The sequence below is a fragment of the Allomuricauda sp. d1 genome, from assembly GCF_039592695.1.
Classification (GTDB): domain Bacteria; phylum Bacteroidota; class Bacteroidia; order Flavobacteriales; family Flavobacteriaceae; genus Flagellimonas_A.
This window is the reverse complement of sequence record NZ_JBBUTK010000003.1, coordinates 115,344-230,686: the sequence shown is the minus strand read 5'-3', so window position 1 is coordinate 230,686 and position 115,343 is coordinate 115,344. Positions and strand designations below refer to the sequence as shown.

Genomic DNA, 115,343 nt, shown 5'->3' with positions numbered 1-115,343 from the left:
AGCGCCCGTGATAGGGTTTGACCCCAAAATAATTGCCCCCAGCCAGAACCTCAGACTTTTTATCACCATCAAAATCATAGGTGGCAAAATCCATTAAGGGCGATACTTGAAGCACGGGTTTGAAGGCAACGAATTCGAAAGCACCCTTATTGTTTTTTAGATAACCTGACTCCAAAGTATTGACTTCCAAAATTTTGGAGGTGTTTAAGATTTCTTTGTCAAAGATATCCTCAATGGTTTTTCCAGCGAATGATTTGTATGTGGTGAACTTTTTGCGCAGTGAAACCATTTGAGATGATAATCCATCCAAAGTTTCAAGCGGATAATAGTTGTCCTCTTTGAAAATTGCAATAACGGTCTCGGTTTGCCCATTGCCATCAAAGTCATTGAAATAGAGTTTCAACGGATGCGCTTCAGATGCCTTGAATTTGGAATTCAAGCCCCAATTGCCCAAGAGATAATCGGTATCGCCATCTGCATCAATATCAAAAGGATGGATGCTTTGCCACAAACCTGTACTATTTTGGATGTTGGTTTCTATAAACCGACCCCTTTCGTTTTTGAGGAATTTTGGGGCCATCCATTCGCCAACGACAATCAGATCATCGGCGCCATCACCGTTGAAATCACTCCAAACGGCATCGGTCACCATGCCCAAATCTCGATTGAACCCTTTAACGATTTCAAAATAGCCATTCACATTTTCAAGAAGGAAAGATTGAGCAGGCTGCCCAAATTTACCTGTAATGGTATGGTTTCCCACAAATACATCTAGGTCGCCGTCTTGATCAAAATCATTCGGCGAAAGTACTGAGGCATTTTCAAATGAATTGGGCAGCGGATGTTTTACATAGGCCGTATCTTTCTGAATAAAATAGCTATCCATCAACTGCTCAGACTTTCCAAAGAAATCTCCACCTGCAGAACCAACAAGTAAATCATCTCTTTCATCACCATCAAAATCAGCCAAAACAGCTGCAACATCTTCTTTGATGGAATCATTTTTTACATTTTGAATCGTTTGCGGCACAAATAGCGAGTCTTGAAAGAGAAATGTTTTTGATGGAAAATACTTTGAACCACCGAAGAAGATATCATCGTTGCCATCACTGTTCAAATCACCTATTGCCAATGCCGGCCCCCGATCCGAAACCTTGTATGGTATCAACTTCTCTCGATTGAAGTCCACATAATTATCCTCATGGTGAACAAAATCAATACCCAAATTGTCTTTCAGTTTTTTAAATAAAGGGGTTATAGTTTTTCCATCCTTTGAATAATTATAGGGTTTATTGTTTTTGGGCGAAATTGTCAATGTTTGATTCGTTTCAACATGCTTTATGACCTGATAAGTTTTGTCGGGCCAAATAATTTTCAAAGAATCTATGGTAGAGATTTCTCCTAGCCCAAAATGAGCAATAGGTTCAGATGAAGCTTGAAACCCTCTGCTCGGAAAGAGTTCTTTGAACTGCTGTTTGCCTTTTGAAAAAGCAAACACTTTTGTGCCGGTGCCAAACTTGTTTCTGTTCTTGTAATTGAATTTTAGCTTAATGTGGTTTGCCCTGCTGTTGATTTTATTGATATAAAGCGTGGCTTCTTGGTTCAGGTTGTTGGTCACAATGTCTAAATCGCCATCGTTATCAAAATCTCCGTAAGCCATAGCACCTGACATCACAGTATCATTTGAAATCCATTTGCCAGACATGTCTTCAAACTGTAATTCTTCTTGCCCTTTAAACACATAATTGTGCACATTGCCCGATGGCATCATATCCAATGCTTGTTTATCAACTAATTTGGTGTTGTTTATTTTATTGGCAATTTGATCACTGGAGACAAACTTTATAAAATCTAGATCATTAGGCCTTCGGGGGATACCGTTAGCCACAAAAAGATCTTGATATCCGTCATGATTATAATCACCAAAAATCGTACTCCAGCTCCAATCTGTCGCTGCTATACCACTCATCAAAGCTGTCTCCATAAAATTTCCATCAGGTTGGTTGACGTACATCATATTTCTAGTAAATTGATAATGGTAGCCAAACCTTTCAACACGAAGACGTTGTATTTCAACATTATCATCACCCTCAGAAGATTTTAGCGGAACCTCTTTATCTGGAAGCATATCCAAAGAAATCAAATCGGGCAAACCATCATGGTTAATATCGGCAACATCATTGCCCATTGAAAATCGACTGGTATGCCCAAAATATTCTTTCAGGCTCTCTGTGAAGGTGCCATCGGCATTGTTCAGATAATAATAATCGTCTTCATGAAAGTCGTTACCTACATAGATGTCAGGATATCCATCCATATTGAAATCAGATACGGCAATGCCCAGGCCATACCCATTGATGCCCCCATAAATACCTGCTTCTTTGCTTACATCAACAAATTTACCGTCATCGTTTCTCAACAATTTGTCACCGGTTTCATAGTTGCGCTGACGTCTCAAATCTACTGGCCCGTACGATTCTGAAGTATGCACAGCATGGTTTAGCAAGTAGCAGTCAAGATCACCGTCTAAATCATAATCGAAAAAAGTGGCCGATGAGCTATAGGAGTCAAAATCAAGACCATATTTAGCGGACTCTTCTTTAAAGGTATTATCTCCTTGGTTGATAAAAAGCTCGTTATGGCCATTGAACCCATTGATACCGACCACGGCGCAGACATAAATGTCCAACAAGCCATCACCATTGATATCGGCCATCGAGACACCCGTGTTCCACGAACTTTTGCCTTCGATACCTGCATATTGGCTAATATCTTCAAACTTGAGCCCCCCCTTGTTGAGATAGAGCTTATTTTTTACTTGGTTGCCAGAAAAGAAGACATCAACCAAACTGTCATTGTTGATGTCGCCTACAGCAACCCCACCGCCGTTGTAGAAGTACAGATAGTCGAGTATGTTCAGTTCATCGGTTTCTGAGATTGTATTTGAAAATGTGATGCCCGTTCTTTTTGAAGGCGGATTTTCAAAAAGGTCACCCCCCTTTTTACACCCCAAAAGAAATAAGATACCAAGACAAGTAATGACAGCCTTATTCATTAATCGCAAAAATCTTTGGTTTTTCGTCGTTGATGGCCGCAATGAGGTATAATTTGCCATTGCTACTCTTGAGCTTTTTTAAGTGTTTGACCTCGCCGCGAATAAAGAACCCACTTTCATCATAGTTTTTCCAGTCAAAAGCACCCATGCCATCACCTAGCAATACGTTACCATAGTTGGCATCTAATCTCGAAAACTGGGGTTTGAATTCAAAATTGTTGCCCGCCATGATGAGGTCAAGGTGCCCATCATTGTTTACGTCTTCACAGGCAATGTCACAGATGCATGAGAATTGGGCGCGTGCGGGCAGTTTTTTGATGGTAAATTGGCCATTGCCTTCATTCATCGCAACAATCGATTCTGAATACTCACTTTCTTTTACGATGGAATTACCAAGTACCTCTTTAGAAAAAAGCTCATTGATGGTGCGCTTTGCATAATCAGAAGCCTTTAAATTTTGCTTTTTGAGTGAAACCAATTGTTCGGTAAGTTCCTTTTTTTGATGAATTGGATAATCGCCACCATCATAATTTGTGGTCACGATTTGTTCGATGGTGCCATTATTGTCAAAATCATTGATCCACAGTTTCATTGGATGACCTTTTTTAGGCTTGTAGTGAAGGTTTTCACCTTGATTTCCCAAAATAAGGTCAAGGTCACCATCATTATCCAAATCTGCAGCTTCCACGGTGTTCCACCATCCTGAAAGGCTATCTAGGGAGGTCTCTATTTTTGAGACCCGTCGGCCAGAGTTTTTGTAGATGATGGGGACGCCCCATTCTGATACTGTGATGAGGTCTTTTTTAGTATCCCCATCAATATCGGCCCAAATGGCATCGGTCACCATACCGGTATCTTTAAGGTCATAACCACTGCGTTCAGTGACATCGACAAATTCACCGTCTCGGTTTTCAAGCAACAGATGGTCGGGATCTAGGCCATACACCCCAACAACGCTTCGTGAGCCGATGAAAACATCAATATCCCCATCACCATCGAAATCCTCTGGGGCAATCACAGACATGTTCTTGAAGTTTGACGGAAGGTTTTGCCCAGATTTTGAGAAACTTCCTTTGCCATCGTTCAAATACAGCCTTGGGCGGTATGCATTCTGTTTGCCAACCTCGTTGCCCCCGCTTGCAACCATGATATCTAAATCACCATCGCCATCAGCATCAAAAAAAACAGCTGCGGTATCTTCAAAGCCACTGTCCAACTCAAAAGTTTGCTGTCTTTTGGTTGAAAAAGAGCCATTGCCGTTGTGAAGGTATAGAAAACCAGAATCCCCCTTAGCGCCACCTACGTATACATCTTCGTTGCCGTCACCATTGATGTCACCCACAGCCAAGGCCGGACCTTCTTGGGAAACTTTTTTATAAATCAATCCCTCGTAATCAAAATCATTATAATTATTTTCTTGATGGGCATTGAAGAAGTCATTCTTCAATTCTTTTAGATAGGTTTTTTTGGATGTTTGTTTTGGAGGGATATAGGTTTTGCTGGCATCCACTTGCTTTAGAACAAGGGTTTGGTTTGCTTCTACATCGGTCAATAAATTTGTTTTGTCATTGGGCCAGACGATACGAATGGAATCCAATTTTTTGGCTTTACCAAGACCCAAGTGCATTTCATAGTCCATTGAAGATTGAAATCCGCGTGATGGAATGAGTTCTTGGTTCACAATATTGCCATCAAAGTAAAATTTGGTCAAAGTGCCCACAGCAAACGGATTTTTACCCTCGCCTATGAACTTTAATTTGATATAATTGTGGTCTTTTTCTTCGTTGGTCCGATTTTCATAGACAAAGGTTTCGGTATTGACATTGTTGATGACCAAGTCTAAATCGCCATCATTGTCCAAATCGCCGTAGGCGGCACCGTTTGAACGTGTGGGCAGGTCAAACCCCCACTCTTTGTTGGCATTTTTGAAAGTGATATCACCGTTGTTTTTATAGGCGTAGTTGGGCTGTGGTTTGATGGGCATTTTTTGAATTATGGAATCAATGGACTCTTTTCTACCCGTTAATGCCATTTTTTGAATGATTTCGTTGGCGAAAAAATCCACAAAATCCAAATCGGTCAAATCGTGGTTGATGCCGTTGGTGACGAAAATATCCTTTAGGCCGTCATTGTCCATATCAAACATGAGTCCAGCCCAGCTCCAATCAGTGGCATCAATGCCGCTGTAATATGCAACCTCTGAAAACGAACCATTGCCATTGTTTAACTGTAGGGTATTCTGTATATACTGCTGGTAAAAATCTTTGCTGCGTTTTAGGTCAAAAACATTATAGCCTTCAAACTCCATAACGGATTTTACCCGCTCTTCTGGCTCTGGCAGCATGTCGGTGATAAAAATATCGTTGTGGCCATCATTGTTGATATCGGCAATATCAATGCCCATGGCAGATAGGCTTAAATGCGAGGTCCAGTCTTTGATTTCTTCAGTAAAGGTGCCATCCTTTTGATTGATGTAGAGATAGTCGCGCTCATAAAAGTCATTGGAGACGTAGATATCGGGCCATAGATCATTGTTCATATCGGTGACCAGAACTCCAAGGCCAAAGCCAATAAGGCTTCCATAGATGCCAGCTTTTTCACTGACATCGACAAATTTTCCGTTGTCATTGCGCAAAAGCATGTCACCAACCCCTCGGAAAATGTGTGGCACACCTTCCCAATCCTGCGCACGCACCTCACGCTGTTCTGCATAGCCCAAACTGCTTACAGGTATGTTACTGTTGTTCAGTATATAGGCATCGAGATCACCATCTTTGTCATAATCAAAAAATGAGGCATGGGTTGAAAAACCTGTTTTGGCGAGGTTATATTCTTGTGCCCTTTCGGTAAATGTTAAATCGCCATTGTTGATATATAGGTCATTGTCGTGATTGTTTCCTTCAAGATTTCCGGCATTGCTTACGTAAATATCCAATAATCCATCGGCATTAATATCAATCATGGTCACGCCAGTAGACCATGGCTTATTGCCGGCTACATTCGCTTTTTTGGTAATGTCTTCAAATTGTAGATTACCCTTATTGAGGTAAAGTTTATTGGTTACCATATTACCAGTAAGGTATATATCTGGTAGTCCATCATTGTTGATATCACCAATGGCAACACCACCGCCATTATAAAAATTACGGTATTTAAAAATATTGAAGTCTTTTTGGTTTTCGACTTTATTGACAAAACCTATTCCTGTCTTGTTCGACGAGAGTAATGAAAATAGAGTTTCTTTTGAAGCACTTTTTGGTAAATCTCTTTTCTTATCTGAACACGAAGTAAAAAGTATTGATAGTATCAAAAAATAGTATGTTATCCCTTTCATGAGTAATATTTATTCCAAAGAACAAATGATTATATTAATTAAGCATTTGAAGACTAGCCTGACAGCTTTTCTGTTTTATGTGATTGTGCCCTTTCAGTGTTTATAATGTACATCGGCTGTAATCTATATTTCTAAGACTACATTGCATATTGTCAATTTGTAAAGATACTACCTAAAAATGTTTCATAATATTAAACACTTACCAATTTCAACACTTATGTATACTAATTAACATAAGCAAAATGTTAGACTAGATTTTCTATGGTTTTGAGTGTCTGCGAGTGATTCTTTTAGAAAAAAGGTATAAAACAAAAAGGCTGCCATTCGGCAGCCTTTTTTATGTATTTGAATTTAAATTCTAGTTGTAACCAGGATTTTGCTGCAAGTTCGGATTTGCAAGAACATCCGCTATAGGTATTGGGAATATCAACCTAGTTTCATCACCAGCCTCTTTAAGGTTCCACGCTCTCAAGTATTGCCCAAACCGTATCAAATCTTGTCTTCTTACTTGTTCTTGATACAATTCTCTACCTCTTTCTGCCAATAAATCAGCTTCGGTGACTGTTCCTAAGGCTGTAGCGCCTCTGGTAGTTCTTAGCTCATTGATCATAGCTGTAGGGTCCATGCCCATTCTGAACATAGCTTCAGCCTTCATCAAAAAGGCATCAGCATATCGGTATCTCACAATGTGCCTTCTGCGATCTCCGCCTTCTTCATTGGGATGATATTTGAACATTCTAATACCTGAGGTTTCCAAAACGGCATTGTCGGCAGGCGCGGTATATTCCGCTTGTTCTGTTTCTCTAGTGAATACTAGTGGAACTCCGCCAACATTCTCTCTTGCATCCAATGGGGTACCATCTTGCTCATATTGCTGGTTGATCAAGAAGCCCAGACCGATGCCCAGATTATCTTCATCTGCAGTACTTGGATCATGTACTACGCCTCTGCGCTCTTCTTGCCCATCACCAGGATAGTTTGTGTCAGCTGGCCCTTCGAACAAATCGTAAAATTCTGCAAGTGTCGTAAAGCCATTCCAGCCACCGCCATCATTGAAACCAGGGAAGTTTTGGTTGTAATGCAGTGTATGCCATGTTCTTGGCCCTGTGTCGGAGGGTGTCCACCAAATGGTTTCCACATCGTTACTGGGCCTGAATATGTCAAAGAAATCACCAGAGGCCGCTAACTGATATCCATCGGCTGCTATCTCATCAACAGAATTAATCACAACCTGCATATCGGCTGGATCGGGAGATGTTCCAAGATAAACATGTTTGTTAAGGTGCAATCGTGCCATCAAAAGATGGGCCGCTGCCTTTGTAGGTACGTTCTTTTGATTGATGGCATCGCCAGCTGTAACTTCAGGTAGATTGGCAATAGCAACATTTAAATCGGCAACGATACTGTCAATGGCCACTTGACCCGTCAACACTTCGGGTATTGCACTGTTGGGAAGGTCAACGTCTCTATAAGGGACTTGTCGCCACATATCCAATATCCACTGCATGGCCCATGCCCTATAAAAACGTGCTTGCGCTTTTTGTGCATTGATATCACCACTTGCGGTACTGACACTTTTAGGACTAATCACCCTGGTAGCATTGATAGTGACACTATTTAGTTGTTGCCAAGGCTGTATGACATCGAAAAGTTCAGCATTCCATGTGTGTCTATGAATGGATAACCAGCGACCATTATCGCCCCAGTCACTACCTCTCGTAGGCACCACGTATTCATCAGTGGTCACCTCGTTCAATGCAAACAAACTCTCTTGATTGGCGAGTGCCCCACCAGAAATTATGTTTCTAAGGTTTACAACCTCACTTTCTACATCAGCGACTCCTGCAAATCCATCGGTAATTAACGAGTCAGTAGGTTCAATCTCCAAATCCGTACAGGAGAATGCCAATGGGATAAGGAGCGCTAAACTAAAATAATTTGTGATTCTTTTTTTCATAATTTTTTTTTTAAAATGTAACATTTACGCCTAAGCTAAAAGTTCGGGGTCTAGGATAAGCCAAATAATCTATGGAGGCTGAAGGAATTCCCCCTGTGGACCCAGGAATATCAGAGGTACTTACTTCAGGATCGGGACCACTATAATCCGTAATCAAAAATAGATTTTGACCGGTAAGACTCAATCGCATGCTCTGCAATGCTCCTTCGCCACTGAGGGGCACATTATAGCCGATTGATGCCGTTTGCAATCGAACAAAATCACCTTTTTCCAAGAAGAAAGTACTTGGGTTTTGACTGGATGGACCAACACCGCTTGCAATAACACTCTGCAAATTGTTTCTACTACCGACTTGTGGTAGTGCAAAAAGCGCATTGGCGGTGTTGTTATAGACATGGAAGCCGAATTGACCAGAAAAGAACATGGAAGCATCCCAGTTTTTGTAGGTCACGCTGGTTGAGAAACCAGCAGTAACTGTAGGCAAACCATTTTCATCTTGTATACTGGGGTCGGTATCCACATTGAGATTTTCATCAACGTTCCGTAAATTATAGGTAAATAATGATCTTCCGTTGGTCAAAATCTGAACAAACGCATTACTCAAGCCTTGACCGTATACTTGGCCCGCTTGTAAATCGGGACCTTCGTAATCGGTCAGCTCGTTGTCGTTATAAGCGATATTGAAATTGGCGTTCCAAAAGAAATCTTCTGAACTCGCAATATCATAATCTAAACCGAATTCTACCCCTTGGTTGACAATGACTCCATCAACGTTTTGAAAAGCAAAAGGAGCTGTCGCAGGCTGAACAGCAGGAAGGTTCAACAAGATGTCACTGGTTTCTTTGCGATAGAAATCAATATTACCTGTCAAACGATTGTTCATAAACCCGAAATCAAGACCCACTGCATATTGTGCTGTTTCCTCCCATTTTAAATCAGGATTAGCGAATGCGACTTCCAAGGTAGCTGGTGCAGTAATCTGTGAATTTGCCGAAATGTTGAGTGTTGGTGCATTCAGCCTTCCCCATCTGGTACGATTGACAAAATTACCATAGCCAATCCCATCTTGGTTACCCGTGATACCCCAGCTCAAACGTAACTTAAGTGTAGAAAACGTATCTTCATTGATAAAGTCCTCTTGGTTAAGTTTCCAAGCAAATGCCGCTGATGGAAAGTATCCATATTGATTATTGCCACCAAAACGTGATGATCCGTCAGCCCTAATAGTTGCAGTAAATAGATACTTGTCCATTAGAGTATAGTTAACCCTTCCAAAAAAGGATTGTAATTCATCTGTATTATCAAAAGTATCGACGGTGAATGCATCAACGGGAATTCCCGGCAAAGCTGCAGTTGTGATGTTGGGAGCCGGAAATAAATTTAATATTCTGAATTGGTCGCCAGCATCGGGCTGATCTTCAAATGTGCCAATACCATAAGCCTGATATCCACTTGCCAGATTTTGTGTGGCATCAAATGCGCCCCTAGCGATTCGAGCAATTTCTCTTAAATCAGATGAGCCAAACCCTTGCCCCAAAATATTCTGGCCACTCCTGTTAAAATCTTGAAAAGAATAGCCTATCAAGGCATCTAAATTTGAATTTTCAAATTCTTTTTTATAGTTCAATGTCAATTCTACCAAACGGTTTTCTGTATCCAGATCGTTAATTGCTGCACGACCATTATTTTCAGAACCATTGTTTAACGCTAGAATTTGTGGGCCAACTACTTGTCCTCTAGAAGAATCTGAGGTATCGTACCCCAAGTTCAACTTTGCAGAAAGTTCATCGGTAAAATCATATTCCAATGAAAGATTACCAAGAAATCTATTGGTATTGGTTAAATCACTGTAATATGCCAGAAGGTTAGCTGGATTTCTGTCAGGTGCAGCAGTCAGATCAGGATTAGCGGCTAAAGTCGGGTTCGAGTAATAGGCAGCAGCCAATAGGTCTCCAGTACTTCCTGATGTCCTACTTATAAATGGTGCTTGATCATTAATTCTAGAAATAGTTGCCTGCAAGCCCACTTTCAGTTTGTCGTCGAAAAAACGGTGATTTACATTCAAACGGCCCGTAATACGTTCCAAATCGGTATCCTCGATGATACCAAATTGTTTGGCATAACCGAAAGTTGCTCGTACATTACCTTTCCCATAGTTCATGGCATAAGCAAGGTTGTTATCTGTAGAAGCTGTTGTTCTAAAGATAAAATCTTGCCAATCGGTAGCTCCACCCAAGTTGGCCCCACCCGCTTCTATAAATTCTTCCGTATTCAATAGGTCATAGGTCTCACGAACTTCAGAGATATTCAGAGCCGTATTGAAGCTCCATTGCCCTTGGGCCCCAGCTCCCTTACCTGATTTTGTGGTTATGATAACTACCCCATTCGCGCCTCTAGAACCATAAATAGCCGTTGCTGAAGCGTCCTTTAAGATACTCATGCTTTCGATGTCATTGGGATTCAAGAAATTCAGAGGGTTTCGAGAGCCGCTTCCACCTGCACCCACATCAGAACCACTGGCTGAAACTTCTTCATTGGTTACTGGAACTCCATCGATAACAAATAATGGGCTGTTATTGGCTCTCACAGATCCTGTCCCCCTAATCCTAAGAGCAATTCCCGCTCCTGGTTCACCACTGTTTTGTGTAATCTGGACACCAGCAGTTTTACCTTGAATAAGCTGTTCAGGTGAGGAAATAACACCACCGTTGAAGTCTTCAGAGGTCACTGACGCGACGGCACCTGTCGCATCATCTACCGTTGTTTGGCCATAACCGATGATGACGACTTCATCCAATGCTTGGGCATCTTCTTGCAGCGTCACATTAATGGTCGACTGACCGTTAACGGCAATCTCTTGGCTCGCAAATCCGATATAGCTGAATACAAGTGTTGCATCTGCACCCACATCATTCAAGGTGTAGTTGCCATCAAAATCAGTTTGCGTACCGTTAGTTGTTCCTTTCACCAAAACGCTTGCTCCCGGCAAAGGACCGTTGGCATCAGATACAGTACCCGATACCGTCTGGGCTTTGACCAGTCCGAAGCAAAATATTGCCCCGGCCAGTAAAAAACCTTTAAGTAGCGTAATCTTCATAAGTAATTAATTTTAAGTTTAGTTAATTTTAAATCAAGAGTTAAACATAAAGCAAAAAAATGTTAATAAGCGTGAATTGTCCAAACAGGAAGAAAGCGAAAACGGTTTCGTGTTAATAACTTTGTTAATTTGGTAATTCGACAACATATAAAGACTGAATTTATACATTCCTTAAAAATGAACAGTACAATTCAGTGTTTTTAACAAATTTTCCTTCAAATATATCATTTTTATTGTTTTAGTCTTTTTAGGAATAACACACGAATCCAAATTATGTTAAAATTTGGAGTGTTAAATCTTTCTGTATAATGAATTGGCTAAATTCATATTTAGATTTTTCAAAAAAGCAAGTCAACTTGAAACAAAAAATCACTTTAAAAGATATTGCCCGAGAATTGGATGTTTCAATATCCACTGTTTCAAAAGCGCTGAAGAACAGCGAAGAGATCAGTAGGGATACCAAAGAGAAAATACAGGCCTTTGCCAAGCTCTACAACTACAAACCCAACAATATTGCAATCAGTTTAAAGAACAAGCGCACCAAAAATATAGGTGTTATAGTACCCGATATTGTCCACTACTTCTTCACAACGGTGGTCCGGGGTATTGAAAAGTATGCCAACGCAAAAGGCTATAATGTCATTGTCTGCCTTTCAGATGAGTCTTTTGACAAAGAGGTCATCAATATGGAGATGTTGGCCAATGGCAGTATCGACGGGTTTATCATGTCACTCTCTGCAGGAACCGAAAAGAAAAAAGATTTCAACCATTTGAAGGAAGTCACCGAACAAGGTATTCCCTTGGTATTGTTTGATAGGGTCACTGATGAGATAAATTGTGATAAAGTGGTCATAGACGATATTTTGGGGGCATACAATGCCACCAAGAAATTGTTGGATGAAGGTAGAAGAAAGATTGCACTGTTGACCACAGAAGATTTTTTCAGTGTAAGCAGAAGCAGAAATTTGGGCTATGAAAAAGCCTTACGAGATTATGGATTAAGCGTCGATGAAACACATATCTTAAAATTACCATTCATGGATATTGAGGAAGAGCTTATGGGCTCATTTTTGAACACAATCAAACCAGATGCGGTGCTTAGTGTCAACGAAATCTTCGGTATATATGGCATGAGGGTATTGCAGCGAAGGGGTCTTCGTGTTCCAGAAGACGTATCGGTCATTGGTTTTACCGACGGCCTTTTGGCCAAACATGCCAACCCAAGCGTTACTTCTGTTGCGCAGCACGGTGAAAAAATGGGTGAGATAGCTGCAGAGATGTTGATTGAAAGGGTTGAAAATGACGATGAGAATGCCGAATACCGCACCCAAATTATTGAACCCACTTTGATTGAACGTGACTCTACAAATAACTAAGTTTGCCCAAACTTCTTTTACCAACAAATGAATCAAGATTACATACAGGCAAATACATGGTCAATAATCGAGGAGGGATTCGATAAAGACCGTGTAGAATCGTCAGAAAGTCTTTTCAGTTTAGGCAACGGTGCCATGGGGCAACGTGCCAATTTTGAAGAAGATTATTCGGGCAGCACTTTTCAAGGAAGCTATATCGCAGGGGTCTATTATCCTGATAAGACCCGAGTGGGCTGGTGGAAGAATGGCTATCCCGAATATTTCGCAAAAGTGTTGAACGCTCCAAACTGGATTGGAATCCAAGTATTCGTCAATAGTGAGGCACTAGACCTAAACACTTGCAAAAAAGTGATAAGCTTCCGCCGTGAACTCAACATGAAAGAGGGATGGTATAAGCGTAGTTTTCAGGCCATACTTTCAAATGAAGTTGAAGTAGCCGTCACTGTCACTCGTTTTTTAAGCCTTGATTTGGATGAGGTTGGTGCCATTAAGTACGAGGTTGTGGTTTTGAACGATGATGCTGAGGTGAAGATGATTCCCTATTTGGATAGCGGTATCAAGAACCGTGATAGCAATTGGGATGATAAATTTTGGAACACTACGGATGTTTCCTATGAAAACAATCGTGCCTTTATCGAGGCCCATACGATGAAAACGAACTTTGCAACCTGCACGTTTATGCAGGCAGAGGCAGCTTCTGAAGGAGCATCCATAACCATATCAAAATCCGAGAAATCGGAAACCAAGGCTTCCCTTGAATTCGTACACGATTTAAAAAAGGGCGAAAAAATGGCCTTGGTCAAGTTTGGCGGGTATACCACCTCGCGATACCATAAGGCCACTGATTTGGTCAAGGCAGCCAATAACGCTCTGGATGAAGCAACCAAAATTGGCTTCGAAGGGTTGCTTGAAAAGCAAAAACAAGCCTGGGCAGACATCTGGTGGATGAGCGATATCAGCATAAATGGTGATATAAAGGCACAACAGGGCATCAGATTTAATATATTTCAATTGAACCAAACCTATCTGGGCAAGGATTCAAGGCTGAATATTGGCCCAAAAGGTTTCACGGGCGAAAAATACGGTGGAAGCACCTACTGGGATACCGAGGCCTACTGCCTGCCCTTTTACATGGCCACCAAAGACCAGACCGTGGCGTGGAATCTCTTGAAGTACCGCTACAACCATCTGGAAAAGGCCATTGAAAATGCCCAAAAACTTGGGTTTAAAAACGGGGCGGCACTCTACCCTATGGTGACCATGAACGGTGAGGAATGCCACAACGAGTGGGAAATCACTTTTGAGGAAATACACCGAAATGGCGCCATAGCCTTTGCCATTTTCAATTATTACCGCTTTACGGGCGACTATAGTTACATACCAGAAATGGGCTTGGAAGTGCTTATCGGTATTGCACGGTTTTGGCACCAAAGGGCCAATTATTCAGAAAACAAGGAGAAGTATGTCATTTTAGGGGTTACAGGGCCCAATGAATATGAAAACAACGTGAACAACAATTGGTACACTAACTACTTGGCAAAATGGTGTATTGATTACACGTTGGAGGAGCTTGAAAAGGTCAAAGAAGGCTACCCAGAAGACTATGACCGCATTATCGGGCTCACCAAACTCAGCGCTTCAGAAACCGAACAATGGCAAGAAGTGGCCGATAACCTCTATTTTCCATATTCGGAAAAACACACTGTTTATTTACAGCAGGATGGATTTTTGGATAAGGAATTGATTACTGTGGATAAACTTCCAAAGACCGAACGCCCCATCAACCAAAAATGGAGTTGGGACCGAATCTTGCGTTCCCCTTATATCAAACAGGCCGATGTGTTGCAGGGATTCTACTTTTTTGAAGACCATTTTTCAACCGAGGAATTGAAAAGGCATTTTGATTTTTACGAACCCTTCACGGTTCATGAGTCGTCATTATCCCCTTGCGTGCACAGCATTCAGGCTGCCAAATTGGGCCGTATGCAACAAGCCTACGAATTTTACCTGAGAACTTCTCGATTGGATTTGGACGATTACAACAAAGAGGTTGAAGAAGGGCTTCACATCACATCCATGGCGGGCACTTGGATGAGCATTGTGGAGGGTTTTGGCGGCATGCGCGTCATTGATGATAAATTGAACTTTACGCCACAGATTCCAGAGGAATGGGATTCCTATTCCTTCAAAATCAATTTTAGAAACCGAATCATCAAGGTCACGGTGACAAAAAAGGGTTCTAACTACGAACTTGCAGGCAATGAAGAAATGTCAATTCGGGTGAACGGAGAGCGGGTGGTTTTGCTTCCAGGAAAAACGGTTGAAGCATGAAAAGGTGGGCGCTTGGTTTTTTGGCATTGACTTTAGCAATTATTGCATGTCAAGAAGGGAAAACCAATTTGCCAGAGCAAAAAATTGAAATGAAAAAAAGAAAAGCAGTTGTTTATCAGGTTTTTACCCGTCTTTTTGGCAATACGAACACCACCAACAAACCATGGGGCACCCTAGAAGAAAATGGGGTGGGGAAGTTTGCCGATTTTGATGATAAAGCACTTTCTGAAATCAAGAATTTGGGGGTCACCCACATTTGGTACACTGGGGTGCCGCACCATGCCGTTATCAATGATTACACAAAATATGGCATCTCGAACGATGACCCTGATGTGGTCAAGGGCCGGGCAGGTTCGCCCTATGCCGTGAAGGATTATTATAATGTGAATCCTGATTTGGCGGTCAATGTTGAAAACCGATTGGAAGAGTTCAAGGCGTTGATAGACCGAACCCATGAGCATGGCATGAAAGTGCTCATCGATATTGTTCCCAACCATGTGGCGCGCAACTATGAGGGTGAGACCAATCCAGATGGGGTGGTCGATTTTGGGGCTGAGGATACTACCACGGTCGAATATGCCCGCGACAACAATTTTTACTACATACCGAAAATGGAGTTCAGAACGCCTGAATGGCCCGATTGGTATTTGCCCCTTGGCGGGGATGCCCACCGATTGGCCGATTCAAAATTCACGGAAATTCCAGCAAAATGGACGGGTAACGGTTCACGGTTGGCCCAACCCAATTTCAACGACTGGTACGAAACCGTAAAAGTCAACTACGGCATTCGACCCGATGGGAGCAAAGATTTTGAGGAATTACCGGAAGGATACGGCCAAAAAGAATATCAGGCCCATTTTGAGTTTTGGAAAGAAAAAGACCTGCCCGATTCGTGGTACAAGTTTCGTGATATTGCTTTGTATTGGTTGGATATGGGGGTAGATGGCTTCCGGTTTGATATGGCCGAAATGGTGCCCGTAGCGTTTTGGAGCTTTATGAACTCCTCCATCAAAATGAAAAATCCCGACGCATTTTTGTTGGCAGAAGTGTACAATCCGCAGTTGTATCGAGACTACATCCATAAAGGAAAAATGGATTATCTCTACGACAAAGTCGAATTGTACGACAGCCTAAAGCACATCATGAAAGGCTATGGGTGGACAGACCACATTCACACCGTACAAAACGGGTTGCAGGATATTGAGCACCACATGCTGCATTTTTTGGAGAATCACGACGAACAGCGCATTGCGAGCCCAGAATTTGTGGGTAAAGCCGAACTGGGCAAACCTGCCATGGTGGTTTCTGCCACCTTGAGCACCTCGCCAACGATGATTTATTTTGGCCAAGAAGTGGGCGAAGACGGCTCTGAGGATGCCGGTTTTGGTAAGCCTTCCCGTACCTCCATTTTTGATTATATCGGGGTGCCTGCCCACCAACGCTGGGTGAACAACAAAAAATTCGATGGAGGACAATTGACCGATGATGAAAAATCACTCAGGGATTTCTACAAGCGGCTGTTGAATTTTGCCATCAACAGTGAAGCGCTTATGGGAGAGTACCAAGAAATCCATTACTACAACAAGGCACATACCGAAGGTTACGATCATCGGGTATTCTCGTTTGTGCGATGGTCAAAAAAGGAACGACTGATCATCATTTCAAATTTTGATGCTGAAAAACGGTATGAAATCGATTTAAAGCTTCCTGATGAAGTGGTTTCAAAATGGAAACTATCCGATGGCGACATACAATTAAAAGAGATGCTGTACGGAAAGAAAGAGGCTTTGTTACAGGTCAAGGACGGAAAGGGCAATATTGAATTGAATCTTGCACCTCTTGAGTCTTTCATCCTAAAATTGGAAGAATAAAAAAGCGGGCTTTGGCCCGCTTCTCTCCAATGCAATTAAATTGTTTAAGTAGTGGCTTTTTTACTGGTGGCTTTGTAGACTAAGGCTATGACGGCGCCTACGATACCGTAATAAACGATTTCGACAATGGCCTCAGCTATAAATCCGGTGAAGTCCATCATTGTTGATGTGGCATACCACATCAACCCCATTGCAATACCAGTGAATGCACCCACAGCAATTCCGAACTCAAAACCTTCGCTAGCACTATGATGTCCTCTAGCCCATTTGCGATAGATTGAACACAAAATAAATGCCCCTACTAGTTGAGAAACCGCGATTAAAGGAAACTCCATGGGTTCTTTAGAAACATCGGTAATCATGTGGGATTTAAAAAAACTTTCTAAGGCAACACCCCAGATAACAAAGCCGAGAAAAAACATGACCACTGCGGTCACTAGTGTAGCAATTAAGTTTGATTTTGAAAACATTTTAAGTTTATTTAATTGGTTAATACAGTGCTAAATATATCAAATATTAATTATCAAATTGATAATTAATAGGCATCTAAAATGATTTTTTGATAAAACCACAAGTGCTCATAAGAGAATAATCCATTAGAAAAACTTTGTAATCATATCGTATTTTAGCAACTCTAAAATGTATTTGATGAGAAGCTTGATTTCACTTAGTTTTATTGTTCTCTTGTTTATGGGTTGCAATATGATGAGCAAAAAACCTTTGGTCATAGGGCACAGGGGAGCTATGGGCCATGAGACTGAAAATACATTAGCTTCTGTACAAAAAGCGATGGACTTGGGCGTTGATATGATTGAAATAGATGTGTTCAAAATTGATAGTGGTGAGATTGTGGTTTTTCATGATGAACGGCTTGAGCGGCTTTCCAACGCTGGTGGTCGTATTGAAGAGTACAACATTTTCGACCTCAAACAGGTCATTTTAGACGGCAATCATAAAATACCCATGTTGCAAGATGTGTTGAATCTCATTGACAATCAAGTACCCCTCAACATTGAGTTGAAAGGCGCGAACACCGCTGAACGTGTCAACTTCATTATGGGTTACTACGTTCGTGAACGAGGTTGGGATTGGAAGAATTTTGTGATATCAAGTTTTAATTGGGATGAGCTTCGAGAAATACGAAAAATCAATCCCGATGTCGCCATTGCGGTTTTAACAGAAGACGAAGACCCAACTACGGCAGTGCCTGTGGCAAATGAACTGAAGGCCGTCGCCATAAACCCTTGGTACAAAACCCTGACAAAAGAAAATGTCGAAAAAATAAAAACCGAAGGCTTCAAAGTATATACCTATACCGTGAACGAACCAGATGATATTCAAAAAATGAAAGAATTTGGGGTTGACGGTATGTTCATCAACTACCCTGAAAGGGCCCTTTAATGTTTGATGTCATCATCATAGGGGGCGGGGCAGCGGGTTTTTATGCCGCTATCAGTATCGCCGAAAGAAATCCAAAATTGTCCATTGCGATTTTTGAACGGGGCAAGACCGTATTGGGCAAGGTCAAGGTTTCTGGTGGTGGGCGTTGCAATGTGACCCATGCCGAGTTTTCTCCCCATGATTTGTCGCAGAATTATCCCCGAGGGGCTAAAGAACTCATTGGCCCCTTTCATTCACATGCTGTTACTGACACCGTTGCCTTTTTTGAGGATAGAGGGGTTTCGTTAAAGGTGGAACAAGATGGACGCATTTTTCCAAAAACAGATTCCTCGCAAACCATCATTGACTGTTTTTTAGAGGAAGTAAAACGATTGAAAATCAAAGTATTAAAAAACAGTTCCGTCAAGAATTTTGAATGGAAGGAAAAAGAAAAATCGTGGCGGGTGACCACCATGAACAAACATTATCACTCAAAAAAATTGTTGGTGGCAACTGGAAGCAATCCTAAAATCTGGAAGCTTTTGAAAGAGTTGGGCCATAAAATTGTTGATCCCGTGCCATCACTCTTTACATTCAACATTGCCGATAAGCGGTTGGAAGGCTTGCAGGGCATCAGTGCAGAGGCTTATGTTGAAATCCCGAAACGAACACACTACGATTCTGATATCAGCGATCAAATCAAGACCAAGGTCGAGAAGAAACCGCTGTTGACCTCCGAAGGGCCAGTACTCATTACCCATTGGGGGCTCAGTGGGCCAGCCATATTGAGGCTCTCTGCCTGGGGGGCGCGGCTGCTAAATGAGTATCGATACCATTTCAAGATAGAGCTGAACTGGTTGCCCGAGTTCAGCACAGGCTCCTTTTTACAATATTTGCTGCAGGTAAAAGAAGTGGAGTCGAAAAAGGCAATTTATGGTACCACTCCTGTCGATATCCCATCCAGATTATGGAAAAAATTTGTCAAAGCATCCGGGATTGATACAAAGTTGCGCTGGGCGGATATTACAAAAGAAAAACTGGGCATTCTTGCAGAACAATTGACCAAATGCTCTTTTAAGGTTACTGGCAAAAGTACTTTTAAGGAAGAGTTTGTGACAGCCGGGGGTGTAGATTTAAAGGAAATTGATTTCAAAACGTTCCAAAGCAAATTGCTGCCCAACCTCTATTTTGCAGGAGAGGTCATGAATGTGGATGCCATCACCGGCGGATTCAACTTTCAAAACGCATGGACGAGCGCTTACCTTGCTGCACGGGCGATAGCAGATTAGCTCAAGATCAGCATCAATGCCGCCGCCAAACACCCTCCGATGATTGGTCCGATTACCGGAATCCATGAATACCCCCATCCGTTGGAGCCTTTATCTTTTATGGGCACCAAGGCATGAACGATTCTCGGGCCAAGGTCACGCGCCGGATTGATGGCATAGCCCGTAGTGCCGCCAAGGCTTAACCCAATGCCCCAAACCAATAGGGCTACAGGCAGCGCTCCCAAAGAACCCAGGCCAATAATCACGGGATTGGTTTCATTCAAGGTCGCATCAGTAAAATAAAGTACGGTGAACACCAAGACAAACGTGCCCAACATCTCACTGAACAGATTCAACCCTGTATTTGCGATGGCTGGTCCGGTACAGAAAACCCCACGTTTGGTATCACCATCATCAGTGGCATCAAAATGTTTTTTATTGACCAACCACACGGTAAATGCCGCAAGCATGGCCCCTATAAATTGTGCAATGATATACGTGGGAACATCGGCCCATGGAAATTTACCTGCCGCAGCAAGACCAATACTCACTGCGGGATTGATATGTGCCCCGCTATGTGGACCAGCAACGACCACGCCTACATACACTGCCAAAGCCCATCCTGTGGTGATGACAATCCAACCGCTGCCCTGACCGTATGTTTTATTTAAAGAGACATTGGCGTTCACACCGCATCCTAAAAGCATCAATAAAAAGGTTCCGATGATTTCTGCTACGAATGGCGTCATTTTTATTTTGGTTAAAGGTTAAAGGTTAAAGGTTAAAGGTTAAAGGTTAAAGGTTAAAGGTTAAAGGTTAATTGTGGATAATTTTGAACTCTGAACTCATCCCTTTGACCAGTGTTCCAATGCATCAATGGCCCTGTACCAGCCTTTGATTCCATTTTCGATGGGTTCTCTTTCAGAAGTGGGGGAGAATTTCACATCAACCTCCCAAATCTTTTGTATTTCTTCCAGGCTTTCCCAATAACCGACCGCCAAACCGGCCAGATAGGCTGCGCCCATGACCGTTGTCTCCACAACTTCGGGGCGGATGGTCGTGGTGTTCAAAACATCGGCTTGAAATTGCATCAACATATTGTTCACGGTTGCCCCACCATCAACACGAAGCTCTTGAATATCGATTCCAGAATCTGCTTCCATCGCTTTCACAATGTCCATGGTTTGGTAGGCAATCGATTCGAGTGCCGCTCTTGCAATGTGCGCATCGGTACTGCCACGGGTCAATCCGAAAATGGTGCCCATCGCTTTTTGGTTCCAATGTGGTGCCCCCAATCCCGCGAATGCGGGAACAAAATAGACACCCTCTGAAGCATCGACTGAGCTTGCCAAAGACTCCACATCCGAAGATTTTTTGATGATTTTGAGGCTGTCACGAAGCCACTGCACCACGGCCCCTGCTATAAAAATACTGCCCTCAAAGGCATAGGTGGTCTTGCCGTTGATTTTCCAGGCGACGGTGGTCAACAGATTGTTTTTTGACTGAATCGGCTTGTCGCCAATGTTCATCAGCATAAAACAGCCAGTGCCATAGGTGTTCTTGACCATACCCTTTTTGGTGCACATTTGGCCGAAAAGTGCAGCTTGTTGGTCACCTGCAATGCCCGCAATCGGAATTTTACTGGCAAAGAAATTTGGACTTGTATTACCGTACACTTCGCTCGATTGTTTTACTTCGGGCATCATGCTCTTGGGAATGTCGAACAACTGCAAAAGTTCGTCATCCCATTGTAATGTATTGATGTTAAAAATCAGGGAGCGTGAGGCATTGGTCACATCGGTAATGTGCAGTTTGCCCTGGGTCATCTTCCAGATCAGCCATGAATCGATGGTGCCCCATGCGAGATTTCCTGCTTCAGCTTTTTCTCTAGCACCTTCAACATTGTCCAGAATCCATTTGACCTTGGTGGCCGAAAAGTACGAATCGATGACCAAGCCGGTCTTTTCTCGAATCATATCGGCTTTGCCCGCTTTTTTGAGTTCATCACAATAGTCAGAAGTTCTTTTGTCTTGCCAGACTATGGCGTTGTAAATGGGTTCGCTGGTGGTCTTGTCCCACACCACAGCGGTTTCCCGTTGGTTGGTAATGCCAATGGCGGCAATTTGGGAGGCATCCAAACCTTTTTTTGAAACTGCTTCAGCAGCCATGCCTGCCTGTGTAGACCAAATCTCGGTAGCGTCATGCTCGACCCATCCCGGTTTTGGGAAAATCTGCGTAAATTCTTTTTGGGCCACCGAAACAATAGCTCCTTTTTTGTCAACAATAACAGCTCGAGAACTTGTAGTGCCTTGGTCTAAGGCCAGAATGTATTTTTCCATAAGTGAAAATCAAAATCGTCTGAAATTACTAAAATAAATTAAGTAGTTTCAAGCGATTCAAATGAATTAAAATCATGAATACCTATATCGGTTTTTTACGTGGAATCAATGTCGGGGGACAGAAGAAAATAAAAATGGCCGATTTGAGAGAAAGTTTGGAAAAAGCAGGTTTTAAATCCGTACAGACCTATATTCAGAGCGGAAACTTGGTTTTTATGGATAAATCATCTGAACGACAGGTTGTTGCTAAAAATATAGAGCAGATCCTTCTTAAGGATTTCGGATTTGAAGTACCTGTTTTGGTGACCACAGCACAACAACTGAAGAAAATTTTGGAAGAGAATCCGTTTAGTAATGATGCAGAACAAAAGAACCTGTATTTCGCTTTGCTGCATGAGGCCCCTGACGAAAATGAAAAGGCAAATTTGAAGCCAGCAGATTACCCGAACGAGACATTTCACATGGCAGAAGATTGCGTATATCTGAACTGTAAAAAGGGAGCTGGAAAAGCAAAATTGACAAATAATATCATCGAAAGAAAGCTCAAAGTAACTGCAACGACCCGTAATCTCAGAACGATGCAAAAGATGGTGGAAATGGCTTCCTGAAAGCACAAGCTCAAATGACAAAAACAAATTCAAAACAAAAAGAATTGAATTTGGTATTGAGATTTGTGTTTGAATTTTAATTCATCTCCCAAATCTTATAATTGAGCACAGCCGCAAAACAGACCCAGAGCAAATAAGGCACCATCAACCATGCCGCCAAGTCACTGACGATTTTGAACCAGCGTATGGTGAGCACAATTAAAATGAGTAGCATAAAAATGACCATCAATGCCCAAAACGGATTCTGGAATCCGAAGAAAACAATGCTCCACAAGGCATTGAATAACAGTTGAAAGCCAAAATGGTACAATGCCGTTTTGACCCAAAGATGGTAGAACCCTTTTGACCAAACGATACCCGCAGCCGCACCCATGAGAATGTACAGTATGGTCCATACGGGGGCGAACAACCAATTGGGCGGATTGAAACTGGGCTTGTTCAATGACGCATACCAATCATTGACCGAACTTTGCGTGGCAAAACTTGCTATCAGGCCCACCAACAGACAGATGGTGGCTGCTATGGTCATGTAAACCAATTTTTTACGGATAGCGGTCGGCATATTCCCTAAAATAGCAATTTATTTTGTTTCCTGTTTTTGATGAATACACCTTAGGTTATCTTTGTGCCAATGACCGAGAAGGATTTTATTGTTCCATCAGGATTGGAGTATCCAAAAAATGGAAAATCAATATGGAAAGCACCCAGCAACATTGCTTTGGTCAAATATTGGGGCAAAAAACCCGACCAGATACCTGCAAACCCGTCGATAAGTTTTACGTTGGATGCCTGTGCGACCAAAACTTCACTGGCTTTTGAAAAGCAGGAGCAAATTTCAAGCGGTTTTTCTTTTGACCTGATTTTTGAAGGCAAACCAAAAGAAGACTTCAAACCAAAAATCACCACTTTTTTTGAACGGATACTGCCGTATCTTCCTTTCTTGAAGGAGTATCATTTTACGATTGAGACGTCGAACTCGTTTCCGCATAGTTCAGGCATCGCATCCTCTGCAAGTGGCATGGCCGCTTTGGCACTATGCCTGATGTCGATTGAAAGAGCAGTAAATCATAAAATGGATGAAGAATTTTTTAGGAAAAAGGCTTCCTTTTTGGCCCGATTGGGGTCTGGAAGTGCCTGTCGGAGCATTGAAGGCGATTTGGTCCAATGGGGAAAGCACATAGACATTCCCCACAGTTCTGATTTATTCGGAATCAACTATCCTTTTGAGATACATCCAACGATCAAAAAGTACCATGACACCATTTTGTTGGTGCACAAAGGCGAGAAGACCGTGAGCAGCACTGTCGGCCACGGATTGATGAAAAATCATCCTTTTGCCGAAAAACGGTTTGAACAGGCCCACCAAAACCTCGATAGGTTGAAAGGCATCTTTTTCGAAGGAAATCTCGATGATTTCATCCAAATTGTTGAGAGTGAGGCCCTGACCCTGCATGCCATGATGATGACCAGTCAGCCGTACTTTATTTTGATGCATCCCCACACACTGCAGATCATCAACAAAATCTGGGAGTTTCGAAAAGCAACGAATACCCCGATTTGCTTTACATTGGATGCCGGGGCCAATGTGCACGTACTCTATCCTGAATATGTAAAAGAAAGAGCCATCCAATTTATTCAAGATGAACTCGTTGTGTATTGTGAAAACGGACATTATCTTTGTGATCGAATTGGAGAAGGTGCCAGAGAATTGAAATCATGACCTAGAAATCGGTACGTTGAACAGGCGTCTTTTGATTTCATCGTCCAGTTTGTTTATATTTAAGCAACGTTGTTGCAACAAAAGCTATGAAGGGACCACTGTTTTATTCCAAGATTCTGCTCTTCGGAGAGTACGGAATCATCAAAGATTCGAAAGGACTTTCCATTCCCTACAACTTTTTCAAGGGAGCCTTGAAAACTGATGAGAATCCTTCTGAACAAGCCAAGAAATCAAATGAAGGCCTAAAAGCCTTCGCAGAATATCTGGAAGCATTGCAAAATGACGGCTTGGTTTCTTTCGACTTGAATTCGCTAAACGAAGACATCGACAACGGAATGTATTTTGACAGTTCCATACCCCAAGGGTATGGTATTGGCAGCAGTGGCGCCTTGGTCGCGGCGATTTATGACAAATATGCCCACGATAAAATCACGGTACTCGAGAATCTGACCCGTGAAAAACTGTTGAAGCTCAAGGCCATTTTTGGCAAGATGGAATCTTTCTTTCACGGCAAATCTTCAGGCTTGGATCCCTTGAACAGTTATTTGAGCTTGCCCATCCTTATCAATTCCAAAGACAATATTGAATCGACGATACTTCCTTCCCAAAATAAAGGGGGCAAGGGCGCCGTCTTTTTGTTGGATAGCGGCATGACAGGGGAGACCGCTCCCATGGTGCAACTGTTCATGGAAAAAATGAAGCACGAGGGCTTTAGAAACATCATCAAGGATAAGTTTATCAAACATACCGATGCCTGTGTCGAGCATTTCTTGAACGGTGATATCAAATCGCTTTTCGGTCATGTGAAACAGCTCTCCAACGTGGTGTTGCACCATTTCAAACCCATGATTCCCAAACAGTTTCACTCCCTCTGGAAAAAAGGCATTGAGACAGGAGATTATTATCTAAAGCTTTGTGGCTCAGGTGGTGGGGGTTATATTTTGGGCTTCACCGAAGACATTGACAAAGCACGCACTGCCCTCAGCGGCCACAAATTGGAAGTGGTCTACAACTTCTAAAAACCACCAATGCTTAGCAGAAAAAATCGGCTCTTGCTTTTTAAGCTATTGAGCTTGTTTTCTGTCGTCAGGGGATACAACATTTTAATTATCACCCTAGCACAATATTTGGCATCCATTTATATTCTGGCACCCGATTGGCCGCTTCACAAAGTAGTTTTTGATTTGAATCTTTTTTTGATTGTTACGGCTTCAGCTTTGACCATCGCCGCAGGGTATATCATCAACAATTTTTACGATGCCGAAAAAGATTTGATCAACAAACCGACGAAGAGTATGTTGGATCGTTTGGTCAGCCAGCGTTTTAAGTTGACCACCTATTTTGTGCTGAACTTTTTGGCTGTCTTTGCGGCCAGTTATATTTCGTTTCGGGCGGTACTGTTTTTTTCGGCCTACATCTTTGGTATATGGTTGTACTCGCATAAGTTAAAGCGAATTCCACTGGTGGGTAATTTGGTCTCGGCCACTTTGGCCATTGCCCCATTTTTTGTGGTCTTTGTATACTATCGAAATTTTGAGACGGTCATTTTTGTACATGCCGTATATCTTTTCCTATTGATTTTGTCTAGAGAAGTCATCAAAGATTTAGAGAACATGGCGGGTGATATGGCACAAGGGTATCGCACAATTCCCATTCTGTATGGTGCGAAAATGGCCAAAGCATTGATTGCCTTATTGATTTTGCTCACCATGATACCGACCTATCTTCTGATAGCCGTTTTTGATGTGGGCTACATGTACCTCTACTTTATGACAGCAGGAATTTTATTGGTCTTTTTTTTGGTACTGCTGTGGAAATCAGGAACGAAAACACATTATGTTTGGCTACACAACATCCTCAAGTTTATCATCATTCTTGGAGTTTTCAGTATTTTGTTGCTAGATGTGGATTTGGTCTTGAATAGGATTTTATAATCGAGGAGATAGGAGGTAGTGGGCAGTAGACAGTAAATGAAGTATAAAGAAATAATGATGCAAACTGCCAATAGCGTACAGCATAAAGCTTACAGCGTATAGCTTAGAGCAAAGCACAGCGTGCAAAACCTAAAACAAAGAAATTGAAAATGGAAAACGAACTCAAAGTAACATTGGCACAGATTGCCCCAGTTTGGTTGGATAAAAAAGCGACCCTCAAAAAAGTTGAAGCAATGCTTCGGGAAGCTGCAAAAGAAAAAGCAGAGCTTGTCGTTTTTGGGGAAGCCCTGCTGCCGGGCTATCCATTTTGGTTGGCCTATACCGATGGTGCCGCTTGGGACCTAAAAGTCAATAAAGAGTTGCATGCCCACTATGTTCAAAATGCCGTTCAGATAGAAAAGGGAGACTTGGACTCCATTTGCCGATTGGCCAAAGAAAACAGTATGGCCATTTATTTGGGAATCATGGAGCGTGCCCAAGACCGTGGCGGCCACAGTATTTATGCTTCTTTGGTCTACATCAATAAGAAAGGAGAAATCAAATCCGTGCACCGAAAACTACAACCCACATATGACGAACGGCTGACCTGGGCGCCGGGGGATGGTAATGGACTGCAAGTCCATCCGTTGAAACAATTCACTGTCGGCGGACTCAACTGTTGGGAGAATTGGATGCCCCTACCACGTGCTGCGCTCTATGGTCAGGGCGAAAACTTGCATATTGCAGTCTGGCCCGGCAACTTGAACAACACCCAGGATATTACCCGGTTTATCGCCCGTGAATCCCGTAGTTATTGCATTTCGGTCTCTTCAATGATGGCCACTTCAGATTTTCCGAAGAACACACCACATTTAGATAAAATCTTGGAGAAAGCTCCCGACGTATTAGCGAATGGCGGCTCGTGCATTGCCGGCCCAGACGGGGAATGGCTGGTCGAACCCGTGATCGACAAAGAAGGATTGATTCACCACACTTTAGATTTTAACCGTGTGCTCGAAGAACGTCAAAACTTTGATCCAGTGGGGCATTATTCGAGACCTGATGTGACGAAGTTGATGGTCAACCGAGAACGACAGAACACAGTTTCTTTTAAAGATTAAAAACAAGGTTCTCCCCTCTCCCGATAGCTATCGGGATGAGGGGAGGGGGCTCCACCTTTGGTGAAGACGAAGGGGTTGTCTACCTTTGCCAAAATTTATGACTGATGGCGAAATCAGACTACGAACGCAATCGTAAACCCTCGAACCGCAGAGATGGCGGATATAAAAAAAAGCACTCTTCTAAAGGCAAACCTTTCGCTAAGCGAAGTCCACAGCCGCAGAAGGCAGGTGACCCCAACCTAATTCGTTTAAACCGCTATGTAGCCAATGCCGGCGTATGCTCGAGGCGTGAGGCCGACACCTATATCGCAGCGGGTAATGTTTCCGTAAATGGGAAGGTGATCACCGAGATGGGCTATAAGGTCAAAAGAACGGACGATGTCCGTTTTGACGGTCGAAAACTGAATCCCGAGAAAAAAGAGTACGTATTGCTCAACAAACCCAAAAACTTTATCACCACCACCCGTGACGAAAAAGGTCGCCGCACGGTGATGGAACTGGTCAGCAGTGCATCCAAAAACCGCTTGTACCCTGTGGGTAGGTTGGATAGGGACACAACAGGGCTTTTACTCTTCACCAACGACGGTGATATGGCCAAAAAACTGACCCATCCCAAACATGGAGTACGCAAAATCTATCATGTGCATTTGAACAAAAATGTTTCCATAGCCGATTTACGTAAAATCCGTGAAGGTCTCGAACTTGAAGACGGCAAAATTAAGGTCGATGAGGTTGATTATGTAAAAGGAACCACTAAAAAAGAAGTGGGCATTGAAATTCATTCGGGCCGTAACCGAATCGTACGCCGCATTTTTGAGCACTTGGGCTATGAAGTTTCCAAATTGGACCGTGTCGTTTTTGCCGGACTCACCAAAAAAGACCTGCCGCGTGGCCATTGGCGCTACCTCACAGAACAGGAGGTTATTAATTTGGGGATGATTCGGTAATCTTTACGACAATCTTTTAATCTAAAATATACCCACTACCACCACGATAGCTCAATACAATGCCGTGGGTGTTACCCAATGGTGAATCACCACTGCCTTGGGTATAACTGTATAAGGCCCTAAAATTCTTAAAGAGGTAAAATCCTGCCAAAGCGTTGAACGAGTTGCTGGTTCGAAATCCTGCTCCGATTTCAATGGAATTCTTGATGCTCAACGAGAGGTTGACATCCACTTGAAAAGGGGCACCCGATTCATATTTGAAGAGCATACTCGGCTTTAAGATGAAATCAGGTTTGTATTTATTGAGTACAAAATGATATCCTGTATACCCATAAACAGGCTGGGATAATTTCAGGTTGTCTTGGTTCGAGACCGCATCACCCAAAAGATTGGGAGCTGAAATGCCTGCAAAGAAATTGGAATGGCCAAACAATATGCCTGCCCCAACAGTGGGCAAAGTGGCGTTGACGTTCTCTGCAAAATTAGGGTCGTTCTGAATGCCCAAGCTCAATAAATCTTGGTTGTAGAGTAAGGCTCCTGCGTTCAATCCAAATGAGATGAACGATCGGTCGTACACTTTCCAGTAAGGATACGCATTATCGTTTAAGAAAATTTTATAGGAATAGGCCGCAAAGATTTGGGTCGCTGAAGTGACGCCAATCTCATCATTGATGACACCACCACCCAGCCCCATTTTTTCGTTACGCAAAGGAGAGTTGAACGTAAAGGCAAAGCTTCTTGGTGCCCCTTCGAAGGTTTGGCTGCCAAAACCAATATTGCTCAAAGTTGCTTCGGCAGCATCCAACACTCCGGCATAAGCCGAATTGATGATAAACGGATTGAAATTGTATTCCGTGAATGTGGGTGTCTGCTGCCCAAAGATGGGTGACAGCATCCAGCCCATAAGAAATATCAATAAGTAGGTTTGTTTGGTCATGGTTTTATCTTTTTAATACGAGGTACCCCTGTGTCGTTCTTAGATTATGGTCTCCGGGGATATTGATTTGGAAAAAGTAAGTGCCCTCAGGAAGCTGTCCGGCACCCATGCCCGTCAACTGATTGGCTTCACCATAGAAAGCATTGCTGGCATTATCATAGCCCTCTATCTTAAAGACCAAATCACCCCATCGGTTAAAGATCATGACCGTATTGTTTGGATAGTCTTCTATACCATTGATTTCCCAATAGTCATTAATACCGTCATTGTCAGGGGAGAATCCGAAAAGGGATTCAATTTCAGGTTCTTCGATGGTCGTGAATGATTCCTCAGCGCATCCAAAAGCATCGCCATCAGTGTTATAGGGAATGATGGTCACAAAAATCTGTTGGCTGTATGAAAAGTCATCCATAAAATCATAAGACGTTATTAATCCGACATCTTCATTATCCAAAATATCGTTTCTACCAGAAGAAGTGCCCACTGTAATTCTGTAGCCTGTGGCCTCAGCGACTTCATTCCAAGTAATATTGGTGTCGATGGCCACATCGTCGGCCCCATTTTCCGGTGTGGCCAATGTTGTGCAGCTTGGTAACATCTGAGGGGCTGTGCCGGTAATAAAACTTTCCTCTTCACAGAACTCCGCATCACCTACTGAGTTGTAGGGCTGCACGAAGACAAAAATTTCGGTATTCTCTAGCAAATCATTGGGCAAATCGTAAGAGGTTACGTTGCCCACATCTTCATCATTCAGAATGTCACCTAGACCAGCAGACGTACCCACAGTAAGGCGATATCCATCAGCGTCTGAAACAGCATCCCAAACAATATCAGTATCCACGGGAACATCAATCGACAAGTTGAGGGGTATCGATAGGTTGGTGCATTCGGGTACTGTGACCACCACATCGCCAGTAACAAAATGTTCTTCTGTGCAGCCCATGGCATCCCCAACGCTATTGTAGGGAACAATCAATACGTAAATATCACTGTTTGGCGGTAAATCGTTGGTGAAGTCATGGGTGTTGATATTGCCCACGTCGAAATTGTCAAGAATATTATACGACGCAGAAGCACCATCTCGAACGCTTACACGATATCCATCGGCATTGGAAACGGTATTCCAAGTCAAATCTGTTGAAATGGCAACATCCGTTGAACCGTCAAGAGGAATACTGAGCGTAGTGCACGTGGGTTCAGTCGGTCCTGCTGCGGTTGTAAATTGGTCATCACCACAAACGTTACCTTCATCAGCAGAGTTGTAGGCCGTAATCGTGACAAAGATTCTTGTGTCGCTCGGCAAATCAGATGGCGGGTCAAAAGAGGTCACATTGCCTACGTCGGTTATGGTCAAGATATCATCCATACCGGTGGCCGTACCGATACCAACAGTATAGCGAACCGCATTCGCTGAGACATTCCATGTAAAATTCGTGTTGACGGGAACATTTGTGGCATCGAAGGCAGGGGTTATCAGGTTGGGGCACCCTGCCTGGGGTACATCAGTCGTAAAACTTTCCTCAGCACAGGGTGTTGCATCCCCGAAACTGTTGTAGGGTACTATGGTCACAAAAATGGTCGTTCCTTCCGGTAAATCACTCGGCAGGTCATAGGTGGTGACATTACCGACATCCACATTATTTAGAATGTCATTACCGCCCGAAGAGGTGCCGACCGTCAATCGGTAGCCATCGGTATTTGCCGAACTGTTCCACATTAAATCGGTATCGATTGCAACATCTGTGGCCCCATTCAATGGGCTTGACAATGTTGTACATGCTGGTGGATCATTTAAGGTCGTTGACCCCGTTCTGAAACTTTCTTCTGCGCAGCCCATGGCATCACCGACATCGTTGTAAGGAATAATGGTCACGTAATGCGTTCGATTCTCTTGAAGGTCAGCTGGGAAATCATAGGTCGTCACATTGCCCACATCAATGTTATTCGCGACTTCAATGCCGTCTTGGGTGATGCCCACAATGACCAGATATCCAGTTGCTTCTGCAACGGCATCCCAACTGATATTGGTATCAACGGGTATATTGGTCGCTCCATCAAAAGGATTGTTCAGGCTTGTACACGCAGGTGGCACGGGAATTATTTCCGTAGTAAAACTTTCTTCGGCACAGGGCGTGGCATCCCCTTCATCATTATAGGGAATGATAGACACAAAAATCTCGGTGTCTTCCGGTAAATCTGTGGGAAGGTCACGGATCGTGACATTGCCCACATCCACATCATTGAGAATATCCGTTGCTCCAGTAGATGTTCCTACCGTAATTCGATAGCCATTGGCATTGGCAATGGGCTGCCATTCCAAATCCGTATCCACCACGACATCAACGGCACCACTTAGAGGAGAAACAAGTTGGGTACAATCCGGTGGGGTGGGCGTAGTCGTGCTGGAAATGGTAAAGCTCTCCTCAGTACATACGGTAGGATTGCCTGTTCCGTTATAGGGAATAATCGTCACATATACGGTTTCACCCCCTGTAAAATCAGTCGGAAAATCATAGGTCGTATCCGTGACATCCTCATTATTGGCGATATCGTTTCCGCCCGGTGTTGTACCGACCGTCAAATAATAACCTGTGGCATAGAGCACAGGATCCCAAGTTAGATTGGTGTTCACAGGAACATCTGTATCACCGCTCAAGGGAGAGACCAGTTGGGTACATGCGGGTACCGGACAATCCAATACATCACCGGAGAACGACCAACCGTACGTGTCGATCATCGATTGTCTTTCTTCCAATGCATCACAGTACAAAAGCGTATTTGCACCCAAATTGATGCCTGGGGTCAAGGTCTGTTCTGACCAGGCAATCAACGTATTGTCATAGTTTTCGCGTGTCAGTGCGGTATCATCAAGCATATTCTGCATATTCGAGACCGAGCTGACATCCCAATCCCCCAAATATTGATCAAAAGCCGTTGCATCTTCAAACATGGAGCGCATGGTCACGGCACCTAAATCCCACTGTTCCATAGGTTGGTTGTAAGCACTGGCATTTCTGAACATATAGTTCATGTTGGTCACGTTGAATACCCGCCAGTTGTTGATGTCTTGGTTAAAGGTAGATGCCCCGTTGAACATATTTTCCATGGTGAGTACGCCACGAACGTTCCAGCTACTGATGGTACCGTTAAAAGCGGCTGCACCCTGAAACATGCTTCTCATGGTGGTCACTGAGGCCACATTCCACGAGTTCATACTTTGATTGTAGGTCACAGCATCCCTGAACATTGATTCCATGGTGGTGACGAAAGAGGTGTTCCAACCGTCAATATTTTGATCAAAGGCAGCCGCTCCGTAGAACATTTCTGCCATGGTTAGGGCTTCACCAGTGTCCCAATTGCCCAAAGCTTGATCAAAGAGATTTGCATCTTTGAACATGGCAGCAAACTGGGTGACCGAAGCCACATCCCAATTGTTCAAAGGTTGATTGAACAATTCAGCGGTTTCGAACATTGATTCCATAAGGGTGACCGAACTGACATCCCAAGTATTGATGGGCTGGTTGAACAAGATGGCATCTTCAAACATCGATGACATGTTTGCCACGGCACTTACGTTCCAATTGTCTAAAGGTTGATCAAACGCTTCAGCGTTAAAAAACATATATGACATATCTACAACGGAGTTCACATCCCAGCTGTTCAAAGGCTGATTAAATACGATTGCCGAAGCGAACATGGAGCGCATCATGGTCACGTTGGTAACACTCCAGCTGTCAATATTTTGATTGAATGTCGATGCCCCGCTGAACATTGAAAACATATCGGTGACTGAAGAGACATCCCAATTATTTAGAGGTTGATTGAATGATGAAGCACTATTGAACATCGATGCCATATTGGTCACATTGGAAACATTCCAACTGTTCAGGGGCTGGTCAAAGGCAACACAACGTCGAAACATTTCTGCCATATTGGTCACATTGCCAACATTCCAACTATCTAGATTTTGATTGAAGGCCATATCGGTAACAAAACCATCAAACATACCGATCATGTTGGTCACATTGCTGACATCCCAATTGTTCAAGGGTTGGTTGAAAGCTTCCGCCCTTTCGAACATACCTTCCATATTGGTGACATTGCTCACATCCCAACTATTCAAAGGTTGGTTGAAGATTTCAGCTTGCTCGAACATTCTTGACATATCGACTGCGCTTCTGACATCCCAACCATCCAATGGCTGGTCAAAACTTCTGGCCGCCAAGAACATCAAGCCCATATTGGTGACGTTACTAACATTCCAATTATCCAGTGGTTGGTTGTAATCAGTAGCTGCGATGAACGTGCCACTCATCTCGGTGACGTTACTGACATCCCAATTATTGATATTTCCATTGAACATACTGGCACCCCCGAACATACTGCTCATATTGGTAACCTGTGACAAATCTGGAACATCGGTTGCTGCGTATGTCATGTTGGTACAGTAATAAAAAGACTGTCTCATCGACTGCCATTGTTGCGTACCCCATTGGTCGATGGACAGCAGTTTTTGATTGTCACGGTTCGATGTCAAATAGTAGTGCGCGGGGTAATCGCCTATAATGGCTATGGTATAAACCCCCGGATTCAAATAGGTATGCGTAATCTCGCCAGTGACGTTGTTGTCAAATTGATTGTCGCCCCAATCAATCGAATAATTATAATCACCTGAAAATTCATAATTGGTCTCTAAACGCAGTTGATTTGCAGGAGTGGAGCTTGTATCGGTATTTCTTGTATCGATGGTCAAAAGAAATGCATCAGGACTGGTATTCCAGTTGGCGACGACGGTAAAACTGATTTCTGCACAACCCGTGGCCGGCCCTTCAGCATTGTAGGGCACTACTGTCGCATAAACGATATCCCCCGGTAAAAAATCACTGGTAAAATCAATGCCCACAACATTGCCTTCATCCGAATTATTTAAGATATCGGTAATACTTCCACCCCTATCAACCCGTACACTCACATAATATCCTGTAGCATTGGGAGCTGGATTCCACCTTAAATCAAAATTGGCCGGTACATTGGTTTCACCATCTTGAGGCGAAATAAATGACGTACAGGTAACAAAAGAACAGTTGATGCTATCGCCAGTGATATTCCAATTATGGTCATCAATCAGCTCTTGTCTTGCATCACGGCCATCACAATAGGTGAGGCTTGTGGCCCCTAAATTGACATTGTCTTGAACGGCCTGTGCTGCCCAGCCTATCAATGCATTGTCATAATTTTCTTGTGATAGACCACTGTTCGACAGCATGTTTGCCATATTGGTTACCCCTGAAACATCCCAACTTGCCAGATTTTGGTCAAAAGTTGATGCGCCAGAGAACATGGTACTCATGTTTGTCGCCGAAGAAGTATCCCACCCGCTGATATCTTGGTTAAAAACCGATTGGGCAAACATATTTCCAAAGAGTGCTACCGAGCTGACATCCCACGTGTCTAAAGGCAAGTCGAACTGTGAGGCCCTAAAGAACATATTTGACATATTGGTCACGGCAGACACATCCCAAATGTTCAAATCTTGGTTGAACGCATCTGTTTCTTGAAACATGTTCCTCATATCCATGACACCACTGACATCCCACCCGCTGATATCTTGGTCAAAGACCTCGGCATCTTCAAACATTTGGCTCATATCGGTTACCAAAGAAACATTCCAGTTGTCCAGTGGTTGGTTAAAGTCCCTACAGTCCCTAAACATTTTGGCCATATTGGTTACGTTGCTGACATCCCAACTGTTCAAGGGTTGGTTGAAAATCATTGCGACGATGAACCCGTCGAACATTCCTGACATATCGGTTACGGAAGAAACATCCCAACCGTCAAGTGGCTGGTTAAATTGTGTGGCCCTCATGAACATGTCTGACATATCTGTGACAGATGAAACAACCCAATTGTTGATGTTTTGGTTAAAGTGGCTGTATTGTGAGAACATACCTGACATGTCGATAACATTGCTGACATCCCAACTGTTGAGCGGTAGGTTGAAAGCTGAGCCCTCAAACATTTGTGACATATCGGTGACGTTGGTGACGTTCCAGTTGTTCAGTGGAAAATTAAAACTGTTCGTGTAACGAAACATGCCACTCATGTTTGTTACCAGACTGACATCCCAATTGTTGATGTTTTGGTTGAATGCCGATGCACCACTGAGCATAAAGCTCATATTGGTCACAGATGCCGTGTTCCAATTATCAAGAGGTTCATTAAACGCTCTTGCATTAAGAAATGTTTCTGACATGTCAGTGACTGCAATGGTATTCCAATTGTCCACAGGCCTATTGAATATTATGGCATCGGCGAACATGCCCGAGATATCGGTAATGGTGCTGACATTCCAATTGTTGATGATGCCGTTGAACGCACTAGCCCTACGGAACATGTTCTTTAAACTGGTAACCTGTGATAGATCAGGGCTGTCAATCGCATCAAAATTCAGGTTTGTACAGCCATGAAAAGCATCTTCCATCGTTTGCCATTGATTGGTGCCCCAAGCCAGTATCTCGATGATTTTTTCGCGGTCACCACCATTATTGAAATAGATGGCGGGGAAAGTGCCTGTGATACTGACGGTGTAAGTGCCCGGTGCGGTATAGGTATGGGTAATGTCACCTGTGACATTTGTGTCTGAAGCCCCGTCACCCCAATCAATATCGTAATTGTAAGTATAAGCGGGATTTGTTGGAATGGTTATTTCGTTGTTTGCCGAGGTGCCTGGGTTGGTAGTGTTCCAAATTGTGTTGAAACCTTGGGAAAACGAAAAGCATGAAATGGTCAGGGCGAAAAGAAAGAGTAATCGTTTGAACATTAATCAGTGTTTGGGGTTCTTTTTCAACGGTTTACGATTGAAAATATTTTTTGAAATTACGGGTAGGTGAAGCACCTCAACAAGTTTTTGTTGTCAAAGTACTTTAATCGTGTTGTGAAATAACTCCCTGAAAACCGTGAAATGTTCTGAAGTGCGGTTCAAACTTTCTTTAATCGGAGTCGAATTGGGCCATTTGCCCGTGAAGGATTTTCGGTAAGAACGGTACCATTTTGCGGTACTTCAATTATATCTTCGTTCACCAAAGCATCGGCAATCTTTCTTACATTTTGCATTTGGTCTTTCCAATTGGGAGTCCCTAGTTGACCTGCCACTTCTGAAGGGCAGTAGGTTTTTTCGTGTCCGCGTTCGATTGCAAACTTCAGGTGTAACTTTCGAATCTGCTCGGCGAATGCCCTTGTCACTGCAAAGCTTTTTGCATTTTCTGTCGGATTTCTTCCAAACAAAGATTGCCCAGACTGCCCTCGTGGGTATGCTGAATGTCTTTTTTCGGTGTAAAACTGCCTGATTCAATTTCTTGACCCATTTTCTTGTAGGCATCCCGAAAGGGCATGCCATTCTTGACCATTTCGTTCAGCGTATCGACACTAAAAAGGTAATCGTATTTAGGGTCATCGAGAATATTTTGATTGACCCTGATTTCCTTTAAACTGAAGGTCATTATTTCGAGACAAGCTTTCGTGTCTTGCAAAGCGGGAACAATGATTTCCTTGACCAGCTGCAGGTCACGGTGATAACCGCTCGGCAGGTTGTTGGTAATCAATGTCAATTGATTTGGAATGGATTGAATTTTGTTGCACTTCGCCCGGATGAGCTCAAACACATCGGGATTCTTTTTGTGTGGCATGATACTGCTGCCCGTGGTCAGTTCGTTGGGGAAGGAGATAAAATCAAAGTTCTGGCTCATGTAAAGCGTAATGTCCATCGCCAATTTGGAAAGTGTACTGGCGATGCAGGAAACTCCAAAAGCAGTGGCCTTCTCAACTTTCCCCCTGCCCATTTGGGCGGCGACCACATTATATTTCAGGGTTTCAAAACCCATTGCTGATGTGGTGAAACTTCGGTCGATTGGGAAGCTGCTTCCGTACCCCGCTGCACTGCCCAACGGATTTTGGTCAGCAACTTTATAGGCCGCTTGTACGAAGTACAAATCATCGATCAAGCTTTCAGCATAAGCTGAGAACCAAAGTCCGAATGAAGAGGGCATGGCAATCTGTAAATGTGTGTAACCGGGGAGCAGTATTTTCTGATGTTTTTCTGCTAATTGCAATAGCATGCCAAACAAGTCTTTGACCTGCGTTTTGATTTCAGTCAGTTCATCTTTCAAGTACAATTGCATGGCGACCAAAACTTGATCGTTTCGTGACCGAGCCGTGTGGATTTTTTTACCGGTATCCCCCAATTTTTCAGTGAGCAAGAACTCAATCTTCGAGTGCATGTCCTCAAAATCATCCTCAATGGTAAACTCTCCTTTTTCGATGGATTTTGCAATGACATCCAACTCCTCGACCAGGGCCTTGCCTTCCTCCTTGGTAATCAAACCGACCTTCGCCAACATCTTGGCATGCGCGGTTGAGGCGATGACATCGTATTTTGCTAGAATTAAATCCAGTTCCCTGTCATTGCCCACGGTAAAGAGGTCTATTTTTTTATCGGTGCTAAAGCCTTTGTCCCAGAGTTTCATCAATTTTTCTTTTTGTCATTCCCGCGAAGGTGGGAACCTATGACACCCCTGCTTCGCTGTCCCCTCAAGGGGACAATTCCTTAATTCAACTTTTAAAAAATCCCTCCAAAATATTAATATACAATCCCACACCCTCAATCACCTCATCCACATAAATAAATTCATCGGCCGAATGTGAACGTGGACTATACCCTGGCCCCAATTTCAACGACTGGCAACTGAGTTTTGCTTGGTCCGACAATGTGGGCGACCCATAGGTTTTTCGGCCCAAGGCAATGCCCGATTGCACCAAAGGATGCTCAATGGCAATTGAAGAACTGTCTTTGTTCAATGATCTCGGGATCAACTGGCAAGGAGTTTCCTTTTGCAGGATTTCATCAATTTCTTTGTTGGTATAGCAATCGTTCACACGGGTGTCAATAACCAAATCGACATGAGCGGGCACTACATTGTGCTGGCTTCCGGCACTTATCTGTGTCACGGTAATCTTGACCGGCCCCAAAACTTCAGAAACCTTTTCAAATTCATAATTTTCGAACCACTGCAACACTTCAGCGGTTTTGTATATGGCACTGTCATCATTTGGATGCGCAGCATGTGAGGGTGTCCCCAAAACCTTACCATCATAGACAATCAGTCCCTTTTCAGCAATGGCCAATTGCATTTCCGTGGGTTCCCCGACGATGGCGACGTCAATCTTGGGCAAAATAGGGAGCAGGGCCGAAAGACTTTTTTCGCCTGCATCCTCTTCCTCGGCAGTGGCGGCCATGATGATGTTGTGGCTGAGGTCTTCCCGTTCATAAAAATGGACAAACGTAGCCAGCAATGAGCATAGTGCCCCTCCCGCATCATTGCTTCCCAAACCGTAGAGTTTTCCATTTTCAATATGGGGATTGAACGGGTCTTTGGTATAAGCGGAATTGGGCTTAACCGTATCGTGGTGCGAGTTCAGCAACAGATTGGGTTTGCTTTTATTGTAATGCTTGTTGAACGCATAAATATTGTTGTATTGGCGCTGTACAACAACACCGAATCCTGACAGCCATTTGGCAATGGCATCGGCGGTTTTATCCTCTTCCTCAGAAAGTGAGGGAATGGAAATCAACTCCTTCAACAGTTCAAGTGCCTCTTTTGCCAGGGTGTCTATATCAATCGTCATAAGGTGAGCGTTGTATAATTTGAATTCTCTTTTTCAAACAGGGTTAAATTACCGATTCTAACTTCGTTGACGTCATGTTGCAGGGCATGAAAACAATTGTGCAGTTTTGGGAGCATGCCATCAGCGATAACACCATCGGATTTTAATTTTTCGTACTCGTCGAAGTCTATTTTTTTGATAAGAGTGGATGGATTATTGACATCGGCCAACACTCCACTCAGTTCAAAACAATAATACAGCGTGACTTCGAAATCGACGCTCAACCCTATCGCCAATTCGGAAGCAATCGTGTCTGCATTGGTGTTGAGCAGCTGCCCTTTTTGGTCGTGGGTAAGTGCACAGAAAACGGGGGTAAGGCCAAGTTCAAGCATGCTCTTTAAAACAGGTGCGTTGATTTGGTCGATATCTCCAGCAAAACCATAATTGATGGTCCCTACCGGTCTTTTATGGGCTTGAATGGCATTGCCGTCGGCACCGCTCATCCCAATGGCATTGCATCCATGGGACTGTAATTGGGCAACCATTTTTTTGTTGGTGAGCCCACCATAGACCATAATGGCCACATCAAGGGCCGCCTCATCAGTGATTCTGCGACCGTCATGCATTTTCGGGGCAATGCCCAGTTTTTTTGAGATTTCGGAAGCTTTTTTGCCTCCGCCATGAACCAAAATCTTGGGGCCTTCCATGGTAGAAAACAATTTCGAAAACCTATCAAGCTCGAGCTTGTTTTCGATAATATTGCCGCCTATTTTTACTATATTAAGTTTTTTCATTCTTAAAGTTTAGCTCCCCTCCTCATACTTCGACTGCGCTCAGCACAGGGCTGAGGAAGGGAAAAGGGAGTTTGATTGTCAAACCCTCCGTCTCCCGCATATGCGAGATCCATCTCCCTTTGACTAAAGGGAGGAGCTGTTATTATTTTTCATTTTTTCAACTCCCCTTCCTGGGAGGGGTGTCCCGACGCTTTGGTCGGGACGGGGAGGGTCTCCAATCCTTTCTGTTCTGGCACCCAGAACACACCCCTGCTTGCAATGTTTCACATTGCTCGCTGTCCCCTCAAGGGGACAATCCATTTAAAATTCTCTTCAAAACCACTTGAGCAGCAAAAGTCCTGTTATTGGCCTGTTCGATGACCAGGCTCTGATGGCCATCCAACACTGCATCTTCAACCACCACATTTCTTCGCACAGGAAGGCAGTGCATAAATTTGGCGGCACCAAGTTTATCCTTTGTCATTATCCAAGCTGGATTTTGATGTAAAACCCTTCCATAATCGGAATAGCTGCTCCAGTTTTTGACATGGACAAAGTTCGCATTTTCAAGGGCTTTTTCCTGTTCATGCACAATTTGGCAGCCTTTTGTGATTTCAGGATTCAAATCATATCCAACGGGATTGGTAATAACGAACTCCGCCTTTTGTATTTTCATCATTTTGACAAAAGAATTTGCTACTGCATGGGGCAATGCCTTGGGATGTGGTGCCCATGAAAGCACTACTTTTGGCCGTTCAATAGTTCGATGCTCTTCGATGGTGATGGCATCGGCCAAAGCCTGTAACGGATGGGCCACTGAACTTTCCATATTGATGATGGGGATTGAGGCGTGTTTTTTGAATCCGTTCAGCACCACTTCTGCCTCGTCTTTTTCTTTATCGATTAGGCCAGCGAAAGCACGTATGGCAACGATATCGGCATATTGTGATACCACTCGTGCTGCTTCTTTGATGTGTTCTGAATTTCTTCCGTCCATAACGGTCCCGTCCTCAAATTCCAATTGCCATCCCTCACTGCCAAAGTTCATGACCATGGTGTTCAACCCCAAATGTTGCGCCGCTTTCTGCGTACTCAAGCGGGTACGCAGGCTGTTGTTGAAAAATAGTAGGCAAATGGTCTTTCGTTTGCCGAGATGTTCAAATCCATACGGATTCTTTTTCAATTCAATGGCTTCCTGTACCGCTGTTTGCAGGTCGCCGATGTCGTGTATGGATAGGTAGTTTTTCATCAATTATTTATTCTTGTCATTCCCGCAAAGGCGGGAATCTCGTTTTTTAACTCCCCTCTATGGAGGGATGATTCCGCTTGTGCGGAATCGGGGTGGGTGTTCAACCCTTTACATTTTTGCAACACCCAATACACCCCTGCTTGCAATGTTTCACATTGCTTCGCCGTCCCCTTAAGGGGACAATTCTTTTTTCAATCCCTCAAAAAACAAATCGATCTGCGCTTTTGTAATGTTCAACGCAGGCAAAAACCGCAATAAGTTTTTATTCGCCGAACCACCCGTGAACATGTGTTGGTTGTAAATCAATTTTTTACGGAGTTCCGATACTTCAGTACCAAATTCCAATCCCAGCATCAGTCCCCTGCCTTTTACTTTTTTTATGGACGGGATTTCTTTCGCTTTTTCCCTAAAATAAGATTCTAGTTGTGCCGCGTTTTCAATAAGATTTTCATTTTCCAAAACCTCTAGAACCGCAAGCGTTGCAACACACGCCAAATGGTTGCCACCGAAAGTGGTACCCAATTGTCCATGCCAAGGCTCAAATTTATTGTGAATCAACACTCCGCCCACTGGAAAGCCATTGCCCATACCTTTTGCCATGGTGATAATATCGGGTAGAATCCCATGGTGCTGAAAAGCAAAGAATTTACCACTCCGCCCGAACCCTGACTGTACCTCGTCTGCAATTAGAACTACACTGCATTTTTTGCATTGTTCTGCAATGAACTGGTAGAATTCTGTAGTGGGTTCGTCCAATCCGCCCACCCCTTGAATGGCTTCCAAAATCACCGCGCAATGGTCGCCTTTGGCGATGGTTTTTTCAAAAGCTTCGAAATCATTTAATGGCAAGAAATCCACTTTTTGCTGCTGGTTTAAAGGGGCGTTTATTCTAGCATTGTCAGTAGCCGCGACCGCAGCGGATGTCCGTCCGTGAAAACTGTTTTTGAACGCAATGACTTTGGCCTTTCCTGTGTGGAAAGACGCCATTTTTAGGGCATTTTCATTGGCTTCGGCCCCTGAACTGCACATAAAGAATTGATAATCCTCACACCCTGAAGCTTTACCTAATTTTTCACTGAGTTCCACCTGTAACGGATTCTTGATGGAATTGCTGTAAAAAGCCATTTTTTGTAGCTGCTCTGTCATGCGTTTCACATAATGTGGATGCGAATGCCCAATGGAGATGACCGCATGCCCGCCATAAAAATCCAGATAGGTTTTGCCTTTATTATCAATGACCTCGATTCCCTTGGCGGAAACCGGGGTTACATCATAGAGTGGATATACGTTGAATAGTTTCATTATTTCTAGCTATACGCTATAGGCTAAACGCCATACGCAATCAGCGTTAGGCGTAAAGCGTATAGCCTTAAATATTCTTTATCTCACTAATCTTTTTATAGGATGCCACGATACCCTGTATGAGCGACGAACTTAGCCCTTTGTGCTCCATTTCGTTCAGGCCCTCAATAGTACAGCCTCTTGGTGTGGTTACCTTATCAATTTCTTCTTCGGGGTGACTGCCCGATTCCACTAAAAGACTGGCCGCTCCGTTACAGGTATGCATGGCGAGCTCTTGGGCCTCTTTGGCATCAAACCCCAATTGTATGGCACCTTGGGTCGTCGCCCGAATCAAGCGCATCCAGAAGGCGATGCCGCTGGCACAGATGACGGTGGCCGCCTGCATCTGCACTTCCGGAATTTCCATGGAATGCCCCATACGGTTGAAAATGGCCTTGGCCAAATCAATCCGTTTTTTACCCAATTCATTGCTGCACAGACAGGTCATGGATTTCCCCACTGAAATGGCCGTGTTGGGCATACTGCGGATGATGTATTTGTCACTCCCGATAATGGCCTCCATTCGGTCAATGCTAAAACCGGTAATCGTGCTGATGACCACATGCTTTTCGGTCAACAAGTCTTTTACATCATGTAGAATGGCTTCGAAGTGGCCGGGCTGTACCGCAAAAATCAAGATATCCGAATTTTTTACGGCCTCAGCATTATCGTTGGTCACCGTTACATTGCCGTATTTCTCAAAATCCTTGATTTCGGAGATGTTCCGTTTGGTCAGGTACATGGTGGTGGCCCCATTGCTGTGCAAAATGCCCTTTGCTATGGACAACCCCAAGTTTCCTGCTCCTATGATCGCTATTTTCATAAATCGTTTAATTTGTCATTCCCGCGAAGGCGGGAATCTCATTATATTTTCAGACCCCTTCGGTCTTCCGCTTTTGCATTGGCTGTGCTTCGACTGCGCTCAGCATGACAGCGGAATCCACCTCCCCTCGCCCTTCGACTACGCTCAGGCTGACAGGGAGGTGCCTTTATTTGTTTCAATTTGTCAAATTCCCCCTTTGAAGGGGGGAATCCTGAATTTATTCAGGATGGGGGATGTTAACACCCCTGCTTGCAATGTTTCACATTGCTTCGCTGTCCCCTCAAGGGGACAATTAATTCATTTCAATATTCCTTTATTGCTCTTACTTGGCTCCAATAAATCCCAAAGGTTTCCATATAAATCTTCAAAAACGGCTACTGTTCCATACGGTTCTTTTTTGGGTTCTCTAACAAACGTAATTTCTTGTTCAAGCATGGTATTGTAATCCCTCCAAAAATCATCGGTAAAGAGAAATAGAAACACCCTGCCCCCAGATTGGTTGCCCACACTTTGCAACTGCTTTTCGTTTGCCGCCTTGGCCAACAAAAGTGAACACTCTGTCGCATGGGGCGGAGAGACGATCACCCATCTTTTATCTGCGTCAAGTTTGGTATCCTCTACCAAATTGAAGTTTAACTTTTTGGTATAAAAATCAATGGCCTCATCATAATCTCGAACAACAAGGGCGATATGTGCTATACTTTGTTTCATATATTTTTTACTTTTTTGTCATTCCCAGGAAGGCGGGAATCCATGACACCCCTGCTTCGCTGTCCCCTCAAGGGGACAATCTGTTAATTCAAATTCTTTAGAAATAAGAGGCTTTCAACTTCAATCCTAAACTTTCTTCTAATCCTAACATAAAATTCATGTTCTGAACAGCCTGTCCTGATGCTCCCTTCAATAAATTATCGATGGCTGAGGTCACCAGTAAGACATCTTCATGTTTGTGCAGATGTATATGGCAATTGTTAGTGTTCACTACTTGTTTTAGATAGATGGGCGCTTCTGAAACATGGGTAAATACGGCGTTGTCATAAAAGTCTTTGTAGAGTTGCATTGCGTCATCCTCGCTTCCCTCAAATTTGGTGTAGGCCGTCGCCAAAATACCGCGGGTAAAGTTTCCTCGGTTTGGGAGAAAATACAATTGGCCGATATCCTTCCCAAAAGAATTCAGGCTCTCTCCAATTTCTCCCAAATGTTGATGGGTAAAGGGCTTGTACCAACTGGCATTGTTGCTACGCCAACTAAAATGCAGGGTCTCAGAGGGCTTTACTCCGGCCCCGGTACTCCCCGTGACCGCATTAATGTGTACCTCATTTTGCAACAAACCTGCTTTTGCCAAGGGCAACAAGGCCAGTTGAATGGCCGTGGCAAAACAACCGGGATTGGCAACGGCCGTGGCATTTTCAATGGCATTCTTGTTGAGTTCTGGAAGTCCATACACAAATTCCCTTCCCCCAAAAACCGCATCGTTTTTTAGCCTGAAATCATTGCTTAAATCGATAAGCAGTGTTTTTTCTGAAAAGGGATGTTCCTTTAAAAATTGGATGGAATTGCCATGTCCCAAACACAAAAAAACGACTTCAACTTCTAAATTGACTTCCCCTGAAAACCGCATATCGGTCTGGCCCAACAGGTCAGGATGGGCCGAACTAACGAGCTTGCCCCCTTTTGTAGTGCTATACACAAAATCGATTTCTACCGCTGGATGATGTAGTAGTAAGCGAATGAGTTCGCCACCCGTGTAGCCAGAGCCCCCTATGATACCTGCTTTAATCATAAATCATTCTTTTTGTCATTCCCACGAAGGTGGGGATCTACCTGACACCCCTGCTTCGCTGTCCCCTCAAGGGTACAATTTCTATTTGTTTTCACTATTAACATAATGCGCAATCTTCCCAGGATTACTCAAAATCTTAATAAATCCTTTGGCATCGTCGGCTGTCCACCCCTTGTTCATTTCGCCATAGCTTCCGAAGGAAGCATTCATCAAATCATGGGGTGATGAAATGCCGTTCAGTTCAAACCTGTAGGGGTAGAGCGTCACAAAGACATCCCCGGACACGTTTTTTTGGGTATCAGTCAAAAAGGCCTCGATGTTTCGCATCACGGCATCCAGATAATTGCCTTCGTGCAGCAACATTCCGTAAAAATTGCCCAACTGTTCTTTTTGGTATTGCTGCCATTTGCTCAATGTGTGCTTTTCCAACAAATGGTGCGCTTTGATGATGATGAGTGGAGCCGCCGCTTCAAAACCGACCCTGCCCTTGATGCCGATAATGGTATCGCCCACATGGATGTCGCGACCGACGGCATATTTTGAGGCGATGGCTTCCAATTTTTCAATGTTTTCAACTGAACTGGCATTTTCTCCATCCAAAGCGACCAGTTCCCCTTTTTCAAAGGTGAGCCTGACCTCTTTGGGCAGTTTGGCTTCCAATTGACTCGGATAGGCACTTTCAGGAAGTGGCAAATGTGACGTCAAGGTCTCTTCACCACCTACCGAAGTGCCCCAAAGTCCGCGGTTGATGGAATATTTAGCCTTTTCCCAAGAATAATTCACACCATTTTCTTTTAGGTAATTGATTTCTGTTTCCCTGGACAATTTGTTATCTCGGATTGGAGTGATGATTTCGATGTCAGGAGCCAGCGTCTGAAAAATCATATCAAAACGCACTTGGTCATTGCCCGCCCCTGTACTGCCGTGGGCAATGTATTTTGCTCCCATCTTTTTGGCGTGGGTTACGATTTCTACAGCCTGAACAATCCGTTCGGCACTGACCGAGAGTGGGTAGGTATTGTTTCGAAGCACGTTGCCAAAGATGAGGTACTTCACCACCTTGTCGTAAAAGTTCTGTACGGCATCGATGGAGGTGTAGCTGGAAGCTCCCAAAGCCAAGGCTTTCTCTTCAATTGTTTTGATTTCTTCTTTTGAAAATCCGCCTGTATTGACACTGACGGCATGCACCTCAAACCCTTTTTCTTTTGAAAGGTATTTGGCACAATATGAGGTGTCGAGGCCGCCGCTGTAGGCGAGTATTAGTTTTTTCATCATTGTTAAGAGTTAAGAGTTAAGAGTGATGAGTTCAGAGATGGAATACTCATAACTCTGAATTCATAATTCATAACTTCTATTTTGTTTTCTTCTTCAAAAACAGTTGTTCCTTAATGCTTTTCAATCGCTGAAAGGTTTTCTTATTGATTTTTTCGGCTTTGGGATGTTTGTTTTTTTCATTGGGGTCGTACAACATACCTGTACAAAGGCACATTTTCTGTTCTGTTCTGGTCAGGATGTCAAAGTTTTTGCACGTTTGGCAGCCTTTCCAAAAATCAGGGTCATCGGTAAGCTCAGAAAAGGTCACCGGTCTGTACCCCAGTTCATAGTTCATCTTCATGACGGCAAGCCCTGTGGTAATCCCAAAGATTTTGGCTTCGGGGAATTTTTCCCGCGACAGCTCAAAAATCCGTTTCTTGATTTTCTTTGCCAGTCCCTGACCCCGATAATCAGGGTGCACGATTAATCCCGAATTGGCGACAAAATCCTTGTTGCCCCACACCTCGATGTAGCAAAATCCGGCAAACTTATCCCCATCCAAAGCGATAACGGCATTACCGTTCTGCAACCGTTTGATGATGTACTCGGGGGTACGCTGGGCAATGCCCGTACCGCGAACCTTGGCAGATTCCGTTATGGTATCGCTGATCATCTGGGCGTACTTATAATGTGATTCGTTGGCAACAGTAATTTCCATTGCTGACTTTTGGATTAAAATAAAAACTGAAAACTTTGGTTTGAAAGGGGATTGGACTCACCTAATCCCAAAAACAGAAATGCACCCTTACGGGCGACGGCGGGGTGCGAACGGACGTACTGGAGCGATTGTGCCCAAAGAAGTGAATATGTGATTGTGTTCGTTCATTATGGGATAAATGTACAAATTATCTGAAACCTCCAACATTTTGTTACTCCTTTTTGCGAATCGATGCAAGAATGTTATGATTTTTCAGGATTTCGTAGCCAAAATAGCCAAACACCAAAAGATATTCAATGGCGAGCAACCTAAGGCTTTCTTTAAAATCCGGTTGGGAGTAGGCAAAATAGCTCAAAACCACCGTAGCGGACCAAAGGATGGTGAACCGATAATGGGTAAAAAGGCTCAAACCCAGCAGAAAGACAATGTACCATGGATGTACCGTTGAGGACAAAAAATAATACCCTGTCAACAATAGCAACATTGAGGTAAACAATGACTGCATCGTTTTGTTGCTCCGAAACACCATCAGTAGCAATGCCAAGAAAAGGGTAAACAAGGGCACAAGGTCGCCGTAGTCTTTAACGACCTCCCAGGGTTTTTCATCGTAATGCCCGACCGCAATGGTCTTGACCAGATTGTAAAACCCCGCATTGAATTCAAAATTGGAGAACCATAGGCCCACGGTCTGCGAATAGTTATCTAGGAATGCTGTGGAATAAAATGGAGCTAAAAAAACCAAACATGACATGACCAACAAAAAGTAAAAAACAACACTTTTTTTAAACCCCAAAAAAGGAAGCAACAGCGGCAAAAACAATACGGGCACCAGTTTCATTAGGATGGAAGCTGCGTACACCGGGGCCGCCCATAGGTGTTTGCCTCTTGAAATGAGGTACATTGACCAAATGAAGAAAAAAAGCATTACCCCTTCAAAGTGGAGGTTTCCGGTCAACTCGATGATGACCAAGGGATTCAAAAAGTACCAGAAAATCAAATGTGGACTTTGATTGAGATGCCGCAACAACTTTCTTCCAAAATATACAATACCAATATCGGCCGCGATGATGATGAGGCGCATCCAAACAATGGAACCCAGCACGCTGCCAAAACCCAAAAAACTGCTGATGGTAAAAATAAATTGGTTGATGGGAGGGTAGTTGCTGTAGTGTCGAGCGCTGAGTTCGCCCATTCCCTCATGGAGAATTTTAGAATTACGAATGTAGAATAACGAGTTTTCTACAACTTCATTAGGAGTATATAAATACGGATTGATGCCTTGATTGATAAATTCACCATCCCAGATAAAGCGGTAAAAATCTTGGGAAAGGTTGGGCTCGGCGATAAGAAAAACCAGTCGGAAAAGAATTCCGGCAACCAGTAAGAATTTAAAATTCCATTTTTCAAACTGTATCAATTTGATCAGGAAGAAGAACAGGGCGACAAAAAGGGCCAGTAGTTTAGGGAAATCTTCCCGTTCTAAATCATAGGCAAAAACCGCATAAAAGAGGATGCTACCCAAAACCAAAAGGATTGGGATTTTGTGGAGCTTCCAATAATTTAAAATGGAGATAGGCATCGATTCTGATTCTTATCAGTCAATGTGAAAAATAGGAAATTAAACTTGAAACCGTCAACGCTTGCAGTAGTCTTATTCCGTCCAGCTTAGTGGTCCAAAAGGGACGTTGCCCAACTCTCCGTCCAAGAGATGGGTAAAATCGATGTATTGGTGTTTTCCTGAATCCACTTCAACAACATACACTCCCCTATACCAGCCTGTAAATGAATAACCTTCATGGGCCAAGAATGCTACATACTTGCCATTGGGCGACCATGCAGGAAATCGGTAGAGCGCGTTGCCCGAGGCAATTTCCTTAAGATTTGACCCGTCGATGTCCATTACCCAGATGCGTTGGTTCCATTCAAAGGCGATGCGCTTGCCTGAAGGGTCCAAATCAGGATTGTTGGGGCCGCTAGAAAGTGTGCCGTCATCAATTTTCTTGAGAGTGCCATTGATTTCTGTGATGTACATACCATCAGACACCAGAAGCAACCGCCCATCTGGCAACCATTCGGGAGCGCCAAAATTATCGAACACCTTGATGATTTCTTTGTTTTTGATAATGACTGTACTGTAGCGATACCCATTGTTCAAATAGTATTTGGCTTCGGCCGCAATCAATTTTTTATCGGGAGACAGCCGTGCGAATTCAAAAGCGGTGGAAAGATACCCTGGATTCGGAATTTCACTACTGCACATACTGACAATGGTCTCTTTACCATTCTCTTCATGAATGACCAAGCGATTTACGTCATCACCACAGCCCTTTGCCAGTATAATATCACCTTTGGCATGACGCCACGGATGTGACCCATAGCCCAGTCTTTTTTTTCGGATATCTGATAAATTCACTTCTACAATGCCCACCGGAACGCCCCTGTAAGGCTGATATTCCAAGAATGTAAGTTTGCCGTTAAGCCTAAAATTTCCCTGGGATGTATTTTTCTGACTGCCGGCCCTATTGCAAGATAAAAAGGTGAAAATAGCAATCAAGCAAATACCGATGGAAGCAGATTTTGGCATAGCGAGGCGTTTTGATAAATATACGGTATTTACCAGTCCTCGAATATGTAAAAAGAAAATACTTGCTGCCTATGCCTTGGCCACCAACGACTTAAAGAACACAAAGCCAAAGCCGAGAAACAACATCAAATGGAAAGGAAACAATCCGTAATCGTTTAAGGGTACAGCACTGTACATTCCGAAGAGGAAGTAAATCATTAATGCAAACTCCAAAATCATGTTCGGAGATAACTTTTTGGCGAGATACTTATTACCCTTCCAACTATCGGTCAGACTGTTGATGTTGAACTTTGGCGTACGCACAAATTCGCTTCGCTTGCCCAAATGGCCTTCCAAAACGGCGATGGAGTTGTGCAATGACAGGCCTAAAGCCACGGAGAAGAAAGTGAAGAACAATTTGATATAATCGACAAACTTGTCAAAACCGCCTCCCTGCATGCTTTTATAGGTAAACCAATAGCAGAAGAACAAGATGATGGTACTTACAATAAAGAAACTGGTCACTTCGAACACCCAGTCCAAATGTCCGTAGGTGTTTTTGATGTACAGCATCGGAATACTCAAGATAGATACCAAGAACACGCACAAAAACATGGAGCTGTTCAACAGGTGCATCACCCCGTGAAACTTGGTTTTAAAGTCAATGTTTTTTGCCGATATGACGCTCCATACCGACTTTCTAAAGTTTTCGGCCCCGCCCTTGTTCCAACGGAACTGTTGTGAACGGGCAGCGCTCATCACCACGGGAAGCTCTGCGGGAGTTTCCACATCCTCCAGATATTTGAATTTCCAGTTTTTTAACTGGGCGCGGTAGCTTAGATCCAAGTCTTCGGTGAGGGTGTCGCCCTCCCAGTTGCCTGCATCCAAAATACATTGCTTTCTCCAGATACCAGCGGTGCCGTTGAAATTGATAAAATGCCCTTTGGAGTTTCGCCCAACTTGTTCCAAGGTAAAGTGAGCATCTAGAGCAAAGGCCTGTATTCGGGTCAAGGTGGAATAGTCACGGTTGATATGTCCCCAACGGGTCTGCACCACCCCGATTTCAGGGTCTTTAAAGTAAGGCACGGTTTTCTTCAACCAATCACTTTCGGGCATAAAGTCGGCATCGAAAATCGCCACAAAGTCTCCTTTTGCGATGGCCAAGCCTTCTTTTAGGGCACCTGCTTTAAAACCAATGCGGTTTACCCTGGTGATGTGTTGAATATCCAAACCAGTGTCCTGCAATTCCTTTACGCGTTTTGCCGTATCATGAACGGTGTCGTCAGTGGAGTCATCCAATACCTGTATTTCGAGTTTGCTCTTTGGGTATTCGATTTTTGCGATATTGTCCAACAACCGTTGCATCACATACTCTTCGTTGTACACGGGAAGTTGTATGGTCACATGGGGAATTTCCCTTGGGTCGAGCAGATTGAATTTTGGCGCTTCCTCATTTCGCTTTTTGTACGTCAAATAATTGATGAGCAAATTCAGTTGCGCGAGGCTGTAAAAAAATATCAGCATGAGCGCAATGCTGTAGATTGCGATGATGATGTAAGCGATGGTCAACCCTATTATCATTTGATACTGTATTTAAAAATCCAACCCAAAATTTTTACGCCTGCAAATATAGCACCTTTTACGGTTCCTGAAACTTTTGAGACACCTATTCGACGTTTGTAACGTACAGGTACCTCTTTGTACGCCAGTTTTTTACGAATTGCCTTCAGTTGCATCTCCACCGTCCACCCGTAGGTTTTGTCCTCCATCTGCAATTCTTTGAGTTTTTCGTACTTAATGGCACGAAATGGCCCCAAATCCGTAAATTTTGCCCCAAAAAATATGCGCATCAAAAATGTGGCCAACCAATTGCCAAAAACTTGCGGAAAGGTCATTGAACCCGTTTCTCTCAACTCTTTTTTTCGTGCACCGATGACCAAATCCATGTTTTGGTTTATAATTGGGGCGACTATGTTGTCCAATTCCTCTGGATAATCGGAATAGTCTCCATCAAGAAATACGATAATGTCGGGTCGTTTGGATTGTTTATCGATGTAATCCATTCCCGCCAAACATGCATATCCGTAGCCTGGACGCGGTTCATCCACCACGGTAGCCCCTGCTGCCATTGCATTTTCAGCGGTATTGTCTGTGGAATTGTTGTTGACCACGATAACTTCGGAAACCGATTTCGGAATGTCGTTGATGACCTTTGGTATGGATTCTTCCTCGTTGAAGGCAGGAATGATGACTTTGATACTAGGCTCGGATTGCATTACTTAAGGTCAGAGAGTTTGTTTTCCCTTCTGAAGGCACCAAAGCTAAACCATTCCTTAACCTTTTTGCCGTTCTTGAATTTTTCCGCTGATTTCAGTTCCTCGTCCACATATTTCAAGCAATACCCGTTTTTCACACCGTCTTGCAATTGGCATTTGTGGTTGATTTTCTCGTTCTCATCGTAAAACAACCACCATTTTACTTTTTTTCCTTGGGATACATGGCCTTCCATTTCCAGCTTTCCCTCCTTGGTATAAAAATACCAGTAACCATTTCGCAGGTCCATTCTATAATGTCCTTGGGATTCAAGATTTTCGTTGGGATGGTACATTTTCCAAAAATCCTCTTTCAATCCGTTTTGCTTCCAGCCCTCGGCGGCAAGGTTTCCGTTGTCATGGTAGGTGCGGTCGTACATCCGCTTTGCGGGAAGCAATCCGACCACGAAAAGAACAATGAAAATCCGCAACATCTATTTTTGGTTCACCAGTTTCATCAAATCCACATCATTGCCCAACAACACCTGATTGCTGTCAATACGCCCTTTTCGTGGTCCGTTTTCCAATTTTAACACACCCCTTGGACAAACCGCGGAACAAATACCGCAGCCCACACAACTGGAGCGAACAATGTTTTCGCCTTTTTGGGCATAGGCACGCACATCGATGCCCATCTCACAATAGGTGGAGCAGTTGCCGCATGAGATACACTGACCACCGTTGGTCGTAATCCTGAACTTAGAGAATAACCGTTGCTGAAAGCCCAGAATGGCCGCCATGGGGCATCCGAAGCGGCACCACACACGGTTACCAAGCAGGGGGTACAATCCCACTCCGATGACCCCACTGAATACGGCACCAATCAAAAACGCATACCATTTTTTTAAGGAACTGGCTTTAAAAAGAAAAACGTTGCCATCACCACTAAAAAAATGCATACCAATCAATACCATAATGATGACGAAGTAGCCGATGGCACCGTATTTGGCATCTTTTTGCAATTGTTCCCTTCTGAACAGCATCACCCATGTAAATACCGCCGTGAGAAGAATGGCGACGCCAGCGAGAAAAATATCCTTGGTCAACCAATATTTACTGGAATCGTTCCCGAGATAGGAATACACCACTGCCGTGGTCATCAAGGTCACGAACACCACAACGCTGTGCACCACCCAACGTTCCACCTTCCAAGCAAACATACTTTTGTCGCTGAGATGTCGAAACGGGTCGCCTGCGGTCTCAGCCAAGCCGCCACAACCACAGACCCAAGAGCAGTACCATCGCTTTCCATATTTATAGGTAAGGATGGGAGTAATCACAAAAATGGAAGCAATACCAAAAATGAGCATGGCAAAGCCAATGTTCCCTGCACTCAAGAAATCGTTGATGCGGTATTGGTCAAAATTGTAATAGTTGAGGGGCCAAACATTCTTTAAATCATAATAGGGCAGGCTGCCCCCGTTCAAGACCGAACTTCCGTTGAGCCGTGCCATGAGTTCGGGTATGATAAAGGCAAAACCTGTCTGAAAGAACATGACACTGATGGTACGGATGATTTCATAACGGTTATGGCGATATTTCCAGATAAACTTTATGCCGAAAATCAATATGGCCACGGTATACAACGTGCCATAAACGAACCATTGGCTGGCCGGGTTGCCGCTTAATGCCCTGCTCAATGGGTCGAAAAGCGCAATGATGCCTTTATTGTTGCCATCTTTTACCAAGCCCATATATTCGGGGAAGAAATAGAGAATGACATAGAATCCCGTGAGAGCGATTCCTGTGATCCATCCCAAAATTCCGATTCCTGAAATGGATTTAAACCAAACCCCGTCATTTTTGATGCCCGCATGTTTGTCCAAATACAAATCCCAAGCAAACCAAATGGTGCCCACGCTCATCGACACCAGCGAAATGGTCAACCAAAGTGCCTTGTTCGGAAAGTTCACATTGAAGAGTGCCAACACCAAAATACCAAGGCCCACCATGCCCAGGGCAGTGGCCAGTTTTTGGTTCAGGCTCAATTTTTTCGGGGGTTGGCCGGTAAGGGCCATACTTCTATCGTAAGTGCTCATGTTGTTGTTATTGGTTAAAGGTTAATGGTTAAAAGGAGATAAAAACTTCCGATTAACCAATAACAATTCACTATTAACTAATCTGAAAGATTCTTTTAATGCTTTTCTTTTTCGGTTTGATGGATTTCCCAAATGCTGAATTGTATTTCGATAGGATTTCCTTTTCGTGGTTTTTATAAAACTCAGGGTCAAAATTGGCGTCGATGAGGTGTTCCATCACAAAATCGACATCGCGTTCTTCGGTCAGCCAGCGGTCGAAAACAGGATGCCGCATCCGGATGCCAAAGGTGTTGATGCCCAAAAATTGATGGGTCTCTTTGTGAAAGGCCACTGTGATGCACAGTTTTTCCTCATCATGTCGCCAATGGAAATGTTGTTCGTAATCGGGCCTTCCCTTTCTTCCAAAAACCCAACCATAGGTTTGGTACTCAATATCCAAGAACTTGGCTGAGTTGAACCAATGCCCTGGGCTGTATTGTATTCTATTGCCACAAATAGTCTGTGCCACCGTTTCGCCCATCATTCTACCCGTATACCAAACCGCTTCAATAGGCCTTCGGTTGCCAATCGCCTCATGCTGTTCGGCACAATCGCCGATGGCATACACATCTTTGATGTTGGTTTCAAGAAAACGGTTCACCTTGATGCCACGCCCAAGCTCAATACCGGAATCTTTTAGAAAATCGATGTTCGGGGTCACCCCAGCGGTCAGTCCGACCATATCGCACTCGATGGTGTCGCCCTTGTCTGTCGTCACGGCTTTCACCTTACCATTTTCATTAGGCACTATTTCAACCAAATTGGTATCCAATCGCAAATCAATGTGATGTTCACGAATGTGTTCGTTTAGCATTTGCGATTCCCCTTCGGGAAGCACACCATTCCAAAAACTATTTTCCCGTACCAAAAAGGTGACAGGAATGTCACGGCTTCGTAACATTTCACAGAGTTCGATTCCGATAAGGCCGCCACCAACGACCACGGCTCGTTTACAAACATCTTTGTTCGGAGCGTTGACTTCGAGTAAATCCAAATCCTGCTTTGAGACCAATCCCTGAACGCCATGTAGGTCTTGACCAGGCCATCCAAACTTATTCGGTTTTGAGCCCGTGGCCAGAATCAACTTGTCATAATGAAAGGTTCTAGAACCATCAAGTATCAATTTTTTGTTTTCCACATCGACCTGGTTCACGTAGCCGCGCACCAATTCAATATTGTTTTTTTGCCAAAACCAATCTTCATACGGCTTGATATGGTCAAATTTCATGTGGCCCATGTACACGTACATCAGGGCGGTTCTTGAAAAGAAATGGTCGGTCTCGGCCGAAATGATTATGATTCGCTTGTCGGAAAGCTTTCTGATGTGCCTTGCGGCAGTCACGCCTGCAATACCGTTTCCGATGATGACGATGTTCTCCATGATGTGGAATTGGTTGGAAATTGGGTCGCCATTAAAGATAAAAACTTAATGCGACGCTGTAATTTAGAAAGAATTTAAATTTTAAGGGTTGCTGTAAGGTTATGATGGTTTTGACGTACGTGCAGTATGTTGATACTGAGAATATTAAATATTTCTTAAAACCCAACTTTTTTGTATGCCGTAGGTATTTGGCACGACTGAAGCCCAGAATTTAAACAACTAGCGAATTCATTATGAAAACAAATATGACAATATTGACCTTGTTTCTAACACTGTTTGTGCAGTTGGGAATGACCCAAGATACCGAGAGTTTCTTTACCAAGGCGGATGCTTTTTTTGGCAAGCACGTGAAGAATGGGTTGGTGGATTACAAAGCCATTAAAGAGAATCCATCGGAGTTACATTCGATTTTAGAACTGGCCAAAGATATTTCTGTATCAAAAAGCGATTCAAAAACCTATCAGGCTTTTTGGATCAACGGGTATAATCTTTATGTTATTAAAGGGATTGTGGATAACTATCCCGTGAAATCCCCTTTAGACATTAACGGTTTTTTTGACAAGACCAAGCGGGAAATCGGTGGAAAGCAGATTACCCTGAACGATATTGAAAACAAGCTGTTGCGAGCGAATTTTCCTAGGGAGGCCCGCTTTCATTTTGTACTGGTCTGTGCCGGTTTGGGCTGTCCGCCCATTATTAATGAGGCATATACCCTCGATTCATTGGAATCGCAATTGCAAAGGCAAACAGAGCTAGCACTGAACAATCCCGATTTTATCAAGGTCAAGGGAAACAAAGTGCAGCTCTCACAAATTTTTGAGTGGTACAAAAGTGATTTTACCCAAGGTGGGAAATCCGAAGTGGAATTTATCAACCAATACCGCACCGAAAAGATAGATTCAGATGTCAAAGTGGGTTATTATGCTTATGACTGGACGCTGAACGCAACCAAGTAAAAACAAAAACTTTCTAAAATTAAATCATGAAAATTTCAAAATTCCATATCCTTATGGCCGGAATGTTATTGTTCACATTGAACCTACTGGCCCAAGATGATGACCAAGACCCCACAGCGCAGGGTAGTGTCATCCAAAATCTAACTCCTTCTAAACTTATTGCCAAAGGGCAATGGGATATTAAGCTCTTTAATAACCTTTACACGCAAACTGAAAGTACCTTCGCTTCTGAAGATGGCATTCGACAGAACTTTTTTACCTCGACTTTGGAGGCCTTTACCGGGGTTTCAGATACAAGAAGGGTGAACTTGGGTGCCATTTTGGAATACCGTGCCAATGGTCGGGATTTTGTCTCCCCAACTGGGGGAACGGAGCGGAGGACAACATCAGGTCTTACCTCTATTGCACCGGCCATAAAAGTGGTTCCCTTTAAGAATGTAGGTAATTTTTCTATTTTGAGTGCTTTTTCAATTCCGTTGATTGATAGCGAGGTTGACGATAATGGGGTGTTTCTGGACCAAAAGGGATTCACTTGGCAAAATCGATTTTTTTACGATTACACATTCCCTGGCAAAAAATGGCAGATTTTTTCCGAAATCAATTCAGAATTCAATTTTGGGGATAAGGAAGAGAGTTTTGCCAATAACAGCCTTAGGTTGACTCCTGGGGTGTTTTTAAGTTATTTTCCAAGTTCAAAATTCACGGTTCTGGTTTTGGGTCAACATACTGAGTTGGTCGATTTGGGCAACGACTTCAGCCAAAACTTTACCGCATTGGGTGGCGGAGCCAAATATCAACTGACCGATGAATTGAATGTTGAAGTGTTGTATACCAACTTTGTTAGGGGTAGGGACACGGGTCTAGGTGAAACATTTAACATAGGTTTACGGGCGGTATTCTAGCCCATATCTGCAAAAAAACTATTTTAGTCCCATTCGAACCACTATGAAACGATTGGGACTTCTTTTGTTATGCCTTCTCCAATTTTCGTGCAGTAGTCAAATTGATGAAAAAATCAACGGGGTCAGTTTTGTGGCTTCACGAGATGAGGTGACCCAAAAAAATATTGACCCCGTAATCAAGGTAAATGCCAATTATGTGGCGGTGATGCCTTTCGGCTTCATTCGCAATCTCAGCAGTCCGAATGTAATCTTTGATACTGAAAGACAGTGGTTTGGTGAAACCAAGGCAGGTGCAAAACAGTACATAGCACTGTTGCAAAAGAACGACATCAAAATAATGCTCAAGCCCCAGCTTTGGGTATGGCGAGGGGAATTTACTGGGGATATTAAAATGGAATCGGAATCAGATTGGAAGGAGTTTGAATCCACCTATCGCGATTTTATCATGACCTATGCCAAATTGGCCAACGAGATGAACGTTGAACTGTATTGTATTGGCACCGAACTGGAAGAATTTGTCAATAATCGACCTGATTTCTGGGCAAGCCTGATTGAGGATGTCCGTTCAATCTACAAGGGCAAATTGACCTATGCCGCCAATTGGGATGAATACACCCGGACCCCATTTTGGCCAAAACTGGATTTTATCGGGGTGGATGCCTACTTTCCCTTGTCTGAGGCACAATATCCCACTAAGGAAGAAATGCAAGCAGGTTGGCAAAAATGGAAGTCTGCCTTGGCCGATACCGCTTTGAACCATGAAAAGCCCATTCTTTTTACTGAATATGGGTATCGCAGTATGGATTATACTGCGAAGAAACCTTGGTTGGTCGACCGAAACGAGATGGATGTCAATCTAGAGGCCCAAGCTGATGCCACACAGGTCATTTTTGATGAGTTCTGGAAGGAGGATTGGTTTGCCGGTGGATTCGTATGGAAATGGTTTATTGACCATGATAGAGTAGGCGGAACTGAAAACAATCGCTTTACCCCCCAGAATAAACCTGCCGAGGCTGTAATTCGGGCGCATTATGGTAGACTAAGGTAAAAACAGTTACCAACCATGGGCAAACACATTGCCTTACTTCTTTTTTTTATAGGGGCCTTTGCAAATGGGCAGGCCATTGTAGCAGATATAAAAGTTCAGGGCAACAAAAGAACTCGAACATCATTTGTCAAAAAGATTTCAAAACTAAAACTTGGGCAGGCTCTTGACTCGGCCGTGATGCGGCAAGACATCGCTCGATTGATTCGTTTGCCATCGGTTTCCCATGCCTATTTTCAGGTGTTTAAAGCGAAGGGTGGGTATGATGTGTACTATGGTATTGAAGAAAATTTCACCTTGATTCCGTTTGCGAATATTTTCACATCGAACAATGACGAATTCGCATTCAGGGTTGGCCTTCAAGAATTTAATTTTTTGGGGCAGAACATGACTTTGGGTGCCTTTTATCAGTATGATGTCTTCAATTCCTACGGATTGAACATCAGGGCTCCTTATCTGTTTTCAAATAAATTCGGACTGGCTCTCAACTACCAAGACCTGACCACACAAGAACCCGTTTTTTTGCAAAATGGCACTGCAGATTACAAATACAACAACGAATCCATTGAATTGCTTGGTCTCTATGAGTTGAACTTTAAAAACCGATTCGAGTTGGGCATCAATATCTTCACTGAAGATTATGAATACCTTTTCGGCAGTACAGACCCGGCGGTACCCCAAGAACTTGTGGTCGATAAACTGCTCTACAAGCTTATCTACAATTATGATGGGGTCACCTACTACTATCAGTATTTAGATGGCTTCAAGAGCGCACTCAATCTTCAGTACGTGACCAGCACCAATGAACAACTGCCTGAATTTTGGATTGGCTTCAACGATTTTTCCTATTTCAAAAGAATAGGCGAAAGGGGCAATTGGGCATCACGGTTGCGGTTGGGTCTGGCAAGCAATATCGATACTCCTTTTGCCCCTTTTGCGGTTGACAACAACCTTAACATTCGTGGCGTGGGCAACACCATTGACAGAGGAACAGCCGCTATCGTGCTCAATACCGAGTACAGATATTCATTGATCGAAAAAGATTGGTTCGTGCTTCAGGGCAATATTTTTGTTGATGGGGGCAGTTGGCGCAATCCCGGGGGTGATTTTGGTGATTTTGCCGATGACCAGAACCTTCGCGTTTATCCGGGGGTTGGCATTCGTTTGATTCACAAGCGTATTTTCAATGCTATTTTTAGGATAGATTACGGTCATGGCATCACCAAAGATGCCACAAGAGGAATAGTTTTTGGTATTGGCCAATATTTTTGATAACCTTTGTGGGCATATATCATGCACTCTCTCACTATGAAAAATTTTCTGCTTCCCTTCATCGTCATATTTTTTATGGCCAAACCGACAATGTCACAAGATTCAACCCAGGTCGTTGTGGCCGAAGATGGCGACGGCATTTTCTCAATTTTACGGAAAGAAGGAATGAACCCTTCAAAATATTATGCCGATTTTGTCGCCCTTAACGAACCAAACATCAGAAATGGCAGTGAACTGCATGTGGGCAGGGAATATAAACTTCCCGACGCACCTGACTCATTCAAAAATATAGGGAGGCATATCACGGTTCCTGCTAATACCGACCATCCAATTTTTGAGGGTGAGTTGGCAAAAATGAACCTGAAAAGTAGCAAACTGAGCAGAGCGGTGTACTACCTTATTTCTGAGGGTTCGGAATCTGCATCCAACAGTAATCCCAAAAAATTTCCCTATGACATTACACGAAATCTTGCCAAACGGTTGCTGGAAAACGGGGCGAGGGTATATATCATCGAAAGAACTGGTTCGGAGGCACAGGTAGAAAACACGGTAGCCATGCAAGATTATGTGGACGCCATCAATAAACGGTTTTTGAGACACGCCGGTAAGTACCAACGGCTTTTGCTGGTCAGTGGCAACGGTCTCACGAGCCATAAGAATCTTGATGTTTCCATATTTCACCATGGCAAAAGTATTGACGGCCAGCGGCTTGCCGATAACATACAGAGCGTTTTTCAGAAGAACGGTATCAAAAAAATGGCGATTGGGGAAAGCTCAGAAATCTTTGAGGACAAAGACAAGGTATTTCTCGCCAAAAATACGCTGCCTGCACTGACCGTGGTCAAAATAGGCAGCACAGACGAGAAAACTGATAGAAGAACACTTTCAGTACGACCCGATAACGATGCGTTGGCCAAGTGGTTGACCAACGGTATCTTTAAAGACTATGCCGATTTAGAGATAGAAGATTGACACCTTGGTTTCACTGCGATTTAAAATTCTTTTTTGTTTTATTTGGATTTGCTTTTTGACGGTTGCGCAAGACTCAATTCCATCGGTCATCGCCGAACCGGGTGACGGCATTTATTCGTTGCTGAGAAAAAATGGAATGAACCCAACAAAACATTACAACACTTTTGTTGAATTGAATGCCGAAAACCTTGGCGAAGACGAACTCTTGTATGTCGGTAAGATATACAAGTTGCCAGACACCACCCTGAGCACCAATAAAAAGGTTGAAGAAGTCAATTTGCCCGAATATCCCATTTTCGGTGATGATTTTTCAAAAATAGATTCGTTGAGCAACCGCCTTGAAGGCACGGTCTATTACCTTATTTCTGGCCATGGTGGTCCTGATCCTGGAGCTATCGTAAAATATGGTGATAAGCTGATAGCGGAAGATGAGTATGCCTATGATGTCACATTACGGCTGGCAAGGGAACTGTTGGGACATGGCGCTGAAGTGCATATTATTGTCGAGGATGAAAATGATGGTATTCGTGACAATCGTGCTTTAGAACTTGACACTGATGAAACGGTTGCCAACACGGCCATACCTTTAAGTCAGTTACAACGGTTAAAACAACGTACTGAAGCAGTGAATACGCTGTATTTGGGCAACAGGGGCAAATATCAAAGATTGTTGGTCACCCATGTTGATAGTCGAAGCAAGGGTACAAACATTGATGTGTTCTTTTACCATCATGAAAAGAGCAAGAACGGCAAACGGTTGGCAGAAAGCATTCACAGAACGTTTTTGAGAAAGTATAAAAAGTTTCAGCCGAACAGGGTGTACAACGGAACATTTATGGAACGAAGTAGTTTGTACGTGGTCAAAAATACGCTTCCGGCAATGGCCTATATCGAGATTGGCAACATTCGCAGTAAAAAAGACCAACGAAGAATCTTGGACCCCGACAATCGGCAAGCCCTTGCCAAATGGATTTCTGAAGGCATTATCTTGGATTATGAATCCTCGAAAGTCAAAACGCTAGAGTAATTTTTTTGAATAATATCGATAGAGCTCATCTGGGCCATCTCCCAAATAATTTTTGAAGTGAATCATTGCAAAATGATATTGCACCCGAAACCATCCTTTTTGGTGGTACTTGCGCGCTGAGGTTATCACCTGTTGGGGCAAGACCTTAAAGTTGGTGGTTTTGTAGAGCCTGCGGATGAACTCACTATCCTCATAAATCAAGTATGATTCATTAAAACCACCAGTTTCGTGAAATATGTTCTTGAGTACAAAAAGTGACTGGTCCCCACCGCGACAAAGGGTATGGTTGATTCTAGAAAGCCAAGCAAAGAAACGCAGTATGGGATTGTTACTATCAAAACGCATACGAAAACAGCCTGAGGTGTGCCTCGATTCAACCGCTTTTAAAACGATTTTATCAAAGTGTCTTGGCGGAAAAGTATCGGCATGCAAAAAATATAGCACGTCACTTTTGGCATATTCTGCGCCAGTATTCATCTGTGCAGCACGCCCCTTTTTTGAATTTAGGATGGTGACATGATGTTTTTTGGCTATGTCGATGGTGTTATCTGTGCTTCCGCCATCCACAACGATGATTTGCAGTGCATCTCTATGGAAACTAATGTTGTCAAGGTGTCTCAAAAGATTATCAAGCATGTGTTGCTCATTGAGCACAGGAATGATAACACTCAGTCTTAAATCAGGCATACAATGAATCTCATAGCTTTGCCAATTGACGCAAAAAATTGGTAAACCTTACGGATTGATTTTAAAATTCAACAGCGAAGGCCTTCACAGTTCTTTTATGAGTTCTTTGAACAGTGTGACCATTTTTGGCTCTGTTTTACCTGCAATCTCAATGATTTCTTGAATATTGATAGGGGCTAAGTTATCGGGGTCGCACTCATCGGTCAATACTGATACCGCAACAATTGGCAAGTGTAAGTGGTTGGCGACAATGACTTCGGGTACGGTGCTCATGCCGACGGCATCTGCGCCCAAAGTTTTGAGCATTCGATATTCGGCCTTGGTTTCCAGTTGGGGCCCGACCACAGATACATACACACCTTTTTGAAGTGAAATACCCTCGCTATTGGCAATTTTTTCAATTTTTTCACTCATCTCAGTATCGTACGGTTCGCTCATATCGACAAATCGATCGCCGAACTCCCCAACATTTTTGAAGGCCAGCGGAGAGCCACCTTGCAGATTGATATGGTCTTCAATGAGCATCATGTCACCTTTCTTGAAATCAAGGTTGATGGCACCGGCAGCATTGGAGATAAACAGTTTTTTTATGCCCAATTGGTGCATGACACGAATGGGGTAGGTAATGTCCAGAAAATCATAACCTTCATACAGGTGGAAACGGCCCTGCATCACAACTACCTTTTTTCCTTCAATAGTGCCATAGACCAATTTGCCAGAATGAAATTCGACCGTCGCCAAGGGAAAATAGGGAATGTGGTTGTAGTGTGCCTCAATCGGATTTTCAATTTCATTGACCAATTGCCCGAGGCCAGTGCCCAGAACAATGCCGATTTCAGGAGTTGAAAATCCCTTGGATTTGAGGTGTTCGACTGATTCGTCAAGTTGATTTTGCGTCATTTGTTTATGTGTTTTAAGAACGGTTGAAAGGCCTCAATGTCTTTGATGTCTTCATACAAATCAACATCATTTCGTTCTTGTAGTAAAATGAATTTTTCACTCTTGAGGTCGTTGAGCGTATCGTTTAAAACGGTTTTGGTTCCCCAGGCTTTGTTTTTGAAGAGTTCGGGTTTCATCTTTTTCATGCCCAAGAGATAATAACCGCCGTCTTCCGCGGGCCCAATGACAAAATCGGTTTTTTCAAGCGCTTTGAATGCACGCTGTAGGTCATCTTGGGTGAGGTCGTACATATCGCTTCCGATAATGATGATTTTTTTAAAGCCATCTTGAAAACCTTGTTGAAACGCATTCACCATCCGTTTGCCTAAATCACCACCTTGTTGTAGCTTTTTAGAGAATTCTTCGGCATCCCAAATATCATCATGCCAAATTTCTTCAGAGTAGTAGACCCGCTTTTCAGCGTCAAGGCCAGCGGTGATGTTTTTGGTATGCTCCAATAAGAAAATGTAAACTCTCAAAGCAGCGTTGTCACCAATGGTCGAGGCCAATCGTGTTTTGCATTTGCCCAGTTCAGGATTTCGGGTGAAAATCAAGAGTAGATTACTGTGGTGTTTCCTCAAGACGATTTTGTTTTGGTGCGTATACTTTTACACCTTTGGTCAAATATTTTCCCCATCGTTTGTTGTATGCGTGAACGTTTTCAGTATAGTTGCCATCAGAATCATATACGGCATGGCCCTCATTTTTCCATCCAAAGATACCACCATATAGATTTTTTACATGGGTATAGCCAGCTCGTTGTAACTTTTCACCGATGAATTCTGACCGCACCCCAATGGAGCAATAAACCGCAATGGGAATTTCTTTCTCAGGAAACTGTTCGAGTATGGTTTGAAGTTTGAAATCATGGTGGCCAACCCAAACAGCATTTTTAATGTGGCTGATCTGATATTCATCGAGCGTTCGGGTATCGAAAATTGTATAAGCCGGGGTGCTTTGCAGTTCTTGCACCGAAATGTAGGGTACCGAACCTTCATTAAACCGTTTCAAAGCCTTTTTTATGCTTTCTTGAGAGAAGCTGCAGAGACCGATGAGCAACGATAGAAATATAAAGACTGAATTTCGCATGGCTGAAATTTCGCATCTAAAGATACCACTTTATACAGGGCAGACATTAAAATTAATGGTTATCTTGTTCGTTAAAATAGATAAGTGAATAGGTATCATACTCTACATATTGCGCTGATTTTCATGGTTTTATCGTCATGTACGCAAAACAGCAAAACCAAAGATTCAGATATCGCACCTTTTGAAAAACCGTATGATGAACAGTACCGGCCCCAATATCATTTTTCACCTTTTTCGGCATGGATGAACGACCCCAACGGCTTGGTCTATAATGATGGGGTTTACCATTTGTTCTACCAATATTATCCGTATGCAACGGTTTGGGGGCCAATGCACTGGGGCCACGCCACCAGTAACGATATGTTGCATTGGCAACATAAGCCCATCGCGCTTTACCCTGATGAAAATGGATTGATTTTTTCAGGAAGCGCGGTGGTCGACAAGAACAACACTTCAGGTTTTGGTAAAGATGGTATTGCTCCCCTCGTGGCCATTTACACCTATCACTTGATGGAAGGCGAAAAATCTGGAAGCAACGATTTTCAGACCCAGGGCATCGCCTACAGCCTGGACAATGGTGAAACATTTACAAAATATGAGGAGAATCCGGTAATTGGGAATGAAGGAATTCGCGATTTACGCGACCCCAAAGTATTTTGGCATGATGATACCAAAAGCTGGATCATGGCACTCGTAGCCGGTGACCATCTAAAATTGTACCGCTCCAAAAATCTGAAGCAGTGGGATATCATCAGTGATTTTGGTGAAGACCAAGGAGCCCAAGGTGGAGTTTGGGAGTGCCCCGATCTGTTTGAGATGCAAGTGGAAGGCACCGATGAGAAAAAATGGGTGTTGATCATCAGTATTGGCAGCGGAGGCCCCAACGGAGGTAGTGCAACCCAATATTTTGTGGGAGATTTTGACGGTACAACCTTCACTTCAAATCAGGAAAAAATAAAATGGCTTGATTGGGGCACAGATAATTACGCTGGGGTCACCTACAACAACACACCAGATAACGAAAGGCTCTTTATCGGTTGGATGAGCAATTGGCAATATGCCCTCAAAACCCCAACAAAAAAGTGGCGAAGTGCCATGACGCTTCCAAGAACATTGCAGTTAAAAAAATATGGAGACGAGTACATGCTTCATAACAGTCCGGTATCAAAAATAGATACATTGATACAACCTTCAGAAACGAAGGGTTTTACAATTGAGCCGAACGAGAGTCAAAAGGTTACTGCCCAAAACCTGAACCAGGCCAAGATTGCTTTTACGGCAACAAAAAAAGACTTTAAGATGAGCCTTTCAAACAAGAAGGATGAACGTTTGACACTCATCTACGATGATGCCTCAGATTTGTTAATGTTAGACAGAACACAATCGGGTGCCACAAGTTTCAACTATGAGTTTGGCAACAAGCTGCATCACATGGTCACTGACCAACTTAAAGGTGAAGATTTTAAAGTTGAAATTTATATGGACTGGTCTTCGATAGAAATTTTTATCAACGATGGTCAATATGTGATGACCCAACAAATTTTTCCAACGGAAGTCTACACAGACCTAGTGTTTGAAAATCTATCTGATTCAAATCTTGATATCAGAGAATTCTCAATAAGTACAATTAAATCTGTTTGGCAGTAAAATCAGGTCAGAGGATTGCCTTTCAACCGCTTCTCTATCTTGCGCTTTTTCTCTGTGAGGCGTTTCATTAAATCCATCAACTTGTTGTCTTTGGTCTTTTTGTAGACCTCGTTAATGGCAAGTATTAAGCGTTTTGCTTCTCTTGAAGCAGCTACTCTATCACTGGTTGACATTCGGCTGAGCGTCATATTTTCAAACTCATGGGCCGATTCAAGCAAATCTTTGGTCATTTTCTTTCAAAGTTATTTGATGTCCGACTTATCTGGGGTAAATAACCATATTTTGTACTTATTATCCTATTTGATTTTTAGATTTATGAAATATTTAAGAAAAGCACTCTTTTATAAATGGATGAAAAGTTCTACCCAAAGGGATTTAAATTTGAAAAATTCACCCTTTAAGATAGTGGTACAGACTGTTTGCGAAGAGTAGCAAAGAGATGAGAAGCACGCCGTACCAAAAGATATACCCGATTTTACTTTCCAAAGTGTTCATGATTGGCAGATATTATGATTTGATAGATTAAAAGTACGTCACAATTTGGCTCGTCGATATTGAATGTATGTCCATTGCTGTCAAAATCATATAGGTGGTATGAAATGCTGTATATTTAGATGCTGCTGAAACTTGAGAATTAGTATCTGAAACCCATTGGCTTTTTTATTTTTTTTGTTTGTAAATCCTAAATTTGAAACTATATTTGCACCCGCCTTTGCAGAAGCAAAACACTGGCAAAGTCGGGCAAAGCCCTTAAAATCAACGGTACCTTAGCTCAGTTGGTAGAGCAACGGACTGAAAATCCGTGTGTCCCTGGTTCGATTCCTGGAGGTACCACTCAAAACCCTGACATTTGTCAGGGTTTTTTGTTTATACCTTTGCCACATGAATCTTATTATCGACATTGGCAATACGTTGGTCAAGTTTGCGGTGTTTGACGGTGGCAAATTAATACATGATGAAAGTCGTGATGCTGATGATTTGGTAAATAGCGTGAAGGAAATTTTCAAAAAGTTTCCTAAAATAAGACATGCCATACTATCCGCTGTTGGCAGTTCGAATGAAAAAGATGTAGATGTGGTAAAGTTGTTTTGTAATACGCATGTACTCTCGCATACATCAAAAGTGCCCTTTAAAAATAGCTATGCCACGCCACAAACGCTTGGTGTTGACCGTATTGCCTTGGCAACGGCTGCTTTCTATCATAATCATGGCGGCAATACCCTGGTAATTGATGCAGGTACCTGTATCACGTATGACATGATCAACGATTATGGAGAATATCTGGGGGGAGCGATTTCGCCCGGGGTATCCATGCGGTATAGAGCCATGCACGACCAAACGGCACAATTGCCCCTCTTAAAAGCGGTTGACTACGTTGACCTTATCGGAAACTCTACGGAAACCAGTATGCACAGTGGGGTCATCAATGGGGTTGCCAAAGAGGTAGATGGGGTGGTCGACCAGTATCGTCTGCACTTTAAACATTTAACAGTTATTTTAACAGGCGGCGAAGCCCATTTTTTTGCGAAAAAGCTAAAAAATACCATCTTTGCGAATTCCAAATTTCTCCTCGAGGGGCTTAATTACTTGCTTGAATACAACAAAACCTAGATGGTAAAAAGAATTTTGATTGCCTTTGTTTGCGTTGCTTCTTTCAGTGCGCACGCGCAAAATGGTACCATATCTCCCTACTCCTTTTTTGGTATCGGCGATTTTAGACAAAATGGTACGGTTGACAACCAAATGATGGGCGGGTTGATGATGCACGGTGACAGTATTCATATCAATCTGCGCAATCCAGCGGCCTATGCCAAGCTGCGCCTCACTGCATACACAGCCGGTATTTCGCATCGAGAGTTTCGATTGAAGGATTTTACGGAAGAACAGAACACTTCGGTGACCAATCTTGATTATTTGGCCATCGGCTTCCCGTTGGGAAAAAAAGTTGGAGCGGGCTTTGGTCTAATGCCCTTTTCTTCAGTGGGTTATCAATTGGTGCAAAATACCCCGGGCAGTGAGGTAACCAATCTGTTTACTGGTGAAGGGGGCATCAACAGGGTATACGCTTCCTTGGGTTTTGAGCCATTGAAAGACCTTAGTCTAGGGGCGACCATTAATTTCAATTTTGGCACTTTAGAGTACGGGAGGCTGCAAACGGTTGAAGGGGTGCAATTTGGTACCATCGATAACCGAGAATCAAAGATAAACGGTTTTGATTTCAACTATTCGGCCATGTACACCCCAAAGATTGGTGAAAAGTACACATTGCATGCGTTTGCGGGCATCGACACCCAAATCAACCTTGTTTCAGAAAACTCAGAACGAATCGGTTCGTTTTCAACATCCAACGGTGAAGAAATTGAGGTCATTGATGTTGATTTAGATGCCCTAAACCTTCGAAATACAGAATTGAAGATACCCACTACCTTTACCGCAGGGCTCGGTTTTGGCGAAAACAAAAAGTGGTTCTTGGGAGCAGAGTACAGCTTTCAGCAAATGAGTGATTTTGAAAACGCCTTTTTAGGCATAGACAACGTGCGTTACCAAGATGCCAGTAGCTATGCCATAGGGGGCTATTTCATACCAAAGTACAATGCCTTATCCGGATATCTTAATAGAATAAATTATCGTGCCGGTCTTCGATACCACGTCACGGGCTTGGTGGTCAACGAGAAAGAAATAAACAACTTTGGCATAACTTTTGGATTTGGGTTACCGTTGGGCGGAACTGTCAGAGATCCTTTCTCAAATTTAAACTTAGGATTTGAACTCGGCAGAAGGGGCACGACCGATAAGAACCTTATTGAAGAAAGTTATTTTAAGGTAAATGTAGGATTGTCGTTGAATGCCATTTGGTTCCAGAAACAAAAAATAAACTAGACTGTTTTTCCGAAAAACGAGAATATCCCGCTATTTAGAGACAGTTAAGAAAAAAATACTATAAAAATTTGTACATTAACCGCTTTAAAATTAGTAAGATGAAGAAGAAACTCTACTTGACAATGATGGCTGTTTTGATGGCAGTCGGGTTTGGTATGTCTCAGGCACAGAATCCTGAATGCATGACAAACCTTTCCATTTACGCTGAGCATGCCAAAGTAAAGAATTATGATGCCGCTTATGAGCCATGGAAAATGGTATATGAGAACTGCCCTGATATCAACAAGGCCAATTTCTCTTATGGCGAAAGAATCCTAAAGCATAAAATCAAGAACTCATCAGGTGCCGATAAAGATGGCCATGTGCAAGATTTGTTGAAATTGTATGATGATAGCCGAAAGTACTTTCCCAAGAAGTACCCTGTGGCGGTAGTCACCATCGACAAGGTCGAATTGAAGCGTGAGAACAATATGATTTCTGATGAAGAAATCTATAACTCACTTAAAAAGGCCTATGATGAAGACAAGGAAAATTTCAAGAATCCACGTGCACTATACCTGTTGTTCTCAAGTCTGGTAGACCTTCACAGTGCTGGCAAGAAAGACTTGCAGGATGTTTTTGATGGTTATGATGACGTTACGGAGAAGATTGAGGAAGAAAATGAAAAACTTACCGATGCAATCTCAAAGTTATTGCCAAAAGATTCTACGGGTACGATTACCACCAAGGAAAAAAAGAAATTAAAGGCATATAGCACCAATTCAGAATCGTATGGTAAGATTTCTGGAAGTATTGATTCTAAGTTAGGTGCTTTGGCCGATTGTGACAATTTGATTCCCTTGTACCAAAAGAGTTTTGATTCTAAAAAAGGGGATATTAAATGGGTAAAACGTGCCGTAGGTAGAATGTTCAGTAAAGAATGTACCGACGATCCTCTTTTTAGGCAGTTGTTCGAGGCGCAATTGGCACTAGAGCCTTCAGCAAGCGCATACCTTTATGGAGGTACATTGAAGCAAAAGGCAGGTGACAATAAAGGGGCTATCGCCGATTTCAATAAGGCGGTAGAGTTGGAAACAAATCCCAAGAAAAAATCGGATATACTATATAAAATTGCCACTACAGTGCGAAGAAGCAGCAAGTCGCAGGCCAGAAATTATGCCAACAAGGCCATCAATGCCAATTCTGCCAATGGTAAGGCATACCTATTGATTGCCAACCTCTATGCCACGAGCGCCAATGACTGTGGCAGCACCGCTTTTGAAAAGCGTGCGATATATTGGAAAGCTGCCTCAATGGCACGAAAAGCTGCCCAGGTGGATCCATCGTTGACTTCAAGGGCCAACCAATCGGCAGCGAGCTATGCGGCCAAGGCTCCAACAAAAGAAATGATTTTCAGCTCTGGTAAGGCAGGTCAGACCATTACATTCAATTGTTGGGTGGGCGGTAGCGTTAAGGTGCCGAATCTATAAGGTTGAAACCTACATCAAAATATTATTGTTTGAAATTTGCCACGGTGTTAGCCGTGGCAATATTTTTTGCATCTTGTCAAGACAATTACAAGCGGGTTGGTGAAGAGGCTGCTGAACGGGTATTTCCGCAAGGGGTGGCCAAAAATTTTACGATGACCTATACCGAGGCCGAAAAGGAAATGTCCACTTTAGATTCGGCCAAATCTAGGGTAGTTGTGGTGCTGAAGAGCCCTTTGAATGAAAATTATGAGAACCTCAAGTTCCGCCACCAGATATTTCCGGAAGGCCTGCAAGTGGATTTTTTTGATGAGGAAGGAAATAAAAGTGTGATCATGGCCGACTATGCCATTGTATATTCACAGATAAATTTGATAGATTTACAAGGCAATGTGGTCTTGGAAAGCTATGACGGCAAAAAACTGGAAACCGACCAACTCTATTGGGACCGTGCCAATAAATGGATTTTCACCGAAGCGAAGTTTACCTATACCAATCCTGAAGACGGCACCGTTATGGATGGTGAGGGTATGGACTTTAATCGCGATTTTACCTTTTTCAATGCCCACAAGACCTATGGTTTGATGACCATCAAAGAAGAATGACATGATAAAAATTCTACGATATACCGAATACCTGTACTTGGCCGTGGCCGTACTGTCAATTTATAAGATTGTAGAGCTCTGGCCCATAAATCCGAAAGAGACCTATATTTTCATCTTTTTTGCGGTGGTATCCATAGCCATGTTCTTCTTCCGTAGAAACTACCGAAAGCGTTTTGAAAAAAGAAAACGACAAAACCAAGATTGATATTGGACGTTTCTTTGCTCATCATCATACTTTCGTTGTTGTTCTCTGCTTTTTTTTCAGGGATGGAGATTGCCTTTGTATCCGCTAACAAAATCCATATTGAAATTGAGAAAAAACAAGAGGGCATTCTCGCCAAGGTGTTGTCTTGGCTGACCGAGAAACCCTCAAAGTTTATAGCGACCATGTTGATTGGCAATAATATCGCACTGGTAATCTATGGCTTTTTTATGGGCGACCGATTGATGGCATGGTTCGCCTCGCTTTTACCAACCTCTTCCAATTTTATCAATAGTCTTTTGACTGATTTCAGCTTGTTGAGCCAAACAGTGATATCAACGTTGATCATTTTGTTGACTGCTGAATTTTTGCCCAAGGTACTGTTCCAGATATATTCCAATACGCTGCTAAAGATATTGGCAGTACCGGCATACCTGTTTTATCTGCTGTTTTCGTTCATTTCTGAATTTGTGATCAAGGTCTCTGATTTTGTACTCAAAACTTTTTTGAAGACAGACAGCGATGAAGTACAGTTATCTTTCACAAAATTGGAGTTGGGCGACTACATCACTGAACAAATGGAGTCTGCCGAAGAGCAAGACAATGTAGATTCTGAAATTCAAATCTTTCAGAATGCGTTACAATTCTCAGAGGTGAAGGCCCGTGAAGTCATGGTGCCGCGAACAGAGATCATGGCCGTAGAGCTGCACGAAACCCCAAAAAACCTTACCAAGCTTTTTGCAGAGACAGGGTATTCAAAAATTTTGGTCTATAAAGAGCACATTGATGAAATCATAGGCTATGTGCATTCGTACGAGCTTTTTAAAAAGCCAAAGACGATCAAGAGCGTACTCTTGCCAGTAGAGTTTGTGCCCGAGACCATGTACATACATGATATTCTGAATGTATTGACCAAAAAACGAAAAAGCATAGCGGTGGTATTGGATGAATACGGGGGTACATCTGGTATCATGACCGTTGAGGATATTGTGGAAGAACTTTTCGGTGAAATCGAAGATGAACACGATACCACTGATTTGGTCGAAGAACAACTGGATGAAAACACTTTTAAGTTTTCGGCGCGGCTTGAGGTTGATTACATCAACGAAAATTATAGGTTGGAGCTTCCTGAAGGCGATGAGTTCGAAACCTTGGGCGGCTTGATCATGAACGAAACAGGTGAGATACCTGAGCAAGATTCCCAGATAAAAATCGATCATTTTTTGTTCCATATTCTTGAGGTGTCAAACACCAAGATAGACCTGGTGAAACTTCAAGTATTGGAACAAGATTAGCTACATCACAATGATTCACTTTAAATGCAGTGAAAGTATTTCCCATCTGAGAGGGGCTAGGGGCGGGTATTTGATTCTGAAATTTCAATAAAAGCATGGCAAATACAGTGCTTTTTGAAATTCTTTATTTGAAAAGAAAATGGTATTTTCGCGCACTGTATTTTTAAGCAAACGTAGTCGTTATGGCAATTTTAGAGAATATTAGAAAACGAACCACGGTATTGATTTTGATTATCGGTATGGCGTTGTTTGCTTTCGTGATTTCAGGTGTATTTACGAGCAATGACTTTGGTGGGGCCAAAGTGGGGTCATCAGTGGCCGAGGTGAATGGCGAGAGTATTTCAATTGATGCGTTTAGACAAGAAGTCGAAACAGCGTCAAGGCAATACGGGCCTAATTTCTCATCGACACAATTGGTGAACACGGTCTACGACCAACAGGTGAAAAAGGCCATTTTGAACCAGCAGTTTGAAGATTTGGGCATTGATGTAGAGAGCGACCAAATTGTTGAGTTTGTAAGAAATTCCGGTTATGCGCAGATTCCAGATTTTCAAGACGAGAACGGGGTCTTCAATGCTGAGATTTTCAAGACCACAATTGCCGATTGGAAGGTGAACGATCCACTTCGCTATGATGCTTGGTTGCAAGATGAAAAGCGGATTATGCAGGCGGCCAAAGAACAGCTCTACTTCAATCTGGTCAAAGCCGGTGTGGGGGCAACCTTGACCGAGGGTCAGTTTGATTATGAATTGGCAAATGACAAAGTAGATATTCAGTACGTTCGTGTGCCCTATAGCAGTATTCCTGATAGTACCATCCAAATTTCAAAGAAAGAAATCGAGGCCTATATCAAAGTGCATGAAGATGACTATCAACAAGAAAAGGCTCGAGACCTTCGTTTTGTTTTCTTTGAGGAAAAAGCCTCGGCTGATGATGAAAATGCGGTTAAGGATGCTGTCACCAAATTGTTGGATGATACCGTGGAATACAACTCATCCACCGATAGAAATGACACGATTCCTGGTTTTAGAAACACTGCCGACATGGCTGCATTTTTAGACCGCAATTCAGATACAAAGTACGATACCATTTATAAAGCAAAGAAAGATTTGCCCGCCGTGGCAGCTGATACCCTGCTCTCCATGCGAGACGGTCAAATTTATGGGCCTTACCGAGATGGCAATTTCTTTAGAGTTTCAAAAGTCATGGACCGTAAGGAAAATGGTACGGTCAAAGCCAGTCATATCTTGATTGCCTATGTAGGGGCTGCACGTGCAAATCCTGAAGTGACCAGAACCAAAGAGGAAGCTGAGGAAGAGGCCAACAGATTGTTGGCTGAGGCCAAAAAAGAGGGAACTGATTTTACTGTTTTGGCCAGAGACAATTCCGATGGGCCTTCTGCACCCAGAGGAGGCGACCTGGGCTATTTTCAAGAAGGCGTCATGGCCGATGAGTTCAATGACTTTGCATTTGGAAATCCCGTAGGCACTATCGGACTGGTAGAGACTGAGTTTGGCTACCACATTGTCAAGGTTGATGACAAGCAAGATATTGTCAGGGTGGCGACGCTATCACGTGAAATTGAGCCCTCTGAGCAAACAATCAATAGCCTTTTTACTGAGGCGACCAAGTTTGAGATGGCGACAACAGATGTCGATGCCGAACAATTTTCAGACATCGCCAAAGAAAGTGAATACAATGTGCGACCCGTGAACCAAATCAAGCAGATGGATGAAAACCTGCCTGGGTTGGGCTCTCAACGCGCCATCGTACAATGGGCGTTCAATGATGAAACCGAAGTGGGCGAGATCAAACGCTTTGATTTGACGAATGGTTATGCCGTGGTACAGCTTACCAAAAAGTACAATGAAGGGCTCATGGCTTCTGAGGATGCTTCAAGCCGTGTACTTCCTATCTTAAGAAAAAAGCGTAAGGCTGAACAAATCATTGCCGATAATAGCGGGAAAACAATGGAAACATTGGCAAGCGACAATAACGTGACAGTTTCTACCGCTTCTGCATTGACACGTAAATCACCCACAATTCCGGGGGCTGGTCGCGAACCTATGGTCGTGGGCACAGCCTTTGGCCTACAAAAAGATGAAGTTTCTGACCTGATTGAAGGCGAGACAGGTGTTTTTAAAGTGAAGGTGACCAATGTCAATGTGGCGATTACGTTGCCGAACTACACTACATACTCAAATACGTTGCGAACGTCAAATACCAATGCGGTGAACAGTGCCGTTTACAATGCCCTAAAGGAAAAGGCAGAGATTGAAGACAATCGTGCTATTTTCTACTAAAGGATAAACACTGTCCCCTTGAGGGGACAGATTTTGTGTACAAAATCAGGGGTGTTACAACACCATTTCTGAAAACGGCAGAACAATTTCAAAACCCTTGGATTTAAAATATCCAGGGGTTTTTTCGTTTCCGGTAGCGAGAACAAAGTCACCGCCCCATCCGCCAAGGCTTTTGAGTTGACCGAAATAATCAGAAAAAAGACGTTGCTGCACAGGTTCGATTTTTAATACTTTAGAGAGGATGGTTTCGTGGGCTTCCATGGTATTTTCAAAAGCTTTGAGATTTTTGGTATTCAGCATTTGTCGTGAAATCTGTGATAAAGAGGAAACCAAACTCCTTTTGTCAAAATCTTGCCCACGATAATTGGCAATGGCTGCCCTGCTATCTTGTTTTTGGTTCAGGTGGATGAAATACAGTTGGTTCTTGAAGGAGGGATTAAAATCGACCCTTTCAACCTTGGGCGAACCGTTTTCCAAATGGTAGAGAATGGGGTGGTCGTGCTGTGCACAGGAAATATCATACCCACTACCGCCCATGGTGTTCCATAAGAGTTGATGGGCATTTACTTGTGCCCATTGGGCAATGTTGTTGATTAGAGTGGAAGAGGAACCAAGGCCCCAATTTCGGGGAAACGATAGCTTGGCCTTTACTGAACAGCCTTTAGAGGATTTTAAAAAATTAGGATTTAAGGCTTTTGCCGCGACCAAAATGTCAGTAAGTGTCTTTGAGATTTCAGGATTCGAAGTATCGATTTCTTCAAAGCCCCTTAATCCATAGGTTGCCGTAAACCAAGCCTGGCCTTGGCGGTCGAGACTTTGCCAAGCAATAAATCCGGTATCGGTTGTTGAAACCTCCAGAGATTGTCCAAATTTGGTCGGTACGGCGAGTGCACGAGCGCCATCCAACACCAAATATTCTCCTGAGAGCAATAGTTTACCGTTGCTGTAGAAGTGACTCATAAATCTGAACCATATCGGTTGAGTTGAAGGCAGGAACTATGGGGAGAGGCATCGTTTAGAAAATGAATGATAGATTCTAGGTTGGATTGTATTAATTGAGCAACTTCATGAAGCATTTAGTAATTTTTGCTCTCTATCAGCTGCATAAGCAAGACATGCCCTTATGTCTTCTATGGTCAATTCGGGAAAGTCAGCAAGAATTTCTTCATTGGTCATTCCTGAGGCCAACCAACCCAAGACATCGTAAACCGCAATTCTTGTCTCTCGCACACAGGGCTTTCCAAACCTTTTCTTTGGATTTCTTTTGATAATTGACCTGTAATCAACCATGTCACTTGGTTTTTATGATAATCATAAAGATACAAAAGTACTGCTTAGCTTCTGAGTTTGTTCAATGCTTCCTTCACAGCGGCATTGCTAACGGTCTGTTCCTTAAATTTTTTGACCAACTGTGACTTTTCAGCTTCTGTGGCTTCCAATTGGTTGAGTATGTTCAAAAGGTGCATTTTCATGTGGCCTTTCTGAATGCCAGTGGTGACCAGTGAGCGAAGTGCGGCAAAGTTTTGTGCCAATCCCGCCACGGCGACAATCTGCATCAATTCTTTGGCAGAGGGATTTCCTAAAATCTCCAAGGCCAGCTTTACCATAGGATGCAATGAGGTAAGTCCACCCACGGTGCCCAAGGCAAGCGGAATCTCAATCCAAAAACTGAAAACACCATCTTTAATTTCGGCATGCGTCAAACTTGAGTAGCGACCATCTTTCGATGCATGGGCGTGAATGCCCGCTTCAACGGCCCTAAAATCATTGCCAGTGGCAAGCACAACGGCATCGACCCCGTTCATGATGCCCTTGTTATGGGTCACTGCTCGAAAGGGTTCAGCTTTGGCAATGGCTACTGCCTGCACGAATTTTTGGGCAAACTCATCGCCGTTCATTTCACCTTCCTGCAATTCATCTATGTCACAACGTACTTCGGCCCTGACCAAACAGTTGGGCACATAATTGCTGAGAATGCTCATGACCACTTCAATGGGCTTTGCGGTGTTGGAAAAACCCAAATAGTTCTCTGCCTCTTGTTGCAATGTTTCGGCAAACTGCTCTAAACATGAGTTGATAAAATTGGCACCCATGGCATTCAAGGTCTCGAAGGTGCAGTGCAGTTGATAGTAGTCTGATAATTTGTCTGTTTTTTTTCTCAGTTCGATATCGGTGATTCCGCCCCCACGTTTTTCCATATTGGTGGTAATATGCTTGGCTGAAGCGATGAGTTTGGGCTTGATATTTGAAAAAAAGGCTTCCAATTCTGATGGATTGCCATTAAAAATAAAGTGTACCTGACCGATTTTTTCGGTGCCAAGAACCTTGGTCTTGAATCCGCCCCTGTTCAGCCAAAATTTTGCCGCCTTGCTGGCTGCGGCGACCACCGAACTCTCTTCAATGGCCATGGGGATGGCATACAGCTTCTCGTTAATCAAAAAATTGGGAGCAATGGCGAAAGGCAGGTAGTAGTTTGATAAGGTGTTCTCAATAAACTCATCGTGTCGCTTTTGAACATTCTGGTTGGGGTTCCAGTATCGTTTGAGCAGTGATTTTGCGGCTTCCGGATTGGTAGTGTAGTTTGAAGTGACCCACTCAATTTTTTCTTCCTTGGTGAGTTTTGAAAACCCCTCAATAGGCTTGTGCATGATAGTTTATTAGGTCTTCAAATATAATCAATACCCGTTCTGGTGTGATTGTTGCGATTTGAATATCCGTTGATGTACCCAATTCGATAAATTATTAGTATAATTGAAGGTTTTAAAAGTTTTTAAATCACGATGAAACCGACATGATTAAAATAATCTTTAAAATCACACAATAACGATTATTTTAATCATCAAAGATTACATGTGACTGATGAAAATCAATGAAAATAAACACATGAAAAAAATACTTTTTTCCCTATCTGCATTCCTTTTTATTTCCACAATTTCAATAGCGCAAAAGAAAAAAATTTCTTTAGATGATATCTGGAATGGAACTTTCAGAACAGAACGCATCGATGTATTGCGCTCGATGAACAATGGCAAACAGTACACGGTGTTGAACTTTGACCAAGCCGCTAAAAGCAGCAGTATCGACAAATACGATTACAAGACCCAGAAAAAGGTGGAAACAATCGTTTCCTCTTCGGCCGAGATACCCTATTTCACTTCTTATGAATTCAGTGGTGATGAGTCGCAGATTATCTTGGCAACAGATGTAGAACCCATTTTCAGACGTTCACGGTTGGGCATTTATTATGTGTACAATGTGGCCGATAAATCCATCGTGAAAATTTCTGAAAACAAGATTCAAGAGCCCGAACTTTCCCCTGATGGCAGTAAAGTGGCCTACGCCTATGAGAATAATCTTTACCTTTTTGATTTGACATCAAAAAACACCCAGCAATTGACCACCGATGGCAATAAGGGTACCATCATCAACGGTATTACCGATTGGGTCTATGAAGAGGAATTTGCCTTCGTGCAGGCTTTTGAATGGAACAGCGATGGCACCAAAATCGCTTTTTTGCGGTTTGATGAGACCAATGTGCCCCATTTTTCAATGGATGTCTATGGAAAGGATTTATACCCCTACCAACACGAGTTCAAATATCCGAAAGCAGGTGAAGAGAATGCCAAGGTGTCGTTGCATCTCTACGACGTTGCCTCTGGCAACACTTCTGATGTTGATTTGGGGGAAGCCTACTATATCCCCAGAATAAAATGGATGAACAACCCCAACTATCTGAGCGTCCGCACCATGAACCGCCACCAAAACCATTTGAAACTTCATGAAGTGAACGTAAAGGACAATTCGGTCTCGGTCTTGCTCGAGGAAAAAGATGATGCCTACGTCGACATTCACGACAATCTCACCTTTTTGGCCGATGACAGCTTTATCTGGACGAGCGAACAAGACGGCTATAACCATCTGTATCTTTACAACGAAGATGGCGAGTTGATGAACCAAATCACCAAAGGCCCTTGGGAGGTCACCAACTATTATGGCTATGATCAGGCCGAGGATCGTATTTATTACCAATCCACAGAAAACGGTTCCATCAATCGCGGGGTTTACAGCATTGACAGTTCAGGGCAACGCAAAAAACAACTGGCCTCAGAAGAAGGCACCAATGCTGCCGATTTCAGCTCAGATTATACCTATTTCATCAATACGTTTTCGAGTGCCACGACCCCACCCGAGTATACCTTACGGCAGGCAAGCAATGGCAAGGTGGTCAATACGATAAAAAATAACGAGGCCCTTGGGCTACAACTCAACGGTTACGAGATTGCCCCTAAAGAATTTTCGACCATTTCGGTCAACGGCAACGATTTGAACATGTACATGATAAAGCCCGTTGATTTTGATGAAAGCAAAGAATATCCTCTTTTTATGTACCAATATAGCGGCCCGGGTTCGCAACAGGTAGCCAATCGATGGATGGGCGCCAACGACTATTGGCACCAGATGCTGGTTTCCCAAGGTTATATTGTTGCCTGCGTCGATGGTCGGGGAACAGGTTTAAAAGGCCGTGATTTCAAAAAGGTGACCCAGAAAGAACTGGGCAAGTACGAAGTAGAAGACCAGATTGCAGCCGCCCAAAAGCTGAGTGAACGTTCTTACATTGACGAGAATAGAACAGGCATTTGGGGTTGGAGCTACGGTGGCTTTATGTCAACCAACGCACTGCTGAAGGGCAATGAAACCTTTGAAATGGCGATTGCGGTCGCACCCGTGACCAGTTGGCGGTTTTATGATACCATCTACACGGAGCGTTACATGCAGACCCCGCAGGAGAATCCCAGTGGGTATGATGAGAACTCGCCGTTCAATTATCCCGAATTGCTAAAAGGCGACTATTTGTTGGTGCACGGTTCAGGGGACGACAATGTGCATTTACAGAACACCATGCGTATGATAGAGGCTTTGGTGCAAGCTGATAAACAGTTTGAATGGGCCGTCTATCCAGACAAAAATCATGGAATTTATGGGGGCAATACAAGAAAGCATCTTTATCAGAAGATGACCAATTTCATACATCAAAAATTGGGTAATCGACCTGAAAAGAAAGAACCCATCGTCAAAGGTCAGATCAAGGGATAATACCAACCAAACCTAAATAATATATGGCACAGATTAATGAAAATCCAACAGCTAACAATGAATTGTTCGGGCATCCAAAGGGACTGTTTTACCTCTTTTTTGCTGAATTGTGGGAGCGTTTCAGTTTTTATGGAATGCGGGCACTGCTCACACTCTACATGGTCAATGTCATTTTTGAGGCACTTTCCACACGAGACTATGCCGCCGCCGCCGTTTACGCATCTTATGGGTCATTGGTCTATGCCTCGACTGTAATCGGAGGTCGTATCTCAGATACCATTCTGGGGATGCGAAGCTCCATTTTTTTAGGGGGTATTCTGATGGCTTTGGGCCATTTTGTATTGGCCATAGAAAACAATATGGCTTTTTTCTTGGCACTTGCCTTTATCATTGTGGGTAACGGATTTTTCAAACCCAATATTTCCACATTTGTAGGTACGCTATATAAAGATGGCGACCCGAGAAAGGACTCGGGATTTACCATTTTCTACATGGGCATCAATATTGGCGGTTTTATTTCACCGTTATTATGCGGTTGGCTGGGCCAAACGTATGGGTGGCACTATGGTTTTGGCTTGGCAGGAATAGGAATGTTGACCGGACTGCTGTTTTTTTGGAGCGGTATCAAAAAGAACGTTTTTGGTGAAGGGGGCAGACCACCGAGTATTGAAACCTATGAAAGAAAGATTATTGGAATTCCACAACACCAATTGGTCAAGATATTGGCCTTTCTTTCTGCCCCGCTTATCGCATTTTTATTGTATTCGTACAAGTCATTGGGTGCAGAGGGCACTGCTTTGGAAGATACGAACATCGTCAATTTACTGTTCTACATCATTGGCATTGCGGTATTGGCCTACATGGCATACATCATGTTCAAGGCGAATTTGGATGAACGGAAAAAATTGTTCATGGCCGTGTTGATTACTTTTTTCATGACCATTTTTTGGGGGTTCCATGAACTTCATGGCAGTGTCATCACGCTGTTCGCGGCACGTAACGTGAACCTTTCGTTGATCAACGCCAGTCAGACCAATGCATTGAACTCTATGTTCATTGTGATATTATCGATACCCATATCTATTATGTGGACCTGGTTGGCCAAAAGAAAATCCAATCCAAGAACCCCCTACAAATTTGGTATGGGCTTGTTGTTGGCGGGGCTTAGTTTTTATGTGGTTTCCCTCAGTGGTGGTGCCGCAGATGAAAACGGTATGGTGCCTTTCTCATACTTGTTGGCACTGTATTTTATTCTCTCAGTGGGTGAGTTGTTCATGTCTCCGGTAGGGTTGTCAAAAATCACTGACCTTTCCCCGAAACGCATTGTGGCCTTCATGATGGGGGTTTGGTTTCTCTCTTCGGCATTTGCCTTTCAGATTGTGGGGTTCATATCAAAACAACTGGCCATTGAGAGTACCGATAGCAACGTCGGCGGTTTCGAAACCCTGAATGTGTATTTAGATGGTTTCCGACTAATCGCAATATACGCCTTGGTGGCTGGGGCTGTGGTCATCTTGTTCGGGCCATTGATGAAGCGATTGATGGGCAACGTGCATTAATTCTGGTCCACATCAAAATAATACGCTCCCTTTTCGCCCGTATAGTGAAAGGAGAGCTTTCTTTTTGAACAGGTAGCTTTCCACCGTGCTACATAGCTTTGGTAATTGCTGCCATCGGCAAGGATGGTTTTAGGTTGGATGGAATCCAATACCCGTTCGAGATTGATTTTTGACGATTGGGTCAGCAATAAATAGTCCACTTGCTTTTTAGGGGGAAGGATTCCGGTACTACCCAAAACAACAATGGAAGCCTTCTTCCATCGATAACTGTTTTGCAATGGTTTTTGTTGGATGGTCTTGATATGTTCACCCACTTTGTAGTTGGTAATCATACGATTGGCTTTTTCATTTTGGGAAGCCATTATGGTCAATGTGCTTCCGTTTTGGTGCATCAAAATGGTATTGGCAGTCTGATGCCCCAAAATCAATTGTACACTTTGGGCGGTATTCCATTTGGTAAACAAGGTCCATCCCTGAAAAGCGATAATACCGACCAACAAAAAGGCCAGATTCTTGAATTTTGGGCGTTGCAGTGTAAATACAAGGGAAATGATAAGAAGATATCCCAACAGCAATTGCATGCCATCAAAAGAGATATTACGAAAGACAAAAGCTTCCTGTTGGGCGACCCATTCGATGATACCGTTCATTAAGCCAATCAAAAAATTGTAACCGGCCACCAAAAAATCGGGCAATAAGTTGACCATGGCCAAAAGCAAAACCAATAAACCTCCTCCCAAAACAATTCCCAAAAACGGCACCACCACCAGATTCGAGATAAAGAACAGTGCCGGAAATTGATGAAAATAGAACAGACTGATGGGCAAAACCCCAAGCTGTGCTGCCAAACTAACGGATAGTAATTGCCAGACCTTTCGAACGGGCCATGACTTTGGGTGCCAAAACCGCTGTAGTTTCGGGTAGATCCATACGATGGCAAACACTGCGGCATAGCTCATCTGAAACCCCACCTGAAAAAGAAGCAAGGGTTTGACCAACAAAATGAAGAACATTGACAAAGCCAAGATATTGAACGTGTTGGTAGGCCTGTTGAGGTGCAGGGCATAGGCCAAGAACGAAAACATGGTCACGGCCCGAATGATGGAAGGCGACAGCCCTGCCACAAAGGCAAAGCTCCAGAGCAATGCGATGATGGCCAATAGTTTTAAGGTTCTGCCTTTTGGCAATCGCTCCAAAGGTTTCAATAAAAATTGTAGGATCAAGAGCAAGATGCCCACATGAAGACCAGAAACAGCCAAAATGTGCACGGCACCGGCATTTCGGTAATTGTTATAGGTTTCCTCAGAAATATCACTCCGTTTGCCGAGCAACAACGCTTGAATGATAGAAAGCTCATCATCCCCAAAATCGTATTGCCTCAATCTTGAAATCAACTGTTCGCGAAACTCGTATGCCAAACCAAAAACGGTTCTTGACGGATTTTCAATGTGCAAGTACTGCGCAGCACCAATTCTGATTTGATGATAGATTCCTTTTTTCTGTAGATAATCCCGATAATCAAATTGATGGGGATTCAAGGGCGGTTTTATATCCTCTACTTTTGAATATATTACCAATTCATCATCGACACTCAAATTTTCTGGTGTACTGTCTTGGGAAATTTGCAGTGCAATGGTACCATAAACCCTTTTTCCTTCCAAAGAAATCAGGTCTGCAAAATACCGATCTGAAAAGGATGTGGGCTTTAAAACTTCGGTGATTTTGAGATGCCAAGTGTGGCTTTGCTCCAACTCATACTTCGAATAATGGTTCAACAAAGTATTGCCAAGAGATAATTGGGTCAGCACAAAGCCCAGTACTGTGGTGGTGATAAGGGCAGTGATTCCAAAAAAAGGAAAATGCTCTCTTTTTTGAACTTTAAATGTGATGCCAAGGGCTATGAGGCACACCAACAGAATAATGATTGATGTAGTGAGGTTGAGAGAAAAATAGAATCCCAAAAGAATGCCAAGAATCAGTGAAAAGCAAAGTTTTATGGATATGAATTTGAGCAACGGCATTACAGAATACGGGTAGCCTTGACAAAGGCGTAGTTCCAGTAGCCCTCTCGCAGTGAAGAGACAATCACCCCTCTCGACGAGGTTGAGTGAATAAATTTGATTTCGTCACCGTCGACGTCAACGACCAAACCCACATGGTTGATGCGCCTTCTTCGCTTTTGGGTATCAAAAAACAAGAGGTCTCCTTTTTGTACCTGGTTCACCTTGATTTTTTTACCCTCTTGGGCCATTTGATGCGAGATGCGGGGGAAAAGAATGTCGTTTTCTTTCAGGGCCACGTAAACCAGGCCCGAACAGTCCATACCTCTTTTGGTGGTGCCGCCAAATTTATAACGCACCCCGGCATAATCCATGGCGACGGAGATAATGGCATCTGCAGTGCTATTCTCTGTGTAGTCCCTTTTTTTGGTATGGTGCGCTGTTTCTTTTCCGCCTGATGCAACAACGGTCACCGTCGGACGCGGATTTCTGGTGCTCACCGTTTTCTTTTTTGAGGCGCACCCGACAACGGCAATCATAAGTATGGGGAAGAAAATTTTGCGAAACATCCAATAACGATTTAGTGGTCGGCCATTCGTTGTTGGAAGGTAAAATTAAGCATTTTCTACAATCAATGAAGCTGTGCGCTCGCTGGCACCTATTCCGCCAAGTTTTTTTCTTAAGATTTCGTAGTCATCCAATATCTTTTGCCGTTTCGGTTCGTCAAGTATTTTTTCGAGTTCTGCATGCAGATTTTTAGTAGTGAGGTCGTCTTGAATCAGTTCTTTGACCACTTCCTTATCCATGATTAAATTGACCAGTGAAATATAATCCAAAGTGATGATACGCTTGGCGATTTGATAGGAGACCCAGTTGCCCTTGTAGCAGACCACTTGGGGTACGTTGAAAAGAGCAGTCTCTAATGTGGCGGTGCCACTGGTGACCAAAGCGGCATGGGCATTGTGCAGCAGGGCATAGGTTTGGCCCGAGACAAAACCGACGTTTTCATTTTTTAGGAAAGGGGCATAAAAATCATCATCCAAACTTGGGGCGCCCGCAATGACAAATTGATAATCCTCAAAATTTTTTTGAACGGAGAGCATCACAGAAAGCATTTTCGCTACTTCTTGCTTTCGGCTTCCGGGTAGCAATGCGATAATAGGTTTTTTGGAATGGAGCCCATTTTTAGACCTGAAAGAAGATTCATCGGGCAATTCCGCAGTTGCAATCGCATCCAGCAATGGGTGGCCCACAAATTTGACGTCATAACCATGTTTAGCATAAAACTCCTTTTCAAAAGGAAGGATAACGTACATTTGGTCGATATCCCGCTTTATTTTTTTGATTCGGCTTGACCTTGACGCCCATACCTGGGGTGAAATATAATAGTTCGTCTTGAAGCCTTTTTGCTTTACCCATTCGGCAATGCGAAGGTTGAAACCAGAGAAATCGATAAAAATAATGACATCGGGATTGAACTCTTGAATGTCCTCCTTACAAAACCGAATGTTTTGAAAAATGGAGGGAAGGTTTGCCAACACCTCAAAAAACCCCATAAAGGCCATTTCTTTATAGTGTTTGGCCAATTGCCCCCCGGCATTCTCCATCAAATCACCGCCCCAACATCGAATTTGGGCATCGGCATCTTTCTTTTTCAATGCTTTGATGAGGTTTGACCCGTGTAGATCCCCAGATGCTTCGCCGGCGATGATGTAGTATTTCATAGAAAAAACTCAAAATCGAGTTTCAAATTCAAACCCAATATAGTCCGCCTTTGATAAACAGTGCAGGAGTATTTGATATTTGAGTTTGTATTTGAAACTTGTGTTTGCATTTAGAAAACCTTGTAATACAGAATGACCAAAGCCGTTAAGACAGTGGCCACCATGACCCCACGTGCGCGATAATCCCTTTTGATCCTCAGAAAACCAAAAAAGGCAACTAGGTTCAAGATGGCCCCAAGTGCCAACAGACTGCCCACGTGCTCTTGTTCGATGGCAGCTTTGAAGGTTTCAACAATGCCCCTGTCCGAAAAAATCAAGATATATAGCAGGGTTCCAAAGGTGTTGGCAATGATGCCGACCAAAAACCCGATAGCGACTTCTTTTTTAGTGTTCATTCAAGTTCCATTTGTTCAGTTGCGGTAAAACATGGTGTGCGGTCATATCAAATTGGGTGGGCACCACGGAAACATAATTGTTCGAAAGTGCCCATTCATCGGTATCGGTGCCATCATCGAGCAGCTCAAATTCACCGGTGAGCCAGTAATACTCCTTGCCATTGGGGCTGGTACGCTTGTCAAACTGCTCTTTCCAGTTGGCCCTGGCTTGTCGGCATACCTTGATTCCTTTGGGTCCTTTTTCATCTGTTTTGGGGATGTTCACATTCAGCACCGTGCCTTTCGGAATACCAAATTCCAAGGCCTCTTCGGTGATTTTTTTTACTGCTGCCAGACCGGGCTGAAAATCTGCGTCCCAAGAGTAATCGCAAAGTGAAAAACCGATGGCAGGTACCCCTTCGATGCCCGCCTCAATGGCGGCACTCATGGTACCGGAATAAATGACATTGATTGATGAATTGGATCCGTGGTTAATGCCACTGACACAGATATCGGGCCTTCGCTCCAAAAGTTCCCGAAGTGCCAGTTTGACACAATCGGCGGGCGTACCGCTGCAGCTATATTCCAGTGGCGCACCACTTTCTTTGTCCACCGTCACTTTTTTAGAATGCAATGTGTTGTCGATGGTGATGGCATGGCCCATGCCCGATTGAGGGCTATCCGGGGCAACAACGACTACCTCTCCTAACTGCTTCATTACGCTTATCAGTGCTCTGAGTCCAGGTGCCGTAATGCCATCATCATTGGTCACCAAGATCAAAGGTTTTTTCATTGCAGATAATTAATGGAGTAAAAATACGTTTTTCAAAAGGATAAGGGTTCGGGTCGTTTAACAAAATATTAAACGGCAAACCTGATACTGGCATGGTTTTTTCAGTATCTTAGATAATTCATATCGAGTTGATTAATGCGAACTTGAAACGGAATCGGAACCCTATTTTAGCACCGTTTCACAAGAAAAATAGATTTATGAAAAAGAACTTCACGTTGGCCTTTATGGTGATTTTGGTGGCCGTGGCATCATGCAGTAACACCTCTTTTGAGACCAATGATAAAGACAAATTGTTGCTTGATTTGATAACCTACGTACTTGAAAAAGGACATTATGAGCCAAAAGATATCAATGACAGCTTTTCTTCAAACGTATTCGATGATTTTATTGATGTCATTGACCCAACAAAACGATACTTTTTAGAAAGCGATATTAAAGAATTTGAGCAGTACCGCTTTCAAATTGATGATCAGATCAAGAACACTGATATCACTTTTTTCAATTTGGTGTACCAACGCTTGATGAAACGAATGGATGAGGCCAAAGAAATCTATAAAGAGCTTCTTGAGCAACCGTTTGATTACAAGATGGATGAAAACATCGATATTGATTACGCCGAGGAGTCTTTTGCAAAGAACAAGAAACAGCTTAAAGAGCGTTGGAGAAAGCAACTGAAATACAACACGCTCGGAGTATATGACAATAAAATTTCTGACGGTCTGCAAGCGGCAGGGTACTACGTAACTGATGAAGGCGAACAACCCGCAGATATGGCAAGTGCCAGCATGGCAATCAAAGACTTTGATTTTGACGCCACTGACAAGGTAGGTGATTTGACCATAGCAGATATAGAGGTTGCCGCGCGCAATACGACCAAAAAGACATTGGACGAATTTTTTGATTTTGTCGATGACCTTGAACGAAAAGACTGGTTCGTGCAGTATATTAACACTATTGTTGATGAATTTGATCCGCATACTTTTTACTTTGCCCCTGAGGACAAAGACAAATTTGACATCAGCATGTCAGGTAAATTCGAAGGTATCGGTGCGCGCTTGCAAAAAAAGCCAGAGGGAGCCAAAATTGTGGAAATCATTTCTGGTGGCCCAGTTTGGAAAGCGCAAAGCCTTGAGGTTGGTGACGAGATTTTAAAGGTAGGCCAAGACGGTGAAGAACCTATCGATATTGTGGGTATGCGCCTTGATGATGCCATAAAACTCATCAAGGGCCCCAAGGGCACAATTGTCGATTTGACCGTGAGAAGGGTCGATGGTACAGTTGAAGAAGTGTCGATTACACGTGATGTTGTTGTTTTGGAAGAGTCGTATGCAAAATCGGCCACTGTCAAGAAAGACAACAAGAAATACGGTATTATCCACTTGCCAAAGTTTTATGTGGATTTTGAGGATTATACCGAACGCAACGCCGCTACTGATGTGGCCAAAGAAGTAGAGCGACTCAAAGAAGAGGGCGTTGAAGGCCTTGTCTTAGATCTTCGTGACAATGGTGGTGGTTCACTGAAAACAGTTGTTGAGATGGCAGGTTTGTTCATCAAAGATGGCCCAGTGGTGCAAGTACGTTCTTCAGGTAAAAGAAAAGAGGTTCATGAAGATAAAGACGAGCGCATTCAATGGGATGGTCCACTCGTGATATTGGTCAACGAACTTTCTGCTTCGGCCTCAGAAATTTTGGCCGCTGCCATGCAAGATTACAAAAGGGCCGTTGTCATCGGGAGCAAGCAAACCTTCGGTAAGGGTACGGTTCAAAATGTGATTCCGTTGGATAATATCGTGAGAAGCAACGAACACGGTGATTTGGGTGCCATAAAGTTAACCACCCAGAAATTCTACAGGATCAATGGAGGTTCCACCCAATTAGAAGGTGTTAAAAGTGATATTGTCGTCCCAGACCGATACAGTTATATCGACTTGGGTGAGCGTGACCAATCCAATCCATTGAAATGGGATAAAATCTCACCTGCTGATTATGAGGTATGGGATGGCTACATGGATTTTGAGGGAGCCATTGCCCGTAGCAAAGAACGCTTGGCAGACAATTCACAGATAAATTTGATTGAAGAAAACGCCAAATGGTTGAAAGAACAGCAAGATGAAACCACGGTTTCGCTCAACTACGAAGAGTTCAAGACCAACGAAAGGATAGCAAAAAAGAAATCTGAGTATTTCAAGAGCCTGCGTGACTACGATTCTAAATTGACGTTTGAATCGCTCAAGTACGAAAATGAGCTGTTCACAAAAGATTCTACGCTTCGTGAGAAAAGAAACAGATGGCATACCAGCTTGGCAAAAGATGTATATGTTGAAGAAGCCGTTAACGTGCTTCAAGACCTAAAGTTGAACAATTTTAAGGGGAGCACTCCAAAGCTTGCAGATGTAAAAGGGTGATTTTCCAATAATATTCATTTATTTTAAGTCCGGTTTTGACCGGACTTTTTCTTTTGAACAACAAGCATTGATTCAGTGAAGCAGAGAACCGTTTACACCATTTTGATCATCATCTGTGTGGTGGGCTTCTGGGTTTTTGAGAATTTCTATACCCCTGATACTTATTCTAATCCTGCATCGACATCATCGTCAAAAATTGATACCGAGTTATTGCCCAAATCGAATACTGGAGCAATCATCCATCACGATTATTTTATGTTATCATACAGTGAACCGCATGAACAGGCCGAATGGGTAGCCTATGAATTGAAAAGAGAGCATTTGACCAATGATGACAGAAGAAGGCCCTATTTTATCGAAGACCCAAAAGTGAAGACGAAGTCAGCAGATTGGCGCAATTACAGAGGTTCGGGTTACGATCGTGGGCATCTATGTCCGGCGGGTGATCGCAGGTTTTCAGAGTATGCCTACAACGAAACGTTCTACACCAGCAATATCGTGCCCCAAGACAAAGCATTCAATACCGGTATTTGGAATCGACTGGAACAGCAGGTGCGCTATTGGTGTAAAAACTATGGAAGTTTATACGTCGTTACGGGAGGCATTCTGCATAATAATCTCTATGAAATCGGGGAAGAAGATGTGGATGTTCCTGAACAGTTTTTCAAGATTATTTTTAGAAAAGATGGAAAAAACACCAAAGTGTTGGCATTTTTGTTTCCTCACAGGGAAAGCCAAGCATCCCTGAAAAGATTTTTGGTCTCTGTGGATAGTCTCGAAAAAGTTTCAGGATTGGATTTTTTCCACCAAATGGATGAATCCGTTCAAGAAAAACTGGAAGCGAAGGTCAACACAGCAGGCTGGAAGTTTTAGATACCTTCCTTTAAACGATTGGCATCAATCTTCAAGAATATAAAAAGTAAAAGGGTGAAGAACAACAATCCCGAGCCACCATAACTGAAAAAGGGCAACGGAATACCGATGGTCGGCAAGAGGCCAATGACCATGCCCACATTCACAAAATAATGGATAAAAAGTATGGAGATAACCCCATAGCCGTACATACGGCCGAAATCACTCTTTTGGCGTTCGGCCAAGATGACCAATCGCAAAAAGAAAAAGGTGAACAAAAGAATCACTGCCGAGGTGCCCACAAAGCCCCATTCCTCACCTACAGAGCTGAAAATGTAATCGGTATGCTGTTCGGGCACAAAGTCACCTTTGGTACGGGTACCTTCCAAAAAGCCTTTCCCGAAAAAACCGCCTGACTCAATGGCCTTCTCAGATTGATAGGTATTGTAACCAATTGATTTTCGAATCTGTTCCAGCTTGGCCTCATCCTTTTCCAATCCTAACCACAACGAAAAACGATCGCGATGGCGTTGCTCAAAAACATTTTCGAAGACAAAGTTTACCGATAATGAAAACAGCACAGCGACAGCGATACCGCTGATGAGCGGTACCAGCGGTATTTTAACCGTAGATCTTTTTAACGTAAAAACAAGGACGACCAAAATAGCCAATCCTATCGCCACCCAAACCGTACCATACATTAAAGTGGTAACGAACAATAGCAATAGAATCAAAGGAACGACGAGATAAGAAAGGGGCAGCCCCTCTCTGAAAAGCACAAAAAACAGCGCAAAAAATACCAAAGCACTGCCTGGGTCTGGTTGCGGAACTATCAATACAGCAGGAACGATAATGATGAGAATGGCATACAACTGATGTTTTCGAATTTTAATATCGGTCTGTATGTCACTCAAATATTTTGCAAGTGCCAGCGCGGTGGCTACCTTGGCCAATTCAGAGGGCTGAAGGTTAAAAAACCCCAGATCATACCATGAAGTGGCGCCTGCAATGGTTTTTCCGAATAGAAAGAGCCCCAGTAACAGTACAATTGAAATCAAATAGAAAATACTGGCAAACCGCTCAAAAAAACTGGTCTCAATAAACAAGACGAACAAAATGACAAAAAAGCTGATGCCTATAAAGAAAAGCTGCTTTCCGTATAGTGTAGAAAAATCAAAAATAGAGGTGCTTGTACCTTCAAATGTAGTTGAATAGATATTTATCCATCCGATAATAACTAGAAGTACATAAAAAAAAATGGAAAGCCAATCAATGCGTCTCAGTACATTCTTACCAGACATACTCATTTATCTTGAACGGTTCACCACTGAGGGGTTTGGCATATTCGTGTTCGAGTGTCTTTTCGAGCATGCGGGTCTCCAAATCTTTTCGGGTAATCTCGCCCTTGATGTATTTTTCTATCATCAATGAGGCAATGTGGCCAGCGTATCGTGACCCGTAGTAACCGTTCTCAATATAAACCGCGATTGCAATTTTCGGGTTATCAACTGGGGCAAAGGCCACAAAAACGGAGTGATCCGTCAACTGTACGCGCTCACCGTCGATACGGGTGAAATTCTCTACGGTGCCTGTTTTGCCCGCGATTTCAATATCTGGAATTTGAACCCATCTCGCCGTACCATAATTATACACATCTGCCATGCCTTTGATCACGGGTTCAAAATGCGCCTTGTCAATGGTGGTTTCGTGTCTTTCAGTAAAGCGTACATCGATATTGTTCGTGTTTCCGATTTTTTTGATAAGGTGCGGGGTATAGAAATACCCTCTATTGGCTATGGCCGCCGTCATATTGGCCAGTTGCAATGGTGTTGCCGCCACTTCACCTTGGCCAATGGAATTGGATATGATAAAGGATGATGACCAGCGATTATCGCCATACCATTTGTCATAATATTCCTTACTGGGTATTCTTCCCGGTCTTCCTGTTGGTAGATCGGTGCCCAGATAACCTCCTAGACCAAAGCTCTTGATGTGCTTTTCCCAAACATCCATGCCCTCATCGGTACTCTGGTACTTGCTATAAATTTTTCTGAATGTTCCGGCAAAGTAGGCATTGCACGACTTGTAGATGCCAGAGTTCATATTGCGTACGCCACCACCGCAGTGGCAGCCCCTTTTCTTGTTTCCTACATAAAAACCGTTGTAGCAGGTAAATTTTGTCTCTGGTTGTATCACTCCTTCTTGCAGGGCTACAAGTGCATTCAAAGTTTTGAACGGTGACCCCGGAGATGGCTCGGCCAGAATGGAACGGTCCCAAGTAGGTCTGGCGATGGTATCGTAATGCAGCTTCGAATAATTTTTAGACCGTTGTCTGCCCACCAAAAGCGCGGGGTCATAAGTAGGCCCAGAGATCATGCTCAAGATTTCGCCTGAACTGGGCTCAATGGCGACGATACCGCCCCGTTTGCCATGCATCAACTGCTCACCGTACTCTTGCAATGTTTTAGCTAAAGTGATGTGTATTTCCTTTCCTTGCTCTGGAATGGTATCAAGCTTACCGTCTTTGTACTTGCCGATATCCCTGTTATAACGGTCTTTTTGAATATGCTTTACACCCTTTCGGCCCCTGAGGATATCTTCGTACTGCTTTTCGACACCGGTACGCCCTTTCAGCTCTCCTGCAACGTAGTATGGGTTATTTTTGAGATCGGTCTCATTGACCTCACTGATATAGCCCAAAACATTGGCGGCACTATTGGTGTTGTAATAGCGCAACGATCTTTTCTGAATATAGAACCCATTGAAATGCCGCATCTTTTCCTGTAGCCCGGCATAATCTTCTTTTGAAAGTTGGGGCACAAGAACCGAAGGTAGGCGGGGAGAATACGTTTTGGCCTTCTGCATTCGTGAAATGAAGGTCTCTTTGTCAATTCCCAAAAGAGTGCAAAATTGTAGGGTATCCAAAGGCTTGACCTCACGGGGGATCACCATGACATCGTAAGCAGGTTGGTTGCCCACCAACAATTCACCATTTCTGTCGTAAATATAGCCTCTCTCAGGGTAATCGTAGACTTTTTTTATCGCCGGGTCTTCCAGTATTTGGTTTGGCGAAAAACTGAAGAGCTGCAAATACGATAATCTGCCGATAAAGGTGATGCCTATGATGACAATGATTGAAGACAGCAATAACTTTTTCATGGGGCAAAGGTAATTTGTAAATGCCATTTAAGGCAACCTTCTGGTAAATTGAACGTTGCAATTTCAATTTTATTCGCTCTGAACTTTAAAAAGTGAACTAAAGAGCACACAAAGAAACAATGTCAAGATGCTGGTCAAAAGTAATTTTTTTAGCAGGAGCAAAAGATGTGACAAACTTAAAAATTCCAATAAGAAGAAAACCAGATGATGTGCAACCACCAAAAGCGCCAAAAAAGTGAGCCGCTGTAATCGGGTGGTGTTTTTAAATGAAAAGGTTTGAAATTCATAGTTGACCCCAAAACAGAAGCGCATGATGATGGGTCGGGCATAGGCGATGGTCAGTGTCGAAACGGCATGCAGCGCCAATGTATCTGAAAATATGTCGATGACCAGCCCCAACAAAAAACCGATGAACATGAAAAGAGCACGATTCTCCCGTATCGGATACCAGTAGAGAAAGATGACGTACACCATCGGATTCACAAAGCCAAAGAAGTTCAGATGGTTGAAAATGAAAATCTGTGCCATCACCAACAAAATAAACCTGACGATATTTATTGTGATTTGGTTATTCAACGTCTTCGGTTTTTGTCTCTAGTTGCAAAATTTCTTGGCGGTTGTTGTTCTTTATGACATAGACGGTATAAATGTTCGCCATATCGTTGAACAGTGCTACGTCAATATCATAGAAACTTTTTGAAGTGTTCAGCTCGTACTTTTTGATAGTGCCAATGGGAATGTTCTCTGGAAAAATACTTGACATGCCGCCCGTTACAATGGTATCACCGACCACTAACGGTACCAATCGCGGAATATCGACCAACTGAATGACATCATAGCGGTCACCATCCCACACCAAAGATCCAAAATAATTGGTGTTCTTGATTTTGGCATTGATGTTCGACCTGCTGTTTAAGATACTCTGCACGGTCGAATAGTTTCTTGAGGTGTTCTCAACAATACCCAAAATACCCTTACTTGTGATGACTCCCATATCTTGTTCCACACCGTGGTTTTTGCCCAGATCAATGGTAATGTAATTTCTAGTAAGGGCATAGCTGTTCTTTATTGCCCTTCCCTGGAGCACTTGAAAATCCAATTGTGTGGTGTCAAGTCGATTTATCGTGTCTTCGTTGTTATTGAACAAAAGCTGTCTCAATCGCTTATTTTCTTCGGAAAGTTCTTTGTTTTCTTCCCGTAGCGAAAAGTAGGATGAAATGGTGTTGGAAGTATTGTAAAAATTACCGGTGACCCATTTTGAAGAATTGAAAAATTTTGATTGATGGTACGAGTGTGACCTGATGGTCATGAAAATTCCTAAAAAAGCCAAGGATAGATAGAGCACCGTATTTCTGTACCTGAGAATGAAATTGATGATCTGTTGCATGCCGTATGCTCTAAAAGGGCAGTGATGCAGTAATCAAAAGGGTGAAAACTGCTATTTAATCAAAATGTTCTTGTAGCGTTCCAAGTTTTTAAGTGCGATACCGGTGCCTCGTACAACAGCCCGTAAAGGATCTTCGGCGATATATACCGGAAGATCTGTTTTCTGCGAAAGCCTTCTGTCAAGACCGCGGAGCATTGACCCTCCACCGGCCAAATAAATGCCTGTATTGTAAATATCCGCAGCCAATTCTGGTGGGGTTTGTGAGAGTGTTTCCATAACAGCATCCTCTACACGCAAGATGCTCTTATCCAATGCCTTTGCGATTTCCCGATACGAAATCGAAACCTGTTTGGGCTTACCGGTCAAAAGGTCACGACCTTGAATCTGCTTGTCTTCCGGAGGAGATTTCAAATCTTCGGTAGCGGAACCAATCTCTATTTTGATCGCCTCTGCGGTGCTTTCACCCACATACAGATTGTGTTGGGTACGCATATAATAGATAATATCATTGGTAAAGACATCACCTGCAATCTTGACCGATTTGTCACATACGATTCCGCCCAGGGCAATAACGGCAATTTCTGTGGTTCCACCGCCAATGTCAACGATCATGTTTCCTTTTGGCTGCATGATATCCAATCCGATACCGATGGCAGCTGCCATTGGCTCGTGAATAAGGTATACCTCTTTGCCGTTCACACGCTCTGCAGATTCACGTACCGCGCGCATCTCAACCTCTGTTATGCCTGAGGGAATACAGATGACCATTCGTAGGGCGGGAGGAAACCATTTTTTCTTCAGTGCCGGAATGTTCTTGATGAACATGTTGATCATCTTTTCCGAAGCATCAAAATCGGCGATGACACCATCTTTCAACGGACGGATGGTCTTTATGTTTTCGTGGGTCTTGCCCTGCATCATGCTCGCTTCACGCCCCACGGCAATAATCTTGCCCGAAATACGGTCGCGTGCCACGATAGATGGACTATCAACAACAACTTTATCAAGGTGTATAATCAGGGTATTTGCTGTACCAAGGTCAATGGCGATTTCCTCGGTCATGAAGTCAAAAAATCCCATAGGCTAATTCAGGTTTATCGGCAAAAGTAGCAAAATTAATGTTTAAAGTGTCGGGTGCCCGTCATCACCATGGCCATATCATTTTCATTGCAATAATCAATGCTCAGCTGGTCTTTGATGGAACCTCCAGGCTGTATAACGCTCACAATACCAGATTTATTGGCAATCTCTACGCAATCTGGAAACGGAAAGAAAGCATCACTTGCCATGACAGCACCTTTGAGCTCAAAACCGAAGTGTTTTGCCTTATGAACGGCCTGGTTCAAGGCATCAACCCGTGATGTTTGGCCTGTGCCGCTGGCGCATAGCTGTTTGTTTTTTGCCAACACAATGGTATTGCTCTTGGTGTGCTTGCAAAGCTTTGAGGCAAAGATGAGGTCTTCCAGCTCTTGTTTGCTAGGTTTTTTATATGTCACGTATTCTAGATCATCAATGGCATCGGTCTTAAAGTCTTTGTCTTGAACCAACACGCCGTTCAAACAGGTACGAACCAAAGTTTCGGGCAAGGCGACTTCTTTTTGTATCAAGAGAATACGATTCTTTTTTCCTTTCAAAATTTTCAGGGCGCTCTCTGAAAAGCTCGGCGCAATGACCACTTCACAAAATAGTTGGTGTATTTCCTCTGCTGTGGTTTTGTCAATTTCGGTATTCGCTATCAAGATTCCGCCAAAAGCAGAGACAGGGTCACCGGCCAGTGCATCGATGTATGCTTGTTTGATTGTAGGTCGGGTGGCCAATCCGCAGGCGTTGTTATGCTTTAAAATGGCGAACGTGGGGTCGTCGTTCTTGAATTCCTCCATGAGATTGACGGCTGCATCAACATCCAAAAGGTTGTTGTATGATAATTCCTTGCCGTGCAGTTTGTCGAACATGGCCTCAAAATCACCAAAAAAGAATCCCTTTTGATGTGGATTCTCTCCGTAGCGCAGCACCCGCCCCTGTGTTTCACTGATTTTCAATGCCGCTTGGGCGTGGTCTTTATTGAAATATTTGAAAATTGCCGAATCATAGTGTGATGAGATGTTGAACGCCTTGGTGGCGAATGCCTTGCGTTGCTCCAAGGTTGTTTCACCGTTTCCTTCGGAGATGATTTTATGAAAATCCCAATAATCTTCCATAGAGGATACACAGAGTACGTCCTTATAATTTTTTGCTGCGGCGCGGATGAGGGAAATCCCACCGATATCAATTTTCTCTATGATTTCTTGTTCAGACGCACCACTGGCCACCGTTTTTTCAAAAGGGTAGAGGTCAACGATGACAATATCCAACTGGGGAATGTCGAATTCCTGCATTTGGGCTACATCGCTATCATTGTCCTGTCGGTTCAAAATGCCACCGAAAACTTTTGGATGCAGGGTTTTGACCCTTCCGCCCAAAATGGAGGGGTAGCTGGTGACATCTTCCACAGCGATGACATTGATGCCCAAATCTTTGATGAATTTTTCGGTGCCCCCAGTGGAATATATTGTTGTTCCAAGTTCGGCCAGCTTTTTGACAATGGGTTCGAGGCCATCCTTATGAAAGACGGAAATCAGGGCCGAAGTGGCCTTTTTGGTAGTGCTCATGATAGTTTGTGGTTACAAAAAAGTAAGCACCAAAAATAACGCAATCAAAAAGATAGTGGCTAAGAGGTTATCAACAAAACGGGTGAAGTTTTAAAGAATCTCTGCTACTTTTTGGTTGACGAACTCTAGAAAACGCTCGTCTTCTTCATTAAACGGATCAGGGGTATTTGAGTCGATGTCGATTTGGCCAATGTTCTCCCCATTCTTGAACAGTGGCACCACGATTTCAGACTTTACGGTCAAGCTGCAGGCGATATAGTTGTCTTGCGCCGCCACATCGGGCACCACAAAATTTTGGTTGCTTTCGGCAACCTGGCCGCAAATGCCCTTACCAAACGGAATAATGGTATGGTCCGTGGGCTCACCTGCAAAGGGTCCCAATTTGAGTTCGCGTTTATCACCGTTCTTAAAATAAAATCCGACCCAATCGTAATGGTCAACCTCAGATTTCAATACATCACAGATCTGCTGCATTTTTTTGGTGGAATCCCATTTTGGATTTGCAGTGATTTCGGTGACGGATTTTCGCAGTTGTTCAAACATTTGGTTGTGGTTTTGAGGAGTAAAAGTCGGGTAAAACCTCAAAAATTACAATCAACGGCTCCCAAAATTTGGTTAACAAAAGGGTTTTAAAAAATGATTGAACAAGATGTTTTGTAAATTTGCTGTGTGAAAAAGATAATCCATCAGATTAGTTCTTCATTACTTGCGCTTTTGGTGTTGCTCTCGACTGTTTCATGGTCGGTGGACAAGCACCTTTGCATGGGCCGTGTGATGGATGTCGCCTTTTTCTCCCATGCCGAGGATTGTGGTATGGAAGCTTCAATGATGGCTTTTGGGGAAACTGAAAATCATTGTTGCGATGACGAATCGTTCACATTGGAAGGACAAGACGACCTAAAACTGACCTTCAACGACCTAGAAATTGACCAACAGGTCTTTTTGGCGGCTTTTGCGTCGTCATATCTCGATTTGTTTACCGACTTTTCGGAACAAACGGTTCCGTTTGATACCTATCCACCCCCTTTACTGGTACAGGATTTCAACATCTTGTACGAGGTCTATTTGATTTAAAAATGCCACTTTTTGTCGTTCCCGCGTAGGCTGGAATCTCATGAATTGAGTCTTAATTTTTTGAATCAAAATTCCAATGAAATCATACATATTGACAATGGCAATAGCCTTGCTGGCATTGCTGAAATTACAGGCGCAGGGTCCACCGATTACCGCCGATAAGCCCATTATGCTGGGTGGCGGCAGTTTTACTGCCAAAACCCTGACTGAAATACGGAAGACCGAACGCGGCACTTTCACGTATGTGCCACTGATGCTGCACTATCTTCCTACGGCGAACTCTCTTGTGGCGGTTCACCTGCCCTATATCAGCTATAGTTTTAACACCAATGAAGAAGATGGTAGCGGCCTGGCCGACATCAAGGTGATGGGCAAATACCAATTCTTTAGAAAGGATGGTACGGGCAAGACCTTTCGTATGGTCGCCAAAACGTTGCAAACCCTCCCAACGGGGGAAGCATTGGATGTGATGGAGCTCAGCACGGGCAAGTACCAAGGATATTATGGCTTGGTCGCCGGGTACGAATCCCTCAAGTATGGTATCTCCAACGAGCTGGGCTACAACTGGATGCCCGACGGCACTTTGGACGAATTCCGATATAAATTGGGTTTTGGGCTTCCGCTCTTGAAACCCCAATACCCCAACAAACAGTTGAACCTGTATTTTGAGTATACCAATTCGTGGCTGACCGAACGCGACTGGTACCAGTTGCTTTATGCACAGGGTATTCAGTACGCCCGAAAGAACGTTACGTTCGATTTGGCGGTACAGGTACCGCTGGTCAACGATGTTGACGAGGGCCGAAGATTAAAGTACAGCCTGTTTTTGGGCACGAGATATACCTTTTAACCTTGACTTCCCTCCTAAAAAGGAGGGATTGAGGGAGGTGTAAGAATAAATTAAAAAAATTCCCGCCTTCGCGGGAAGGAAAAAAATAAAAGAGTAGAATCATGAAAAAAACAATCATTTTAACACTGGCTTTCGGGATGATGGCCGTGTTCGCAAACGCACAAAAAGCAATGGACCAATTTATGGTACAGGTAGATGGCCTTGGCTGTCCGTTCTGTGCTTATGGACTCGAAAAGAAGTTCAAGGAATTCAAGGGCATCAAAGATGTCAAAATCGATATCGAAACGGGGGATTTCAGCTTTAGCTATCCATCTGAAAAATCATTGACACTTACCGATGTTGAAACGCAGGTCGAGAAGGCTGGCTACACTCCGATTACAGCAAAGGTCGAAAGGGCGAACGGAGAAGTTGAGGTTGCTGGCGGTGAAACGACCATGACCAAAGACAATGCGATGGTCAAAGAAACCGTAAAAGTCGCAGGTAATTGTGGCATGTGCGAGGCTAGAATCGTAAAAGCCGCCAAGGATGTTGATGGTGTCGGCGAAGCCAGTTGGAACAAAGACACAAAAATGTTGCAGGTGAGTTTTGATTCAACGGCGACCAGTTTGACGGCCATAGAAAAGGCCATTGCCACTAAGGGCCACGACACCGAGAACCACCAGGCCCATACCGATGATTACGGCAATCTGCCCGGCTGTTGCCAATACGAACGACTTGAATATTAATAATAATAAGCTCCTTCCCTTGTCCAAGGGAAGGTGGCTTCCCGCCAGAAGCGGGAAGACGGAAGGGATTGATTTTTAAAAACTATGTATGAAAAAACTAATCATAATTTCACTGATACTGGTCATTTCGGCCTGCCAAGAAGAAAAGCCCAAAGAATGGGCCTATCAAAAGACCGTTAAATTAGATGGGGTAAACCCCATTGGTATTGCTGTCGCCGATGGAAAATTATGGCTCTCCGATGGTGACCATAACCGTTTGGTACAGATTGACGACGGTGGAAACATTGCAAAAACCATAGATTCATTGAATCGGCCGATGCATATCGATGCCCTTGGTGAAACATTGTTCATTCCACAATACGGAAATGACAAAGTGGAAACCTTTGACAAAAAGGGACGTTTTGAACTACAGCTCAAAGACTCTTTGGATGCACCAGCTGGAGTGGGACTTTACAAAAATGAAAGAGCAATCGTTGATTTTTATAACAACCGCATCCTCTTCAAAAAAGATGGGGATTGGATTTCCTTCGGAAAGGAAGGAAAGGCAGAAGGGGAATTTTACTACCCCACCGATGTACAGATTACCGACTCACTGATTTGGGTGGCCGATGCCTACAACAACCGGGTACAGGTTTTCGACAAGACCGGAAAGTTTGTAAAGATGTTTGGTCAAGACCAAAAAATGAACGCCGCCACTGGGCTATTTGTCTCAGAAAATGAAGTGTTTGTCACCGACTTTGAAAATAATCGCATTCTAATCTTTGACCACGATGGAAACCTCAAGCAAGAATTGAAAAAGGGTATTGCCAAGGCCACCGACCTGTTGGTAAAGGATGGGGAGCTACATATTGTCAACTATCGCTCGGGCGAATTAGTACGCTATGAACTAAGAGCAAAAAAGAAATCATGAAACACACTTACAATATCACTGGAATGACCTGCCAAAACTGTGTGGCATCCGTCAAGGAGAAACTCGAAAAGGTGGAAGGGGTGCAACAGGTCGATATCGATTTAGAGAAGGGGGAGGCTGAACTCAATATGCATAGCCATGTGGCTATCCAAAAATTAAAAAAAGCGCTTCCCGAAAAATATGGTATCAAGGAAAAGGGAAATCATTCTATGGATTCCCGTCTTCGTGGGAATGACAGGAAGGTGGAAAAGAAAACCAAACTACAGCAGTTAAAGCCCCTGTTTCTGATTTTTGCCTATCTGTTTGCCACTGCCTTTCTTTTGAATTATAAGGATTGGAATATGGGTGAGGCCATGCTTGATTTTATGGGGCTTTTTTACATCGTGTTCAGTTTTTTCAAGTTTTTAGATTTGAAGGGCTTCCCTGAAAGTTTCAGGATGTACGACCCTCTGGCAAAACTTGTACCTGCTTATGGATGGATCTATCCCTTTTTGGAGCTTGGCTTGGGATTGCTATTCTTGATGCGTTTTCAAGTTCAAACTGCATTGATTGCCACCATCATCATGCTGGGCATCACGACTTTTGGTGTCACCAAAACCTTGCTGGATAAAAAAAGTATTCGTTGTGCCTGTCTGGGCACCGCACTGAACCTGCCCATGACCGAAGCCACTTTTATCGAGAATGCCATTATGTTGGTGATGGCGGTCACAATGCTTCTTAGTTAAATTTTAGATTTTTTGTAAGCCTTACAGGTTTTTTACGCCATATACCTTGTGGCTAATTCAAAGTCGATACTACTTTTTTTGTCGGTAGTATGTTTTGCTGTGGTTTCCTATGGACAAACATGTTGCTCAGGTGGAGTGCCATTGTCCAATAATTTAGGTTTGTCAAATGAAGGGGCTGGCTCTTGGGTAATCAACCTATCGTATGATTACAACAACCTGAACACATTGAATGCAGGCACGGATACATTGGATGATGATTCGCGTTTGCGGGTGACCAATTCCATTCTTTTGAATCTAGGGTATGCCATATCCAACCGTTTTTCTGTTGAATCGTTGTTCACATGGGTAAACCAGACCCGAACCATCAGTCAATTTGGCAACGAAGATTTTACTGAAACCAGTGGTATTGGCGATGCCGTGTTCTTATTGAGATATACCATTCCGAATGTACTGGGCGATCAATCCTCAGTGGCAATTTCAAGCGGTGTGAAAGCACCGGTCGGCCGTTCTGATCTGTTGACCAATGAAGGTTTTCAACTGACCGCCGATTTGCAACCGGGTAGTGGTGCTTGGGACTATGTGGGACTGATTTCAGTATCAAAAAATTTACCGTTTAGGCCTTCTGCAACCTTAGCTGCAGGAGCTACCTTTCGGTTGACGGGTGCCAATAGTGATTATTTAAACGGAGAATCAACCTACGAATTTGGCAACGAAGTACAAGCCATTCTGGGGTATACCGATCAATTTCTTCTTTTTAGTGCCGTATTCAATCCTGCCCTGATTTTAAAATACAGAAAAGCGGGAATTGACAAGATCAATGGTTTTGACCTCAATAATACGGGGGGAGAATGGTTGTTCATCCGCCCAGAGATTTTCGCCTACATATCACCAAGTATTGCTGTAGTGTCTCGACTTGAGGTGCCCCTTTATAGTTATGTTGATGGCACACAGCTCACCCCAACCTTGCGCTTCACCGGCGGATTACAGATTAAATTGATGAAGAAGAATGATATAGAAATAGAGAATCAAAACAAATTGCCATGAAAAGAATAATGTGTTTTTTATTGTTGACCATCATAGTAACATCTTGTGACTCTTCTGCAGTTTCAATTACAGACACGGGAGGTGCCAACTCCGGTCAAAACGGAACAGATGACGGCACCTCACAAAATGCTCAATGGAGCATACCGGTTTCACAGGTGGTTGATGGCGGTCCGGGCAAGGATGGAATACCAGCTTTGGTAAGGCCCAAAATGGTCAATGCCGATTCTGATGAAATCAGTGTGCTCAGGCCCAATGATTTGGTTTTGGTATTCAAAGATGGAGACGATGTAAGGGCATATCCACATATCATTTTAGATTGGCATGAAATTATTAATGACAATGTAGGTGATGTGTCACTGGCAATCACATTTTGTCCCCTCACGGGAACAGGTATCGGCTGGGGAAGGATTATTGATGGTGAAGAAACCACTTTTGGTGTTTCAGGCTTGCTGTACAATACCAATTTGATTCCCTATGATAGACTGACCGATAGCAATTGGTCACAAATATTGAACGAATCGGTAAATGGCGAACTTATTGGTGAAAAACCTGAGCTGTACCAACTTTTGGAAACTACATGGAATGTGGCAAGAAGGGTGTATCCGACCATTAGGGTCGTGAGTACAGATACGCCTTTTCCGAGAACGTACGGTACCTCACCTTACGGCGATTACAATACAAACAATGACAGGTTTCTTTTTCCGGTAAGTGTGAACAGAACATTGCCTGCCAAAGAACGTGTACTGGCTTTGATAGACCGTGGCCGGGCCAAAGTGTATCGTTTTGAATCTTTTGAAGAGGTAAACCTAATAAGAGACACTTTTCGAAGCAGAGACTATTTAATTGTGGGCAATGAAAATTTTATGGTCATCTACCGTTTAACAGGAGACTTGGCCGAACTCGAGTTTTCTTATGTTTTCGACTCAGACAATTTAAATTCAGAGATACTTCTTAGGGATGATGAGGGCAACGAATGGAATGTTTTTGGAGAAGCGGTTTCAGGTCCACGTACAGGTGAATTTTTAGGAAAAACTGAATCAATGATGGCCCAGTGGTTCTCGATACCGGCTTTTTATCCAACAGAGATTTACGGTCAATAGCACTGGTGCAGTAGCTGGTCAGGCATAATAATTATGGGTTTTAGTTAATGTTTACCCAAATTAATTCAACGGATTTATAGCTGAATTACATTTACATCGGTTTTTAAATTATTGACCACATGAAAAAAGCAAAGTTTACAGGAAAGTCTTCTCCAGCAAAGCCGGTTTCAAACGTCGCAGCTAAAAAGACCACCCAAGCTACTGGCAAGAAGAAGTAATTTGGAAATTCGGATTTCCTTAGGGAGAAATCCATTTACGAGCATAAAAAAGCCCCGCAATTGCGGGGCTTTCATTTTTATACGTAAACAAGCTAAAACTTGCCCGTGGCGGCTCGCCACTACATCATGCCGGGCATGCCACCGCCGCCCATTGGTGGGGCAGGTGGTGTATCTTCTTTAATATCGGTCAAGGAACATTCGGTGGTCAGGATCATTCCCGCAACCGAAGCGGCATTTTCCAAAGCAATTCTTGTCACTTTAGTTGGATCGATGATTCCAGCCTTGAACATTTCCACATATTTGTCCGCTTTGGCATCGTATCCGAAGTCACCTTTACCGTCCATGACCTTGGCAACAACTACAGAACCCTCACCGCCAGCGTTTTCTACAATGGTTCGCAATGGCGATTCAATGGCTCTGGCGACGATTTGTAGACCGGTGGCTTCATCATCGTTTTCAGTGTCCACTTTTTTCAAGACCGTTTTAGCACGTACCAAGGCGACACCACCACCGGCAACAATGCCTTCTTCAACGGCAGCTCTCGTGGCGTGAAGCGCGTCATCAACACGGTCTTTCTTCTCTTTCATTTCAACTTCAGAAGCAGCACCTACATAAAGTACGGCAACACCGCCAGCCAATTTGGCCAAACGTTCTTGAAGTTTTTCTTTGTCATAATCAGAAGTAGTGGTCTCAATTTGAGATTTAATCTGATTCACTCTGGCCTTGATATTTTTGGCAGCACCAGAACCGTTGACAATGGTTGTATTGTCTTTGTCGATGGTCACACGCTCAGTGGTGCCCAACATGTCAATAGTCGCGTTTTCAAGGGTGAAACCGCGCTCTTCTGAAATCACGGTTCCGTTGGTCAAGATGGCGATATCTTCCAACATGGCCTTTCTACGGTCACCGAACCCTGGAGCTTTAACCGCTGCGATTTTCAGTGAACCTCTCAATTTGTTTACCACCAAAGTGGCCAATGCTTCACCGTCAACATCCTCGGCAATGATCAATAGGGGCTTTCCAGATTGTGCCACAGGCTCAAGAACCGGAAGCAAATCTTTCATGGAAGAAATCTTCTTGTCAAAAAGAAGGATATACGGATTTTCTAAATCAGCAACCATTTTCTCAGAATCGGTAACGAAGTAAGGAGATAAATACCCTCTGTCAAACTGCATTCCTTCTACGACATCAACATAGGTATCAGTACCCTTGGCCTCCTCAACAGTGATGACCCCTTCTTTACCTACTTTTTCAAAAGCCTGTGCAATCAAATCACCGATAGTGTCATCATTGTTTGCGGAAATGGCAGCGACTTGCTTGATTTTATCGGTAGAGTCGCCCACCTTTTTTGACTGCTTAGCCAAGTTCTCTACAATGGCATCCACTGCCTTGTCGATACCACGCTTTAAATCCATGGGATTGGCACCAGCGGCTACGTTCTTCAAACCTTCTTTGACGATGGCCTGTGCAAGAACAGTTGCGGTTGTAGTACCGTCACCTGCCAGATCATTGGTTTTTGATGCCACTTCTTTGACCATTTGTGCGCCCATATCTTCAAGGGCATCGGCCAGTTCGATTTCTTTCGCTACGGTCACACCATCTTTGGTCACTTGTGGCGCGCCGAATGATTTGCTTATGATTACGTTTCTACCCTTTGGGCCAAGTGTTACCTTGACGGCATTAGCAAGGGCATCAACCCCTTTCTTGAGTCCGTCACGGGCTTCTATTTCAAATTGAATATCTTTTGCCATAATAAAAATTTTGTATTCTAAAATTTAAAATTCCAAACTTCAATTTTTCAAATTCCAATCTGTTGTAGTTGTATTTGAAATAATGATTTGGATTTTGTGATTTGATTTATTGGAATTTGCAATTATACAATTGCGAGTATGTCACTTTCACGCATCATCAAATAATCGGTACCATCAAGTTTTAGCTCAGTACCTGAATATTTTCCATAGAGAACAGAATCTCCCACCTTCACGGTCATTTTTTCATCCTTTGTTCCAGGCCCTACCGCTACAACTTTTCCTTTTTGCGGTTTTTCCTTTGCAGTATCTGGAATGATAATGCCGGAAGCAGTCTTGGTCTCAGCCGCCATCGGCTCAACCAAAACTCTATCTGCTAATGGTTTGATGTTTACTTTAGCCATATTTAAAGTTTTTTGAAATTAGTTTTAAAATTCTTATCAAGATTGGCAGAAACTATGCCATTGCATGAAAACTGACAGGTTGTAAAACAAAAATGCCAGCTTGTCATTTCAAACTGGCATTTTACTATTGTTGTATGTCATTTTATTGTATGGTGTCCAACGGATTGCTGCCACTTTCAGAAGGCACTTCTTCAGGGAGTGTTTCGGGCACTGTCGTTTCGATGTCATCACCGTTCAACAATTTGGAATCACCAGAGGCATAATTTCCTTTCAGGGTCACGTTTGAAAGTAAGATCAATACAATCAAAAGTGTGGCCAGGGTCCAAGTACTTTTATCCAGAAAGTCACCAGTCTTTTTTACTCCACCGACAATTTGGTTGTCACCACCGCCAAAAGAAGATGAAAGCCCACCGCCTTTTGGGTTTTGCACCATGATGACCAAAACCAACAACAGGCACACTGCAATGATCAAGATCAAGAAAATGGTAAACGTACTCATAACTATGATTTGTTTTCTTCTTGCAGTTGCTGTACTGCCCGAATTTGATCTGCAAAGAAACCACTTTTTTCCGGATATTTCAAACTCAAAATCTTGAACGCCTGAATGGCTTTTTTATACTTTTTTTGCTCTAAATACACCTTCGCTAAAGTCTCGGTCATCAACTCATCTTTGTTGATTTTGGTCGACTCTTTGATGTTGACCTTGGCCTTGATTTTTTCAGAGGGAACTATTTTTGGGTTCTTCTCGATGAACTTGTCCAACAGTTCAAATTTCTTCTTGCGTTCGGGATTTTCAGCTTCTTTCTTAACAGGTTTTTTTGAAGTCAGTTGTAACCATTCTGCAAACGAATGTTTTTCGTTTTTGGTAAATGAAATGGGGCTTCCCAGATCCAACACCTTTTTTGCATCGTCAACTTCAATGGGTTCTTTGTTGTCAAAAAGCTTTGGGCTCAAGATTTGCTCTGCCTGTTTAATATTTTGGGGCAGACCGCTTTCTTCGGATTCACCCAGAATGACGTTTGCTTCTGGATTGGGCTCTACCTCTTCAGAAACCACCTTTTTCTCGTTCAAGTTGGGAATTCTTCCCGCAATGGTATCAGCTATCTGATGTTGGTCAAAGTTTTCAGAGGTGATATAATCAAACAAAACTTCTCTATCTGAGGTATATGCCGCCGTGACCTTAAGAGCATTGTTGTATTTGTGGCTGTTGAGGTTTTTAAGACCTTTCAGGTGCAGTGCCCGAACGGTTTGAAAATAGGGGTATTCTTCGATGATATGTTCCAACTCTCGCGTTTGACCGGGCGAGAGAACGGTCTCAGATTTTCTAAGGATGTCAATAAAATCGTCTACATTCATCGTGACTACCAATCTGCCAAAGAAGCGTTGAAAATATCTTGGGTGATGCGCTCAAAAAGCACTTCATGGGCCTCACTTTTTACCGACTCCAACAATTGGTTCGCCGGAAAATCAAAGAAAAAGGAAAACCGCTGTTCAAAATCTGAATCTTCTTTGGTCGTATTGTAAAAACGCACCTTGACGCTCATCGTCAAACGGTTTTGCGCAGCAGTTTGTTGTGAAGTGGCTGTCATGGGCGACACCCGGTACTCAACAATTTCACCCTCGTAGAGCAAGTCACCATTGGTGTTCGTTAAATTCAAACTGGTGAGGTTCGTGATCAGATCCTGAAGCGCCAAGGTGAAGTCTCTGTCAAGCCCCGGTTCAATGACCGATCCAGGGCTCTGATCCGCATAATTCTGAAAAAAATTCACTTGAAAGCTCTGGGCCGTACCTGTACTGGCACCAGAAAAATTATAGGCGCCGCAACTATTGAGCATAAAGAGTGAGAGTATCAGTGAATAGCCTGCCACCCGTGCTTTAAAAAATCTAAAAATCCAAAATCCAAAATCCAAAATCCAATAACAGTTATAGGTCATACTGCTTTATCTTTCTATATAGGGTACGTTCAGAAATGCCCAGCTCTGAGGCTGCAGCCTTGCGTTTTCCTCGGTTGCGATCCAGAGCTTTTTTGATGAGCTCAATTTCCTTTTGCTGTAAAGATAGGGTTTCTTCTTCCTCAATTTCTTCGGCAAAATGGTAGCGGTCTTCTGGGGTTTGCTGGGGTTGGGTTGCCACTGGTGCCCTGTCTTCATTCACAGGTTCGGGTAGGTGCAAGACCTCTGCGATGCTTTCTTCACTCTGCACCGAATCTTCCTGCTCATTACCGCCGTAGATTTTTCTGATAAGCGTTTCGTTTTCCTCTTGAACTTTTTCTGAATCGTTGTTTTTGAGCAGCTCCAATGTCAATTTCTTAAGGTCGTTCAGATCCCCCTTCATGTCAAACAACACCTTGTAGAGAATCTCACGTTCGGTACTGAAATCACTTTCCCTTTTTTGTGAGCCGATGACCGCAGGCAGGTTTGATCCTATGCCTGTGGGCAGATAGCTCCTCAAGGTGGCGGCTGAAATATTCCTGTTTTCTTCCAAAACCGAAATTTGTTCGGCAATGTTTCGCAATTGCCTGATGTTTCCTGGCCATCGAAATTTCAGCAATAGTTGAATCGCATCATCTTCTAGTCGTACTGTGGGCATTTTATATTTCTGCCCAAAATCCGAAGCAAACTTTCGAAACAATAGATGGATGTCATCTTGCCGTTCTCGCAGCGGCGGAATATTGATTTCAACCGTGCTCAACCGATAATAGAGATCTTCACGGAATTTTTCTTTTTTAATGGCCTCGAACATATTGATGTTGGTGGCAGCCACAATACGCACGTCGGTCTTTTGAACCTGTGAAGATCCCACTTTCAAGAACTCGCCATTCTCTAAAACCCTTAACAATCGTACCTGGGTGGTCAGCGGCAACTCACCGACCTCATCCAAAAAAATGGTGCCGCCATCGGCCACTTCAAAATACCCGCTTCGGGTTTGTGTTGCCCCGGTAAAAGCTCCTTTTTCATGGCCAAAAAGCTCGCTGTCAATGGTGCCTTCGGGTATCGCTCCACAGTTCACGGCTATATATTTGGCATGCTTTCGGTGCGAGAGCGAGTGTATGATTTTTGGAATGGACTCTTTGCCCACACCACTTTCGCCGGTGACCAAGACCGAGATATCTGTAGGGGCGACCTGAATCGCTTTTTCTAGGGCACGGTTCAATTTCACATCGTTGCCGATGAGCTCAAAACGCTGTTTTATGGACTGTACACTCTCCATCAATAATTTCTTTCATTCCCGCGAAGGCGGGAATCTACTTTTCAATTAACTCTTAATTTTTATTATTGCACTTCGACTGTCCCTTCGATTGCGTTCAGGGGACAGTGGTGAAATTTTTAATTGTTATCGCTTTGACCCACTGTCTCACCGATCAAAGTGGCCGAGGTACATTCATTGATTTTGACATTGACAAAATCACCCACTTTGTATTTTTCCTTCGGGAAGACCACAACGGTGTTTTGGGTGTTTCGGCCCATCCAATGGGCATCAGATTTTTTTGAGGAGCCTTCTATCAAGACTTCCTCAATTTTGCCGATATGTTGTTGGGTGCGATAAAGCCCATGCTTTTGTTGCAATTGAATGATTTCTTGCAATCGACGCTTTTTTGTTTCCTCTGGAATATCGTCCTTCAATTTACGTGCCGCCAAAGTGCCTGGTCTTTCGGAGTACGCAAACATAAATCCGAAGTCATATTTGACATACTCCATCAACGAGAGCGTATCTTGGTGGTCTTCTTCCGTTTCGGTTGGGAAACCCGCAATCATATCTTGGCTGATGGCGCAATCGGGAATGATTTTTCTGATATTGTCGATGAGTTCAAAATATTCCTCCCGGGTGTGCAAACGGTTCATGGCCTTTAAAATTCGGTTGCTTCCGCTTTGCACGGGCAGGTGAATGTACTTGCAGATATTCTTGTGTTGGGCCATGGTCTCGATGACATCCAAGGTCATATCCTGTGGATTCGATGTCGAAAACCGGATACGCATCTTGGGCTGTGCCAGGGCGACCAGTTCCAGTAACTTGGCAAAATTGACAGAAGTTGCTTTTTGTATATCGGAAGCCTTTTCAAAATCTTTTTTGAGTCCGCCACCGTACCACAGATAACTGTCCACATTTTGGCCCAAGAGGGTCACCTCTTTGAAACCCTTTTCCCAGAGGTCATTTACCTCTTCGATAATGGATTGCGGGTCACGACTGCGCTCTCGCCCCCTTGTGAACGGTACCACACAAAAGGTGCACATGTTGTCACAGCCCCTTGTGATGGAAACAAAAGCGGTCACCCCATTTGAATTCAATCGAACGGGCGCCACATCACCGTAGGTTTCATCTTTCGAGAGGATGACATTGACGGCATTGCGGCCTTCATCCACTTCTTGAACAAGGTTGGGCAGGTCTTTGTAGGCATCGGGCCCAACGACCATGTCAACGATTTTCTCTTCCTCTAAAAATTTGCTTTTCAGGCGCTCGGCCATACAGCCCAACACCCCGACCTTCATGCTCGGGTTCACTTTTTTGACCGCGTTGAACTTTTCCAATCGCTTGCGGACGGTCTGTTCTGCCTTTTCACGGATGGAACAGGTGTTCACCAAGACCAAATCGGCCTCAGTCAGTTCTTGGGTAGTGTTGAACCCTTCCTTGGCCAAGATGGAAGCCACGATCTCACTGTCTGAAAAATTCATTTGACAACCGTAGCTTTCGATGTACAATTTTCTAGAATTGCTCTCTTTTTCAGTAGGTGCGAGCGTTGACCCCTGCAAGGTCTCATCTATGATTTTTTCTATACTTTCGTTGCCGTTCATCATTTTTGTAAAGCGTCTGCAAAGATAGCATATAATCCAAAAATGTGACATTTTGGCAGAAAAGTTTAGTAAAATTTAGCACTACCGCTATTATGGGCATTTTCAAGAAATTCTTTTCAAGAAAAAGGGAAGAAGCGCAAGTACTTGATGCTCTTGCGTCTTCAAAGGAAATCATGTCTAACACCTATGCCAAAAAGCGGTGGGGCGGGCAGCAAACCGATTTTTACTCTGGTGACGGCTCACACTCAAAAAAACTGGTCAAGCCCTATGTACGTGAAGTTTCACAGTTTTTGGGTTCTTTTGAAGACCCCTTGGTTGTCTGTGATGTTGGTTGTGGCGACTTCAACGTGGGTCGGCAGTTGGTGCCCTACGCCAAAAAATACATTGGGGTTGATATTGTCGATGCCTTGATTGACAGAAACAACAATGAATTCCGTCAAGAAAACCTCGAATTCAGGTGCCTCAACATTTCTGAAGATGCACTGCCCGATGCCGATTGCATATTGATTCGGCAGGTATTGCAACATTTGTCAAACAACGAGATAAGCCGTGTTGTCAAAAAAATCAGAACGTACAAACATGTCATTGTCACAGAGCATTTGCCCAAAGGTGGTTTTTCTCCGAATTTGGATAAGCCAACAGGTGCAGGCATACGCCTATCTAAAAAAAGTGGTGTGGTGCTGACCGAACCTCCTTTTGAATTAAATCCTGAAACTACCAAAGAACTGTTGAACATTTCCTATCGAGGCGGCAGGATAGTCACTACCTATTTCAGCTTTCAGTAAAGCCTAAATGAGTTCAAATTTTTGATGCCGCCACGCAACCAAAAAGGTAGCTCTTCCATCTTTAGCATACAACAACATCAAATAAACAAACAGCTATGAAAAAAAACATTTTGATTATGCTTTCCGTTTTTGCGGCAAGCTTGTTTTCATGTGACGACGAAAAAGGAGAATACCAAGACCTCTTGGTTGCTAGGCCACTGACCATTTCAAAAACCGAGTTTCGAGAGAGCAGTGTCGATGTCATTGAACCCCAACCCATTGATGAATCAGGTAAAATTTATGCCTATAAAGATTACATTTTCGTGAATGACAGGTACAAGGGTGTTCATGTTATCGATAACAGTAATCCCACATCTCCACAAAAAGTGTCTTTTATCAAGATTGCGGGCAACGTTGACATTTCAATCAAAGACGATTACCTATTTGCAGATAGCCTTACCGATTTGGTGGTGTTGGATATTTCTGATGTCAACAATGTGGAGATTGTCGATTGGCTCGAAGGAGTCTTGGGGGGCGGTGGATTTTGGTTGGCAACCGAAGTGCAGAACATTGAGTGGCCCCAAGCCGATGTATTTGATTATGAAGGAGTGGATTTTGAAAATGACATTATTGTAGGTTGGGAAACCAAGATGGAAAGAAGGCGGGTAGAAGAAACACAGCCTGATGTATTTTTTGAAGATTTTGCCACTGCCAACGAGGCTGGTGGTGATTCTGGGCAAGGAGGTTCTTTGGCACGCTTCAAGATTGTAGGCGATTATCTTTACGTTGTTGATAGCCATAACATCAACACGTTCAATATTTCCGATTTGGAGAATCCGGAAGAAAAGGAAGATGTATATGCAGGTTTTGACATTGAAACCATTTTCAACAAAGACAACCACCTTTTTTTAGGAAGCATGCGCGGTATGTACATTTATGACATTACCGAACCGGCCACTCCAACTTTTGTATCAGAGTTTGAACATGGCACTGCGTGCGACCCTGTGGTGGTCGATGGTGATTATGCCTATGTGACCCTGCGTGGGGGAAGCTTTTGCGGCGCAACTGAGAGCGGCCTTTTTATCGTTGATATCTCAAACATTGAAACCCCTGAGCTTGAGGTCATATATCCTATGGATGAGCCTTACGGATTGGGTGTCAAAGATGACCAACTCTTTATTTGTGATGGGTCTTCAGGTCTTAAAGTGTACGATAAATCAGATGCTCCCAATATTGAGCAATTGAACCATTTTGAAAACATCGTCACTTTTGATGTCATACCCATGCAAGAACAACTACTGATGGTGGGCGATGGAATATTGTATCAATATGAATATTTAGAAAATGACATACGGCTTATAAGTCAATTGCCATTGAACTAAGCATACAATAATACCATTCGATGCCCCGTTTTTACGGGGCATTTTGCATTCTTAATATTGTGGAAAAGATGTGAATAAAATTTTTCACATACTTTTGTGCCTGTAAAAATCCGACCGTATGCCCAAAAATCTTGTCATAGTTGAGTCGCCTGCAAAGGCAAAGACCATTGAGCGTTTTTTAGGAAACGACTATCAGGTAGAATCCAGTTTTGGTCACATTGCTGATTTGCCTTCCAAAGAATTGGGGGTAGATGTAGACAATGATTTCAAACCAAAATATATCGTTGACAAAGACAAGAAACCCTTGGTCAAAAAGTTAAAAGACCTGGCCAAAAAGGCAGATACCGTTTGGCTGGCAAGTGATGAAGACCGAGAAGGGGAGGCCATCTCGTGGCATTTGGCAGAATCGTTGGATTTGGACAAGGGCAAGACAAAACGTATCGTCTTTAACTCCATCACCAAATCAGCCATTCAAAAGGCCATTGACAACCCACGGGAAATCAACTACGATTTGGTCAACGCGCAACAGGCGAGAAGGGTGCTCGATCGTTTGGTGGGGTATGAGCTGTCACCCGTACTTTGGAAAAAAATAAAACCCGGACTCTCTGCCGGTCGCGTACAATCAGTGGCGGTGCGTTTGATTGTAGAGCGAGAGCGTGACATTGAAGCGTTCAATCCTGAGGCTTCCTATCGCATCAAGGCTGAGTTCAAAACAGCATCGGGTGAGGTCTTTTCCGCGAAATTGAACACCACCTTTGCATCAAAGGAAGCGGCAAAATCCTTCCTGCAAAAAAATATTGGCGCTGATTTTTCGGTGGCAAGCCTGGATAAAAAGCCGGCAAAAAAGTCTCCCGCCGCTCCGTTTACGACATCGACCTTACAGCAAGAGGCCTCAAGAAAACTATACTTTTCCGTAGGGCGTACCATGCAGGTGGCCCAACGATTGTATGAGGCCGGTCTGATCACCTACATGAGAACCGACAGTGTCAATCTATCGAATGAAGCGTTGAACGCTGCCAAAGAGGCCATTGTTGAGAACTATGGCGAACGTTACAGCCATACAAGAAACTATAAGGGCAAATCGAAAGGTGCACAAGAGGCGCACGAGGCAATTCGCCCCACTGATATGAAATTGCAATCGCCATCATTGGAGCGCGACCAAGCCAAACTCTACGAGTTGATTTGGAAACGCACCCTTGCCTCACAGATGAGTGATGCAGAATTGGAACGCACCAATGTCAAGATAAAATCCAGCGGCCATGACGATCAATTCTCCGCAAACGGAGAAATGGTCAAATTTGATGGTTTTCTCAAAGTGTATTTAGAAGGGATGGATGATGAGGACAAAGCCGAAGAGCAAGAGGGAATCTTGCCTGCCATGCAGATAGGCGATGCCCTGAAGAATTTGAACATTGTTGCCACGCAACGGTTCACCAGACCACCATACCGTTACACAGAAGCTTCTCTGGTCAAGAAATTGGAAGAACTGGGCATTGGTAGGCCATCGACTTATGCGCCGACGATTTCGACCATTCAGAACAGGGGGTATGTTGAAAAAGGCTCTGTTGAAGGCATTGAACGAAAATATGATCAGTTGACCCTAAATTCTGGCGACATCAATGAAGTCGTACTTTCAGAAATGGTCGGTTCTGATAAGGGCAAATTGGTGCCCACCGATATCGGTATGGTCGTCAATGACTTTTTGGTCGAGCATTTTTCGAACATTTTGGATTATAATTTCACGGCCAAAGTCGAGGAAGATTTTGATGAAATTGCCACAGGTGATGAAGACTGGCAAAAGGTGATGCGTGAATTTTATAAAGATTTCCATCCGAATGTGGTTGATGTCGAAGAGAATGCAGAGCGTGCCAGCGGCGAACGCGTTTTGGGCACCGATCCAAAAACTGGGCGTCAGGTAGCGGCCCGATTGGGCCGTTTTGGCCCCATGGTACAGATCGGTACTGTAGAAGAGGAAGAAAAACCCCTGTTCGCGAGCCTGCTGCCTGAACAATCTATCAATACCATAACTTTTGAAGAAGCGATGGACTTGTTCAAGTTGCCCCGCAAGTTAGGGGTCTACGAAGGTGAAGAGGTTGAGGCGAATGTCGGGCGGTACGGCCCCTATGTCAGATTTGGAAAAAAATTCATCTCGTTGGACAAAGGCGAGAGTGCCTTTGATGTTGATATGGACCGTGCCATTGAATTGATCAAGGCAAAGCAAAAAGCCGACGCCCCGATCGCCACCTACCAGGGCAAGGAAGTCACTAAGGGCAAGGGTCGCTTTGGACCCTTCATCAAGTGGGACGGCATGTTCATCAACGTGAACAAAAAGTATGATTTTGACAATCTTTCCCAAGAAGATATCATCGAACTCATTGAGGCCAAAAAAATCAAGGAAGCAGAAAAATTGGTACAAGAGTGGCCTGAAGAGAACATCCGTATTGAGAAAGCCAGATGGGGCAGGCACAATATCATCAAAGGTAAATTCAAAGTAGAACTTTCGAAAGATGTTGATGCGGCAAAGCTCTCACTGGATGAGGCCAAGGCACTTTTAGAGCAAAAAACGCCCAAGCGTAAATCAAGGTCAAAAACGAAGGCCAAAAAATAGTCTTCAAAAGAGTTTCCTGATTGTAGTTTTATAGGCTATTTTTGAAATAGCAACCCCTCAAACAGACGCTGAAATGGCATTCGATTTCTTGGTTCCGGTCAAAGACAAAGTCCTTGCCTTCACCGAGTTCTTACCGCCGCAATCCTTGGGAAAAAACATTTATAAGCATACCAAAAAAGAAGGGCTACCGGTATTTGCCAATGCTTCGGTGGCCATTTTTGGCGTTCTGGAGTCTCGAAATGCTTTTGTAAAGAGAATAGAGCGTCTCGATATTGATTCCATACGAATGCAATTGTACCGGTTGATGATGGGCAATTGGAATTCCACCATCATTGACATCGGCGACATTGAAGAGGGCAATACTGTCGAGGATACCTATTTTGTGGTCAAGGAAATTGTTGCCGGACTTTTAGAGGAAAAAATCATACCTATTATAATAGGTGAAACCCAAGACATCACTTTTCCTACGTATCGCGCTTTTGATGATATCGTTGATATGGTCAATCTGGTCTCAATCGATAGTCGATTTG

At 43.4% G+C, this 115,343-nt stretch carries 95 protein-coding genes and 1 tRNA gene (2 of these 96 cut by a window edge); 41 read left to right on the top strand and 55 right to left on the bottom strand.

Features of this window, described 5'->3' with window-relative positions:
* From AAAH86_RS12825 to AAAH86_RS12810, 4 genes are all read right to left on the bottom strand, one after another.
* On the bottom strand, window positions 1–3,055 hold the 5' portion of the coding sequence (locus AAAH86_RS12825; RefSeq protein WP_343488045.1) for a VCBS repeat-containing protein. Its footprint begins 197 nt before the window's first position; only the first 3,055 of its 3,252 coding nucleotides appear in the window; its start codon is at window positions 3,053–3,055; its stop codon lies off the left edge, out of view.
* Window positions 3,048–6,389: a VCBS repeat-containing protein gene (locus AAAH86_RS12820; RefSeq protein WP_343488044.1), complete on the bottom strand. Its 3,342-nt coding sequence runs from the start codon at window positions 6,387–6,389 to the stop codon at window positions 3,048–3,050. The genes AAAH86_RS12825 and AAAH86_RS12820 overlap by 8 nt, the downstream gene beginning before the upstream one ends.
* A gap of 358 nt (window positions 6,390–6,747) precedes the next feature.
* Window positions 6,748–8,346, bottom strand: coding sequence for a RagB/SusD family nutrient uptake outer membrane protein (locus tag AAAH86_RS12815; protein WP_343488043.1), 1,599 nt, complete (start codon window positions 8,344–8,346; stop codon window positions 6,748–6,750).
* Between the two features lie 10 nt (window positions 8,347–8,356).
* Window positions 8,357–11,443, bottom strand: a complete 3,087-nt coding sequence (locus tag AAAH86_RS12810; RefSeq protein WP_343488042.1) for a TonB-dependent receptor — start codon at window positions 11,441–11,443, stop codon at window positions 8,357–8,359.
* A 356-nt stretch (window positions 11,444–11,799) separates the two neighbouring features.
* On the opposite strand from AAAH86_RS12810, the gene AAAH86_RS12805 reads away from it, so the two are divergent.
* The 3 genes from AAAH86_RS12805 to AAAH86_RS12795 all read left to right on the top strand — a co-directional run bounded on the left by AAAH86_RS12805 (window position 11,800) and on the right by AAAH86_RS12795 (window position 17,021).
* Window positions 11,800–12,819 (top strand): LacI family DNA-binding transcriptional regulator, encoded by a 1,020-nt coding sequence (locus tag AAAH86_RS12805; protein ID WP_343488041.1) that lies wholly within the window; start codon window positions 11,800–11,802, stop codon window positions 12,817–12,819.
* A 27-nt stretch (window positions 12,820–12,846) separates the two neighbouring features.
* Window positions 12,847–15,150 (top strand): glycoside hydrolase family 65 protein, encoded by a 2,304-nt coding sequence (locus tag AAAH86_RS12800; protein ID WP_343488040.1) that lies wholly within the window; start codon window positions 12,847–12,849, stop codon window positions 15,148–15,150.
* A gap of 89 nt (window positions 15,151–15,239) precedes the next feature.
* Complete coding sequence (locus AAAH86_RS12795) at window positions 15,240–17,021, top strand: alpha-amylase family protein (RefSeq protein WP_343488039.1); 1,782 nt, start codon at window positions 15,240–15,242, stop codon at window positions 17,019–17,021.
* A 44-nt stretch (window positions 17,022–17,065) separates the two neighbouring features.
* Here AAAH86_RS12795 and AAAH86_RS12790 read toward each other — a convergent pair whose 3' ends face one another.
* The gene (locus tag AAAH86_RS12790) at window positions 17,066–17,491 is read right to left on the bottom strand and encodes a hypothetical protein (protein WP_343488038.1); all 426 of its coding nucleotides are present in this window, start codon (window positions 17,489–17,491) and stop codon (window positions 17,066–17,068) included.
* Window positions 17,492–17,669: 178 nt separating this feature from the next.
* Here AAAH86_RS12790 and AAAH86_RS12785 point away from each other — a divergent pair, with 178 nt between their 5' ends.
* Both AAAH86_RS12785 and AAAH86_RS12780 read left to right on the top strand, forming a co-directional pair.
* Complete coding sequence (locus AAAH86_RS12785) at window positions 17,670–18,422, top strand: glycerophosphodiester phosphodiesterase family protein (protein WP_343488037.1); 753 nt, start codon at window positions 17,670–17,672, stop codon at window positions 18,420–18,422.
* A complete protein-coding gene (locus tag AAAH86_RS12780; RefSeq protein WP_343488036.1) occupies window positions 18,422–19,690 on the top strand; it encodes an NAD(P)/FAD-dependent oxidoreductase in 1,269 nt (422 codons plus the stop codon). The genes AAAH86_RS12785 and AAAH86_RS12780 overlap by 1 nt, the downstream gene beginning before the upstream one ends.
* Here the strand turns inward: AAAH86_RS12780 and AAAH86_RS12775 are convergent.
* Complete coding sequence (locus tag AAAH86_RS12775) at window positions 19,687–20,418, bottom strand: MIP/aquaporin family protein (protein ID WP_343488035.1); 732 nt, start codon at window positions 20,416–20,418, stop codon at window positions 19,687–19,689. The genes AAAH86_RS12780 and AAAH86_RS12775 overlap by 4 nt on opposite strands.
* 96 nt (window positions 20,419–20,514) lie before the next feature.
* A complete protein-coding gene (glpK, locus tag AAAH86_RS12770; protein ID WP_343488034.1) occupies window positions 20,515–22,008 on the bottom strand; it encodes a glycerol kinase GlpK in 1,494 nt (497 codons plus the stop codon).
* Between the two features lie 74 nt (window positions 22,009–22,082).
* On the opposite strand from glpK, the gene AAAH86_RS12765 reads away from it, so the two are divergent.
* Window positions 22,083–22,616: a DUF1697 domain-containing protein gene (locus AAAH86_RS12765; protein WP_343488033.1), complete on the top strand. Its 534-nt coding sequence runs from the start codon at window positions 22,083–22,085 to the stop codon at window positions 22,614–22,616.
* A gap of 76 nt (window positions 22,617–22,692) precedes the next feature.
* Here the strand turns inward: AAAH86_RS12765 and AAAH86_RS12760 are convergent, their stop codons facing one another.
* Window positions 22,693–23,145 (bottom strand): TspO/MBR family protein, encoded by a 453-nt coding sequence (locus tag AAAH86_RS12760; protein ID WP_343488032.1) that lies wholly within the window; start codon window positions 23,143–23,145, stop codon window positions 22,693–22,695.
* 102 nt (window positions 23,146–23,247) lie between these two features.
* On the opposite strand from AAAH86_RS12760, the gene AAAH86_RS12755 reads away from it, so the two are divergent.
* The 5 genes from AAAH86_RS12755 to AAAH86_RS12735 all read left to right on the top strand — a co-directional run bounded on the left by AAAH86_RS12755 (window position 23,248) and on the right by AAAH86_RS12735 (window position 28,317).
* Window positions 23,248–24,336, top strand: a complete 1,089-nt coding sequence (locus tag AAAH86_RS12755; RefSeq protein WP_343488031.1) for a diphosphomevalonate decarboxylase — start codon at window positions 23,248–23,250, stop codon at window positions 24,334–24,336.
* Between the two features lie 86 nt (window positions 24,337–24,422).
* Window positions 24,423–25,355, top strand: coding sequence for a mevalonate kinase (locus AAAH86_RS12750; protein ID WP_343488030.1), 933 nt, complete (start codon window positions 24,423–24,425; stop codon window positions 25,353–25,355).
* Between the two features lie 9 nt (window positions 25,356–25,364).
* Window positions 25,365–26,270: a geranylgeranylglycerol-phosphate geranylgeranyltransferase gene (locus tag AAAH86_RS12745; RefSeq protein ID WP_343488029.1), complete on the top strand. Its 906-nt coding sequence runs from the start codon at window positions 25,365–25,367 to the stop codon at window positions 26,268–26,270.
* 149 nt (window positions 26,271–26,419) lie between these two features.
* Window positions 26,420–27,370 carry a carbon-nitrogen hydrolase family protein gene (locus AAAH86_RS12740; protein WP_343488028.1) on the top strand — a complete coding sequence of 317 codons (951 nt, stop codon included), beginning with the start codon at window positions 26,420–26,422 and terminating at the stop codon, window positions 27,368–27,370.
* A 104-nt stretch (window positions 27,371–27,474) separates the two neighbouring features.
* The gene (locus AAAH86_RS12735) at window positions 27,475–28,317 is read left to right on the top strand and encodes a pseudouridine synthase (RefSeq protein ID WP_343488027.1); all 843 of its coding nucleotides are present in this window, start codon (window positions 27,475–27,477) and stop codon (window positions 28,315–28,317) included.
* 16 nt (window positions 28,318–28,333) lie between these two features.
* On the opposite strand, the gene AAAH86_RS12730 is transcribed toward AAAH86_RS12735, so the two are convergent.
* The 20 genes from AAAH86_RS12730 to AAAH86_RS12635 form a co-directional block, all read right to left on the bottom strand.
* Window positions 28,334–29,254, bottom strand: coding sequence for a PorP/SprF family type IX secretion system membrane protein (locus tag AAAH86_RS12730; RefSeq protein ID WP_343488026.1), 921 nt, complete (start codon window positions 29,252–29,254; stop codon window positions 28,334–28,336).
* 4 nt (window positions 29,255–29,258) lie between these two features.
* Window positions 29,259–36,074, bottom strand: coding sequence for a BspA family leucine-rich repeat surface protein (locus AAAH86_RS12725; RefSeq protein ID WP_343488025.1), 6,816 nt, complete (start codon window positions 36,072–36,074; stop codon window positions 29,259–29,261).
* A 158-nt stretch (window positions 36,075–36,232) separates the two neighbouring features.
* The gene (locus tag AAAH86_RS12720; RefSeq protein WP_343488024.1) at window positions 36,233–36,496 is read right to left on the bottom strand and encodes a DUF3253 domain-containing protein; all 264 of its coding nucleotides are present in this window, start codon (window positions 36,494–36,496) and stop codon (window positions 36,233–36,235) included.
* Window positions 36,493–37,776: an argininosuccinate lyase gene (gene argH / locus AAAH86_RS12715; RefSeq protein WP_343488023.1), complete on the bottom strand. Its 1,284-nt coding sequence runs from the start codon at window positions 37,774–37,776 to the stop codon at window positions 36,493–36,495. The genes AAAH86_RS12720 and argH overlap by 4 nt, the downstream gene beginning before the upstream one ends.
* 85 nt (window positions 37,777–37,861) lie before the next feature.
* Window positions 37,862–38,935, bottom strand: coding sequence for a M20 family metallo-hydrolase (locus tag AAAH86_RS12710; protein WP_343488022.1), 1,074 nt, complete (start codon window positions 38,933–38,935; stop codon window positions 37,862–37,864).
* Window positions 38,932–39,708 carry an acetylglutamate kinase gene (gene argB / locus AAAH86_RS12705; protein WP_343488021.1) on the bottom strand — a complete coding sequence of 259 codons (777 nt, stop codon included), beginning with the start codon at window positions 39,706–39,708 and terminating at the stop codon, window positions 38,932–38,934. Before argB ends, AAAH86_RS12710 begins: the two co-directional genes overlap by 4 nt.
* A gap of 283 nt (window positions 39,709–39,991) precedes the next feature.
* Window positions 39,992–40,936, bottom strand: coding sequence for an acetylornithine carbamoyltransferase (locus AAAH86_RS12700; protein ID WP_343488020.1), 945 nt, complete (start codon window positions 40,934–40,936; stop codon window positions 39,992–39,994).
* A gap of 171 nt (window positions 40,937–41,107) precedes the next feature.
* The gene (locus AAAH86_RS12695) at window positions 41,108–42,238 is read right to left on the bottom strand and encodes an aminotransferase class III-fold pyridoxal phosphate-dependent enzyme (RefSeq protein WP_343488019.1); all 1,131 of its coding nucleotides are present in this window, start codon (window positions 42,236–42,238) and stop codon (window positions 41,108–41,110) included.
* A 67-nt stretch (window positions 42,239–42,305) separates the two neighbouring features.
* On the bottom strand, window positions 42,306–43,100 hold the full coding sequence (gene proC, locus AAAH86_RS12690) for a pyrroline-5-carboxylate reductase (protein ID WP_343488018.1): 795 nt from the start codon (window positions 43,098–43,100) through the stop codon (window positions 42,306–42,308).
* 297 nt (window positions 43,101–43,397) lie between these two features.
* Entirely contained in the window at window positions 43,398–43,811 is a 414-nt protein-coding gene (locus AAAH86_RS12685) for a VOC family protein (RefSeq protein WP_343488017.1), read from the bottom strand.
* Between the two features lie 97 nt (window positions 43,812–43,908).
* A complete protein-coding gene (argC, locus tag AAAH86_RS12680; protein WP_343488016.1) occupies window positions 43,909–44,883 on the bottom strand; it encodes an N-acetyl-gamma-glutamyl-phosphate reductase in 975 nt (324 codons plus the stop codon).
* An 81-nt stretch (window positions 44,884–44,964) separates the two neighbouring features.
* Window positions 44,965–46,155 carry an argininosuccinate synthase gene (argG, locus tag AAAH86_RS12675; protein ID WP_343488363.1) on the bottom strand — a complete coding sequence of 397 codons (1,191 nt, stop codon included), beginning with the start codon at window positions 46,153–46,155 and terminating at the stop codon, window positions 44,965–44,967.
* A gap of 79 nt (window positions 46,156–46,234) precedes the next feature.
* Window positions 46,235–46,855 (bottom strand): GNAT family N-acetyltransferase, encoded by a 621-nt coding sequence (locus AAAH86_RS12670; protein ID WP_343488015.1) that lies wholly within the window; start codon window positions 46,853–46,855, stop codon window positions 46,235–46,237.
* Window positions 46,856–47,066: 211 nt separating this feature from the next.
* The gene (locus tag AAAH86_RS12665; protein ID WP_343488014.1) at window positions 47,067–48,377 is read right to left on the bottom strand and encodes a mannosyltransferase; all 1,311 of its coding nucleotides are present in this window, start codon (window positions 48,375–48,377) and stop codon (window positions 47,067–47,069) included.
* A gap of 129 nt (window positions 48,378–48,506) precedes the next feature.
* Window positions 48,507–49,439, bottom strand: a complete 933-nt coding sequence (locus AAAH86_RS12660; protein WP_343488013.1) for a hypothetical protein — start codon at window positions 49,437–49,439, stop codon at window positions 48,507–48,509.
* 69 nt (window positions 49,440–49,508) lie between these two features.
* On the bottom strand, window positions 49,509–50,993 hold the full coding sequence (locus AAAH86_RS12655; RefSeq protein WP_343488362.1) for a cellulose synthase family protein: 1,485 nt from the start codon (window positions 50,991–50,993) through the stop codon (window positions 49,509–49,511).
* Window positions 50,994–50,995: 2 nt separating this feature from the next.
* On the bottom strand, window positions 50,996–51,694 hold the full coding sequence (locus tag AAAH86_RS12650) for a glycosyltransferase family 2 protein (RefSeq protein WP_343488012.1): 699 nt from the start codon (window positions 51,692–51,694) through the stop codon (window positions 50,996–50,998).
* The gene (locus AAAH86_RS12645; RefSeq protein ID WP_343488011.1) at window positions 51,694–52,164 is read right to left on the bottom strand and encodes a hypothetical protein; all 471 of its coding nucleotides are present in this window, start codon (window positions 52,162–52,164) and stop codon (window positions 51,694–51,696) included. Before AAAH86_RS12645 ends, AAAH86_RS12650 begins: the two co-directional genes overlap by 1 nt.
* Window positions 52,165–53,769, bottom strand: coding sequence for a 4Fe-4S dicluster domain-containing protein (locus tag AAAH86_RS12640; protein ID WP_343488010.1), 1,605 nt, complete (start codon window positions 53,767–53,769; stop codon window positions 52,165–52,167).
* A gap of 73 nt (window positions 53,770–53,842) precedes the next feature.
* A complete protein-coding gene (locus tag AAAH86_RS12635; protein ID WP_343488009.1) occupies window positions 53,843–55,189 on the bottom strand; it encodes an FAD-dependent oxidoreductase in 1,347 nt (448 codons plus the stop codon).
* Between the two features lie 233 nt (window positions 55,190–55,422).
* On the opposite strand from AAAH86_RS12635, the gene AAAH86_RS12630 reads away from it, so the two are divergent.
* The 6 genes from AAAH86_RS12630 (at window position 55,423) to AAAH86_RS12605 (ending at window position 61,363) form a co-directional block, all read left to right on the top strand.
* Window positions 55,423–56,145 carry a DUF547 domain-containing protein gene (locus AAAH86_RS12630; RefSeq protein WP_343488008.1) on the top strand — a complete coding sequence of 241 codons (723 nt, stop codon included), beginning with the start codon at window positions 55,423–55,425 and terminating at the stop codon, window positions 56,143–56,145.
* Between the two features lie 26 nt (window positions 56,146–56,171).
* A complete protein-coding gene (locus AAAH86_RS12625) occupies window positions 56,172–57,047 on the top strand; it encodes a hypothetical protein (protein ID WP_343488007.1) in 876 nt (291 codons plus the stop codon).
* 43 nt (window positions 57,048–57,090) lie between these two features.
* Window positions 57,091–58,095 (top strand): glycoside hydrolase TIM-barrel-like domain-containing protein, encoded by a 1,005-nt coding sequence (locus AAAH86_RS12620; RefSeq protein ID WP_343488006.1) that lies wholly within the window; start codon window positions 57,091–57,093, stop codon window positions 58,093–58,095.
* Window positions 58,096–58,110: 15 nt separating this feature from the next.
* The gene (locus tag AAAH86_RS12615; protein WP_343488005.1) at window positions 58,111–59,364 is read left to right on the top strand and encodes a POTRA domain-containing protein; all 1,254 of its coding nucleotides are present in this window, start codon (window positions 58,111–58,113) and stop codon (window positions 59,362–59,364) included.
* A 36-nt stretch (window positions 59,365–59,400) separates the two neighbouring features.
* Window positions 59,401–60,336: a hypothetical protein gene (locus AAAH86_RS12610; protein ID WP_343488004.1), complete on the top strand. Its 936-nt coding sequence runs from the start codon at window positions 59,401–59,403 to the stop codon at window positions 60,334–60,336.
* Window positions 60,337–60,472: 136 nt separating this feature from the next.
* Complete coding sequence (locus AAAH86_RS12605; protein WP_343488003.1) at window positions 60,473–61,363, top strand: N-acetylmuramoyl-L-alanine amidase; 891 nt, start codon at window positions 60,473–60,475, stop codon at window positions 61,361–61,363.
* Here the strand turns inward: AAAH86_RS12605 and AAAH86_RS12600 are convergent.
* The 4 genes from AAAH86_RS12600 to AAAH86_RS12585 all read right to left on the bottom strand — a co-directional run bounded on the left by AAAH86_RS12600 (window position 61,355) and on the right by AAAH86_RS12585 (window position 64,078).
* On the bottom strand, window positions 61,355–62,050 hold the full coding sequence (locus AAAH86_RS12600) for a TIGR04283 family arsenosugar biosynthesis glycosyltransferase (RefSeq protein ID WP_343488002.1): 696 nt from the start codon (window positions 62,048–62,050) through the stop codon (window positions 61,355–61,357). The two genes, AAAH86_RS12605 and AAAH86_RS12600, sit on opposite strands and share 9 nt — an antisense overlap.
* A gap of 84 nt (window positions 62,051–62,134) precedes the next feature.
* On the bottom strand, window positions 62,135–62,950 hold the full coding sequence (locus tag AAAH86_RS12595) for a purine-nucleoside phosphorylase (RefSeq protein WP_343488001.1): 816 nt from the start codon (window positions 62,948–62,950) through the stop codon (window positions 62,135–62,137).
* Window positions 62,947–63,570 carry a TIGR04282 family arsenosugar biosynthesis glycosyltransferase gene (locus AAAH86_RS12590; protein ID WP_343488000.1) on the bottom strand — a complete coding sequence of 208 codons (624 nt, stop codon included), beginning with the start codon at window positions 63,568–63,570 and terminating at the stop codon, window positions 62,947–62,949. Before AAAH86_RS12590 ends, AAAH86_RS12595 begins: the two co-directional genes overlap by 4 nt.
* Complete coding sequence (locus AAAH86_RS12585) at window positions 63,551–64,078, bottom strand: rhodanese-like domain-containing protein (protein WP_343487999.1); 528 nt, start codon at window positions 64,076–64,078, stop codon at window positions 63,551–63,553. The genes AAAH86_RS12590 and AAAH86_RS12585 overlap by 20 nt, the downstream gene beginning before the upstream one ends.
* A gap of 84 nt (window positions 64,079–64,162) precedes the next feature.
* Here AAAH86_RS12585 and AAAH86_RS12580 point away from each other — a divergent pair, with 84 nt between their 5' ends.
* Window positions 64,163–65,725: a glycoside hydrolase family 32 protein gene (locus tag AAAH86_RS12580; RefSeq protein ID WP_343487998.1), complete on the top strand. Its 1,563-nt coding sequence runs from the start codon at window positions 64,163–64,165 to the stop codon at window positions 65,723–65,725.
* Window positions 65,726–65,727: 2 nt separating this feature from the next.
* Here AAAH86_RS12580 and AAAH86_RS12575 read toward each other — a convergent pair whose 3' ends face one another.
* Entirely contained in the window at window positions 65,728–65,955 is a 228-nt protein-coding gene (locus tag AAAH86_RS12575) for a hypothetical protein (protein WP_343487997.1), read from the bottom strand.
* 531 nt (window positions 65,956–66,486) lie between these two features.
* Here AAAH86_RS12575 and AAAH86_RS12570 point away from each other — a divergent pair.
* From AAAH86_RS12570 to AAAH86_RS12535, 8 genes are all read left to right on the top strand, one after another.
* Window positions 66,487–66,559: transfer RNA gene (locus AAAH86_RS12570), tRNA-Phe, on the top strand.
* A 48-nt stretch (window positions 66,560–66,607) separates the two neighbouring features.
* A complete protein-coding gene (locus AAAH86_RS12565; protein WP_343487996.1) occupies window positions 66,608–67,336 on the top strand; it encodes a type III pantothenate kinase in 729 nt (242 codons plus the stop codon).
* Entirely contained in the window at window positions 67,337–68,605 is a 1,269-nt protein-coding gene (locus AAAH86_RS12560; protein WP_343487995.1) for a hypothetical protein, read from the top strand. It abuts the gene before it with no gap.
* A 98-nt stretch (window positions 68,606–68,703) separates the two neighbouring features.
* Window positions 68,704–70,074, top strand: coding sequence for a hypothetical protein (locus tag AAAH86_RS12555; protein ID WP_343487994.1), 1,371 nt, complete (start codon window positions 68,704–68,706; stop codon window positions 70,072–70,074).
* A 29-nt stretch (window positions 70,075–70,103) separates the two neighbouring features.
* The gene (gene lptC / locus AAAH86_RS12550) at window positions 70,104–70,676 is read left to right on the top strand and encodes an LPS export ABC transporter periplasmic protein LptC (protein ID WP_343487993.1); all 573 of its coding nucleotides are present in this window, start codon (window positions 70,104–70,106) and stop codon (window positions 70,674–70,676) included.
* Between the two features lies 1 nt (window position 70,677).
* The gene (locus tag AAAH86_RS12545) at window positions 70,678–70,881 is read left to right on the top strand and encodes a hypothetical protein (RefSeq protein ID WP_343487992.1); all 204 of its coding nucleotides are present in this window, start codon (window positions 70,678–70,680) and stop codon (window positions 70,879–70,881) included.
* A 2-nt stretch (window positions 70,882–70,883) separates the two neighbouring features.
* Complete coding sequence (locus AAAH86_RS12540) at window positions 70,884–72,173, top strand: hemolysin family protein (protein WP_343488361.1); 1,290 nt, start codon at window positions 70,884–70,886, stop codon at window positions 72,171–72,173.
* A 182-nt stretch (window positions 72,174–72,355) separates the two neighbouring features.
* A complete protein-coding gene (locus tag AAAH86_RS12535; protein ID WP_343487991.1) occupies window positions 72,356–74,476 on the top strand; it encodes a peptidylprolyl isomerase in 2,121 nt (706 codons plus the stop codon).
* A gap of 54 nt (window positions 74,477–74,530) precedes the next feature.
* On the opposite strand, the gene AAAH86_RS12530 is transcribed toward AAAH86_RS12535, so the two are convergent.
* From AAAH86_RS12530 to AAAH86_RS12520, 3 genes are all read right to left on the bottom strand, one after another.
* Window positions 74,531–75,436, bottom strand: a complete 906-nt coding sequence (locus AAAH86_RS12530; protein WP_343487990.1) for a GYDIA family GHMP kinase — start codon at window positions 75,434–75,436, stop codon at window positions 74,531–74,533.
* Window positions 75,437–75,541: 105 nt separating this feature from the next.
* Complete coding sequence (locus AAAH86_RS12525; RefSeq protein ID WP_343487989.1) at window positions 75,542–75,766, bottom strand: DUF433 domain-containing protein; 225 nt, start codon at window positions 75,764–75,766, stop codon at window positions 75,542–75,544.
* A gap of 44 nt (window positions 75,767–75,810) precedes the next feature.
* Window positions 75,811–77,124, bottom strand: coding sequence for a hydroxymethylglutaryl-CoA reductase, degradative (locus tag AAAH86_RS12520; protein ID WP_343487988.1), 1,314 nt, complete (start codon window positions 77,122–77,124; stop codon window positions 75,811–75,813).
* Between the two features lie 235 nt (window positions 77,125–77,359).
* Between AAAH86_RS12520 and AAAH86_RS12515 the strand changes: the two genes are divergently transcribed.
* Window positions 77,360–79,570 carry a S9 family peptidase gene (locus AAAH86_RS12515; protein ID WP_343487987.1) on the top strand — a complete coding sequence of 737 codons (2,211 nt, stop codon included), beginning with the start codon at window positions 77,360–77,362 and terminating at the stop codon, window positions 79,568–79,570.
* Window positions 79,571–79,593: 23 nt separating this feature from the next.
* A complete protein-coding gene (locus tag AAAH86_RS12510) occupies window positions 79,594–81,129 on the top strand; it encodes an oligopeptide:H+ symporter (RefSeq protein ID WP_343487986.1) in 1,536 nt (511 codons plus the stop codon).
* On the opposite strand, the gene AAAH86_RS12505 is transcribed toward AAAH86_RS12510, so the two are convergent.
* From AAAH86_RS12505 to surE, 5 genes are all read right to left on the bottom strand, one after another.
* The gene (locus tag AAAH86_RS12505; protein WP_343487985.1) at window positions 81,126–83,150 is read right to left on the bottom strand and encodes a ComEC/Rec2 family competence protein; all 2,025 of its coding nucleotides are present in this window, start codon (window positions 83,148–83,150) and stop codon (window positions 81,126–81,128) included. The genes AAAH86_RS12510 and AAAH86_RS12505 overlap by 4 nt on opposite strands.
* Entirely contained in the window at window positions 83,150–83,698 is a 549-nt protein-coding gene (locus AAAH86_RS12500; protein ID WP_343487984.1) for a C40 family peptidase, read from the bottom strand. The genes AAAH86_RS12505 and AAAH86_RS12500 overlap by 1 nt, the downstream gene beginning before the upstream one ends.
* Window positions 83,699–83,743: 45 nt before the next feature.
* The gene (lpxB, locus tag AAAH86_RS12495) at window positions 83,744–84,853 is read right to left on the bottom strand and encodes a lipid-A-disaccharide synthase (RefSeq protein WP_343487983.1); all 1,110 of its coding nucleotides are present in this window, start codon (window positions 84,851–84,853) and stop codon (window positions 83,744–83,746) included.
* Between the two features lie 110 nt (window positions 84,854–84,963).
* Window positions 84,964–85,248 carry a hypothetical protein gene (locus tag AAAH86_RS12490; RefSeq protein WP_343487982.1) on the bottom strand — a complete coding sequence of 95 codons (285 nt, stop codon included), beginning with the start codon at window positions 85,246–85,248 and terminating at the stop codon, window positions 84,964–84,966.
* Window positions 85,238–86,020 carry a 5'/3'-nucleotidase SurE gene (gene surE / locus AAAH86_RS12485; protein ID WP_343487981.1) on the bottom strand — a complete coding sequence of 261 codons (783 nt, stop codon included), beginning with the start codon at window positions 86,018–86,020 and terminating at the stop codon, window positions 85,238–85,240. Before surE ends, AAAH86_RS12490 begins: the two co-directional genes overlap by 11 nt.
* 197 nt (window positions 86,021–86,217) lie before the next feature.
* Here surE and AAAH86_RS12480 point away from each other — a divergent pair, with 197 nt between their 5' ends.
* Entirely contained in the window at window positions 86,218–88,425 is a 2,208-nt protein-coding gene (locus AAAH86_RS12480; protein WP_343487980.1) for a carboxy terminal-processing peptidase, read from the top strand.
* Window positions 88,426–88,500: 75 nt separating this feature from the next.
* Window positions 88,501–89,298: a DNA/RNA non-specific endonuclease gene (locus tag AAAH86_RS12475; protein WP_343487979.1), complete on the top strand. Its 798-nt coding sequence runs from the start codon at window positions 88,501–88,503 to the stop codon at window positions 89,296–89,298.
* On the opposite strand, the gene rodA is transcribed toward AAAH86_RS12475, so the two are convergent.
* The 7 genes from rodA to AAAH86_RS12440 form a co-directional block, all read right to left on the bottom strand.
* A complete protein-coding gene (gene rodA / locus AAAH86_RS12470) occupies window positions 89,295–90,578 on the bottom strand; it encodes a rod shape-determining protein RodA (RefSeq protein WP_343487978.1) in 1,284 nt (427 codons plus the stop codon). The two genes, AAAH86_RS12475 and rodA, sit on opposite strands and share 4 nt — an antisense overlap.
* On the bottom strand, window positions 90,568–92,436 hold the full coding sequence (mrdA, locus tag AAAH86_RS12465) for a penicillin-binding protein 2 (protein ID WP_343487977.1): 1,869 nt from the start codon (window positions 92,434–92,436) through the stop codon (window positions 90,568–90,570). The genes rodA and mrdA overlap by 11 nt, the downstream gene beginning before the upstream one ends.
* A 69-nt stretch (window positions 92,437–92,505) precedes the next feature.
* Window positions 92,506–93,012 carry a rod shape-determining protein MreD gene (locus tag AAAH86_RS12460; protein ID WP_343487976.1) on the bottom strand — a complete coding sequence of 169 codons (507 nt, stop codon included), beginning with the start codon at window positions 93,010–93,012 and terminating at the stop codon, window positions 92,506–92,508.
* On the bottom strand, window positions 93,005–93,823 hold the full coding sequence (gene mreC, locus AAAH86_RS12455; RefSeq protein WP_343487975.1) for a rod shape-determining protein MreC: 819 nt from the start codon (window positions 93,821–93,823) through the stop codon (window positions 93,005–93,007). The genes AAAH86_RS12460 and mreC overlap by 8 nt, the downstream gene beginning before the upstream one ends.
* A 51-nt stretch (window positions 93,824–93,874) precedes the next feature.
* Window positions 93,875–94,903: a rod shape-determining protein gene (locus AAAH86_RS12450; protein ID WP_343487974.1), complete on the bottom strand. Its 1,029-nt coding sequence runs from the start codon at window positions 94,901–94,903 to the stop codon at window positions 93,875–93,877.
* Between the two features lie 35 nt (window positions 94,904–94,938).
* Window positions 94,939–96,471 (bottom strand): bifunctional phosphoribosylaminoimidazolecarboxamide formyltransferase/IMP cyclohydrolase, encoded by a 1,533-nt coding sequence (purH, locus tag AAAH86_RS12445; RefSeq protein ID WP_343487973.1) that lies wholly within the window; start codon window positions 96,469–96,471, stop codon window positions 94,939–94,941.
* A 90-nt stretch (window positions 96,472–96,561) separates the two neighbouring features.
* A complete protein-coding gene (locus AAAH86_RS12440; RefSeq protein ID WP_343487972.1) occupies window positions 96,562–97,014 on the bottom strand; it encodes a GAF domain-containing protein in 453 nt (150 codons plus the stop codon).
* Between the two features lie 126 nt (window positions 97,015–97,140).
* Here AAAH86_RS12440 and AAAH86_RS12435 point away from each other — a divergent pair, with 126 nt between their 5' ends.
* From AAAH86_RS12435 to AAAH86_RS12405, 7 genes are all read left to right on the top strand, one after another.
* Window positions 97,141–97,545 carry a hypothetical protein gene (locus AAAH86_RS12435; protein ID WP_343487971.1) on the top strand — a complete coding sequence of 135 codons (405 nt, stop codon included), beginning with the start codon at window positions 97,141–97,143 and terminating at the stop codon, window positions 97,543–97,545.
* Window positions 97,546–97,621: 76 nt separating this feature from the next.
* Window positions 97,622–98,395, top strand: coding sequence for a hypothetical protein (locus AAAH86_RS12430; RefSeq protein ID WP_343487970.1), 774 nt, complete (start codon window positions 97,622–97,624; stop codon window positions 98,393–98,395).
* Window positions 98,396–98,496: 101 nt separating this feature from the next.
* Entirely contained in the window at window positions 98,497–99,120 is a 624-nt protein-coding gene (locus AAAH86_RS12425) for a heavy-metal-associated domain-containing protein (RefSeq protein WP_343487969.1), read from the top strand.
* Window positions 99,121–99,208: 88 nt separating this feature from the next.
* Window positions 99,209–100,030 (top strand): NHL repeat-containing protein, encoded by an 822-nt coding sequence (locus tag AAAH86_RS12420; RefSeq protein WP_343487968.1) that lies wholly within the window; start codon window positions 99,209–99,211, stop codon window positions 100,028–100,030.
* Window positions 100,027–100,755, top strand: coding sequence for a heavy-metal-associated domain-containing protein (locus AAAH86_RS12415; protein WP_343487967.1), 729 nt, complete (start codon window positions 100,027–100,029; stop codon window positions 100,753–100,755). The genes AAAH86_RS12420 and AAAH86_RS12415 overlap by 4 nt, the downstream gene beginning before the upstream one ends.
* A gap of 159 nt (window positions 100,756–100,914) precedes the next feature.
* The gene (locus tag AAAH86_RS12410; protein ID WP_343487966.1) at window positions 100,915–101,799 is read left to right on the top strand and encodes a hypothetical protein; all 885 of its coding nucleotides are present in this window, start codon (window positions 100,915–100,917) and stop codon (window positions 101,797–101,799) included.
* On the top strand, window positions 101,796–102,899 hold the full coding sequence (locus tag AAAH86_RS12405) for a DUF3179 domain-containing protein (RefSeq protein ID WP_343487965.1): 1,104 nt from the start codon (window positions 101,796–101,798) through the stop codon (window positions 102,897–102,899). Before AAAH86_RS12410 ends, AAAH86_RS12405 begins: the two co-directional genes overlap by 4 nt.
* Window positions 102,900–103,236: 337 nt before the next feature.
* Here AAAH86_RS12405 and groL read toward each other — a convergent pair whose 3' ends face one another.
* The 7 genes from groL to miaB form a co-directional block, all read right to left on the bottom strand.
* Entirely contained in the window at window positions 103,237–104,868 is a 1,632-nt protein-coding gene (gene groL, locus AAAH86_RS12400) for a chaperonin GroEL (RefSeq protein ID WP_343487964.1), read from the bottom strand.
* 122 nt (window positions 104,869–104,990) lie between these two features.
* Window positions 104,991–105,269 (bottom strand): co-chaperone GroES, encoded by a 279-nt coding sequence (locus tag AAAH86_RS12395; protein ID WP_343487963.1) that lies wholly within the window; start codon window positions 105,267–105,269, stop codon window positions 104,991–104,993.
* A gap of 142 nt (window positions 105,270–105,411) precedes the next feature.
* A complete protein-coding gene (gene secG / locus AAAH86_RS12390; RefSeq protein WP_343487962.1) occupies window positions 105,412–105,768 on the bottom strand; it encodes a preprotein translocase subunit SecG in 357 nt (118 codons plus the stop codon).
* Between the two features lie 2 nt (window positions 105,769–105,770).
* Window positions 105,771–106,625, bottom strand: coding sequence for a hypothetical protein (locus AAAH86_RS12385; protein WP_343487961.1), 855 nt, complete (start codon window positions 106,623–106,625; stop codon window positions 105,771–105,773).
* A 5-nt stretch (window positions 106,626–106,630) separates the two neighbouring features.
* A complete protein-coding gene (locus AAAH86_RS12380; RefSeq protein WP_343488360.1) occupies window positions 106,631–107,104 on the bottom strand; it encodes an LptE family protein in 474 nt (157 codons plus the stop codon).
* Window positions 107,105–107,192: 88 nt separating this feature from the next.
* Window positions 107,193–108,479 (bottom strand): sigma-54 dependent transcriptional regulator, encoded by a 1,287-nt coding sequence (locus AAAH86_RS12375; protein ID WP_343487960.1) that lies wholly within the window; start codon window positions 108,477–108,479, stop codon window positions 107,193–107,195.
* A 116-nt stretch (window positions 108,480–108,595) separates the two neighbouring features.
* Window positions 108,596–110,041 carry a tRNA (N6-isopentenyl adenosine(37)-C2)-methylthiotransferase MiaB gene (gene miaB, locus AAAH86_RS12370; protein WP_343488359.1) on the bottom strand — a complete coding sequence of 482 codons (1,446 nt, stop codon included), beginning with the start codon at window positions 110,039–110,041 and terminating at the stop codon, window positions 108,596–108,598.
* Between the two features lie 110 nt (window positions 110,042–110,151).
* Here miaB and AAAH86_RS12365 point away from each other — a divergent pair, with 110 nt between their 5' ends.
* From AAAH86_RS12365 to AAAH86_RS12350, 4 genes are all read left to right on the top strand, one after another.
* Entirely contained in the window at window positions 110,152–110,844 is a 693-nt protein-coding gene (locus AAAH86_RS12365; RefSeq protein WP_343487959.1) for a class I SAM-dependent methyltransferase, read from the top strand.
* A gap of 95 nt (window positions 110,845–110,939) precedes the next feature.
* Window positions 110,940–112,205 (top strand): hypothetical protein, encoded by a 1,266-nt coding sequence (locus AAAH86_RS12360; protein ID WP_343487958.1) that lies wholly within the window; start codon window positions 110,940–110,942, stop codon window positions 112,203–112,205.
* 118 nt (window positions 112,206–112,323) lie between these two features.
* Complete coding sequence (gene topA, locus AAAH86_RS12355) at window positions 112,324–114,813, top strand: type I DNA topoisomerase (RefSeq protein WP_343487957.1); 2,490 nt, start codon at window positions 112,324–112,326, stop codon at window positions 114,811–114,813.
* Between the two features lie 73 nt (window positions 114,814–114,886).
* On the top strand, window positions 114,887–115,343 hold the start of the coding sequence (locus AAAH86_RS12350) for a formimidoylglutamase (RefSeq protein WP_343487956.1). 701 nt of this gene lie beyond the right edge of the window; the window shows 457 of its 1,158 coding nt (coding positions 1–457); the start codon lies at window positions 114,887–114,889; its stop codon lies off the right edge, out of view.

Excerpts from the sequence above, each read along its gene's own strand:
- AAAH86_RS12820 (WP_343488044.1), bottom strand. The coding sequence starts at position 6,389 with ATGAAAGGGATAACATACTATTTTTTGATACTATCAATACTTTTTACT.
- AAAH86_RS12815 (WP_343488043.1), bottom strand. The coding sequence starts at position 8,346 with ATGAAAAAAAGAATCACAAATTATTTTAGTTTAGCGCTCCTTATCCCA.
- AAAH86_RS12810 (WP_343488042.1), bottom strand. The coding sequence starts at position 11,443 with ATGAAGATTACGCTACTTAAAGGTTTTTTACTGGCCGGGGCAATATTT.
- AAAH86_RS12800 (WP_343488040.1), top strand. The coding sequence starts at position 12,847 with ATGAATCAAGATTACATACAGGCAAATACATGGTCAATAATCGAGGAG.
- AAAH86_RS12795 (WP_343488039.1), top strand. The coding sequence starts at position 15,240 with ATGAAAAAAAGAAAAGCAGTTGTTTATCAGGTTTTTACCCGTCTTTTT.
- AAAH86_RS12790 (WP_343488038.1), bottom strand. The coding sequence starts at position 17,491 with ATGTTTTCAAAATCAAACTTAATTGCTACACTAGTGACCGCAGTGGTC.
- AAAH86_RS12785 (WP_343488037.1), top strand. The coding sequence starts at position 17,670 with ATGAGAAGCTTGATTTCACTTAGTTTTATTGTTCTCTTGTTTATGGGT.
- AAAH86_RS12780 (WP_343488036.1), top strand. The coding sequence starts at position 18,422 with ATGTTTGATGTCATCATCATAGGGGGCGGGGCAGCGGGTTTTTATGCC.
- AAAH86_RS12775 (WP_343488035.1), bottom strand. The coding sequence starts at position 20,418 with ATGACGCCATTCGTAGCAGAAATCATCGGAACCTTTTTATTGATGCTT.
- glpK (WP_343488034.1), bottom strand. The coding sequence starts at position 22,008 with ATGGAAAAATACATTCTGGCCTTAGACCAAGGCACTACAAGTTCTCGA.
- AAAH86_RS12765 (WP_343488033.1), top strand. The coding sequence starts at position 22,083 with ATGAATACCTATATCGGTTTTTTACGTGGAATCAATGTCGGGGGACAG.
- AAAH86_RS12760 (WP_343488032.1), bottom strand. The coding sequence starts at position 23,145 with ATGACCATAGCAGCCACCATCTGTCTGTTGGTGGGCCTGATAGCAAGT.
- AAAH86_RS12755 (WP_343488031.1), top strand. The coding sequence starts at position 23,248 with ATGACCGAGAAGGATTTTATTGTTCCATCAGGATTGGAGTATCCAAAA.
- AAAH86_RS12750 (WP_343488030.1), top strand. The coding sequence starts at position 24,423 with ATGAAGGGACCACTGTTTTATTCCAAGATTCTGCTCTTCGGAGAGTAC.
- AAAH86_RS12745 (WP_343488029.1), top strand. The coding sequence starts at position 25,365 with ATGCTTAGCAGAAAAAATCGGCTCTTGCTTTTTAAGCTATTGAGCTTG.
- AAAH86_RS12740 (WP_343488028.1), top strand. The coding sequence starts at position 26,420 with ATGGAAAACGAACTCAAAGTAACATTGGCACAGATTGCCCCAGTTTGG.
- AAAH86_RS12735 (WP_343488027.1), top strand. The coding sequence starts at position 27,475 with ATGGCGAAATCAGACTACGAACGCAATCGTAAACCCTCGAACCGCAGA.
- AAAH86_RS12730 (WP_343488026.1), bottom strand. The coding sequence starts at position 29,254 with ATGACCAAACAAACCTACTTATTGATATTTCTTATGGGCTGGATGCTG.
- AAAH86_RS12725 (WP_343488025.1), bottom strand. The coding sequence starts at position 36,074 with ATGTTCAAACGATTACTCTTTCTTTTCGCCCTGACCATTTCATGCTTT.
- argH (WP_343488023.1), bottom strand. The coding sequence starts at position 37,776 with ATGAAACTCTGGGACAAAGGCTTTAGCACCGATAAAAAAATAGACCTC.
- AAAH86_RS12710 (WP_343488022.1), bottom strand. The coding sequence starts at position 38,935 with ATGACGATTGATATAGACACCCTGGCAAAAGAGGCACTTGAACTGTTG.
- argB (WP_343488021.1), bottom strand. The coding sequence starts at position 39,708 with ATGAAAAAACTTAATATAGTAAAAATAGGCGGCAATATTATCGAAAAC.
- AAAH86_RS12700 (WP_343488020.1), bottom strand. The coding sequence starts at position 40,936 with ATGAAAAACTACCTATCCATACACGACATCGGCGACCTGCAAACAGCG.
- AAAH86_RS12695 (WP_343488019.1), bottom strand. The coding sequence starts at position 42,238 with ATGAAACTATTCAACGTATATCCACTCTATGATGTAACCCCGGTTTCC.
- proC (WP_343488018.1), bottom strand. The coding sequence starts at position 43,100 with ATGAAAATAGCGATCATAGGAGCAGGAAACTTGGGGTTGTCCATAGCA.
- AAAH86_RS12685 (WP_343488017.1), bottom strand. The coding sequence starts at position 43,811 with ATGAAACAAAGTATAGCACATATCGCCCTTGTTGTTCGAGATTATGAT.
- argC (WP_343488016.1), bottom strand. The coding sequence starts at position 44,883 with ATGATTAAAGCAGGTATCATAGGGGGCTCTGGCTACACGGGTGGCGAA.
- argG (WP_343488363.1), bottom strand. The coding sequence starts at position 46,155 with ATGAAAAAACTAATACTCGCCTACAGCGGCGGCCTCGACACCTCATAT.
- AAAH86_RS12670 (WP_343488015.1), bottom strand. The coding sequence starts at position 46,855 with ATGGAAATTACTGTTGCCAACGAATCACATTATAAGTACGCCCAGATG.
- AAAH86_RS12660 (WP_343488013.1), bottom strand. The coding sequence starts at position 49,439 with ATGCCAAAATCTGCTTCCATCGGTATTTGCTTGATTGCTATTTTCACC.
- AAAH86_RS12650 (WP_343488012.1), bottom strand. The coding sequence starts at position 51,694 with ATGCAATCCGAGCCTAGTATCAAAGTCATCATTCCTGCCTTCAACGAG.
- AAAH86_RS12645 (WP_343488011.1), bottom strand. The coding sequence starts at position 52,164 with ATGTTGCGGATTTTCATTGTTCTTTTCGTGGTCGGATTGCTTCCCGCA.
- AAAH86_RS12640 (WP_343488010.1), bottom strand. The coding sequence starts at position 53,769 with ATGAGCACTTACGATAGAAGTATGGCCCTTACCGGCCAACCCCCGAAA.
- AAAH86_RS12635 (WP_343488009.1), bottom strand. The coding sequence starts at position 55,189 with ATGGAGAACATCGTCATCATCGGAAACGGTATTGCAGGCGTGACTGCC.
- AAAH86_RS12630 (WP_343488008.1), top strand. The coding sequence starts at position 55,423 with ATGAAAACAAATATGACAATATTGACCTTGTTTCTAACACTGTTTGTG.
- AAAH86_RS12625 (WP_343488007.1), top strand. The coding sequence starts at position 56,172 with ATGAAAATTTCAAAATTCCATATCCTTATGGCCGGAATGTTATTGTTC.
- AAAH86_RS12620 (WP_343488006.1), top strand. The coding sequence starts at position 57,091 with ATGAAACGATTGGGACTTCTTTTGTTATGCCTTCTCCAATTTTCGTGC.
- AAAH86_RS12615 (WP_343488005.1), top strand. The coding sequence starts at position 58,111 with ATGGGCAAACACATTGCCTTACTTCTTTTTTTTATAGGGGCCTTTGCA.
- AAAH86_RS12610 (WP_343488004.1), top strand. The coding sequence starts at position 59,401 with ATGAAAAATTTTCTGCTTCCCTTCATCGTCATATTTTTTATGGCCAAA.
- AAAH86_RS12605 (WP_343488003.1), top strand. The coding sequence starts at position 60,473 with ATGAACCCAACAAAACATTACAACACTTTTGTTGAATTGAATGCCGAA.
- AAAH86_RS12600 (WP_343488002.1), bottom strand. The coding sequence starts at position 62,050 with ATGCCTGATTTAAGACTGAGTGTTATCATTCCTGTGCTCAATGAGCAA.
- AAAH86_RS12595 (WP_343488001.1), bottom strand. The coding sequence starts at position 62,950 with ATGACGCAAAATCAACTTGACGAATCAGTCGAACACCTCAAATCCAAG.
- AAAH86_RS12585 (WP_343487999.1), bottom strand. The coding sequence starts at position 64,078 with ATGCGAAATTCAGTCTTTATATTTCTATCGTTGCTCATCGGTCTCTGC.
- AAAH86_RS12575 (WP_343487997.1), bottom strand. The coding sequence starts at position 65,955 with ATGACCAAAGATTTGCTTGAATCGGCCCATGAGTTTGAAAATATGACG.
- AAAH86_RS12565 (WP_343487996.1), top strand. The coding sequence starts at position 66,608 with ATGAATCTTATTATCGACATTGGCAATACGTTGGTCAAGTTTGCGGTG.
- AAAH86_RS12560 (WP_343487995.1), top strand. The coding sequence starts at position 67,337 with ATGGTAAAAAGAATTTTGATTGCCTTTGTTTGCGTTGCTTCTTTCAGT.
- AAAH86_RS12555 (WP_343487994.1), top strand. The coding sequence starts at position 68,704 with ATGAAGAAGAAACTCTACTTGACAATGATGGCTGTTTTGATGGCAGTC.
- AAAH86_RS12545 (WP_343487992.1), top strand. The coding sequence starts at position 70,678 with ATGATAAAAATTCTACGATATACCGAATACCTGTACTTGGCCGTGGCC.
- AAAH86_RS12535 (WP_343487991.1), top strand. The coding sequence starts at position 72,356 with ATGGCAATTTTAGAGAATATTAGAAAACGAACCACGGTATTGATTTTG.
- AAAH86_RS12530 (WP_343487990.1), bottom strand. The coding sequence starts at position 75,436 with ATGAGTCACTTCTACAGCAACGGTAAACTATTGCTCTCAGGAGAATAT.
- AAAH86_RS12525 (WP_343487989.1), bottom strand. The coding sequence starts at position 75,766 with ATGGTTGATTACAGGTCAATTATCAAAAGAAATCCAAAGAAAAGGTTT.
- AAAH86_RS12520 (WP_343487988.1), bottom strand. The coding sequence starts at position 77,124 with ATGCACAAGCCTATTGAGGGGTTTTCAAAACTCACCAAGGAAGAAAAA.
- AAAH86_RS12515 (WP_343487987.1), top strand. The coding sequence starts at position 77,360 with ATGAAAAAAATACTTTTTTCCCTATCTGCATTCCTTTTTATTTCCACA.
- AAAH86_RS12510 (WP_343487986.1), top strand. The coding sequence starts at position 79,594 with ATGGCACAGATTAATGAAAATCCAACAGCTAACAATGAATTGTTCGGG.
- AAAH86_RS12505 (WP_343487985.1), bottom strand. The coding sequence starts at position 83,150 with ATGCCGTTGCTCAAATTCATATCCATAAAACTTTGCTTTTCACTGATT.
- AAAH86_RS12500 (WP_343487984.1), bottom strand. The coding sequence starts at position 83,698 with ATGTTTCGCAAAATTTTCTTCCCCATACTTATGATTGCCGTTGTCGGG.
- lpxB (WP_343487983.1), bottom strand. The coding sequence starts at position 84,853 with ATGAAATACTACATCATCGCCGGCGAAGCATCTGGGGATCTACACGGG.
- AAAH86_RS12490 (WP_343487982.1), bottom strand. The coding sequence starts at position 85,248 with ATGAACACTAAAAAAGAAGTCGCTATCGGGTTTTTGGTCGGCATCATT.
- surE (WP_343487981.1), bottom strand. The coding sequence starts at position 86,020 with ATGAAAAAACCTTTGATCTTGGTGACCAATGATGATGGCATTACGGCA.
- AAAH86_RS12480 (WP_343487980.1), top strand. The coding sequence starts at position 86,218 with ATGAAAAAGAACTTCACGTTGGCCTTTATGGTGATTTTGGTGGCCGTG.
- rodA (WP_343487978.1), bottom strand. The coding sequence starts at position 90,578 with ATGTCTGGTAAGAATGTACTGAGACGCATTGATTGGCTTTCCATTTTT.
- mrdA (WP_343487977.1), bottom strand. The coding sequence starts at position 92,436 with ATGAAAAAGTTATTGCTGTCTTCAATCATTGTCATCATAGGCATCACC.
- mreC (WP_343487975.1), bottom strand. The coding sequence starts at position 93,823 with ATGCAACAGATCATCAATTTCATTCTCAGGTACAGAAATACGGTGCTC.
- AAAH86_RS12450 (WP_343487974.1), bottom strand. The coding sequence starts at position 94,903 with ATGGGATTTTTTGACTTCATGACCGAGGAAATCGCCATTGACCTTGGT.
- purH (WP_343487973.1), bottom strand. The coding sequence starts at position 96,471 with ATGAGCACTACCAAAAAGGCCACTTCGGCCCTGATTTCCGTCTTTCAT.
- AAAH86_RS12440 (WP_343487972.1), bottom strand. The coding sequence starts at position 97,014 with ATGTTTGAACAACTGCGAAAATCCGTCACCGAAATCACTGCAAATCCA.
- AAAH86_RS12430 (WP_343487970.1), top strand. The coding sequence starts at position 97,622 with ATGAAATCATACATATTGACAATGGCAATAGCCTTGCTGGCATTGCTG.
- AAAH86_RS12425 (WP_343487969.1), top strand. The coding sequence starts at position 98,497 with ATGAAAAAAACAATCATTTTAACACTGGCTTTCGGGATGATGGCCGTG.
- AAAH86_RS12420 (WP_343487968.1), top strand. The coding sequence starts at position 99,209 with ATGAAAAAACTAATCATAATTTCACTGATACTGGTCATTTCGGCCTGC.
- AAAH86_RS12415 (WP_343487967.1), top strand. The coding sequence starts at position 100,027 with ATGAAACACACTTACAATATCACTGGAATGACCTGCCAAAACTGTGTG.
- AAAH86_RS12405 (WP_343487965.1), top strand. The coding sequence starts at position 101,796 with ATGAAAAGAATAATGTGTTTTTTATTGTTGACCATCATAGTAACATCT.
- groL (WP_343487964.1), bottom strand. The coding sequence starts at position 104,868 with ATGGCAAAAGATATTCAATTTGAAATAGAAGCCCGTGACGGACTCAAG.
- AAAH86_RS12395 (WP_343487963.1), bottom strand. The coding sequence starts at position 105,269 with ATGGCTAAAGTAAACATCAAACCATTAGCAGATAGAGTTTTGGTTGAG.
- secG (WP_343487962.1), bottom strand. The coding sequence starts at position 105,768 with ATGAGTACGTTTACCATTTTCTTGATCTTGATCATTGCAGTGTGCCTG.
- AAAH86_RS12385 (WP_343487961.1), bottom strand. The coding sequence starts at position 106,625 with ATGAATGTAGACGATTTTATTGACATCCTTAGAAAATCTGAGACCGTT.
- AAAH86_RS12380 (WP_343488360.1), bottom strand. The coding sequence starts at position 107,104 with ATGCTCAATAGTTGCGGCGCCTATAATTTTTCTGGTGCCAGTACAGGT.
- AAAH86_RS12375 (WP_343487960.1), bottom strand. The coding sequence starts at position 108,479 with ATGGAGAGTGTACAGTCCATAAAACAGCGTTTTGAGCTCATCGGCAAC.
- AAAH86_RS12365 (WP_343487959.1), top strand. The coding sequence starts at position 110,152 with ATGGGCATTTTCAAGAAATTCTTTTCAAGAAAAAGGGAAGAAGCGCAA.
- AAAH86_RS12360 (WP_343487958.1), top strand. The coding sequence starts at position 110,940 with ATGAAAAAAAACATTTTGATTATGCTTTCCGTTTTTGCGGCAAGCTTG.
- topA (WP_343487957.1), top strand. The coding sequence starts at position 112,324 with ATGCCCAAAAATCTTGTCATAGTTGAGTCGCCTGCAAAGGCAAAGACC.